We start from the raw sequence: 112,637 nt of genomic DNA, 5'->3' as shown, positions 1-112,637 counted from the left end.
GTCGGTGGTGCTCCGGGTCCTGCTCCACGCGGGAAGCCCCCGCAAAGGCGCGATGCTCCGCGGTAGCCAGCTTCAGCACGCCGTCGAGCATTCCTTCCACCCGCTCAAGTTCGGCTACGACGCCGGCCGCGGCGGCCTTCTCCGGTTCGGACCGCAGCGCCAGCTGCAGCAGGTCGATCCTCAGGCGCAACGCCCCCACCGGGTTGCGGAGCTGGTGCGAGGTGTCGGCGATGAGCCGCCGCTGCGATTCCATGCTCTCGCTCACGGTGTTGGCCATGGCCGTGAACGAACGGCTGAGTTCACGGAGCTCGGGCGGTCCGGCCTCGGGGAGTTGGCTCGTTGTTCCGGTGGTTTCGAGTTCATGGACGGCCCTGCCAAGGCGCTGGACCGGGCGCAAAACCCAGCCCGTGATCCGCGCAGCGGCCAGCAGGAGCAGCGCGCCAAGGGCGAGGGCAGCCAGCACGACGACGAGCCAACGCTCCCTGAGCTTCTGCCGGGCCGCGTCGAGGTTGACTTCCATGACCACTTCGCCGAGGACCTGGCTTGCTGTGCCGAAGGACCTGGAGATGATCTCGTTGCCCGTCCCGAACGCGCGGATGGAATCCAGGGTGGTGTCGCTGAGGTTCAGGCTGGCCCTGCCTAGTGCGTCCTTGACCTCCGGTTGGTCATCGCGAAGGTCCCCGGAATGGAGGGTTTGCCCTTGCATATGGATCAGGATTCCTTCGCCATACAGCTCTGAGTAGCGGTCCATCTCGCGCTGGAGTTGGGTGGTGTTGCTGTCTTCCAGGGCGTCACTCGCCAGCTGGGCGAAGCGGTTCAGGGCAGCGACGCGGTTGATTTGCAGCTCCTGGGTGAGCTCGCGGCTTGCCGACGTCAGGATCACGCTGGACACCGTCACCACGATGACCACCACGAGCAGGCTCAGGATGCCCAGGACGCGGAGTTTCACGGCTGCTCTACGCGGTAGCCGACGCCCCGGACGTTGATGATGAACCCGGGCATTTGGAGTTTGGACCTGAGGCCCGTGAGGTGCACGTCCAAGGAGCGGGAGTGGGCCAGGAAGGCGTCGCCCCATAGCGCGTCCAATATTTGTTCCCGGGTAACCACCGAGCCCGCGTTCCTTGCCAGCAGCGCAAGAAGGTCGAATTCCGTCGCCGTGAGGGGAAGTTCCCTGGCGCCAACCGATGCGACGCGGCGGTCGAGATCGACTTCGAGTTTCCCGAGGACGATCGTGTGTGGCGCCGCTTGGCCGGTGCGGTTGGTTCGGCGCGTCACGGCCTCGATCCGGGCCAGGAGTTCTACAAGTTTTACCGGTTTGACCAGATAATCGTCGGCGCCGGAACAGAGGCCGAGGACCACACTGCGTTCGTCATCGCGGGCGGTCAGGATCAGGATGGGAATTTGCGTCACTTGGCGCAGTTTTCTGAGGACGTCCAGGCCATCCAAGTCTGGCAGGCCCAGATCAAGCAGGATGACCTCGTGCTGCCGGTGGGCCAGGAGTGCGTCCTCGCCCCTGGAGACGCGGGTGTGCTTATGCCCGGCTGAGGCGACGGCGGCACTCAAGGCTGAGGCCATGGCGTCGTCATCCTCGACGATGAGCACGTGCACGGTGTGGTCCTTAGGGTAGCGGGGCGGGGTCGCTACTAGAGCTTAACGTTGTGAGGCCCGCTCTGCGCCCTTCGGAGTATCCAAAGTGCGCAGAACGGGCCCCACAAGGCACCAAAGTCAGGCGTCGACGCGATCCTTCTTGCCGCCGTCGCCGGTTTCCCCGGCGTCGTTGGCAGTGCTCCGGGCGGCGAAGGCGTGGCCCTGCTCTGCATCAAGGTGCGTCGACTTCTTGTTCTTCAGCGCGAAGATGTACACCAGCAGCGAGATGAAGATGGCCGCGGTGACGTACGTGAAGAACAGGTTCTCCTGCCCGGCCTTCTGCAACGCCGCTCCAATCAGCGGGACCGTTCCGCCGAACAGCGAGTTGGCAATCGCGTAGCCGAGACCAACACCCAGTGCACGGATGGATGCCGGGAAGAGCTCAGCCTTCACCAGCGCATTGATGGACGTGTAGCCGCCAACCATCAGCAGGCCGCCCATCATGAGCAGGAAGGCGACGAACGGATCCTTGGTTCCGGCCAGGGTGGAGAGCAGCGGCCAGGTGAAGAGGACACCGGTGACACCGAACCAGATCAGCAGCGGCTTGCGGCCGATCTTGTCTGAAATCAGGCCGTAGACGGGCTGCAGCAGCATGAAGATGAACAGCGCCCAGAAGTTGATCACGGAGGTATCGGTCTTGGCGATGCCGGACGTATCGTTCATGAACTTCAGGATGAAGTTGGTGTACGTGTAGAACGCCACCGTACCGCCAAGGGTAATGCCGATGCAGATGAGCAGCGGCTTCCAGTGCTTGGTGAACAGGAGCTTCATGGTGCCAGGCTGGGCCTCGCCGGCGACCTTGACGTGCGCCGCGCGGAGTTGGTCGGCGGAAAGGGTCTCCTCCATGGAGCGGCGAAGCCACAGGACGACCAACGCTGCGACGCCGCCGATTGCAAAAGGTATCCGCCAGCCCCACGCTGTCAGGTCTTCCTTGCTCATGGTGCTCTGCAGGATCACGAGGACCAGGAGGGCCAGCATCTGGCCGCCGATGAGGGTGACGTATTGGAAGCTGGAGAAGAAGCCGCGGCGCTTGGCCGTTGCTGCCTCGGACATGTAGGTGGCGCTGGTCCCGTACTCGCCGCCCACCGAGAAGCCTTGCAGCACGCGGATAAACACCAGCAGAATGAGGGCCCAGAGACCGATGACGTCCTGGGTTGGCAGGACCGCGATGGCGAACGAGCCCGCCGACATCATGGTCACGCTCAGTGTCAGTGCGGCTTTGCGGCCTTTGCGGTCCGCGTAGCGGCCGAAGAACCAGCTGCCGATCGGACGCATCAGGAACGACGTCGAGAACACAGCCATCGCTTCAAGACCGGCCTGGAGATCGTCCGAGGAGTTGAAGAAGTGCGACTGGAAATACGCCGCGAATACTGTGTAGACGTAGAGATCGAACCACTCCACGAGGTTGCCCGCGGAGCCCTTGAGGATGTTGCTCACTGCCTTACGGGTGTGGGCGGCTTCGCTCAGAGGTGCAGCTTGTTGGGTGCTCATCAATGAACCTTCCTGGACGGCAGCGTATTGCAGCAGCCGTGTCTTGCATGAGTTCGTTCTGTCCATGAAGCTCGTGCTCATGGCGTCCTTGCGCATGGCTCTTCGTCGACTAAGAAAGGCCCTCTTGGGGAAAGAGGACATGTTCCAAACTATGGGTGGTGCAAGGCACAGCCAACGCGGGAAGGGATTTCCTAACACTTCCTTAGGTTTCGCGGCCGTTGCTTGAGGCCCGACGCCGGGACATAATGCTCGACGGCGGCCCGCGGCCAGCGCTCAAAGGCGCCGTTGCGCCCGCTCACCCGCTCACCCGCGGTCCCTCCTGCAGATCCCTAGTGCTTCCGGCTGTCCCTCCTGCAGATCCCTAGTGCTTCCGGCGGTCGCTCCTGCAGGTCCCTAGGGTTTGATGCGGTCCCTCCTGCAGGTCCCTGCCCGATTAGCTGGGATTTGGCTTGTGGATACGAACCATTTTCCAGATCGAGAGTCGACCAACGCCGGCGGCAACGGCGATGGACAACGGGAAAAGAGTCGGACCAGTCGGGGACAGCCAGCCAAATGGTGCACATATGAGCAACGGGGCCGCGAAGAAGGCAGCCACGTGAATCCATTGGTGGGGGATGCGCCGAAGTGCCAGGCCCAGTAGAGATCCAACCGCAACGCCCACAGCCCACACGGGAAGAATGCTGTAAATGAAGAACACGATTGCCCGTCCACCTGGGGATTGAACAACCAGGAAAAGGCAAAACGTCAGGTGCGCCAGCGCGACGCCAACAGCGAGCCCTCCGCCCCCAATGACCACCCGGTCTTTTGATCCATAGGGCCATCCATGGCCGGTCTTGGGTGTCTTCAGTCCATACTCTGACTCGTGTATCCAAAAGTCATCGTCCATTGGTCACCACCCGGCCGATTATGTGACTGAGGGTTGGGAAGAAGGGGCGGTGATGTGAGTGAGGGTTCACGGCTTGCCTGCGGCGATCTGGTTGAGGGCGCCGGCGAGCGATGGGTACTCAAACACAAAGCCAGCGTCGAGCAGCTTCCGTGGCTCCACCCATCTGCTCTTCAGTACCAGCTCCGTTTGCGTCCGGATCAGAACGGCCCCGGCCTCGAGCAGCCAAGCCGGGGTTGGAACGCCGAAAGGAGTGCCCAGACTCTGCCGCACCAAAGCCATAAGCTCACGATTATTCACCGGGTAGGGCGAAGCGGCGTTGATCGGACCGGTCAACTCACCATGAGCGTGAACGAACAACGCTACTCGAAACAGGTCCTCCACGTGAATCCAGCTGAACTTCTGCGTGCCCGGACCCATGTGTCCGCCCAAGCCGAATCGGGCTAGGTTCTGGAGGGGACTCATGACGCCCCCGGCGCCCAACACGATTGCAATGCGCAGCGGCACTTTCCGCGTCGCGGGAGAAATAGCCGCTGCCAACTCGTCCTCCCAAGCACGCGCGACGTCCACGGAAAACCCGCTTCCCAACTCGCCCGACTCCTCGGATTGCGGACGGTCTTCCGCATGCCGGTAGATGGTTCCGGTACTTGAGTTGATCCAGGTCCTGGGCGGTTCGGCACACGCAGCAACAGCCCGCCCCAAGGCGCGGGTCGTCAAGACCCTCGAGTCCAGGATCTCCCGCTTGTGACGCTCGTTGTAACGGCAATTCACGGATCGTCCGGCGAAGTTTACCAGCAGTTCGGCGCCGTCCAGCACTTTGGTGATGGCGCCGTCGTCGTTCCAGTGCGCGTGCGCTGAAGCGTCCCGCCCGACCGTCCGGACCTGCCACCCTTCGTCAGCGAACCGCCGCCGGAAGTAGCTGCCGATGAAGCCGGTGGCGCCCGCCATCACCACGGTCCGGGGCATTACGCGTCTTCCTTCACGCCGCGGACGAGTCCCAGGACATCGTCAAACACCTTGCTCACTCCGGGAATCTTCGCAAGTGACAAACCTCGGGCCATCAACGGGGCGGCTCCGTCAATCAGCTTGCGGGTGCGGCGTTGACCCTCGGATTTGTCGTAAACCCAGAACAGGGCGACGCCCATGTACGCCAGCCACAGCAACTCGGGCAGGTCGCCGCGCAGTTTTTTCGCCACTGCGGGCGAGGAACCGTCGACGGCGGTGCGGAAGATCGCGAGCGACGCGTCCCGGGCGGCGGTGGAAGCCTCGCCGAACGGATTGACGGGCGACGTCGGCCGGATCGCCGTTGAGATGAAATCGGAACCGAACTGGTGGTACGGCGTCATGGCGTCGATGCCGGCGTGGAGGACGGCCTTCAACCGGCTGGCGAGGTCCTGGACGTTTTCGAGGGCTTGCGCGGCAGCCGCGGCGTGCTCGTCCTGTACCTGGATGTAGAGTTCCTGGACCAGTTCGTCTTTGGACGCGAAGTAGTAGTAAGCATTGCCCACCGACAATCCGGCCTCCTGGGCAATGGCGCGCATGGTGGTCTTCTCGAAGCCAATTTCCCGGAACATCTTGAGGGCGACATCGGCTACCAGTTGGCGGGTCTGTTCACTCTTTGCAGGCATACGTCACTCCACAGTTTTTGAACGTGTTCAGAAATCCAGTATTGCACGTGTTTGAACGTGTTCAAAAGAAAGGGTGAGTGAGGGTTGGTGGGAAGGGGGTGGGATGTGAGTGAGGGTTGGTGGGAAGGGGGTGGGATGTGAGAGAGGGTGCGTGGGAAGGGGGTGGGATGTGATGGAGCGTGGGGATGAGTGGGAGAATGGGGGAGGTGCCGGCTCCATGCCCCACCACCCACAGTGCTAATACAGCGGGGCGCCCTCGGAACCGGGCGCCTGCGCGAACCACTACGAAATGGATGACCCATGCCCTCGCCCTCCGGCTCCAGCACGCTCAGCAAGCCTGCACCCCGTTTCGCCTCGATCGGATCCCCCTATTTCGGCATCATGTTGGCCGTCATGGCCGTAGTGCTGATCCTCTCCAACATCGGCGCCTCAAAGGGCGTGGTGCTCGGCCCGATCATCACTGACGGCGGGTTCTTCCTCTTCCCGTTGGCCTACATCCTCGGCGATGTCATGAGCGAGGTGTACGGCTTCAAGGTTGCCCGCAAAGCGATCGTTACCTCGTTTGCCCTGAGTGTGTTCGCGTCGCTGTGCTACTGGGTGATCATCATCCTGCCTGGCTTCAATGACGACTACGGAACAGCCAAGCAAGCAGCAATCGAGGGCGCACTCGGCCCGGTCCCGCAGATCGTCCTTGCCTCGCTGCTCGCCTTCCTGGCAGGACAAACCATCAACTCCTGGATCCTGGTGAAGATGAAGCAACGCACCGGCGAAAAATCCCTGTGGGCACGCCTCATGGGCTCGTCGGTGGTGGGCGAATTCGTGGACACCCTGATCTTCTGCAGCATCGCGGCGTCGGTCATCGGCATCACGGACGCCGGATCGTTCGTCAATTACGTGCTGGTGGGCTTCGTGTACAAGACCGCCGTCGAGTTCATCTTCGTGCCGATTACGGTGCTGGTGGTCGGCTGGATCAAGAAGCGCGAGCCGAGCTACGGAGCAGTCGCGGCCTAAGGCCGGCGGGGCATGGAGCCCATTTCGATGCCTCGCTGCGCAAACGACGTTTCCAACCATCGAACGCGCGGCGATCCATCGAAATGGGGTGCAAGCCAGGCCCAGCGCAAGCCAGGCCGGGCGCAAGCCAGGCCTAGGAGTAGTACCGGCCCAGCGTCTCCGCCTTGAACTCGAAGAAGTCCCCGGACTCGATAGCCAAGCGGGCATCGTCCACCATCTTCACCACGAAGCGCTCGTTATGGATGGAGATCAGGGTTGCAGAGAGCATTTCCTTGGCCTTGAACAGGTGATGGATGTACGCCCGCGAGTAGTTGGCGCAGGCGTAGCAATCGCAGCCGTCCTGCAGTGGCCCGAAGTCGGTCTTGTAGCGGGCCCCGGACAGGTTGAAGCGCCCGGACGGAGTGTAGAACGCTGAATTCCGGGCCACACGGGTGGGGGAGACGCAGTCGAAAGTGTCGGCGCCGTTCTCGATGGCCGTGAAGATGTCGTCCGGCTCGGAGATGCCCAGCAGGTGCCGGGGCTTGTTCTCCGGCAGTTCCTCGTTGCACCAGCGCACGATGGTGCCAAGGTTTTCCTTCTCCAAAGCACCGCCGATCCCGTAGCCGTCAAACGGCATGGCGCCCAGATCCTGGCACGCTTTGCGGCGCAGGTCCTCATATTGGGCGCCCTGGATCACGCCGAACAGGGCCTGGTATGGCTTGCCCACGCGGGAGGCTGTCAAGGAAGCGTGCTCTTCCAAGCACCGCAGCGCCCACAAACGGGTGCGCTCCAGGGACTCCTCCTGGTAGGCCCGGGAATTCTGCAGCGTCGTGAGCTCATCGAAGGCGAACATGATGTCCGCCCCGATCTTGTGCTGGACCTGCATGGAGATCTCGGGGGAGAAGCGGTGCCGGTCGCCGTTGAGGTGGGATTTGAACCAGACACCGTCGTCGTCAATGTGTGCCAGCCGTTCCTTCCCGGGTGCCACGGCGTCATCGGGCCCGGAAGAGTCCACGTTCTTCATGTCGATGACCTTCTTGAACCCTGAGCCCAGGCTCATCACCTGGAACCCGCCGGAGTCCGTAAACGTGGGGCCGGACCAGTTCATGAAGGCGCCCAACCCACCTGCGGCGTCGAGGATTTCCGGTCCGGGCTGCAGGTAGAGGTGGTACGCGTTGGCCAGCACAGCCTGCGCGCCCAGTTCAGCGATCGACTCCGGCAGCACAGCCTTCACGGTTGCTTTGGTCCCGACGGCGATAAACGCGGGCGTCTGGATGGTCCCGTGCGGCGTGGTGATGGTTCCGGTCCGGCCCAGGAACGCGCCGCCGTTGGCCTCTACCATGGCGTCCGACGGCGAACACGTTTCAGTCAGGCGCTGGCCCACCGAAAACGAGAACTCGGACTGGCGCTCAGGCAATCCGGGCAGGGCGGGAACGGCAGGGGCGGATGGAGAAGCAGGAGCAGGAAGGGAAGCTGGCACGCTACCTAGTGTGCCAGCTTTACCGGGAGTAACCTGCCGAATGAACCCTATGACCCGTAGTTTTCAGCCTTCCAGTTGTCCCACGAAGACCGGATGTCCGCCAAGGTGTGGGCCCCCAAATCGTAAGTGGAGGCAATGACCATGGAGCCGCCGTCGGGCCTCTTGTCCGGAATGGGAAGTTGCTCCGCGACGATCAGCAGGCCGTCGCCGTGCTCGGCGTAGCTGTGGACGGTGAGGCCCACCTGGTGGCGGCTCTTGAACCAGACCTTGCCGGAGATCTCCTCGCCGGTATCGAGCGTGAGCGAGTACTCCTCCCCAACGGGAGGCAGGTCTCCTAGCCCCAGCTTTTCAATGGCCGGTCCGCCCTTGCCGGGAAGGGAGACGAAGTGGGTACGCCGGTGTCCGTGCGGATGCCGTTCCAGCGCAAACCGGAGTTGGTGCAGGAACGTCAGCCAGCCCTGGGTGATGTCCTCGTCCCATTCCGCCCACTCGGAATCATGGTCCAGCGCCGCCCTTATCACGCGGACTTCCGTGCCGCCCGAAACAGGATGCAGCTCAAAGACATCCCCAGCGTTGACGGTGAGGCTGGTGTGATCCGGCGCTTCCACAACGTCGGTGTTGAAGTAGATCTGCTTGATTTCGGCGTCGAGGTCGTCGGCCTCCCAGCCGTGCCATTGGGCAACCAGGGACGGTTCGCGCAGCATGGTCCAAACCTGCTGCGCGTCGGCATTAATCACAACGCTCAGATTGTTCGTCATGGCCCCGAATCTACCGCCGTTCGCATCCACATAACAGGGCTTGTAATTCCGGGACCGGTGGCGCAGGAAAAGCTAGGCGCGCACGGATTCCAGCTCGTTGCCGATCCGCCGGGCGAGCTCGGCCTCGTCGATGGTCTTCGAGCCGCCATGGGCGCGCAGGAACATCAGTGCTTCCAAGCGCAGGAACCGCCATTCACGCTCGGCTTCGTGGTTGCCGTTATCGATGGCGCGGAAGATTTCCTTGTCGTACAGGTTGGGTTCGTTCAGGGAGCGCTGCCGGACACGGGCATTGATCCGGGCCTTGAAGGGGTCTTCCTCCTGCGACTCCGGGGCGCGGAGCAATTTCTCGTAGACCGCGGCACGCTCTGTTTGGCCGGCCTCGCGGCAGATGAAACTGGACAGCGCCAAGGCCCGCTCGATCGAGGCCCAGCGGTCCAGGTTTCCGTCGAACGGCAGCACGTTCAGCAGGTCCGCCACAGCCAGGGCGTTGTCCGGATCGCGCAGGACGATGCACAGATTGAACGCGAGGTCACTGAGGTCGCGGAGGCAGCTTCCGGACTTGGTGTTGATGCCCTTCGCGAGCCGCTCCGAGAGTATCTGGACACCGTTCTTGCCCTTGTGGTTCGCCGCCGCAGCGCGCACCACGGCCTCCGGTGTCCCCTCGGGATCCGGGATCAGCGCCATTTCCTCGGCGCTCGGGCCGGTGTAGGTGGGCGGGGCCTCGGGGCGTGGAGGAACGACGACGGCGGGCCCGGCAGGAGCGTCAGCGTCGGCTTCCGCGGAGGTGCTTGAGCTGGAATTGCTTGCGTCCGGGGCTGCGGCGGCCGGAGCTTCCGCATCGGTGCCGGCCGGGACTCCCTCACCCACGGGCACGCTGGACCCAACCGCGATCCGTACCGTGCCGCCGTCGCCCATTGTCACGCGCAGCAAAGCGGCGACTCCATAGTCGTCATTCTCGGTGTCAATATTGACGATTTCCTGGGCCGGCCCGTCGCCGGGCGGGAACACAAAATCCCCGGGCCGCAGGTCCCCAGCCTGCTTTTCCTTGTACTGCTGTGTGGCTGGGCTGTGAGTCATCGGAAATCCTTTGGTTCTCTTGGGGTCCGCCGTCCAGTCTACAAAGACCAGCTGATGAAGGGGCCGGGACCCGCTAGAGAACGATGCCCGAGAAAGCCAGGGCCTGCCTCACGAGGTTCCCGCGTCCGCCGTCGAATTCCTGCTGGACGTTGTCGCTGAGTACCTCTTGCGGCGTCATCCACGTCAGTTCCAGGGCGTCCTGGCGCGGTTCGCATTCGCCGGTGACCGGAATGACGTAGGCCAGCGAAACGGCGTGCTGGCGGTCGTCCGTGAAGCCGGTCTGTGATGGGGCCGGGAAATACTCGGCCACAGTGAACGGCACAGGGCTGATGGGCAGCTGCGGGAAAGCCAGGGGGCCCAGGTCCTTTTCCATGTGCCGCAGGAGGGCCGCGCGGATGGTCTCGCGGTACAGGACGCGGCCGGAAACGAGGTACCTTACCATGTTGCCATCGGCGTCGCCCTGAAGGAGCGTGCCAACCTCGTTCACGTACCCGAGCGGATCCAGCCTGACCGGAACAGCCTCCACGTAGACCATGGGGAGACGGCCGCGGGCTTCGAAGAGGTCTTCATCGGAAAGCCAGCCTGGATACGGGTCGGGTGTACGTACGCTCATGGTTAAGTTCTACCGCATCCCCGGCCGAAGTTCCGTTGAGGCCTTGCCGGGAGCCGTGGCGTTACGCTCTCGGCTGCATTAGGCGGCCGGGGTGCTTGCACCGTCGATCGACTCCACTACGATCGACGCCGGCGCCGCCCCGCCTACCGCATCCGGATTGGCGATATAGAGGACGTCTTCGCTGATCCGGGCCTCGATTCCCGCAGCGGTGAGCCGCCCCAGCAAAAGCTCCAGGTCGCCGTCGTACTCGAACGCAAGGTCACCGTTGCTGATGTCCGCACCGTGGACCACCTGCAGGATTCCGCCATTCTTGGTGGTGAAGGTTGCCGATACGTCGTATTCGGTCCGGGGCCAGGCGCCAATGTTGCGCAGATCGTTGGCTGCCACGCCCACCAGTGGGGTGATCCAGGTTGCCACCACCGCAAGGGCGGGATCGGCGGAGGCGGCCGTGGCCCACGTGCCATCTGCTGCGCGCTGCGCGGGGAAGGCGTAGAACTCGAATCCGTCGTTGGCCGAGACCTGAACGGTGGAACCGTCCGGGCCTTCGCGGACGTCCGCCTGGGTGCCGTCGTCCTCGGTACGCCGGGCGAATTCCTCCAGGTTTCCCACTTCCACGCTGAACATGGTGGCACCGTCCAGCGGATGGCCGTGCTCCACCCGGCCCACAGCAAGGCGACCCGAACCGGCGTCGAACTCCAACCAATCGTCGTCGTCGACGGTCGCGACCATACCCAGCGCCTGCAGCAGCCTGGACCATTGTTCCGGGCGGGAGGTGTAGTGGATGGGGCGGGCTCGCAACATTGGTCCTCCAGGTTCTCGGCGTCACTTCCAAGCCTATTCCGCGTGGGCGTATCCGGGGTTGTCGCTTCCACACTGCCCGCTTCCACAGCAGAATGGGGACCATGCCCACAGAGCTTGAGGAATTGACCGTCAAAGATGGCGCGGCTTGGCGCGCCTGGCTGGCCGAACATGCTGCCGACAGCCCAGGCGTGTGGCTGGTCCTGCACAAAAAAGGCGGCAACGTCACGGAGCTGGACTACGACGCCGCCCTGGACGAGGCCCTTTGCTTTGGCTGGATCGATGGCCAGTCCAGGAGCCGCGACGCCGAAAGCTACTTCCAGCGCATGACCCCGCGCGGACGCCGCAGCATCTGGTCTGCGCGGAACGTCGGGCACATTGCCCGGCTTGAAGCCGAGGGCAGGATGACCGACGCCGGCCGGGCGGCCGTCGAGGCCGCAAAGGCCGACGGTCGCTGGGAAGCTGCCTACGCGGGCCCCGCGGACTCCAAGGTGCCGGACGACCTCGCGGCCGCCATCGCCGCGGTTCCTGAGGCCCAGGCCATGTTCGATGTCCTGACGTCCCAGAACCGCTTCGCCCTCATCCATCGGACAAATCTGGTCAAGCGGGCGGATACCCGGGCACGGAAAATCGCCGGCTTCGTGGAGATGCTGGCCCGTCACGAGACTCCGTATCCCCAGAAGAAACAGCCCGGCACGGCACCGCGACAGGACGGCCCCAGCTAGAGCGTGGCGGCGGCTTCGAAGATCATCCACACCTGCAGCTGGGTGGAAAGTTCGACGCCGGCACCCGCCGGATACGTTTCGGTGGCCGATAGCAGGGGGTTGGGTGAAAAGACCAGCGGGGTGTTTCCTGTGCCGCGCACCAGCTCCGGTGCTTCACGATGGCTTGCCCAGAAGGCACCGGCCGTTGAGAGAACCATCTCCCGTGCCGTTTCGCGCGCGTGCGGCGGGAGACGACCGTCGCGTCCGGCCAAGGCGAGGTAGCGGACCAGGATGCCGGTGAAGAGGCCGCCGTCGCCGGTTCCATCTCCGCGAATCACCCGTGTGTCGGGGAACGTCAGCTCGCGGGCGATGGCGTCAACCAAACGCGCGGCCCTGTCCAGGTTCTCCGGGCCGCCGAGTTCCAGCAACGCCCCGAGGATGGGCCCTTGGTTGTAGGTGTACACGGCTTCCTCCAGGACCGGTTGGCCGTTCCTGATGCGGATACCGTCCTGGTAGACACCCCGGGCGGGATGGAGCAGTTTCGAGTTGAGCCAATCCACCAGCGCCTGCGCCCGCTCGCGGTGGCCCGTCCGGGCGAAATAGAGGGCTACCGGCGCAGTAGCAGGCGTGTTCTTGAAGTCCCTCTTGGTGCTCCAAAAGGTGCCGCCGCCAAGGTCCTCGGTGGATGCCGAATCGAACTGCAGGGTAAGCCTCTTTTGCACGTACGCGTTGCGACGACGCCCCGGCTTCCTCGTCTCCTCGGCCAGTTTTTCGAGCCTCAGCGTTGAGAGAGCGAGCCAGGCCATGTCGTCGTAGAAGTGGTTCTCGAACCGGAGCAGGTTGCGCAGCCGGATGGTGGTGACCAGCCGCGAAGCGAGCCGGCCCGCGCTGGGGCGGGAGTCGCCGTCGAACCTTGTTTTAGTGGCCAGTTCCCTCCGTCCGGCATCCACGAGGCAATCCACATAATGCGCCTGCCACCAGTAATGCCAGGGACCCATCAGGCTGCGGGCAGCGCTGCCGGGGATCCTGATGGCACCGATGTGCGTGCCGGGCAGGAACAGCAGCCGCCTGCCGAAGCTGCGCGTCACGGAGCGGGCTGCCTGATTGGCCCGCCAAGGCCAGTCGGCAGCATCAGGGGCGGGCAACGATTGGTTGTCGAGGGCATCGTGGACGGGCATGGGAACAGCCTATCTGGGCGGCCGGGGTGCGCTGTCTCACAATTCCAGTTAACATGCATTAACGGATTTGGGTTCTGCATCAAGGAGGATGGATGGACATCAAGGGCACGGTTGCGCTGGTTACTGGCGGTGCTTCAGGTTTGGGGGCCGCGACGGCAAGGCGACTTTACGACGCCGGAGCCTCGGTGGTGCTGGTGGACTTGCCGCAGTCTGCGGGCGAGGCATTTGCTGCCGAACTGAATGCCGGGAACGCCGGTGGCAAGGCAGTCTTTGCCCCCGCTGACGTCACCAACGAAGCCCAGATCCAGTCGGCCGTGGACACCGCATCCTCACTGGGACCGCTTCGTATCGTGGTCAATTGCGCGGGCATTGCGACCCCCGGAAAGGTCCTGGGCAGGGACGGTGTCCTGCCGTTGGAGACCTTCAACAAGGTCATCCAGATCAACCTGGTTGGCACGTTCAACGTGATCCGCCTGGCCGCGGCGGCCATGGTGGAGACCGAGCCGGTGAGCACGGAACTGGGCGGGCCCGAGCGGGGCGTCATCATCAACACCGCATCGGTGGCCGCATTTGAGGGCCAGATCGGCCAGCCCGCGTACTCCGCGTCCAAAGGCGCAGTGGCCGCAATGACACTGCCGCTGGCCCGGGAACTGGCGCGTTCGCTGATCAGGGTGGCCACCATCGCGCCCGGCATCTTCGAAACGCCCATGATGGCCGGACTTCCCCAGGCAGCGCAGGACTCGCTGGGGCAACAGGTCCCGCACCCGGCACGCCTTGGCCGGGCCGCCGAATACGCCAATCTGGCGGCCCACATTGTGGAAAACGCCATGTTGAACGGTGAGACGATCCGCCTGGATGGAGCCATCCGGATGGGAATCAAATGATGGGCGATTACAGTGGTGCCCCCATCAGGGCAGCGTCATCCGGCCCTGTCCCGGCGTCAGTGGCAGAGCTCCCCACCGCAGACTTCTTCGACTTCGAGTCGCTGCTGAGCGTGCAGGAACAGCGCAAACTCAACGAACTCCGGGCTTTCCTTGCCTCCGAAATCGCGCCCTACGCCGGCCAGTGGTGGGAGAAAGCCGAGTTCCCGGAGCACATCCTGCCGAAACTCGCCGCACTCCGGCTCAGCGCCCCGGCACAGCGCGGGTACACGCACCTTTTTGCAGGCCTGGTCATCGCCGAGATGACGCGCGTTGACACCTCGATCGCCACGTTCTTCATGGTCCACCACGACCTCTTCGTGGAGTCCCTGTACGACTTCGGCAGCGACTCCCAGCAGGACCGGTACCTCGACGACGCGTCCAACCTCCGCACCACCGGAGCCTTTGCGCTCACCGAACCCGATCACGGTTCCGACGTCGCAGGCGGTATGGAAACCACCGCCCGCCGGGTGGAAAGGCCCGCGTCCGACGGCGGCGATTACTGGGTAATCAACGGCGCCAAACGCTGGATCGGCAACGGGACGTTTTGCGATTACATGCTGGTGTGGGCCAAGGACGAAGCCGATGGAGCCGTGCGGGCCTTCATTGTGGACGCCTCACTGCCGGGCGTCACCCGGAGCCGGATTGAGAACAAGATTGCACTGCGCACAGTGCAGAACGCCGACATTGTGTTCCGGGACGTGGAAGTTGCGGAGGCGGACCGGTTCGCGGGCATCAGCAGCTTCGCCGACACCAACCATCTGCTGCGAGGATCACGGATCATGGTCGCCTGGCAGGCGGTAGGCCAGCAATTGGCCGCGTTCGACGTCGCCCGGCAGTACGCCGTCGAGCGTTTGCAGTTCGGACGGCCGCTGGCCAGGTTCCAGCTCATCCAGCAGAACCTGGTGGAGATGCTCGGAAACGCAGTGGCCAGCATGGGGATGATGGTCCGGATTGCGCAGTTGCAGGAGGACATCTTCACGGACGCCAACGGCGTGCGCCATGGAGGTGCGGACATGGCGCAAGTCGCGCTGGCGAAGGCCTACTGCAGCGCCAGGATGCGGGAAACCGTGGCCCGTGGCCGCTCCGTCCTGGGCGGCAACGGGATCGTCACCGATTACCGGATGGCCAAGATCTTTGCCGATGCCGAGGCCATCTATACCTATGAAGGCTCCTACGAGATCAATTCGCTCATAGTGGGCCGGGCGGTGACAGGCGTTTCCGCGATCGCCTAGGCGTCCGGGATCTTCTCGCCGGCTTCCACCCGAACATCGATCGAGTTGCCGCGGACAGGCATGGGGCACGTGCCATAAGGGGTGAAGGCACTGGGGTAGTTGATGGTGCGGTTGAAATCGATCACCACTGAGCCGTCCGGCCGGGGGCGGGGAATAAAGACCTTGCGCCACTCGTCCGTGGTGTCGCCGTTGGTCTCGTCGTGGAACGTCACGTTGAGGGCGCCCAACTTTTCGGCTTCCGCATGGAGCCTGATCTCGTGCTCCTTGCCCGGAACCCGGAAAACAACTTCCCCCACCGAACGATGCACGCCGTCCACCAACGGGTTGGCCGTGCCGATGGGCACATCCTGGGGTTCCGCATAGGGTTCGAAGCGGCCGTTGATGACCCAATCAGGGTTGTAGTCGTAGGTGGGCACTGCCGTGAAGCCTGTCAGGACGGGGGAGGCGTCGTCGCGGGTGCGGATGGCGTACTTGTCGGCACGCATGGCGAGCTCCACCACTACCTGCTTGCCGTCCTCGCCGCCGTACTGGACCCACATCAGGGACTCTTCGTCCTCGAGTACCGCGCTGATGGTTCCCTCCACTTTTTCTCCGCTGTCCACCAGCGTGAGGCCATCCGCAGCTGTTGCGGTCAGGAAAGCCGTGGTGCCGTCCGTGGACCACAGACCCGGCACCAATTCCAACGGGGACGGTTCGGACGCGAGCCATTGGAACGAGGTCAGCGTCAGCCAACCGTGTTCGGTGGCAAGAACTGAATTCCGGCCCTCACGGAACCGCTCCCAGCGGGCGATCCGGGGGTCAGTTGCTGTGCTGGGCGAACTCATGGGTCTCCTTGGCTGCTGGTGGTGCGGTGTTGCACTGTCCTCAACCATGCACGGTGCTGCTGCATTCCCCGAATTCCGGGCGGCGTTCGTTTGCCGGTGGCTTGGAACGGCTCGCGCTGGCCCCCAACCCATGCCAGCGCGAGCCGCGTTTGATGGGTGTCCCTGGAGGCCCGGGGAAGTTCCATCAGAAGGTGAGTGCTGGATCCATGCATTTCATGACGCGACAGGGGCCCCGCCTGGGCAGTCCCGTGGCGAAGCGGCTCATACAAACGTTGGTAAACAGTCTGTACAAATTGGCGTCACGACCCGCCGTTCACCCCCACTGCATATATATGGGCAGGGTTCATTACGGTTTGGGGGCGCCTTAGATGGCGCGGCGGTCACGCTCGGGCAACAAATCAGACGGCGCAGTCAACGATGATGGGCACCTGATTGGGTTGGTCCGCAGGGGCGACCTGTCCGCGTTCGACCATCTGTATAAGCGTCACGTCTCCATTGCCTCGACCGTGGCCAGGCGGCATGTGGACAACCCCAGCGACGCTGAAGACGTAGTGGCAGAGGCCTTTCAATCGGTCCTGCAGAGCCTGGTGTCAGGGAAGGGGCCGGACACCTTCTTTCGCGCCTATCTGTTGTCCACCGTGACCCGGTTATCCCACCAACAGAATCGAAAAAGCAGCAAGGTAGTGCCCAGCGGTGACGACTCCCTCCTGGACCAAACGCTGGCCGAGCCTGACGCCGTGGTCCAGGCCTTCGAGTCCCGCGCTGTCGCCCAGGCTTTCCGCGCCCTGCCTGAAAGGTGGCAGGCCGTCCTGTGGTACCTGGACGTTGAGCGCATGAAACCAGCGGTTGTTGCGCCCATTCTTGGCCTGTCAGCTAACGCCGTCTCTGCCCTGGCCGTCCGGGCCCGCGAAGGATTGAGGAGGCAATACCTCCAGTTCCACCTCTCCGAAAATGCGGGCGAGGCCTGCGCGGAGTTTGCCTCGAAGCTTGGCTATTTCATCCGGGGTGGGCTCTCCAGCGGCGCAGAGGTCAAGGTCCGCGCGCATGTGGAGGGCTGCGCCAGGTGCACGGCGGCTCTGGCTGAACTGAAAGACGTCCAGGGAACAATGCGGGCTGTGCTGCTTCCCTTGGTCACGGGTATTCCGCTCGCGGCGTGGGTCGGAAAGAGTGCCGGACTGGGCGTGCTGGGCGGGATACTCCCGGTCAAGGGGTTCCTTGCCATCCCCGCCCTCGCGCATCCGATGGTCATGGCTGTCTCCACCGCTGCGGCGGTCGGGTTGATGCTGGGGGCCGTCGGAAGCGTCGACCTCCTTTCTCCCGGTGCTTCCTGGGACCGGCAGACCCCGGAAACGGGCAGCGTGGATGTTGAAGCGAGCCCCCCGTTTCCTTCCGCGGTCCCGAATGACAGTCCGCCTGCCCCTGCTGCCGACCCTCCCGTGGATGAACAACCGCTGACCGTTGTGACTGCCTCGGCAAATTGGAGCCGCCTGCCGGATGGCAGGGGAGGGACGGGGTCCAGCGGGACAACATGGGACATCGCGTTTGCAGCCTCCGGGAGCGGCCCTTTGGAAGATGGCGTGGTGGTCTTTTCGGTGGTACAAGACATCCTGATCCAGGCCTCTTCCGTTCAGGCTCCCGCGGGGTGGTCATGTTCGGCTGACGGCATCAACGCCGTGTCCTGTATGACCCAGTCGATACAGAGGGACGATCTTCATTTCCGGGTGGAGACCGCACCCGCGGTGCCGCAGGACGGCGGGATGCTCAGGTACTCCTTCAGTGGGACAGGCATCGCAACGGTCGACTTTACGGGCAGTTATTGAGCCCGGCATTTGCTGCGGACGGCGTCACGAAGCTTTTCCGCAGAGCACTACGTTTACGGCGGCATCCAATGATGGGTGCCTCGCTTGTTCCATTTCGATTTGGGGGAAAGATGACGGCCTCACTCTTCACTGCTGCCTGCCTGCTGGGCGGGTTGGTGGCCTTATGGGCTGCGCTCCCGGCCGGCCGGGCCTGGTTCGTCCGAAACTTCAATCCGGCAAACCGGATTCAAAGGGCCGTGACCGCCCTGGGGTCGCTGCTTGTGCTCTTCCTCGCCGGCTGGATCGTGGCACCGGATCATCGCCAGTGGTTCGAAAACGTAGGGCTGATCGCCGTCGCGGCCTTGATCGGCGCGTGCGTTGCGGCGCCGTCGCTCCGCATCCGCCGTGCGGCGGCCAGGCAGCCCAGACGGGTCCTCGCCATTGGGGCGCATCCGGACGATCTTGAATTGGCGTGCGGAGCCACGCTGGCCAAATTGGCCGATGCCGGGCACGAAGTCCGCACCATGGTGATGAGTTCCGGAAGCCAGGGCGGAAACAGCGCAACCCGCAGGGTCGAAGCCGCATCCGGCTCCGATTTCATGGGCGTCTCCGCGCTGCAGCTCCTCGACTTCGTCGACACCAACCTGTCCGGGCACGGGCAGGAAATGACCCAGGCGATTGAAGCGTTCATGGAGGAATTCCAGCCGGACCTTGTCATGACCCATTCGCCCAACGACTACCACCAGGACCATCAAGCCGTGCACAATGCAACCATGCGGGCAGCCCGCCGCCACTCATCCATCCTGTGTTTCGAGAGTCCATCGTCCACCCGGCAGTTTGATCCGAGCGTGTTCGTTGATATCGCAGGATATGTGGACGTGAAGATCCATGCCGTTGCCCTGCACCGGAACCAGAAAGGTAAGCCCTACATGAGCGCGGAAAGGGTACGCAGCCTTGCTGCCTTCCGGGGCGCGCAGGTGAAGACCGCTTACGCCGAGGGCTTTGAGTCCGTGCGCTTGCTGGGCTCGGACGTAGGGGAATTCTGATGGTGCGGATACTAGTAACGGGCGTCGGCGGACCCGCCGGCATCTCATTGTCGCGCCAATTGAGGGATCAGGGACATTGGGTCCTGGGCGTGGACATGCGGCCGGTTCACGATTCGGCCGCGGACGTGGTGGAAGTGGTTTCGCCGGTGAATGCGCCGGGCTATCTGTGGGAACTGCGGGGACTTGTGGCCACCCACGGGATCGAGCTTGTCATCCCTACCGTCAGCGAGGAGTTGGTTGCAGCTTCCGTGGCCCGGGAAGGATTCGCGCCAGGGGTGGAATTGCTGGTCGCGGACCCGGCACCTGTCTCGATCGCGAACGATAAATACCTCACCATGCGATGCCTTGCCAATGCCGGTGTGGCGGTACCCGATTTCGGATTGCCCGGGGACTTCAGCTCTGTCAATGAAGCCATGGCCAGGATGGGCGGTTGGCTCGTGGTAAAGCCGAGGGTTTCCCGCGGCGGGCGGGGCGTGCAGGTCCTGGAACGGCATACCGACGGCGGCCGGAACGCCGAGCGTGTCTGGGAGACCTTGGACGATTCCTGGCTTGTACAGCGCTTCGCCACGGGGACCGAGTATGCGCCCGTGGTCCATCGCGGCCGCGCGGAAGATGACCCCGACGACCTGGTGGTGGTGCTGGAGAAGACCGAACTCAGGCACGGGTCGTGGGGCAATGCGGTCTCGGTCAAGAGGCTGGGGTCGCCGGCGAGGTCGGATGTGGCGTGGACTGCCTTTGCTGCGACCAAGGCGTTGGGCCTGACGGGAGCTGTTGATATCGACATCCGTCGACTTTCCGATGGCAGTCCGGTGGTCTTGGAAGTCAACGCGCGTTTTGGTGCCAACAGCGCCCACGCCCCCGAGCTCCTGGAGCACGTCATGCGGCATTACGCTGCCCGGCAGGTGCTGGGAGGGGCCGTGTGATCTTGCTGGACCTGGCCCTGGCCTTTGTCTGGATTTCCGGCGTGGTGATCCTCGGTTTCGGCGCCGTGAAGATTGCGTATGTCCCGCTGGCATTGTGGTTTGAATGGATCGACAGGTCCAGGGCGGCCAAGCATCGCTACTCCATCCTTGATGACCATCCGCTGGTGTCAGTCATCGTCCCGGGCTACAACGAGGCCGTGGTTATCGGCACATGCGTGGAGTCCATTCTGGCCAGCCGCTACCTGAAGCTTGAGGTCATCCTGGTGGACGACGGCTCCACTGACTCAACGGCTGCCATCATGGCCGGCCTTGCTGATCGAAACCCCCGGGTTCGGTTCCTTTCCCAAGTTAACGCAGGAAAGGGTGCCGCCCTCAACCTGGGCATCGCAGCCGCGAAGGGGGAAATCCTCCTGTTCGTGGACGCTGATGGCATCTTCGCGCCCGACACCGTGAGCAGCATGTTGGAGGGCTTTGACCACCCGGAGGTTGGGGCAGTGTGCGGTGATGACCGTCCCGTGAACCTGGACCGCCTACAAACAATGATGCTGACGATTTTGAGCCACGTGGGAACGGGGTTGGTGCGGCGTGCATTGTCCTTGCTTCACTGCCTTCCCATCGTTTCGGGAAACATCGGCGCGTTCCGCAGCGAACTGGTCCAGCACATGGGTGGATTCGATGAAGAAACGCTTGGCGAAGACCTCGAACTCACGTGGCGCATCTACCGGGCCGGGTATCGTGTGCGTTTCCAACCGAAGGCCCTTGTCTACGCGGAATCGCCCTCGACCCTTGGGGGACTGTGGCGGCAACGTGTCCGCTGGGCACGGGGTTTGCTTCAGACGCTGGTGCGGCACCTGGGGATGCTCGGACGGCGCCGCTACGGCTGGTTCGGCATGTTCCTTGTCTTCAACTCCATCACCATGGTGGTGATCCCTGTCCTGCAATTGGCAGTCCTCGTGGTCCTGCCCTTCTTGTACCTCGCTGGCCATGGGCCCATCCCGGCTGAGGCCCTTGCAATCCTGGGCTGGTTGGGGTTGACGATTTCGCTCGCCCTGACAGTCTTTTCCGTGGGCTTGAACCGCTCCTGGCGCGATCTGCGGTACCTGTGGACACTGCCGCTGTGGCCGTTCTATTCCGTGTTCGTCGGTTTGGCCCTGGCAGGCGCCGTGGTCAAGGAAATCAGGGGCAGTCCGGCCCGGTGGAACAAGTTGGAGCGGACTGGCGTCATTTCAGTGGGCACTGCGGATCCCGGTCTGTAGCGCCCTCGGGGCAAGATAGAAAGGCCGCTGCCAAATTGTGAGACACATTCTTTCCTGGGGTCGGCTCCGGGTAAGATCCCGTAGGAAACAACAGTAATCCGGCTCACAGTATCCAGCGCAGTGTACGGGCCAAACCTGATCCCCGAAGGTATGCATCCATGGTTCACACTGCCCATCAAGACACCGATCTCGCTGCAGAACTGCGGGCTGACGTACGCCGCGTCTCCACCCTCCTGGGAGAGTCGCTGGTCCGGCAGCACGGCCCGGAGCTGCTGCAGCTTGTGGAGCAGGTGCGCCTGCTGACCAAGGAATCGAAGGAAGCCGCGCGGGGCGGCGCTGATGCTACCGGCCCTTGGAGCGCGCACGACGTCGTAGCGCAGGTGCGCGAGCTGCTCGCCTCCCTGCCACTGGACCAGGCGACGGATCTGGTCCGCGCCTTTGCGTTCTATTTCCACCTCAGCAACGCGGCCGAGCAAGTCCACCGCGTCCGTGGACTCCGCACCCGCCAGGAAAAGGACGGCTGGCTGGCCAAGGCAGTTTCCGAGATCGCCGGGCAGGCTGGACCGCAAGTCCTCCAGGACGTGATCAACGAACTCGATGTGCGGCCCATCTTCACGGCGCACCCCACGGAGGCCTCACGGCGTTCGGTCCTGGACAAGATCCGGAAGCTTTCCGATGTCCTGGCTGAGCCCACGGCCGAGGGAACATCGGCGAGGCGTCGCCAGGACCGCCAGCTTGCCGAAATCATCGATCAGATGTGGCAGACGGATGAGCTTCGCAAGGTCCGCCCGACTCCGGTGGATGAAGCCCGCAACGCCATCTATTACCTGAACAGCATCCTCACGGACGCCATGCCCGAGATGCTGACCGATCTCTCCGAGCTCCTGGAGGAGCACGGGGTCAAGCTGCCCGCCGCGGCTGCTCCGCTCCGCTTTGGTTCCTGGATCGGCGGGGACCGCGACGGCAACCCGAACGTTACGGCGGCCGTGACCCGTGAAATCCTTCAGCTCCAAAACCAGAATGCCGTCCGGATCAGTATTGCATTGATCGATGAGCTCATCTCTGTCCTGTCCAACTCCACGGCCCTTTTCGGCGCCGACCAGAAGCTGCTGGATTCCATCGATGAGGACCTGAAGAACCTGCCTGGCCTGGACAAGCGCATCCTCGAACTGAACGCCCAGGAGCCCTACAGGCTCAAGCTGACCTGCATCAAAGCGAAGCTGATCAACACAGGCCGCAGGGTTTCCGGCTCCACTTACCACGAGCCCGGCCGCGATTACGCTACTACCTCTGAACTGCTCGCAGAATTCGGTTTGCTGGAGGACTCCCTGCGGAACCACTCTGCCGCGCTGGTGGCAGATGGTGCCTTGGCCAGGGTCCGCCGGGCGCTCGCTGCTTTCGGCCTGCACCTGGCCACGCTCGATATCCGTGAGCACGCCGACTACCACCATGACGCCGTCGGGCAGCTTGTGGACAGGCTCGGCACCGAAAAGCCGTATGCCGAACTGACGCGTGAAGAGCGGTTCGAGTTCCTCGGTGCCGAGCTTGCATCGCGCCGGCCCCTCTCCGGCCACCCGATCAAGCTTGAAGGCACAGCCGACGGCACCTATGACGTCTTCCGGAGCATCCGCCAGGCACTTCACACCTATGGCCCGGACGTGGTGGAAACCTACATCATCTCCATGACCCGCGGTGCAGATGACGTCCTGGCCGCTGCAGTCCTTGCCCGGGAGGCCGGTTTGATCGACCTCTTCGGCGCCAAGCCCCACGCCAAGATCGGTTTTGCTCCGCTCTTGGAGACCGTGGAAGAACTGCGTGCCTCCGCGGAAATTGTTGACCAGCTGTTGTCCGACCCGTCCTACCGCGAGCTGGTCCGCCTCCGCGGAGACATCCAGGAAGTCATGCTCGGCTACTCCGATTCCAACAAGGAGTCCGGCGTGATGACCAGCCAGTGGGAAATCCACAAGACCCAGCGAAAGCTGCGCGACGTTGCGGCCAAGCACGGCGTGCGCGTGCGCTTGTTCCACGGCAGGGGTGGTTCCGTGGGCCGCGGTGGCGGACCCACGTACGACGCCATCATGGCGCAGCCGAACGGCGTACTTGAAGGCGAAATCAAGTTCACCGAGCAGGGCGAGGTCATCTCGGACAAGTACTCCCTCCCTGAGTTGGCGCGTGAAAACCTGGAACTGTCCTTGGCCGCCGTCATGCAGGGCTCGGCACTGCACCGCACTCCACGCACCTCGGAAGATCAGCGCGAGCGCTACGCCAATGTCATGGAGACCATTTCGGACGCCGCGTTCGCCAGGTACCGCAAGCTCATTGACGATCCCGACCTTCCCGCCTACTTCCTGGCGTCCACCCCAGTTGAGCAGTTGGGCTCCCTGAACATCGGCTCGCGCCCGTCGAAGCGTCCGGACTCCGGCGCGGGACTTGGTGGGCTCCGCGCCATTCCCTGGGTGTTCGGCTGGACGCAGTCCCGCCAGATCGTCCCCGGCTGGTTCGGTGTGGGTTCAGGCCTGAAAGCTGCCCGGGAGGCCGGAAACACCGGACAGCTCGGTGAAATGATGGACCGCTGGCACTTCTTCCGCTCGGTCATCTCCAATGTGGAAATGACCCTCGCCAAGACGGACATGGAAATCGCGGGCCACTACGTTTCGTCGCTGGTGCCCGAGGAACTGCACCGCTTGTTCCACATGATCCGTGACGAGTACGAGCTCACGGTGGCCGAAGTGGAAAGGCTCACCGGCGAGATCGAGTTGCTTGACGCGCAGCCTACGCTCAAGCGCTCCCTGGAGATCCGGGACCAATACCTGGACCCGATCAGCTACCTGCAGGTGGAACTTCTTCGACGCGTGCGCGAAGAGTCGGTGTCGGGCAAGGAGATCGATGAGCGGCTCCAGCGGGCCATGCTCATTACGGTCAATGGCGTAGCTGCCGGCCTCCGCAACACCGGCTAGTAAACCCTCCTCCACATCCCATGGGATATTTCGGATCCCTCCCTCACCTAGTGAGGGAGGGATCCGTTTAAGGGTGGGGGATCTGCAGGAGCGTTAAGGTGGTGGGATGCCATCGTTCCAGACGAAATTGAAGATCACCGGCCTCAAACCGGGCAATGCCCCGGAGTCCGTGATGGCAGCCGCGGTGGAGGCCCTGGAAACCCGCCATCACGTGGAAGCCAACCAGCTGGACATTGTTGGCGGCGTCCCGCAGCTCAGCCTTCGCTTCATGGTGGAGGCCCGTGACTACCCGGGTGAGAACGACGAAGCCCGGACGTCGGCCGCCATGATGCGTGACGCCGTCGAGCGTGTAGCGGTGACGGGCAGCCTTTACGTGCTTCGCCGCAACCGCGGCCGTTGGTCGCCCGTTTAGGGCTAAGCGCCTTCTTCGGGCTGGGCGGCGTTGCCTGGCGCATCGGCGTCGAACGGTTCGTCCACGGGGGAGCGGGTTCCGCGCTTCCGTGTGACGATCAGGCCCACCACCACGCCGATGACCAAGCCCACGCCCACACCGATGAGCGAGCTGGCCCAGAACGGCAGTTTGGTGGTGGACCCGGTGAAGTAGCCCAACCCGACCTGCCATACTGCCCACAGCACCCCGCCCAGGCTTGCGCAGAGGCCGAATCCACGGACTGAAACATTGGCGATCCCTGCTGCAGCAGATGTCGCGAGCCGCCCGCCGGGGATGAAGCGCGCGCTGATGATGGTGCCGTAGGTGGATGAACGGCCCGCTTTGGCGATGGCCTCGTGGATTCCGCGGTGGATGCGGCGGCCCCACGACCAGCGGTCCAGGACGTGGCTGATCCGCCGCTTGAACAGCATGAACACTGCCATGTCACCGAGCCACGAAGCGAACGCGGCAAGGAAGAGGATCAGCCAAAAGTTGGCATGCCCGTCCGCTGCCAGCGCGCCGCCGGTGATGACCACCATCTCCGAGGGGATCGGCGGAAAAATGGCATCGCCCAGCACGATGGGGACGATCCACAGATAGATTGCGGATCCCCATGTCTCCGGGGCGGTGAAGTCCATGCGCACAAGGTACCGCACTTGCTGCGTCCGCCGCTCGGGAGCGAGACTGTGGGCATGCGCATCGACATCCTGCAGGGGGACATCACCACGCGTTCGGTGGACGCAATCGTCAATGCAGCCAATTCCTCGCTGCTCGGTGGAGGGGGAGTGGATGGTGCCATCCACAGGGCTGCCGGTCCGGATCTCCTTGAGGCGTGCCGCGAGCTGCGGCGCACCCAGCTGCCGGCCGGGTTGCCGGTGGGGGCCGCCGTCGCGACGCCGGGTTTCAGGCTCCCGGGGCGGTGGGTGATCCATACTGTGGGACCGAACCGGCATGCCGGGGAAACGGACCCGGAGCTGCTTGGGTCCTGTTTCCGGGAAAGTTTGACCGTTGCCGCCGGTTTGGGCGCCCGGTCCGTTGCTTTCCCTGCCGTCAGTGCCGGCATTTACGGTTGGGATGCGCGCCAGGTTGCGGAAGTGGCGTTCGACGTCGTCGAGCGGTTCGCGTCGTCACCGGCTGCCGGCGGTACGGCGGACAGCCCGCTGGAGCTGGTGGAATTCGTGCTGTTTTCGGAGGATACGACGGCGGTCTTCCGGTCCGTGTTTGGCTCCTGACGCAACGCGGGGTCACTTTTGGCCCATGTTGAGGCCAAAAATGGGCCATATCTGACCCCGCGTTGCTTAGGAGGGGTGGGCTTCGCTGAGTTCCAGTTGGCTGCGATATTGCACGGGTTGCCGGGTGATCGGATCCACGAACGTGATTCCGCGCGCCAGGAGTTGAAGCGGCTTGCTGTAGTCGTCCGGTGCTTTGTCCAACAGCTCCGGGTAGAAGGAGTCGTTGACGATTCCGAGGCCGAGCGAGGCCATGTGCACCCGCAATTGGTGGGTCTTGCCGGTGTGCGGTTCCAGCCGGTACAGCGCGCGGCGGTGGGTACCGGCGTCGAACGTCCTTAGCTGCTCTATGCGCGTCTCGGCGTTCGGTTCGCCGTCGATGACCTCGGCAAGGAGGTAGCTGCGGGACTTTGTCATGCGGTTGCGGACCACCACGGGAAACTCGACGGCGGGATAGCCGGCGGCCGGCGCCGCGGCGGACACGCACTCGTATTCCTTCTGGACCTGGCGCTTTTCGAAGAGCACCTGGTACTTGCCGCGCGTCTCCGGGTTGGTGGAGAGCAGCAGGAGTCCGGCGGTCATGCGGTCCAGGCGATGCATGGGGATGAGGTCGGGGAGATCCAGGAGGTTGCGGAGCCGGACCAGGGCGGATTCCTGGATGTAGGTGCCGCCGGGAGTGGTGGGGAGGAAGTGTGGTTTGTCCACCACGAGGATGTGTTCGTCCTGGTGGAGGATGCTGATTTCCACGGGGAGGCGGGTCTCCGGCGGAAGGGTGCGGTAGTACCAGATGAAGGTGTGGTCCTCCAGCTTGGTGCTGCGCGTGAGGGGCACGCCGCCCTCGCCCACGATCTCGCCGGCGTCGAAGCGGTCCTCGATGCCTTGGGGATCGATGTGTCCCCAGCGATGCATCATGTAGTCCATTGCGGTGACCCATGGGCCCTCGTCCGGGAGTCGCAGGCGGGTCGCGTTCACGCCGTCGCGCACGGGGAGGGGGGATTGCATCACTGGACAATTCTACCGGGCGGTGCCGGCAGGCCCTTCCGAACACAAAAAAGTTCTTGACAAGAAAAGTTGTCGGTAGGCATACTGAGTGCATGTTGGACATCGAAGTGATTGAGGACCCGGCGGCGGCAGAAGCCTCCCTGGATCCCATCCGGACGCGCATCCTCCAGGAGCTCGTGGAGCCGGCCTCGGCCACCCAGCTGGCAGGCAAAGTGGGGCTGCCCCGGCAGAAGGTGAACTACCACCTCAAAGCCCTGGAGCGGCACGGTCTGGTGGAGCTCGTGGAGGAGCGGCGCAAAGGCAACGTCACCGAGCGGGTCCTGCGCGCGACGGCGGCGTCCTATCTGATCTCGCCGACGGCCCTGGCCTCCGTAGCGCCGGATCCGAAGCGTTTCTCCGACCGTTTTTCGGCCTTCTGGCTCTTGGCGCTCGCCTCCCGCACCGTCCAGGAGATGGGCAGGCTCATCTCCGGGGCGGCCTTGGCGAAGAAGAAGCTGGCCAGCTTCGCAATCGACGGCGAGATCACCTTCCGCTCCGCTGCGGACCGTGCAGCGTTCGCGGAGGAACTGGGGGTGGCGGTGACGCGCCTGGTGGATAAGTACCACGACGGCGGTTCAGCCGCCGTGGCGGGCGGCGGACGCAAGCACCGGCTCGTCGTCGTCCTTCACCCCGCACTGAAAACCCCATCGCAACCTGAAACCTCAACGGAAAAACCAGCAGACAAGGACCAAAGCAATGACTGAGAACCGGAATTTCGAAATCGTGGCGGACACCGAACTGCCCGCCACGCCGGAGCGCGTATGGAACGCCGTGACCGCCGATACTGCGGCTTGGATGTTCCCCACGGATCAGTGGCCCGCGGTGAAGACCGTGGAAGAGTACCCTGCTCACCTGGTGTCCCGGATGGAGGGGCCCGATGGCTGGTTCAACCAGCTCGAGCACGTCCTGGAACCGGTGGAAGGTGGACGCGCCAAGTTGCACTACGTCCACAGCGGGATCTTCGCCGACAACTGGGACGAACAGTACGACGGCGCCAGCAAGCACACCCGCTTCTACCTCCACACCCTGGGCCAGTACCTGCAGTACTTCGATGGCCGGCCCGTGGTCTTCACTGACATCCAGGGTCCTGGTTCGTCGCAGACGCCGGACGGATTCGTGCAGCTCAAGAAGGCCTTGGGGGTGGACGGCGCGGCTGCCGGGACCATTGTTGACCTGGAGCTCGACGGCGTTGGGTGGCTGAGCGGGGAGGTTGACTTCTCCGATGAGAACTTCCTCGGCCTGCGCACCGCCGAGGCCATGTACCGGTTCTTTGGCCGGAACGTTTTTGGCGCCCCGGTGGGAATGACCGTGCACGACTTCGGCGGTTCCGGCGATTCCGAGCTGACCGCAAAAGCCTGGGGCGCCTTCCTGGAGAAGGTATACGCGTAGTCTGCCCGGGTGTCAGGCAGCCCAGGCTCGGGCCACCGAGTCCAGGGCTGCCTCGTAGATTCCGGGCCAGGCGGTGTCCGGGTGGTTCATCTGTGCGAGCTCCAGGCCCACCAATCCGTGGACCTGGCCCCAGATGGCCAGTGCCACCACTGACGGATCTTCGGCCCGGAGCCGCCCGGCGGCCTGCGCGGCGGTGACCGCCTCAAGCAGGGGGAGCATCGAGTCCGAGGCGACGTCCGGCGTCGGGCTGCAGTCAACATACGCGGCCAGCGCGCCGCCGAACATGAGCCGGTACAACGCCGGGTGTTCCAGCGCCCAGGCGCGGTACGCCCGGCCAAGGGCCAGCAGTCCGCCGGGAGCCGCTTCCCGCTGGGATTCGCCAAAGGATCGGAAGCCGTCATCGATGGCGGCGGTCAGCAGCTGGGCCTTGCCGCCGAAGAGCGAGTAGATGGCCGACGTCGACGTTCCTGCCGCCGCGGCGACGTCGCGCAGGGTAACCCGGGAGGGGCCGTCCCGGTCTACGAGCTCGGCGGTGACTGCCAGGAGTTTTTGCTGGACCAGGTGATCGTGGACGATGGGTCTTGCCATGCCTTCCATTGTTTCATAACATCGTTTCATAACGCTGTTATGAAATCGGAAACCGAAGTCGGGATTCCACTATCGAAGGACTGGCATGGCACAGAAGATCTTCCCGGGCCGCTTCACCGCGGACATCGGGCGCAGCGAAGTGACCGTCTTTCTCATCGGCATGCGGGCCAACAGGTGGTGGAAGATTGGCCGGTTGGCCAAGGTGGCATCGGCCATGCCCGCCATGATGGAACACCTGGCCGCCAACCCGGACGCCGGGCTGCTCGGGAGCGAGCAGTGGTTCGGGCGCACCACCATCATCCTGAGCTACTGGGAAAGCCCGGAGCACCTGAGGCGCTTCGCTGCGGACCGGGATTCACCGCACCTGGGACCGTGGCGGAAATTCATGAAGGAGATCGCGGGCAGCGGAGACGTGGGCGTCTGGCACGAGACGTACCAGGTGCCGGCGTCGGGCATTGAGGTGGTGTACAACGGCATGCCGCTGTTCGGGCTCGCCAAGGCTACCTCGCAGGTTCCCGTCGGGCCGGGCACCAACACGGCAAAGCAGCGGATGGGTGCAGGGGCCGCTTCCCACCCAACTAAGTAGCAGTACAGGTCGTTTTGAGCGCTCAAAACGACCTGAAGTGCGACCCAGTCGGGTGGCGCGCGGGGGTTGGGCGGCGCGCGGGCGCTTAGGCGACGGCGGCGGGTCGCTCGGGTTTGAGGGTCCGGCGCAATTGCGGGGAAGTATCGAGCTTGTCCTGTGCGGCACGGAGGGCCCGGACGGCAATCTCCAGTTGCCCGGGGGGCAAGGTGAACGGGACTCGCAGGTAGTGCTCGAAGGCGCCGCCGACGCCGAAGCGAGGACCGGCAGCCAGCCTCACGCCAAAATCGGGTGCCAGCACCGTCAGGGCCGTACTGCATGGGCTTGGCAGCCGGCACCAGAGCGTCAAGCCGCCCTTTGCTGCCTCCACTTCCCACTCCGGCAGGTGCTCCTCCAGCAGGTGCATCAAGGATTCCCGGTTATGGCGGAGCTCCACAAGGCGGGCATCCAGCGGCTCAGAGAATGACCGGATCAGCCGTGCCGCAGCGAGCTGTTCCACCACCGGTCCGCCCAGGTCCATCACCGTTCTGGTCGCCAGGAGTCTCGGGATCAGGGCCTCGTCCGCGCGTATCCAGCCCGTCCGCAGGCCCGCCCAGTGGGACTTGCTCAGCGAACCGATGGACACCACAGCAGGACTGAACGCCGACATCGGAGCGGTTCGGACGCCGTCGAGATTCAAGCCGCGCAACGTCTCATCCACCACCAGTACGGTTCCCGCGGCTGCGGCCGCGCGGGCCAGGCGCCGCCGCTGCAGATCGGACATGATGCGCCCGGTCGGGTTATGGAAGTCCGGCACCAGATAAGCCATCGCGGGCCGTTGCTGGCTCATGGCTGCCACCATCGCATCGATGTCCCAGGCAGGTGAGGTGCCCGCCGGTAACGCGACCGGCAAAATCCTGCATCCTGCCGCACGGATGGCGTCCAGCGCGTTGGGGTATGTCGGGTGCTCAACCATGACCCGGTCCTGCTTGCCCGCCAGGGTGCGCACCACGATGTTGAGGGCATGCTGCGCCCCGGAAGTGACAAGGATCTGGCCGCCGGTTGTGGGCACGCCCTCCGCCGTGTACTTGTCGGCGACCGCTTCCCGCAGGGCTGCCACGCCCATGGCGTCGTAGCCGAACCCCGGCAGCAGGGCGGGCAGTTCGGTGAGGGCGTCGGCGAAGGCCCGGTGTACTGCTTCGCCCGCTGCGGGCAAGGATGCGTAGGCCAGGTCCAGGAGCCCCTCCGGTGCCGCCAGCCCAGGCATGCTCGCCGGTGTCGAGCGGTGGGGAATGCAGGTCCGGCCCCGGCTGCCTTGGCCCGCGGTGAGGAACCCTTGTTCCCGAAGGGCCGCATACGCCGCCGTCACTGTCGTTCGGCTGACGCCCAGCGACTGGGCGAGGGCCCGTTCGCTGGGCAGCGCGACGTCCAGCGGGATGCGGCCGTCCATCACCAGCAGCCGTACGACGTCGGCAAGCTCACGGTAGGCGGGCAGGGCGCCGGTGTTCCACTGCCCCAGGAGGCGAAGGAGCGCGGTGGGATTCAATGACGGGGACATAAGACCAGTATTCCAAACTGGCTATGGAATACAAGGCCAGTTCTCCTGGAGGATGTACACCATGATGACCCGCAGAATCACGCAACTCCTGATCGGCCTGGCAATGTACGGAATTTCCCTGGCCATGTTCATCCGGGCCGGCCTGGGCTTGGACCCCTGGGACGTTTTCCATCAAGGCCTCGCCGTGAAGACCGGATTCAGCATTGGCGTAGTGGTCATCGCTGTCAGCTTCCTGGTACTCCTGCTCTGGATCCCGCTCCGGCAGATGCCCGGTGTCGGCACCATCGCGAACGCCATCCTGGTGGGCCTCTTCGCCGATCTTGGGCTCTGGCTCATCCCGGAGTTCTCGCACCTCGGCGGACAAATCGCACTCTTGGCCGGTGCCGTGCTCCTCAACGGCATCGCCTCCGCTTGCTACATCGGAGCCCGGTTGGGCCCCGGCGCGCGTGATGGCCTCATGACAGGCCTGGTCAGCCGCACGGGCTGGTCCGTGCGGCTGGTCCGCACCGGAATCGAGGTAGTGGTCCTTGTGGTCGGCGTCCTGCTGGGCGGCTCCGTGGGGGTGGCCACGGTGGTCTACGCCCTCGCCATCGGCCCGATCGTGCAGGTGCTGCTGCCCAAGTTCATGGTGCCCGAACAGACAAAGGCAACGGCCCCCACGGAAGCCGTGGAGGCCGCGGAGGCTGCCTGAGCCTAGTCCTTGATGGCACCCATCGACAGGCCGGACTGCCAGTAGCGTTGAAGGCTGAGGAACGCGACGATCAGCGGAATGATCATGAGCAGGGAGCCGGTGATCACCAGGTTCTGGATCAACTCGCCGTTCCCGGCGGTGGAGCCGAGCTTGTTCCACTGGTTGATTCCGATGGTGAGTGGATACCAGGCCGGGTCCTTCAACATGATCAGGGGCAGGAAGTAGTTGTTCCAGATCGACACGAAGGAAAACAGCAACACCGTCACTGTGGCCGGGGCCAGCAGGGGGAAAGCAATCCGCAGGAAGATGCGCAACTCTCCGGCACCATCGATCCGGGCGGCCTCTAACAACCCCGTGGGCACAGCCTGATCGGAAAACACCCACATGAGGTAGAGGCCGAAAGGATTGATGAACGACGGAATGAGGACCGCCCACGGCGTATTGGTAATCCCCAGCTGGGCGAAGAGCAGGAACTGGGGAATGGCAAGGGCGATGCCTGGAACGGAAATGGATCCGAGCACGATCAGGAGGAAAGCACGCCTGCCCACGAAATCGTGCTTGGCCAGCGCGTAACCGCCCAACGCTGCCAGGAAGGTGGACACTACGGCACCAACCACCACGTACAGGACGGTGTTCAGGAGCCAGCGCGAGAAGATGCCGTCCTGGAACGTGAAGACCTGGACCACGTTGTCCCACAATGCGAAGCGGGCGCCAAACCCAAGCCCGAAGGAAGAAACAAAGTCCTGCTGGGATTTGGTCGCATTGATGACCAACCACGCCATGGGAACAATGCAGTACAACGCGAACAGCCCTGTCACGAGCGTCAGCGTCAGGCTCTTCCGGGGGTTCGCCAAGGTATACAGCTTGCGGGGGCGCTCCAGGGAAAGCATCGGGGCCGGTTTGGCCGCCCTGCGTGCGGACGTTGTGGGGCTACTTGTTGAAGGCATTCTTCATTCCCTTTATTTGAACTGCGTACGCAATGGCAATGGTGAAGACGGCCATGACCAGGGCAAGTGCCGCTGCATATCCCTGTTGGGAGCCGGTGAAGGCAAGGCTGTAGGCGTACATGTTCGGTGTGTAGAAGGACGTGATTCCGCTGTTGGAAACCAAAGTGGTGAGAATGTTGGGTTCGTTGAACAGCTGGAAAGTTCCGATGATCGAGAAAATGATCGTGACGATGAGGGAACTGCGCAAGGCCGGGAGCTTGATGTGCCGGACTATCTGGAACTCCGTGGCGCCGTCGATGGCTGCTGCCTCATAGAGTTCCCGGGGTACCGCCCGGAGGGCTGCGTAGAAAATCAGCATGTTGTAGCCGGTGAAACCCCAGGTCACCATCACGCCGATGGAAATCATGGTGGTTTCCGGCGCGAAAGGATTGAACGAGGTACCGGCGGCCTTGTTGAGGCTTCCGATGAGCCCGTACCGGATACCCAGCATGAAGCCCCACATCAAAGTGGAGACGATCGCGGGAATGGCGTAAGGAAGGAACACGATGATGCGGAAAAATCGTGAACCGTGCAGCCGTAGGGAATCGATGGCCAGCGCCAGGGCGATGGCACTGAACAGCATGATGGGGACCTGGATGGCGGTGAAAAGCACCACCCGCACCACGCCATCGTAGAACTGGCTGTCCTGGAACAGCTTGATGTAGTTGTCGAACCAAATAAAGACTTTCCCGCCAATCAGTTTGTTCTGGAACATGCTGATGTAGGCCGAGTAGCCAATCGGGACAATGAAGACAAAGAGGAACAAGACGCTGAAAGGTGCGATGAACGCCAAGCCGACGTTCCGGCGTTTTGGCTTTCGGAGGGTTTGGTGATCGGCTACAACGTCTGAAACCGATGTTTGGTTTGTGAGCAGCTGTCGGCTCATGGGGGCCCTGCTTTCATGTTTCATCTGGTGTAACGGGATAAGTCCGGTGCCGCGCAGTAACCACTGCGCGGCACCGGAGACCACTAACGGACCGAGAATCCTTGGGCGTTGCCGTACTCGATGCTGCGCTGTTTCCACGTCTCCAGGACATCTGCGAGCGTGCCCTGCCGGCTGTCATACAGGGGAGCGGATACGTCTTCGTAGCTCGTGCGGGCCCAACCGAAGAACGGCGGGTACTGCCAGCCCGTTGCGACGTTCTTGGATGCATCTGCGAGGACCTGGTTGTATTTCTGGTCGCCGAAGAAAGGATTCGTGGCGCTCAGGAATTTCTCGTTGTTGAGGTTCGAGAGGTTCGGAACAAAGGCCCCTGCATCAATCCGGGACTGGAGGCCGTCGCCGTGGGTGAAGTATTCGAGGAACGCGTATGCGGCGGCCTTGTTCTGGGCTGCTGCTGGAATAGCCATGGCGCTGCCGCCGTTTTCGGCGCCGGACGTTTGGCCGGCTTCCCACTGGGGGAGCGGCGCCACACGGAAGTTTCCTGCTGCGTTCGGTGCCCGCTCCGGAAGCGTCGAAGTAAACCAGCCGCCGATGAGCTGAGTGGCAAGTGTTCCCTCATTCAGACCGCGGTTCCAGTCGTCCGACCAGTTGGTGATCTTTGTGTTCACGAGGTCTTCGTCGAGGAGCTTCTGCCAGAAAGCAACGGCGCGGCTGCTTCCGGCGTCCTTGAAGTCGATGGTGACGTCAGTGCCGTCGACCTTGAACGGCCGGCCCCCGCCCTCCCACATCAAGGACAGGAGCACAAAGATGTCGGCGGAATCATTCGTGATGTAGTGGTCGCCGCCCAGGGCGCGGACCTTCTTGGCGGCCTGGTAGAACTCGTCCCACGTGGCCGGCGGTGCGGTGACTCCGGCCTGGGCCAGCACTGACTGGTTGTAGAACATTGCCGCGGGACCATAGTCCGAAGGAAGTCCATAGGGCTTGCCGTCGATCGTCACGTTGCCCCACGCTGCCTGGACGTAGTCGGAAGCGATATCCTTGGCCCCGAATTCCGAGAGATCAGTGAGTTTTCCGGGGATGGCGAACAGGGGGAGCGAGAAGTACTCGAACATCGCGATGTCCGGCACGCCTGATCCTGCCTGGATGGCATTGTCCAGGGCCGTGTACTCATCGGTGGACGAGCCTGCGTTAACCACGTTGACCGTGATGTTCGGATGAAGCTTCTCGAATCCTGCGACTGCCTCCTTGACGGTTCCATCCCAGCTCCACACCGTGAGCGTGACGGGTTTGTCGGTGGGAACTTCGGTGTTCGTCGAAGTACTTCCTCCGCCCGAGCAGCCGGCAAGGGCCACGACTGACGCAGCAATCGCGGCCGCAGCCCTTAGACGTTTCTTCGGCATTGCATACTCCTTCGTATCGATGTTCTTTGACCAGGAATTGCCAGCACCGCCATGGTCGCGTCGTATGTACAACGTTGTACCTATATGCAAAACACAGGCAGGGCGGGCGGCTTGGGGTGAGGTTCCGCCACCCCAGGACTGCCTGGCGGCAGCACGCTTGATTTCACGGGGAGATCACTGGGTGGGTACAACGTTGAACCTCATGCTAAGGCGGGTCACAATGGACCGTCAAGGAATTAACGGAAAGTGCGTCGGAGCTATGATCTAGGCAGTGCCCCAGTCGGAGATGCTGCGGGGTGGGAAGGACGCGGATGAATGTGAATCCGACGATTCATGACGTCGCGCGGGCGGCAGGAGTCTCCATCAAGACGGTGTCAAATGTGCTCAACGACAATCCAAAGGTTGGACCGGAAACCCGGCTCAGGGTCCGGCGCCTCGTCGATGAAATGGGGTACCGGCCCAATCTCTCGGCCCGTGGACTCCGTTCGGGCAAGACAGGGGTGATCGGCCTGGCTGTTCCTTCCCTTCGAGAGACGTACTTTGCCGAGCTGGCTGATTCAGTGATCCGCGCTGCTGCCAGGCGGGGCCTGCGGGTGGTCATTGAGCAGACCAACGGGGACCGTGAGCTGGAGATTGCCACGCTCTCAGGCGGCCAAATGCGGTTCATCGACGGCCTGCTTTTCAGTCCCGCGGCCATTGGCCAGCAAGACGTGGACGTCCTCACCGGAAGTGACCCCTTGGTCCTCCTGGGGGAACGGATTTTCGGCGGGCCAACGGACCACGTGACCATGCACAACACGTCCTCTGCTAGGGCGGCTGTGGAACATTTGTTGGATATTGGCCGGACGAAAATCGCGCTGATTGGTGCGCCGGAACAACCGGCTGACGAAGCGAGTTCGGCAAACCTGCGCGAGCGCGGGTATCGGACGGCACTCGAACGTGCCGGCATTGGAATCGATCCGCGGCTTGTGGTCAGGGGCGGGACCTGGCTCCGGGAAACAGGGGTGGCCGCAATACGACGGCTCCGTGAAAGCCAAGTGGAGTTCGACGCCGTGTTCGCCCTCAATGACACTCTCGCCCTGGGTGCGCTGCGGGCCCTGGCGCAGGACGGTCTCCGGGTTCCCGACGACGTCGCCGTGATCGGGTTCGACAACCTTGATGAAGGCCGTTTTTCCCTGCCGTCCCTGACGAGCGTCGATCCCGGCAGGGAGGAGATCGCCGAGACGGCGGTGGCTCTCCTGGTGAACCGGATCCAGGAGAAGGACGTAAAAGCAGCACCCAAAACCGTGAAATCCGGCTTCAAAATCGTCCCACGGGAGTCCACTGGATTTGCTGACGGGGCAGGCGGGCCACTCCCACGGGCCTGAGGAAGATGGCCCGCCTGCGGCCTAGCGGCACGCCTCCAAATCCTCGCCGTACCGCAACCAATCCGGCAGGTCCTGAGCCAGCGCGTCGCGGATGGCGGGCGATCCAGCGCTCCTCCAGTCGACGTCGTCGTTGATCTCGATTTCGTACTTCTTCCACTCGAACCAGTTGATCATTTTCAATTGCGGATACTTTTGGTGGGTTTCGGCGGAGAAGACCTGTTGCCACCACGCACGCTTCACGTCCAACTCCGAGGCCCCGCTGCGGGCCGGCGTGAAGATCGCGGCGGTCTCCGGAATGGCCACTGGCCGGTTATGGTCCACGCCGTACACCTGGTAGAAATCGGGCACGGGACTGTCGTTGCCGGCTGTGCCGCTGTACGTTCCCGTGAGCATGGCCAGGAACTTGCCGGGCTCAGCAATATCGTTGTTGCCCCAAGGGCGCTGGTTGCCCCAGTGGTAAAGCGACACGCCCACCCAGTCCACGGCGTCATCCCCGGGGTAGTAGGGCGCGTACGTGTCATCGGCCATGGTGAGGGTGCCGTCGTGGTCGGTATCGAGGGCCGCGAAGTCGGGTGTTCCCGGACGCGCGGCGTATTGTCCACCAGTAAACGGGTAGCCGCCCCCGTAGTTCGGCGCCCACATCATGGATGTGCCCGGTGCCCGGGTATGGACCGCCGCCGCCACCTTCCGGAAAACCTCCACGTAGCGGATGGGTTGCTGGCCCCACGAATACCAGGAACCGTTCATCTCATGGGCAAAACGTACGACGACGGTCGTCCCTTGATCATTGATGGCACGTAAGTCGGTGGCCAACTTGTCGATCACTTCATCGCTCATGGTCGCCAGGCCGCCGTGCGGCTCGAGGGTCAGGAGAAGCACCCCGCCGGTTGCCCGGACCTGCGTGACGGCGTTGGTGGTGTGCGACCACGTTTCGTCGTCGTAGGGGATGTCTGAGAACTGCACCACCACCGCGGGATTGTGCCCCAAATTGGCCTTGTGCTCGGCCAGGGTCTCGGAGTCCCAGTCCAGGTTCACCCCAAGGAGGACGCCATCCTTGGGGATGATCGACGCCGCATCACCGGCCTTGCAAAGTGACAACGCCTGGACGATCGGGACCACCTCCTTGGAGGCGAAACCCAGCCCTGTAGCCGCCAGTGCTGTCACCAGGAAAGGAACCACCAAGCTTGCCCGCCTCCGTTTGCGGTCCGGGTGGCCGGCGAAGGCGGGGGGAGCAGGTTTCTGCCGTGACGGGCGTTGCACGGACGTGGTTGTCCGGGCCATCTCAGCCCCAACCCAAGGTGCGATGCCTGCGGGCAAAGAGGCCGCGCAAACCAGGCCTGGGTGTGAGGTGGCGTGCGCGCACCAGTGTCCGGCCGCCGTCGACGGCTTCCTCCCGGGTTTCGTAAATGCGGGCGACTTGCCCCAGATGGGCTTGAAGGCGGGTGGTTTCGACCGCCGAGGAGCTGCCGAAAAGCCGCAAATCTCCGCCGCGGGCACGCAAGAGGTGCAGTACCTCCATAAGGCCGACGACGCCGGAAGCGCCAATGCTGGTCACTGCAGTCACGTCCAGCAGGACCAGGATGGGTCCGTCGCCGGCGGCACGGGCGGAGTCCTGCCGGATGGTGAGGACGGTTGCTGCGTTCAAAGCCCCGACGAGGGTCAGGTCGAAGGATGTCAGTGGGGTGGGCGTGGTGTTTGAAACACGGGAAAGTGTGGACATGATGGTCGCTCCTGGCTGGGGGTTGGAACGGCGTTATAGGTAGGTATCGGGTCAGCGCCTGCTTGGCGGCGGGGTGAGTGAATCTGTATCGGATTTGATGGCGGGACTGCCGGATGTGGGCATGGGATCCACCAGCTCGTCTCCTGGTCCCTGGTATCGGGCAGCACCGATGACCACGCTGAGCAGGGCAAGGTCGAGTACCACCCAGGCAAGGGTAATGAGCGTGGGGTAAAGCGGTGCCTCACCAGCAGCTGCGCGGGCTATGCCGATCCCGGAAGAGAGAAGCAGGACAGCCATGGCCACCAGTTGGAGCCGGACATGCTGGAAGCCACGTCCGCCCGCCTGCTTGCTCTTGGCCGTAACGGAGAACGTCAGGTGCTTACCCAGGAAGACCGCCGCAGCGCCCGAACAGGTGGCGGCGATCCATGTGGGAAACAGCGCGAAGGACCACTGCTGGCCGCGCCACAGACCTCGGGACCCGCTGCCTGCAACCTGGAACAAAAGCTGGCATGAGACGAAGAACGGCAGGAACAGGCAGAAGAACACCACCGGACTTGCCGTGAGGGGATACGTGCCGGCGACAAGGAACACCACCGGCGCGGCGATGTAGCTCAAGGCCGCGAAGCCGTTGAGGTAGCTGGTCATGGTGCCCAGGTACATGAGGCGCTGCGCAAGGGTCAACCCACGCAGGAACAGCGGGTTGTCATTGAAGAACACCTGCATGGTGCCGGCCGCCCAACGATGCCGTTGGGACAACATGGTGGATACGTCTTCCGGGGCAAGACCGTGGACAAGGATCTCGTGATGGTAGACGCTGCCCCAACCCATCGCGTGAAGGTGCATTGCCGTTGCCATGTCCTCCGTGATGGTGGTGGTGTCCATTGGGTGGATGGCCAGGGCCTGGTCGGTGTGCGCAACATCCACTGATTCCAGGACAGCATCGAGCTCCGGCACCACGTCGTCCATGGCATCCGGGACAGCCAGCGCAGCCGAATGGAAGGAGACCCTGAGCTCGAACGTGATCTCCGCCAGCACATCGCCCCGGCGAAGCTGTTGTTCGGCGCGGGTAAGAGCCACCAGTGCTTGCTCCACCACGGGCATGGCAGCTGGATGTCGGCGACCGAGTTCGCCCAGGAGGTCCTGCAACCGGGAGCGGCCCTTCCGCAGGGCACTCCACGTGTGCTCGGTAGCGGTCCGGGTGTAGCGCGTCAGGCCCAAAGCCATGAGCGCTTCCCTGCGCAGGACGGCATTCGAACCGCAGAAGAACGCCGCGTCCCAACCGTCCTTGCCCTGTTGAATGGGCCCATAGAACAGTTCGGCCTGGCTGCCCAGGGGATCACGGTCAGGAACATTCCAGAAGTGTTGGGGCGTCTGGACGAACGCCACCTCCTCGGCGTCAAAGTAGCCAAGGACACGGTCCAGAAAACGGGATTCCGGGACCTGGTCCGCGTCCAGGATCGCCACGAATTCACCCGTGGTCATGGACAGGGCGTTGTTGACGTTCCCTGCCTTGGCGAACCGCTGCCGGCCGTCCCATTCAGGACCGCGCGTGATGTATCCGACGCCGATCTGCCGTGCTGCGCTCGCGAACGCGCTGCGGTTCCCATCGTCCAGGATCCACGTTTGGTGTGGATACTCCATGTCCCTGGCGGCGATGGCGGTCTTCAGGACAAGATCCAGCGGCTCGTTGTAGGTGGCGATGAATACGTCGACTGTCCGGCCCGGCAGGGCAGGCGGGGGCGGTGGCCGCCGTCGTGCGTTCCACATGGTGATGGCGTACAGTGCTGACTCACCGAGGCTGTAAGTCTCCGCGGCAACGAGCGGCAGGGAAATCCACCACGCGTCCCATGCAACGGTCCCTGACCAGCGCCAACTGATGTAGACCAAGCCGAACGAGACCACGAGGACCGCAAGGATCCTTACCAAAATCTGCTTGTGAATGCCCATATTTAGCCTCCGGTAACTGCTGGGGAAAAGGCAAAGGCACGGCAGGCTGTCCAGTCGCCTTTTAGGCGAAAGTTGGAGGACACGGCTGACGTGCCTGGAGCATGCATCGTCGATGCTCAGGGGAAGGAATTCAGTTGCGAACGGAAGTTCCCTGTTCCTTATCCCACTTTCCCCCGCCCACATTTCGTCGCCGTTACGGGATTGATAAGTACTTTCGCGTTGATTATTTCCTGTCAATGACGTTTTGCGTGTCCTGCCCAAAAGCCTTGCGCACTGAATGAAAAGACCGTCAGAGTTGCGTTCATGAAGCGAAGACTCCTACCGATGGCCATGGTCGTCGTGGGACTTACCCTCACGGCGGTACTCATCGCGCCAGAGCCACCGGCGCTGGCTGCCGCCGGCATGCCCGCGCCCGGTGCGCTGGTGTGGAGCGACGAATTCAATGGGCCGGCCGGAACCGCTCCGGACAACAGCAAGTGGCTTCAGGAGACGGGAGGATGGGGCTGGGGCAACGGTGAGCTGCAGTACTACACCGGCAGTACGCGGAACGCCGCCATGGATGGGCAAGGAAACATGGCCATCACAGCGCGCAGGGAAAATCCCGCCGGATACCAATGCCACTACGGAACGTGCCAATACACCTCCGCTCGTCTCACGACTGCAGGGAAATTCAGCCGGACCCAGGGCCGCTTCGAAGCCCGTCTCAAGCTGCCCAAAGGACAGGGAATATGGCCTGCGTTCTGGATGCTGGGCGACAACGTGTTCACCGACGGCTGGCCCAACAGCGGCGAGCTCGACGTCATGGAGAACATCGGAAAGGAACCAGGAACGGCCTGGGGAAGCATCCACGGCCCAGGCTATTCAGGCGCCAACGCAGTCAATGCCAGCTATACACTGCCCAACGGCAAAGCCCTGGGGGACGCGTTCCACACCTTCACAGTGGACTGGGGCCCGGAGTCCATCACCTGGTACGTGGACGGCATTCCCTACTCACGAAAAAGCCCGGCCAGTGTTTCCGGGACATGGGCTTTCGACCATGATTTCTTCCTCCTTCTAAACCTCGCTGTTGGCGGCAACTGGCCAGGTGCACCGGACCCAGGGACGGTATTCCCGCAATCCCTGTTGGTGGATTACGTCCGCGTTTACGAACTCGCGGCCGCGCCTTCACCACCGGCCATGGCTGCCAGCGTTCGGATCCAGGGCTATGCCGGCAAATGCATCGACGTCGCCGGACGCCAGGCCTTGGATGGTTCCCAACTCCAGTTGTGGGATTGCGATACTGCCTCCTCCGAGCAATGGACTTTTGCCGGGGGCACATTTCGATCGCTGGGCAAATGCATGGACGTGGCGTGGGGGTCCACCGCAAACGGCGCACGTATCCAGCTGGCTACGTGCAACGGAAACCCGGCACAGCAATTCGTGCTGAACGCCGCCGGAGATTTGGTGAATCCGCAGGCGAACAAATGCGTGGACGTGGCAGATTGGGCCTCCGCAAATGGTTCACGTCTGCAATTATGGGATTGCGCCGGTTCCGCCAACCAGAAATGGCGGCGGATGGCGTAAAAAGCGTCCGACGGCGGCGCGCTGCAATCGCGGGTCCGGCGACTATTGCTGGGGCGGCTGGGGAGCTTCCTGGAGTAGTCGGCAGGACTTGCGTTGGGTGCGTCGTCGTCGTGGCGGCTGCTGCTGTGCCCGGCCGGGGCGTACCCGGCCGGGCCACGGCTTCGAACGGGCCGTTGCAGCTATGGGGCCGGTTGGCAGCGCGGGCAAAAGTAGATGTCCCGTTCCTCGGTTCCGTCAGGTCCCGCGAGCAGGCCACGCCGGATCATGGCTCCGCAACGCCTGCACGGTTGGCGCTCCCGGCCGTATACCCAGTAGCCGGGGCGCATGGCGCGTGGACCCAAGGTGCTCCGGCGACCGGGTCCAAGGTTTTCGCCCAGAAGGCGTTTGGCGTCGTTGACCGTTTTGGCGAGATCCGGGACTTCTCCGACTGGCAGGGCCGGGTGGATGCCCGAAAGGTAGCAGGCTTCGCAGCGGTAGATGTTGCCGATCCCAGCCAGTTTCCGCTGGTCCAACAGGGCGAAGCCCACCGTAACGTCCGGCTCGGCCCTCAGCCTGCGGAGCGCTTCCTCTTCATCCCAGTCCGGGCCGAGCAGGTCAGGTCCGAGGTGTCCTACGATCTTGTCTTCCTCCACCGTCGGAACCACTTCAAGGATTCCCAATGAGAACCCGACGGCGTCAGCTGAGGGTGTGCGGAGCACGCACCGGGCCGTGTGGCCGGGTTTTGTCCAACGTCCACCGGGCGGGTAGATCATCCAGTTGCCCTCCATCTTGAGGTGGGAGTGGATGGTCAGGGCCCGGGGCTTCCTGCTGGCGCCGGGCTCTTCGTCAACAGGGCCGGTCAGGCGCATGAGCAGGTGCTTGCCTCTCGGCACTACTTCGGACATGGTCCAACCCGCCAGGTTGAGGGTGGCGAACCGGGGCACACGAAAGTCGGAAGCCGTGATGACCTGGCCGGCCAGAGCCTCGTTCAGCCGGTAGGCAGCCCGAAATATGGAATCACCTTCAGGCACGGATCCTTAGTCCTTTCGGAGTGGAGTAGGCCCCGGCGGATGCCAAAGCAGCAGCAATCGGGGTGTCCAGAAGGTCGTGGCCATTGACCTTCTCCATGAAGAGCTTGTCTACGGCACCGCGACGCACCACATCAACCAAAGCCTGCGCGGCTACAGCCAGTACGGCCTCGTCCTGGCTGAAGGTGAGCAGCGTCTTACCGCCGCGTTCCACGTAAAGGACCAGGGCGCCGTCGACCATCACTACCAGCGCTCCCGCCTTACGCCCCGGACGATGCCCCGATCCGGCGTCGACGGACAGCGCAGGCCAGGGAAGCGCGGCACCGTAAGGGTTGGCGGGGTCAGTCGCGGCGAGGGCCAGTGCGTAGGGCTCGGCTTTGGCAATGCGGGCGTCCTCGGTGAAGGAGCGCAACCTGTCCACCGTTGCGGGGACGGCGAACTGGGCGGCCCCCAGATGTTCGATGAAGTAGCCACGGCGGCAACGCCCTGCCTCTTCCAAGCGGGCAAGGACCTTGTACATGAGGCCGAAGCCGCCGATGATGTTCTCCGCCATGACCGAGCCGCGGGTGACCACTCCGTAACGGTCCAGCAGGAGTTCTGCGGTGCCCCGTGCGTGGATGGTGGGGTCCAGTTCAGGTGCGGGCAATGCGGACCAGCGGCCCACGGCGGACGGTGGAGCGGGTGCAATGCCGCCGGTCACCGAGCCGTACCGTCCGCCGGTGAGGCCGGGCGAGCCCAGCAGCCCTGTTCCGTGGGAGCGGCCAAGCCTGCTCATTCGAGGAGCCCTTGCCCTCGGAGCTTTGGCTACCTGACGGTGGGCTGTCTTGCCGCCCGCGATCATGGCGCGCACAGGAGCGAACGTATCGCCGGTGACCCGGCCGGCCCACACCAGGTCCCATAACGCTGTCACCACGGCGTCGTCACTGAGGACAGCGTCCATGCCGCCGGCTACTTCGGTGAGTTGCCGGAAGAAGTAGCCACCCCCGGCGCTGAAGTGCTCAAGGAGCCGCTGCTGGGCGTCGCCGGGTTCGAACTCGGGGTCGGGGTTAAGGGTCAGTTCGGCTGAATCTGCCACGTGCAGGCTGATCCAACCGTCATTGCCGGGCAAGGATCCTGCCCCGGACCACAGGAGCTCACCGGCGGCCATGAGTTCGTCGAGCATCGCCGGCTTGTAGTCAGCCACCCGGCTCGCCAACACCAAAGGCTCCCAGGCTGACGCGGGAATGGGCACACCGGACAGCTGGTCTACGGCCGTGATGATGCCATCAAGTCCCCGGAGCGCCTGGCTGCGTGACTTTCCCGGTGGTGTCACGTTCTGCCAAGCCGGGAGGAACCGGCCGTAGGCGGCCGTATCCACCGGCTCCACTTCGGCCCGCAGCGCAGCAAGTGAACGACGCCGGAGCTTTCTCAGGACCTCAGCATCGCACCACTCGCTGGACGGCGGAGCGTCGATGGTCATCAGCTCTGCATGTGGGTCTTCAGCGGGCTGCTCGGCGACGGCGTGCGGGCGGAACTCGCCTTCGACCACCCGGCCATCCCCGGCCAGGCGCTTCAGGGCAGTATTGACGACGGCGACACCAAGTCCCAGCCGTGCTGCGGCTTCGGCGGCAGTGAAGGGGCCATGGGTACGGGCGTAACGCGAAACGAGGTCGCCCAGGGGGTCGTTAACAGGCTCGATGAACGCCAGTGGAACGCCCATGGGCAGCGGCACCCCGATCGCGTCGCGCAGCCGGGCAGCGTCTTCCACCGTAGCAAAGCGTTCGACGCCGCCGATGGTCACCTTGAGTGCGCGGTTGGCTTTGTGCAGTGCAGCGAGGTGGGATCCGGCGTCAGACGTATTGCCGTGCGGCGTGGCTGGAGGGGTTTCCTTAACGTGCTGAGGATCCTCCGGATCAAGGGGCGGCTCCAGTGGCTGCTCCAGGGCGCTGGGCTGCAGGCCAGGTTCCGCCTGTTCAGTCCCTTGGAGCCTTTCCGCTACTTCCTCGATGCTGAGCGGACCCAGCAAGCGCAGGAGGTCGGCGACGCCTTCCATTCCCCGTACCCGCCGGTCCGGGGCGAGCCGCTGCAGCTCCAGTTCGGTGGAGTCGATAACGGCCGCGTCCAGGAGTTCGCGCAGTTCCACGCGGCCCAGGAGCTCGTTGAGCAGGGTGGAGTCGAGGGCCAGGGCTGCGGCCCGGCGTTCAGCCAGTGGGGAGTCGCCCTCGTACAGGAACTGGGCCACGTAGCCGAACAGCAGGGACTTCGCGAAGGGGGACGGCTGCTGCGTGGTGGTTTCCACGATCCGCAATTCCCGGCGTTCCACGGATGCCGCGATGTCTTTCAGCGCCGGGAGATCGTAGACGTCCTGCAAGCACTCACGCACAGCTTCGAGCACGATGGGGAACGAGGGATATTTCTTGGCGACATCCAGCAACTGTGCGGAGCGCTGGCGCTGCTGCCACAAGGGCTGGCGTTTCGCGGGGTTCTGTCGGGGGAGGAGCAGTGCCCTTGCAGCGCATTCACGGAACCTGGAAGCGAACAGTGCGCTGCCGCCGACTTCCGCCGTGACAATCTGCTCCAGTTCTTCGGGATCAAAGAGGAACAGTTCGGCTCCGGGTGGCTCGTCCTCCATCATGGGGACGCGCAAGACGATTCCGTCGTCCGCAGCCATGGCCGAACCGTCCAGGCCGTAGCGCTGCTGCAGGCGTTGCCCGACGGCGAGAGCCCACGGTGCGTGGACCGGCATGCCGAAGGGGCTGTGGAGGACCACCCGCCAGTCACCAAGTTCGTCATGGAACCGCTCCACTACCAGGGTCCGGTCGCTGGGGACGATCTCCGTGGCTTCTTTTTGTTCCCTGAGGTACTGCAGCAGGTTGCTGGCCGCGAATGCATCCAGGCCGCTGGCTTGGCAGCGTTCCATGGCGGGTGCCTCATCTGCTGCTGAGAGCTCCCGGATGAATGCGCCCAGCGCCTTGCCCAGGTCCACGGGGCGGCCCAGGGAATCGCCCTTCCAGAAGGGGAGTTTGCCGGGCTGGCCGAAGGCAGGGGAGACCAGCACGCGGTCGTGGGTAATGTCCTCGATTTTCCAGCTGGTGGCACCGAGGGCGAACACGTCTCCCACCCGCGACTCGTACACCATCTCTTCGTCGAGCTCACCCACACGGCGGCCGCCTTTCGCGGCACGTGCGGAGGCCGTGGGTTCACTGCCGTCTGTGCTTGCCGGGGAGGACGAGCCCTCAACTTCCGTGCCGATGATGTATACGCCAAACAAGCCGCGGTCCGGGATGGTTCCGCCGGAAGTAACCGCGAGGCGTTGGGCGCCAGGGCGGCCCTCGATGGTGCCCGCGTGCCGGTCCCAAATGATCCGGGGGCGGAGTTCGGCGAATTCGTCCGAGGGGTAGCGCCCGGCCAACAAGTCCAGTGTGGCCTCAAACGCCGAACGTGGAAGGCTCGCGAACGGAGCTGACCGGCGCACCGTGCTGAACCATTCCTCCACGTCGATGCTGCCCAAAGCGGTGGCAGCAACGGTTTGTTGGGCCAGAATGTCCAGAGGATTGGCGGGAATGCTTAGGCGCTCGATCTGCCCGCTGAGCATCCGTTCCACGGTGACGCTGGTGTGCAGGAGATCGGCCCGGTGTTTCGGAAACAGAACGCCCTCGGAGATCTCGCCCACCTGGTGTCCGGCACGCCCGACGCGCTGCAATCCGCTGGCCACAGATGGCGGCGACTCGACCTGGATAACGAGGTCCACGGCGCCCATGTCGATGCCAAGCTCCAGCGACGACGTGGCCACAACGCAGCGGAGCCTGCCTGACTTGAGGTCGTCCTCGATCATGGCGCGCTGGTCTTTGGAAACCGAGCCGTGGTGCGCCCGGGCCAGCACTGGATCTGCCCCGGTGGTACTGCCGGCCTGTGCCATCATGTGCGCCGGGGTCGCTGTGGAGGCAGGCACGGCCGTGCCGGCATCCGGTGCTGCCCATTCGCTGCCGCCCACCGCCATCAGCTGGCGTTCGGCATAGATCTCATTCAGCCGGGCAGTCAGGCGCTCGGAGAGGCGCCGTGAGTTCGCAAAGACAATGGTGGATTGCTTGGACAGGACCAGATCCACGATCTGCTCCTCCACATGCGGCCAGATGGAAGCCTGCGGTTGCAGACCGGATGCCGGGCCGGAGTCGAAGGCACCGGCCGCTCCCTGCAGGTCCGACATGTCCTCTACAGGAACAGTGACCGTGAGGTTCCAGTTCTTCTTGGACGGGGGCGCGACGATCTCCACGGGAGCCTGGCCGGCCAGGAACTGGGCCACCAACTCTCGGGGCTGGACCGTGGCCGAGAGCCCGATCCGCTGGGCAGGCTTGGGAAGCAACGCATCCAGCCGCTCCAGGGAGACGGCAAGGTGTGCACCCCGTTTGGTACCTGCAACGGCGTGCACCTCATCGATGATGATGGTGTCCACTTCGCTGAGCGTTTCCCGGGCACGGGAGGTCAACATCAGGAAGAGTGACTCCGGAGTGGTGATGAGGATGTCGGGCGGGTTGGTTAACAGCGTTCGGCGATCTGCCGCCGTCGTATCTCCTGAACGGACACCTACGGTCACCAGTGGTGCCGGCAGCCCTAAACGTTTTGCGGTCTGGGTGATGCCGATTAGTGGCGCGCGGAGGTTCCGCTCGACGTCGACGCCCAGCGCCTTGAGCGGAGAAATATAGAGGACGCGCGTCTTGGTTTTGGGCCGCTTCGCTCGGCCCTTGCCATTGGCCGGGAGGGTTTCAAGTCCCGGCAAGGTGTCACGGGGCGTTGAGTGCAGTTTGTCCAGGGCCCACAGGAACGCGGCGAGCGTTTTGCCGGAGCCGGTGGGCGCCACAACCAAAGCATGCGAGCCCGAGGAGATGGCGTCCCAGGCGCCGTCCTGCGCGGGCGTGGGCTCGGAAAAAGCGCCCAGGAACCATTCCCTGGTTGCCTGGCTGAATCGGCTGATGGCGCCAACGGACGTCTGCGGCTCCTGCATTCATCCATCATGCCCCACGGCTCCGACAGAATAAGCCGGAACCGTGGGGGACTGGTCAAACAGCCTGGAACGCAGTGATGGTCAGCAGCTTGATGCCTGCGTTGTTGCACGCATCATGCTGTTCAGCGACGAACAGCGAGGCTGTGTCGTTGGGCGGGTAGATGCGGAGTCCGGCGGCCGGAACCTTGGTGCAGTCACCGTAATTCCCGGCTTGTGTGTAGCGGATTTCGGCCCAGGCCGACTTGCCCGGAGCCAGCTCAATCTTGGTGACCGGAGTGGTGGATTCGCGCGTGGCCGGTTCGCCGATCGGTTCGCCATTGGCGTCCGCCGTCAGGGAAACACCGGCGAAACCCTCAACAATGCACGGGGCCGTTCCGGAGTTCGTCAGGATCAACTTCTCGTAAATGCTGCCTGCTGCCCCGCCACCGGTCGAGTCTGTCGCCGCAGTCAGCGTCGAAGCCTTGCAGGGGGCTGCGGCTGTGGGTGGGGCGGACGTGGTGCTTGTCTCCGAAGGCGACGGCGTCGGCGTCGGCGTCGTTGTTGCCGTCGCGGAAGGCGCGGGTGACGATGCGGATGCGGAGGGGGTGGAGGAAGTTGGCGGGGCACTGCTCGATACCGCCGGGCTGGGGCTTGGTCCACAAGCTGCCAGAAGCAGCAGCGAGGCGGCCGCCGTCGTCGTCACAAGACCGGTTTTGATGCGCTGAGTCCACATGGGCACCAGCCTTGCTGCGGCTGTGACGCTAGTCAATTCAGCCACGGGTTACAGAGCGGATTGGCGCCCGGATCGTGATCTTCCGGGCGCCAACCCCCTGCCCTACTTGGTGTCGGCCTTGGCCACGGCCGGCTTGGCCGAACGGCTGCGGAAGAACGCTGCCCCACCAAGACCGAGGCCTGCGATGCCGGCGATCAGGCCAGCCCAGCTGCGGGCCTGTGATCCGTCGTCGGTTACGGCTGCTGCCTGCTCCGTGGACTCTGTTGATGCGCCGTGGTGGTCACCCGCTGCGGCCGCCGGAGTGATGTTGATGGCCGGTGCGGGGGACTTCAGGTCGTCCTCGCTCTGGCCGTCCTTGGGGATCTCGATCCAATCGGTCTTGCCCGTTTCGCAGGTCTGGTAGGTGGGGAAGTAGATGGTCTTGCCGGCGGCGTCCGGCAGCTTCACCGAAAGGACCAGGGCATCGCGCATGTGCGGATCCAGCGGGGCTTTTGCGGTGTACACGATCTGGCTGGTCCGCTTCGTGATGGAGGTGCCGTCCTCCAGCTTCTTGGGTTCAGCCAGGTTCTCGGTGACCTTTTCAACGGTCCAGTTCGGGTTCACGGTGGGGGTCGCGTCAGTCAGTTCTTCGGGAAGGTTGATGGCGACTTTGGTGGTTCCGGACGTGCCGCAGCCGTGGGGAACACTGAACGTCAACAGGGCATAGGAATTTGCCGCAGTTTTGTTCGGATCCACCGAGACGTGGGCCGATGCGCCGGCGATCCCGGCCATCATCAGGGCTGCAGTTCCACCGGCAACGGCGGTGGCTGAGAGGGTACGACGGAGCGAGGACTTCTTCATGGGGTTGCCTTTCGGGTGCGCCAACTGAGGCGGCGCTGGGTACGGGTTTGTGGGCCCGTCACCGTGCAAAAGGCTTTTGCTCGCTGTTCAGCGTTGGTGCTTTGCAGCGTTGGTGCCGGGCGGAACTAGGGAAGTACGACGACGGCGGGCGGGCCGCGGCGGCTGTCTTGCCTAAGGTTCCGCCAGGGGCGGGGGATGAAGACGTCAGGTGCGGCAGCGGCGAGAGGTGAGGCGCCGGCGTCGGGCCTGAAGAGCAGCGTGGGCAGGGCAACCAACGGGCGCAGCCAAGCGGCAAGCTGCCACAGGGCGTCCTCGCCCTTGGCCAGGACCAGGGCGGATCCAAGCGTGGCCGCGATGTGGGCAACCAGCATCAGAACGCCCACTGTGGAGCCAAGTTCGTGGGTATGTTCCGTCACTGTGTGCAGGGCCGGGTTCAGCGTCTCGTTGCCGAGGTGGTGGGCCGTTCCCTGGGTGCCGGCGGCAACGGGCCCGAGCGCAGTGAAGGCCTCGTGGAGTGCGAGCTGCCCTGCGCCGAGGAGGGCTGCCATGGTGAAAGCGTTCAGTTTGAACCGGGTTGCCAACGTGGTGGCCAACGCCGTCAATGCAAGCAATGCAAACAGGACCGGCGCCATGGGCAGCAACCCGCCGCCAACGACGTGCGCACCGGCCGCCAAAGCAACGATGATCAGGGCGATGCCGCTGGACCGCAACGCGTGGAAGGGTATCCGGGGCTGTGAAGTGCGCACGGGTCCTCCCTTTTCTTGTTGCGTTGGCTCGTTGCGTTGGCTGTTCGTCGGCGACTCGATTCTACCGGGAGTTCGGTGCCGGGTTGGCCGCGGATGGGTCCCCTGCTGCTTCTTGTGTTGCCGCGGCAGTCCGCCCCGCGATCGCGCCGGCTGCAATGGTGATGAGTGCCCCCAGAATCATGGCGGCTCCCTCGCCCGGTTGAAGCAGGCGCAATTGTTCGCCGATGGTCACGGCGGCCACGGGAACGCCCAGTTGGGATGCCGAGAGGACAGCCAGCGGCAGAGGCTGGCCGAGGACACGCATGGCGGCGTGGACCAAAAGAGTGCCCGCACCTAGGCAAAGGCCCAGGAGAACCACGTGGGGGTTCGATGCGAGGTAATTCAGGTTCAGGGAAGCACCGAGCCACACGAAGAAGACAGGTCCCAGAAAACCGTCGCTCACGGCGAAAAGCTGGTGGGCAAGCCGTCGCGGTTCACCCACTGCTGCCACGACAAGGCCAAAAGAGAAGCCAGCCAGCATCACTGAAACTTGCCCGAGGACCGCCAACCCCGCCAAGGCAAACAACAAGGTCAATTGGATCCGTAGCTCGAGCGCGAACTTCCTGTCTTCGGAAACGTCGTGCACGCGGCCGCGTATGCCACTGCGTTCCAAGGCCCGGAGCACGAAGAACAACGCCACGGCACAGACGGCCACAACGGCGGCGCCCAGTGCCGCACGGCCGGCGTTGGGCGGATCGACTGCCAGCGGGAGCGCCACGATGCAGGCAATGTCGGCTATCGCCACCTGGGCCGTCATGGTCAGCACCTTGGGGCCGCCGAGCCTTAAGGAGTCCACGATCGGCAGCACCAGGGCGGCCGAGGACGAGGCCAGCAACACGATGTAAATGGGTGCGTGACCTGTCCCGAAAACGGCAGCGATTCCCAAACCTGTCCCGACGGCCAGTACCGCCGCCGCTCCAGCTCTGGCCGCACCGCCGCCCAGGGCTGCCCGGATGGCTTTGTCCCGCACGGGGACGTGGGTGCCGGCAACGAACATCATCAGTGCGAAGCCGACATCGGCCATCAGGGTAAACGCAGGATCCCCCGGGTCCACCGCATGAAGGCCCGACCGGCCAATCAGGATGCCCGCCAGCAGTTGGCCCAGGACAACCGGCAGATGCCATTTCCGGGGCAAGGCGAGCAGTGGTCCTAGGAGCGCCACTGCCGAGATCAGGGCGAGCTGAAGGAAGGTCACCTGTTTTGCTCGGGCGTTGCTTTGCGCCGCGCAGTGAAGGTGGGCCCCGGGGGCGCCGGAACCAGGGCCGGATCGGTAGTGGACCTACGACGGCGGAGCTCAAGTTTGAGGCTTTCCTCGCCTCGGGCCATGGCCCAGTGGTGGTTGGCGGAGAACGCTGGTTTGAGGAGCCAACTCAGTCTGCGAAGAAGAGGTTTGGCCGTGCTGACCCGCCAGTCGTAGGTGATGACTGTTTCGGGGCCATCCGCTGCGAAGGTCCAGCGTCCCGTGCCGTTGAGGTCGCCCACGGCTGTGAGTGCGAAGCCGTCCAGGGTCACCGGTTCCGTGACAGTGAGCCGCCATCTGAGGGTGTAGGGGAGCCAGCCCTTGGTGTGGAGATCGAAGGAAGCGCCCACTCCGTCGGGGCCGCCGGCGGATACTTTCGTAACTGTCAGGTAGACCGACGGCCACCACTGCTTCAGCGTCCCGGCATCCCCGAGGACGTCCACCACTTCCTCACGCGTCCCCGGCACGCGCCAGACAGTGACGAATTCGTAATCGGTGCTCTTGCCTGTCTTGCTGGCTGACCCGGCCATTGTTGCCTCCGACGTACTTGCGGCTCCGAGGGTGTCATTAGGCATCCGTGATTAATGTACCGCGCTGCAGCGGGTGCCACTACGGGGTTGAAAAACGGAAGTATGTTGCCGATTTCCCTCCAGAAGGCTGCATGCGGGTCAGAAAAGATGCCGATTCTGAAATATGTTGCGTATTCTGCTTAAATCGGGCAAGGTGGGAGCTGCAAGATGCCAGATCCGCAAAATATTTCAGAAGCGGCCCCATTCATGGATGACGTCAAAGCTATCGGTGTGAGTATCAGGCGTGCCCGGAAGGCCGCCGGTATCACGCAGAGCACTCTCGCCGATCTTATTGGTACGTCCGCACGCACTGTCCACGCCATCGAGACCGGAACAGGGAACCCATCGCTCCTGACGGTTGTTGCGGCTGCCAATGCTGTTGGCTTGCGCCTGGGTGCGATTGATGGTTGAGGATCTGGCGCGGCTGAAGTTCGTCCGAAGCGCGGATGTCTACAAGTCGGGGGTACTGGCCGGCAATCTGGAGCGCACGCATCGCGGCAGTGTGGTTTTCAGCTATGTCGCTGGTTACCGCTCTTCCGGAGCCGGACCCGTTGCGAGTTCACTGCCTTTCACGCAGGATCCGGTCGAATCCCCGAACGGCGGGCTGCCATCCTTTTTCGCTGGCCTCCTGCCCGAAGGCCATCGCCTGACCCTGCTCAAAGACGCCGTGAAGACGAGCCTGGCGGACGAGCTCAGCCTGCTGCTGGCCGTCGGCGCCGACGTTCCCGGCGATGTCCAGATCGTCCCGACGGGGGAACCGCCGCTTGAGCCCGCGTCCCTCGCCGACACTTCCAGGCCCGAAGACCTCGACTTTGCCGCATTGGCCGACACTGTGGACCTGCACGGACTGCCGGGTGTTCAGAGCAAGGCCAGCGCGTCAATGCTGACCACCCCGCTCGCGCTGGCGGGCCGTCGGTGCCTGCTCAAGCTGGACCCGCCTCTCCACCGGCATCTGGTGGCCAACGAGGCGGCGCACCTGACGGGGGCCAAAGCGCTGAAGATCCCCGTCGCGGCTCACACTGTGGTCCGAGACCGACAAGGTCTGCCGGGCCTCCTCGTAGAGCGGTTCGACCGCATCCAGAACGACGAGGACGACATCCGCCGCCTGCCGCTCGAGGACGCTGCCCAGGTCATGAACCTTCCGCCGGCTTCCAAGTACGCTGTCAGATCCGAGGACGTCGTCCTCGCCCTGGCCGGGTTGTGTAAGGCCAGGCCGGTGGCCGTGCGGAACCTATACCTCCAGTTCGTGTTCGCGTGGCTTACCGGCAACGGCGACCTCCACGCGAAGAACGTTTCGGTTCTGGCGCGCCCCCAGAGCGGCTGGGTGGTGGCCCCGATGTATGACATTCCGTGTACGTTGCTCTACGGCGACGACACGATGGCCCTCAGTATTGATGGAAGGGTCAAGTCATTGAGGGCCAGGCACTGGCAGGAGTTCGCCGCTGCCATCGGACTGTCCCAGCGGGCGGCGGCTGCCGCCAATGCCGTCGCCTTGGCAGCCGCGTCGGCCATCCATCTGGAGGAGTTGCCCTTCACCGGCTCCCCGTTGAACGGGACGCTGCGGGAATTGCGGTTCCGCCGGGCTGAGCTCACGGCCTGACCCTGGTCAGGGTCCGGGGCGGCCCCATACGCCCGCACTGGCATCTCGTCGCGCCCGCTCGACATGTGCAACAGAAATGCCATCCGGAAGCTCCTGAGAATGCAGAAAACCCCCGGTTTCCCGGGGGTTTTCATTGGCGGTGACGGTGGGATTTGAACCTTCGCAGAAGCATAGGCGGAAGAGCGGAATCGTTGAAAACTCGCGAATTTTGATGCTGCCTAAGCACCCCAGATGTCTGCTGATCACGATGTATTGTGCTCACGGGGCGTGAGCCCAAACAGCCCTCGCCCGTCCTCTGAGTGCTCACCAAATCGATTGGTGAGGCGGTGGTTAGGAGAAAAGTCCCTGAGAGTAACCCGGACAGGGCTTTACTCGCCACTCACCATTTGCTCACCACTACTCACTAATCAGCGCCCCAAAACCTCACCACACCACCCGAACACCGAAGGTGTGATGAGTGGTGAGCAGGATGAATAGTGACGAGCAAGACATTGGGATTGATTGCATTGTTGGGTGGTTGGAGCGAACAGCTACGGTACTGCCATGGACTTACAGATCTTGGTGGGGCCGGGACTTTCCCTGGCCGTTGCTGTGGCGGCAGCATGGCTCATTGGCAAGTTTCTTGCGCCCTCACTGGAGTCTCGGAAGATGGCAGCGGTAGCGTCGAGCGAGGAATCTGAAACCTTCGCCCAGCACCTCCATCTAATGGCCGGTGATCTTCGGTTGGCGGCGAAGTACGAAGCCCTGGCCTTGCAAGGTGTTGAGGGGAATGTTCCCAAGGTCTACACGCTGTTGGACGACATCGGTAGGAGGGCCAACAAGGCGGCCAAGATTGCGCGGGCTGGGAAACGTGTCAGATTCTCGGAGAAACGACGTGAGTACGCAAGCCTCGTAATTGGGCTGGTGCTCAAGTTTCGTGGCCAGCAGTACCCGGCGATCCGCAAAGGACAGGCCTACTTCAAAAAAATGGATGAGGTTAAGGACCACTACCTTGAAGACTTAGCCGATCTCTTGGACTTTGCCTCCAAGGTATTCCAACCAAGAAAGTTCGTATGGTTCCCGCTTCGCCGGTTAGACAAGAAGCTGAAGGCATTCATGGCATCCACGATGGACGACCTCCAGCAAGCGCACATGGCTGACTTGCACGAGCTTGGGCTGCGGATGTCAGCAGAGGAACCACCGGAGGAAGAAGACACCGCTGAGGGCGGGTGACCCCTTATGTCGGTGACCGTTCTTCGGCTCGAAAGAGGGCGAATCGGGGCCTTTACGTACTATTTTCTCAAACCCGTACATAATTTGAGCACCCGAACGCACCGGGAGGAATTAGCTGCCCGGGGGAGGGGGGCGACCCGGGGTCGTCACGTCGTTGCATCGTCACAGGCGGCGGTGGACAGCACGCGGCAGATGCGGCGGACATCGTGACAGACGATTGTTCACGCGTCGTGCACGATGACGCCGATGCAATGACATCGGCGTCAGAACGGCGGCAGCGGATGCGTCATTGGCAGCGGGGCAGACGGGTTCGCGTCATCGGCACAGGTAATGGCGTCGCGGGGACGCGGCATCGGCAGGACATCAATGCAATCGGTCATCAGTGAGCGTGTCAGCGGGTGGACTAGCGAAGTGACACGTTCACACACAGCGCGATCGTTGGATCGTCACGGAGCGCTTTGCGGACGCCTCAGCGACAGATAGCTGTGAGCGCGTCGATGCACGATCGCCTTGTTGGTAGAAACGATGCTCATGCTGCCGCCCAAAGACCCCGATCAAATGAACGGGGTCAAGGGGTGGGGGTTGAAGTTACGGGACGAGCGTCAGGCGCGAGACGCTTTCGTGGTCGAAGTCGAAGAAGCCTTGAAAGTTGGCATACGGTGTCGTGATAAATGCGGAGCCGTCGTCGTCGATGTCGAGGTCGGCATCAGGGCCGAACGACGAGAGGACGAAGTCGGCCGCGGCGATCAATTGATCGTGGGTCATGCCTTCGCAGCCTTCGCGGCTTCGGCGGCGCGTTCCCGACGGCACGCGGCTCGACGAAATGACGTTAAGAGACTTTGCTCAGCGGTCCCAAGGACCGCTTACACGGTGCTTCCGGCCTTCTTGATCAGATAGCCGACCATCGAAGAGCATGTGACGAGGAAATAGGTAGCGAGCGCCTCGTCTACCTCGCCGTGTTCGATGTTTCCGTGCCGGATGCCCCCTTCGGCGCTGGTGTACCCATAAAGCTTCAGCCAACCGTCGACCAAGGCCCGGTGCGTTGGTACGCCCTTCGCATCCAACTTCTTGAGAGCATCTCCCAGAGTTTTTTCGCCCGTCAGGTGGCGGGCTACGGCTTCGACTGCGCTAATTGACTCCTTGACTACGTTGGCATATTGGGGTTGCTGCCGAAGCGAAAGCAGTGACAGGGCCTTCTGTAGGTGCTTCTGCGCGCCGCTGAAAGGTTCGAGATCAGACAGTGCAGTCTCGATTGCGTCTACTTCCAGATCGTCTGTGACCGGAACGATCTGGCGGTTGACCACGCGATACCCAACCAAGAATTTCTGGAACGTGTCGTTGAGAGCTTCGCTGAGTGAGTCGGCCATGTTGTCCAGGCAGAACTCAAGGAAATCGAAGACCTCGTATAGGGCGCGATGGGTAACGATGTCCTGAGCTGTTCTGGCGAAGTCCCTGGAATACGTCCGCGCAATCTCGTCGAAGGGTTCGTGGTATTCGATCCAGTAGGCGACGACGAATTCGTCAGTTTCACTTAGGCCGAACCCGTTGGAGGCGTATCTCCGAAAGCTGTGGTCGTATATTGCGTTCCACACAGCTGTTCGAGTCTCAGCATCCAAATACTCGGTTTGGATTACTGTCCTAGGTTCGACGTAGCCATGGCGCTCAGAAAAACGTCCCATCAGTCTCGCCCTCCCTTGCTGAACGGGTCATAGCTGGTGGGATCCAAGGCGATCTTGGCGTTGAGTTCGTACAGCCGGTCGACCAATTCTGTCCGATCGTCCAGAGCGGACATGGGCCATCCGTACGACTTGCATACCGCTTCATCGAGGCGCTTGTGCGCGGCCCGAAGGTCGGCGAATGCTCCCTCGTCCATAGCGTTGTAGGCCGCAGTAAGGCCTGCTTGCTTCTTACCCATAGCGACGAGTTTGGCGCAGGCTTTAGATCGTTCGTCCACGACGTCGCGAGCGGCCTGCTCAATCTTGTCCCGCAGCGAATTTCCAGGGGAGGGGAACGGAAAGGTCTCGAATGTTGATGAAGGTGTATACCGAAGCCGATCTTCAAGAGTCGACCCATGTTCCCTTGTCCAAGCTTCATGGATTGACGACGTGAGCACACCGAACGACCAGTCATCATCTAGGGCAATAAGATTGGTCGCGTCGCTGGGGCACCATTCTTTGTCTCCCCAAATAAAGAGCAAGCGTTTTCCATGACGACCTACAGAAATGTAGCGGCTTAGGCCCTCGATTGCTTGCCGCATAGCGGGACGAGCTTCGCCATGACGCCACCAGCGGTCTCGCGTAGTTTGTCGTCGGTTTTTGTCGCGAACGGGTTTGACGCGATCCCTAATGATATTCAGCGCGGCAGGATATGCCATGCAGTCTTCAAGGTCACGAGTGCCAAAATCGATAATCCACCCATGGGGAACTTGTGTGGGGTTGTTGGCTATGTCATCGCTCCCGAGATGGCGTTTCACGACGTCTGAGTAGACAGCATCGGGCAAATTAAGGAGCATCGAGGCTTCCGCCTCCTTGATCATGAATCCCTTCCCGACAGGAATGCATCCCTGAAAGGCGAGACCGGCATTACCTGGGAGTTCGGCCGGGGCCTTCTTTAGCAAGCCGGCTTTCAGAGAGGACGTGATCGCTTGCGTTGGGACTTTGTCGAGTATCGGCTCAGGCGGGGCAGATTTCGGATTCTTGACCCAGTTAACAATGGAGACGTGAACATTAGCTTCTCCGGGCCACGGCTGCGTGGAAGTGGCATCAGTGATGGTCCCACCATTGGCTACGACGTATTCCAGGGATGCTTTCCGTGCCTTGTTCTGTGAGACGGAGTTAGTGGCGATGAGGCCAGCTCGGCTGTCATCTTTCATGTGATCGTTGGCCCGTCGGAACCAGTAGGCGCACAAGTCAACAACGCCGCACTTAAACTCATTTTTCAGGAAATCGATGTAGTCGTCCCCGTTATGGCGCCGAATGTGTTGGCTTCCGATGAAGGGCGGGTTGCCGATGATTGCGTCTACGGCTGGCCAATCGACCTTCAGGGCGTCTGCTTCAACAATGGTATCTAGGTTGTGCAGCGGCAGCGGGTCGTCCCCCTGAACATTCATTTCCCGTGCCATCTGAGCGTGACCCATCCAGATCGTGAGCCGGGCAATCTGCACTGCGAATGGTTCAATCTCGATGCCGTAAAGGTTCTCAATTGGGTAGAACTCAAGGTGCATTGAGACAGGTTTACCCTTGGCATGCTTGAGGTCGTCGATACGGTCTTTGAGGTAATGCTCAAGCCGACGAATCTCCCGGTAAGCAACATAGAGGAAGTTGCCCGAGCCACAGGCGGGGTCGAGAACTTTGAATTGGCAGAGCTCTTGAAGCAACTTCTCCAGCTTTTTGTAGTCCTCGGTACCGTCGATCCGCTCACGCCAAGGCTTCAGGATGGTCGGTTCAACGATCTGCATGATGTCTTGCTCGTGCGTGTAGTGCGCTCCGAACTGGCGGCGTCGATCGCCGAGGCATCCCTCAAAGAGTGAGCCAAAAATGGTCGGATTGACGTAACGCCAGTCGTACTTCGACGCCTCCACCAAGAGGTCGAGGTCAAAACCGTTCAGCGGGATGTAGGGGACGGATTCAAGCAAGCCCCCGTTGACGTAGGGGAGCCCTGCAAGGATGCCCTCACTGCGGTCGATTGCCTTGGGAGAATTCATCGCTGCCAGGAACGACTGAACCTCTCTCCCTGGAATTCTTTGCTTCGCTCCTCGTGAATCCGCCGACAGGTCCCTGAGCAGGTCGGCGAAACGGTTGGCTGGAATCAAGCCGAGGTCCTCGGCGAACAGCGTCCATGTTGCTTGGATGATGAACCGACGGAGGTCGTCATCCGTCAATCCATAGTCCTCGCGTTCGTGGAAGCGGTCATACAGTCTGTTGAATAGGCCAATCATGTCCGCGCTGGCACCAACGGTGATTTTCTGGCCGGGTCCACCGTACGTAGGAACCTTGGCGCGTCCCATTAGGAACGCCAGCGAGTCTACGAAGTCGGGCAGCTGTTCAAGGGTGAAGACGTCCCTAGGCGCATTAGGGAACCTGCCGGGCTCCCACACTTCGAAACGGTCGAAGGAACACAGGATCGTGAATGGGGGAGCGGCTACCTCATCGGTGGCGCAGTATTTCCAGTAGCGGAGCATCTGGGGTCGGTGCTCTGCGAGACGTACAGACTCCTTCGGCCCCTTCATCTCAACGAGAACGACCTCCGGCCAGTAGAAATCGATGAAGCCATGCTTCTGGCCTTCATCCAACGGCAGGTGTGACTCGTGGCTTGCGTCGAGCGTCCGGGGGTCGTCTACGCCTGTGTAGGCCTGCACAAGCTGGTTGACGAATGTCTGGGCTCCGGCACGTTCCGTTCCCGAATATCCGGACCAGTTGCCCACGAAGGTCTTCAGCGATTCGATAATCTCATTACGCGTGCGGTGCATCTTTTCCCCATCTTGTTGCAAGTACAACTGATTCAACCACGGTGGGCTGACAGGATTGTCGCTACACCACGCTACGATCCGTGCATGAACCTCAACGAGTACCCGCTTGCACCTGTGCTTCTAACTGGTCTGTCTGCTTTTGCAGGCACCTGGGCCGGAAGCCGGTTCTCACGTGTCAACGAGCACAACCAGTGGCTCCGAAACGAGAAGATGCAAATTTGTTCGGATTTCGTATCGAAGACTGAATCTCTTGCAATCACGGACCGGCTGGCGGCCAGCGCGGCCGATCTCCAAACCTTTTCGGTAGGGGTGTCTGCGCTGAGCCAGGCGAGGATGAAGCTGGCTTGTTCAATGGGGGTCGTAGAAGCAGCGGTGAAGCTGAAAGCCGCCCTTCTGAACATGGAGGCGGCAGCGCTGGCAGCTCACGCCGCAGGGGTGGATCAGCAGGAGTCATCGAAGCGTAGGCCAAGGGACGCGGTTGCCTGGTGGAACACAAACACGCGTATTTCATTCTTGAATCGAGCAACGACCTAAACAGTGGACGGTTCTATGGCCTCGGGCCGTTCCGGCCTACTCTCATGCCAATGCTTAGGCTCAGAGGCAAAGTGGAGGAACGCCGCGTCGGTTTACAGGACCTCAGCTGGCCGCTCCTTCAAACGCTGATTCCGTATGGCCCGTTTGGCCAACAGAAACCTTTGAAGCCGTTTGTCTGCACTCACCTTAGGCAATTGTTCGATGGGAGGTCGGGGTCTTGGTCAAGGTAGTCAAGCTCGGGCGGGCTCCCAGCCCCGTCCGTTGTCGTCGTCACGGCGTCGCCGCACAGGCCGGTTGTCGGGGTCGGTCGCCAGCCGTGCTCGGGTACGAATTCGTTTCGCGGCGAGCAGCCAGGGCCGTTTGGAATAGGTCGTGATCTGAGTCCCGGTCAGTTGGTGACCGCAGAATTGGCACATCATGATCTCGCCTCTAGATGTGCGGGTGCGCAGCAGAGTTTGTTACCGCAGGTCTGAAGGACCACGCCGGGCGTGCTGCCCGAAGGGCCTTGGCGACCACACGATGCACCCGAAGATCCTTGCCCTGATAGCGAAACCGGCCGAATCCCCTGGCGTCATCCCGAGTCCACAGGAGGCAACCCTTGGGTCTAAGCTCTGCAATCTGTGTACGGCAAACAGAATCCTGCTGCTGTAGCCAGTGTCGAGGGCGATAGCAAGAGAGGCGTCTCGTTGAACCCGCCGAGGCTTGTACTCCTAGGCGTATCTCACAGGTCGCCCGATCTTGTCTTCGTACCTGGCGCGCCCGTTCTAAGCCTTGCCTAAGCGCCGGCATTCGGCGGAACACAGCTACCTTGCCCGCTTCCCCAACAAGACGCCGCACACCCGACGACGCTTCTCCAATGCAATCGATCCCATGCAGCGACATTAGGAATCAAACTGGAGAGGGAGCGCTAAGGAGACACGAGGCTGAAACGTGCTCTGTTAGCGTTTGTCCACGCCGCGACGATCATTCATTCGCGGGGACGTGTGATGGCGTCTGTTGGTCGTCTGCAGAGGCTGTAGCAGCATCTACGTGCCCTTCACCGCGATCGCCGCTTGAATTGCCGGTGATTCTCAGCTCTCTTGCCTCTGCCTTCAAAAGTCTGTGGTTGCTCTTTGCGAGCCTCCGCTCGCTTCGCCCTACCCGCACATGTGTTAGAACCACTTTTGCTCGCTCGATGGGGAGTCGATGCCAAGTGAAGAAGAGATAAATCTTTAGGAGTGCATACGCGACCGTCACGTGGCGTCTGCCGGTGAAATATTCCAGAGTATCTACAATCGGGCCGCCGGTTTTTGGGTTCAAAATCAGTTGCTGGTATTGCCAAGATCGTCGATACGTCATTCTCTTCGGACTGACATAGGCTTGCAATCCAAGCTCTTTCGCAAATCCATCGACATCTTTGCCTTGTACCCTCGCCTCGGCTCTGAGCTTGTATGGGATGTGGAAGTCCGAACTCCTCAATTTGCCGTGGTGCCAGGCTAGAAGGGGTTCGCCTGCTTCCGTCAATAAGCGTTCAAGATCGTGGAGGCTGTTGCGTCCGGCCTGCCAGGACTTGCCTGACTCCTTACGGCGTTCCACGACTGCCAGAGCCATCTCGTGCATCCACCAAGCGAGGAACCGGTTCCTCCTAGTCAAACTCAATTCGATGATCTGCCGACTTGTGATTGCATGGGGAGAATAATCGGGATTGGAGTCTTTACTTCCAAATTCATCTACCCACTTAGACAGGGTGCGGAACCAGGATTCTATTACCTGTCGTTGCCTTTCCTGTCGGGCGTTGCGTCGGGTAATCACCTGTCCAAGCCAGAAGACGGCAACAGAGACGACTGCCGCAACGGTGGCGGGGATAGGGAAGTCAGCCCCAGCTGGGACCGCTGTTTCCGGCGGGAGTACGGAAGCGAGAATCACGACCTGATTCAACCACGTTCGCTACCGCCGTCTATCCACAACGAAACCCCGCATCCCTTTTGAGGGTGCAGGGCATCGCGGTTTATAGAGGTTTAGCGCCCCATCGCTCGGGCTGCTGACTGTCCGAAGCTGGGACGCTTCAGTTTCCGTGCGGGCACGCTCGCACTTGCTGATGATGATGTGTAGGCGAGAATCGGCTTTTCGCCGATGATGTGGAAGTTTTCGTCGCGTGCTTCCTCTTGATTCTTGAACGAGCGGTAGTCGACTCGGCTGACGGCAGTGTTTGCTGCGTCGAATGCGGCGGTCAGCACTTCGACGGCTGGCACCCAGGGGGTTGCTTCCGTGGCAAGCCATGCGAGGTATTCCCACTGCTGGCTACCGGAGTACGTCCCGGTCGTGTAAGCGAACCGGGGGTCCGATCCTCCCCCAATCCAGGCGTCGAAGTTCTGGACAGCGGCGAGGGGATCGTGGGCTGCGCTGAGATCGGTGTTGCTGCTCCGCTTCAGGACCCAATACCCGGAGAGTTCGAGCGAGTTCCGGATGTGTCCGACGGTGGCGATGATGAATCCTTGGCCCTCGTCGAGGACGGCTGTTGGGAGAACCTTCTGCGCGCTCCGGATTTCTGCGTAGGCACTGGAGATCGTCTGGACCTGCTTCCATGCCTTCTCGCCGCCGAGGCAAAGCACGGCACCCTGGTTCTAGTCCTCGCCTATACCGGCCTCCGCTGGGATGAGGTCACGGCATTCCGGGTAAAGGACGTAAATCCCATGCGTCGACGCCTCAACGTGGTTCTGAACGCCGTCGAAGTCGGCGGCAACATCGAGCTCGGCACGCCCAAGACACACAAGAAGCGCACTGTGCCGTTCCCGGCTTTTCTGGCTGATGCACTCGTAGCCCAGATGGCGGGCAAGCACCCCGAGGATCTGCTGTTCCCTGGGAGCGATGGCAAGTATATGAAGCGCGGAGGCGCCAGCCAGACCAGCAACAGATGGTTCGCAAACGCGCTACTCCGCGCCGGTCTTGAGCGAATGACCGTCCACGACCTCCGGCACACGGCCGCGTCACTCGCGATCTCAGCGGGCGCGAACGTGAAAAGTGTCCAGGCAATGCTTGGGCATACGTCCGCCACGATGACGCTGGACACGTACGCTGACCTGTTTCCAGACGATCTCGACGCTGTCGCAGTCGCGCTCGATGCCGCTGCTTCACAACAGGTTGCGCACAAAGTGCGCTCACAGGACTGAATTACAAAAAGCGAAGGCGCCTAGTTCGCTGTGTTATCAACGATCTAGACGCCTTCTACTTGGCGGTGACGGTGGGATTTGAACCCACGTTGGCTTTTACACCAAACAACATTTCGAGTGTTGCACCTTCGGCCGCTCGGACACGTCACCAACTGAAATAGGGTACCGGAGTTGGACCCGGTTCCCCAAAACGAGCCCGCGCGAAGCGCCGGGGAGAACCAGTCAAAGCACCCGCCAAACAGCGCCAACTTCCATCCGAAGCGCCCCACAGCTAGATTCGTAAGTATCATGACTATTCCTCGCGAGCACGTGCACCAAGCCACCGCCTACTGGGTCACAAAGTCCGGCGATGGTGAACTGCGCCCCGAATCCATTGAGAACCCAAAAGAAGAGGAAGCCCTGGTCAGGACCCTGTACTCCGGTGTCAGCCGGGGCACCGAGCGCGTGGTCCACGAGGGCCGGGTGCCTGAGCGCGTAGCGGACCTCATGCAGGCCCCGCACCAGGAAGGCGAGTTCCCCGGTCCGGTCAAGTACGGCTACCTGAGCGTCGGCGTCGTCGAGCAAGGCCCGGAAGAATGGGTCGGCAAGACCATCTTCAGCCTCCACCCGCACCAGGACTTCTACGTGGTCCCCACCAGCCAGCTGACGCCCATTCCCGCAGACGTCCCCGCCCGCCGCGCCGTGCTCACGGGGATCGTGGAAGTAGCCATCAACGCCATCTGGGAAGCCGGACCGAGGCTGGGAGACAGGGTCGCCGTCGTCGGTGGTGGCCTGGTGGGCGGCGTCCTGGCGACGCTGCTGCGGAAGTATCCACTGGGTCGCCTGCAATTGGTGGACGCGGACCCGGAAAAGCGAAACCTCGCCGAAAAGCTGGGCATCGAATTCACCGATCCAAAGGACGCCAAAGACGATAACGACATCGTCTTCCACTGCTCCGCCTCCAACGAGGGCCTGAAGCTGAGCCTGCAACTGGCGGGTGATGACTCGGACGTGATCGAGCTGTCCTGGTTCGCCGACAAGGAAGTTACCCTGCCCCTTGGCGAGGATTTCCATGCCCGCAGGCTGAACATCCGTTCCAGCCAGGTGGGCGCAGTGGCCCTGCCCCGCAGGCACCGGCGCACCAACGCGCAGCGCTTGCAGGAAGCGGCCGCCCAGCTCAAGGACCCGCTGTTCGACACCTTCCTGACCAGCGAATGCCAGTTCCAGAACCTGCCCAGCACACTCGTCAAATTGTTCGAACGGCCCGGCGGTTTCTGCCACGTGGTCGCGTATCCAAACCCGGAGGATTAATACATGTTCAGCCTGACCGTCCGACGCCACTTCATGGTCGCCCACAGCCTTCCCCGCGAAGCCTTCGGGCCTGCGCAAGGCCTGCACGGTGCCACGTTCGTAGCCGAAGTCAGCTTCCGTCGTCGTGAACTTAACGACGACGCAATCGTCCTGGACATCGGGGCAGCGGGCGGCATCCTTGAGGAAATCCTTGCGGACCTGAACTACAAGAACCTGGACGAACACCCCGCTTTCAAGGGCAAGCTTTCCACCACCGAGGCCCTTGCCAAACACATCGCGGACGCCATGGCCACGCGGATCCAGGACACTGAGGACGGCCCGGCGCTGGCGGGCATCGACGTCGTCCTCCGCGAGAACCCCGACGCCTGGGCAGGGTACTCGCTGGAGCTTCCGGCCAAGTAAGTGCGCATCCGCTTCCTCGTCCCCGGGAACGTCCGGCATGGCTCCGGCGGCAACAAGTACAACGCCAGGCTCGCCGAACACCTGACCGCCCTGGGCGTGACGGTTGAGATGGTATCCGTCGACGGCGACTGGCCGGTGGGCAGCGCAGCGGACCGGAAGCGTTTCGCCCAAGCGCTCGACGGCGGCACCACGGTCATTGCCGACGGTTTAGTTGCCAGCGGGGCTCCGGAGGAGATTGCCGGCGCCGTGCGGGCCGGGACCGAGGTGTGGGTCCTCTCGCACATGGCGTTGGGGGAGCATCACGATCTTGAGGCGAAAGCGCTGGCGGCCGCGACGGGGATCATTTGCCCGAGCATGCACTCCGCTGCAGAGCTTGAGGCCCGGCACGGCCCGCTGGGCATCACGGTGGCTACACCGGGCGCAGAACCGGCAGACATCAGCGGAGGCTCACAGCCCAAGCACATCGTGGCCGTCGCGGCTTTGCTGCCCAACAAAAGCCAAACGGCCTTGGTGGACGCACTTGCAACACTCACGGACCTGCCGTGGACCGCAGCCCTCATCGGCTCAAGGGAAGCCGACCCGGGGTATGCCGCTGAGGTGAGGGCCGCCGTCGTACAACACGGGCTGCAAGACCGCATCCGTGTCACCGGCGAATTGACCGGGCAGGCGCTGCAGGATCAGTGGAAGCAGGCGGACCTGAGTGTCCTGATCTCACAGTCCGAGTCGTTCGGGATGGTGGTGACGGAGTCTTTGGCTCACGGAGTTCCGGTGATCGTCCGGCAGGGGACCGGTGCTGTGGAGGCGCTGGGCGACACCGGAGCGGGAGTGGCTCTGGATCCCGGGGAGTCTCTGGCAGGAACCCTTCGGAGCTGGCTGACGGACCACGAACTCCAAGATCGTTGGCGGGACAACGCCCTTCGCGCCCGCGATCACCTCCCGGGCTGGGACAGCACCGCGGCCACTGTTCTGCGGTCAATGACGGATCCTCGGGGAGAACCGGGTGCAGAATGGGGCCATGACCAGCACCGCGCCAGCCACGGCCACCCTGACCCCTGAACGACTCCGGGCTTGGGCGTGGCACAGCCAAGGCCTTGACGGCTCGCTCCAAGGTAAGAGCGCCGAGGAAGTCCTCAACCATGCCGGCTGGGCCCGCTCGGTAGGCGGCGCGAACCCCTACCTGACGCTGTTCGCCAGGGCAGGAATCAGCCGTGAACAAGCGGACAATGACGTCAAAGCCCTGAGGATCCATGAACTCCCCACCGCCCGCGGATGCACCTACGTCCTGGGCCGGTCCGACTACGCCTGGGCCCTCCAAATCGGCCGGGACGCCGCGGTAGCGCCCTTCAAAGTGCTGGCCCGGCTTGGTGTGGAACGCGGGGAGATCACCCTCCTGGAGGACGAGGTTGAACACGTCCTCAAGGAATCCAGTGAGCCCATGGACCCCAAGCAGCTCAGGGCAGTGCTGGGCGATTCCGTGCGCAGCTTGGGTGAGGAGGGCAAGAAGAAGGGCGCCTCCACCACGCTGCCCACGGCCTTGGGCCTGCTCCAGGCTGATGGCCGCATCCGCCGCGTCCCCGTCAATGGCCGCCTTGACCAGCAGCGCTACGCCTACACGCACTGGGGCCTGCCGCCCAGCGATATGGACGACGACGGCGCCCGTCGCCTCCTGCTGGAACGCTACTTGCGCTGGACCGGGGGAGCGACTTTCAAGCAGACCCAATGGTTCACAGCCTTCACCGTTGCCCAAACCAAGGCTGCGCTCGCCGCCCTTGGGGCCGTGGAGGTGCCCACGGCCAGCGGCGACGTGCTCTGGATGCTGCCGGCCGACGTCGAACGTTTGGCTGACCTCGAAGAGCCCGGTGACGAGCAAATCCAACTGTTGGCAGGCACGGATTCACTGGTCCTCCACAGGCGGAACTCGTCTGACATGTTTGCAGACGCGGACAAGGGCAAGAAGGTTCTGGACACCACGCTGGCACTTCAGGCCGACCTTCCGGACCATCCGATCCTGGACCGGGGGAGGATCATCGGCCTGTGGCAATACGATCCCGGCAAGGAACGCATCGCCGCCTGGACCTTCGCCAAGCCCACGGCAGCGGTCAGCAAGAGGATCGCCGAGGTGGAGGCATGGATCCGCGACGAGCTCGGTGACTTCCGGTCGTTCAGCCTGGACTCCCCGGCGTCACGGCAAATCCGGATCGACGCGCTGGATGAAGCCGCCGGACGCTGAGGCTGGATACAGCTAGCCGGAACCGTACGGACGGGTGATCGCCTCCAGGAAATGACCGTCGGGGTCGCAGAAGTAGATGCCCCGGCCGCCGTCGTTGTGGTTGATCTGCTGTGCCCGGGAGCGGGCAGGATCGGCCCAGTAGGGCACATGCCCGGCGGTGATCCTGAGGAAGATCTGGTCGAACTCCTCTTCGCTGACCAGGAAGGCGTAATGCTGCGGGGCGATTTCACCGGCAGCCTCAAGGAAGTCCAACGTGACGCCGTTATCCAGGGAAACGGTGACAAACGACCACATCGCTTGCGGCGCGGGAAGCCCAAAAATGCGGGCCATAAACTCCGCTGAAGCCTGCTTGTCCGTGGCATGGACGATGGTGTGATTGAAAGAAACTGTCATGGCTTGCTCCCATGAACGAAGGGATCAGGCTGGGCGGTGCTCCACGGCGGGGGCACGGTGAGCGGCGAAGAAGTCCTTGAGGAGCGCTGAGCATTCCTCCTCGCGGACCCCTGCGTAAACCTCCACCCAGTGATTGAGACGGCGCTCGCGGAGGATGTCGAACACAGATCCCGCCGCTCCCGCCTTCTCGTCCCACGCGCCAAAAACGACGCGGGGAATCCGGGCCAGGACGATTGCCCCGGCACACATGGCACACGGCTCCAGGGTTACCACCAGGGTGCAGTCTTCCAGCCGCCAACCGTCGTCGCCGCGGCCGGTGGCAGCGGCACGCTGCCGAAGGGAAGAGGCTGCCTCCCGGATCGCCACCACCTCGGCATGGGCGGTGGGGTCGCCCAACGCTTCCCGTTCGTTTCGCCCGGAACCCAGCACGCCGCCGTCGGGCCCCAACACGACGGCACCGATCGGCACATCGTCCGTTTTCAACGCCAGCCGGGCTTCGTCCAAGGCGAGGCCCATCCAGGCCAGGTGTTCTGCGTGATACGGCTCGGTGGCGCTCATGTCTCAATGATAGTTTTGGGGGATGCGCACATTCGTCGTGGACCACCCGCTGGTCGCTCACAAGCTCACCGTTCTGCGGGACAAGAACACCCCTTCACCGGTCTTCCGGCAACTCACTGAAGAACTCGTCACCCTCCTGGCCTATGAAGCCACCCGCGAGGTCAAGACGCAGCCGGTGGAGATCGAGACCCCTGTCACCACAACCATCGGCACGGCTTTCACCAAGCCAACCCCGCTGGTGGTCCCCATCCTGCGCGCCGGACTGGGCATGCTCGAGGGCATGACCAAACTGGTCCCCACCGCTGAGGTTGGCTTCCTGGGCATGGCCCGCGACGAAGAAACCCTGGACATCATCACCTACGCCGAGCGACTCCCCGAGGACCTCACGGGCCGGCAGATCTTCGTCCTGGATCCCATGCTCGCTACAGGTGGCACCCTGCGCGAGGCCATCAAATTCCTCTTCAAGCGCGGCGCCTCCGATGTCACCTGCATCTGCCTCCTGGCGGCGCCGGAAGGTCTTGCCAAGCTGGAAGAAGAACTCTCGGACGCCAACGTGAACATTGTGCTGGCCTCCATTGACGAGAAGCTCAACGAGAAGTCCTACATCGTGCCGGGACTGGGCGACGCCGGCGACCGCCTTTACGGCGTGGCGGGCTAAAGCGGGACCCCTACCGCTTTCCACCTTGCCCCGTTAGCCTGTGGCGCATGGACTGGAAACTTGAACTGGTATTTGTCCCTGTGTCCGACGTCGACCGCGCGAAGGACTTTTACGTCAACAAGGTTGGCTTCAACGCCGATTACGATGAGCGCCCCTCGGAGAACATCCGCTTCGTGCAGCTGACTCCGCCAGGCTCGGCATGTTCAATCTGCATCGGTGAGGGACTCAACGACGCCCCTCCAGGGACGGCGCCGAGCATGCAGATCGTCGTGAGTGACATCAACAAGGCCCACCAGCAGCTCAAAGACAACGGAGTGGACGTCAGCGATGTCGACATCCAGGACTGGGGTCACTTCGTCTACTTCGCGGACCCGGACGGCAACAAGTGGGCGCTCCAGTACCTGCCACAGCGGCCAAACGGCTAAGTCACGCGGCAACACCGGACTGCCAGCGTGCGGCAGGATGGAACCATGAGCCATTCTGCCGAACACGCCGCACCAGTATTGACCGCCCGTGCCGTCCTCTTCGATATGGACGGCACCCTGGTTGATTCCACAGCCGTGGTGGAACAGGTCTGGCTGAAGTTCGCCGAACGCTACGGCCTGGATTACGACGAGATCCTTCGTACGTCCCACGGCGTCCAAGCCGGCGATACCGTGCGCCGTTATGCCCCTGCAGGCGCTGATTTCGAAGCACTAACGGCTGAACTCGGTGAGATGGAGCGGTCGCGGACCGACGGCGTGATAGCCCTTCCCGGCGCAGAGGCGCTACTGGCGGGCCTGCCCGATGAAGCCATCGCCTTGGTCACTTCCGCGGACCGCATCCTGGCCGGGATTCGCATGAAGGCTGCCGGGCTCAGCATGCCGTCCACTGCGGTCACCGCCGAATCAGTGACTCGTGGCAAGCCGCATCCGGAGGGTTACCTCAAGGCGGCGGCCCTGCTGGGAGCCGACCCGGCCGACGTCGTGGTTTTCGAAGACGCGCCGGCAGGCATTGCCGCTGCCCGCGCCGCTGGGATGCGGACGGTGGTGGTGGGCAAGGCCGCCGCCGGGCACAATGAGGAGCTCGAGGACGGTATGTGGCGTATCCCGGACTACTCGGCCGTGACCGTCACCGCTGTAAAAAACGACGACGGCGGCCACCTCCTCACGCTGACCCTCTAGCCTTTCGCTGTGGGCTGTTCCCGCCGGCGAACCCGGCGTAGGCTGTGCCCATGTCTGCGATGCCGGAGGCGTACGGTGCTGCACTGGCGCGGGCCATGGTCCACGCCGGTGATTGGCTTGCATCGGTGCCCACCCGTTCTGTCCGCCCTTCCTCCGACGCCGACCAGGTGGCCAAAACCATCCTGCCGCGGCTCCCTGATGAGGCCACTGACGCCGCCGAGGTAGTGGATGAACTCGCCGCTTTGGCCGAGCCGGGTCTCATGGCCATACAGTCCGGTCGGTTCTTTGGGTGGGTCATGGGCGGGACCTTGCCTGCAGCCATGGCCGCCGACTGGCTCGTCTCGGCTTGGGACCAAAACACGGGGCTTCGCTTCGCCACCCCGGCTGCTGCCGCCATCGAAGAATCCGCGGCCGCCTGGCTGCTGGACCTTCTCCACCTTCCCGCAACTGCCGACGTCGGATTCACCACTGGCGCTACCACCGCCAACTTTGTGGGACTGGCGGCGGGGCGCCTGTACCTGATGGACGAGGCAGGCTGGGACCTGGAATCGCTGGGACTCAATGGCGGGCCACGCATCACGACGTTCGCGGGCCGGGAACGCCACGCCGCAGTCGATCTTGCGTTGCGGTATCTGGGCCTGGGCGCGTGCGTGCCTGTTGACGCCGACCGGCAGGGCCGGATCATTCCCGATGCCCTGGCAGCAGCCATGGACGAGCAACCCGGCCCGTCTTTGGTCTGCCTACAGGCGGGCAACCTGCATTCCGGCGCTTTCGACCCCATGGAAGAAGCGGTGGCAGTGGCCCATGACCGCGGAGCGTGGGTCCACGTTGATGGCGCTTTTGGCTTATGGGCGGCCGTCAGCCCAAGCCTGAGGAGCCGGTTGGCAGGGGTGGAGACCGCGGATTCCTGGGCGACGGACGCGCACAAGACCCTGAACGTGCCTTACGACTGCGGATTGGCGATCGTCTCGAAGCCTGAGTCCCTCCGCCGTGCATTCAGCGTCCACACAAGCTACCTGATTGCAACCGAAACGGGCCTGGGCGACCCCCTGGAGAAGGTCCCTGAGATGTCCCGCCGCGCCCGCGGCATTCCAGTATGGGCCGCTTTGCGGCAACTCGGCAGATCCGGCGTGATCGCCATGGTTGAGCGGCTGGCAGCAAACGCGCGGGCTTTGGCGGAGGGCCTCGCCGCGATTCCGGGGGTTGAGGTGCTCAACGACGTCGTGTTCACCCAGGTGTCCGTGAGCTTTGGCAGCGACGACCGCACTCACCGGATCACGCAAAGGCTGATGGCCGAAGGCGCGGTATGGATGTCAGGATCGTCCTGGCGGGGCCGGGAGATCCTCAGGATTTCTGTCAGCAACTGGACCACGGACGCCGCGGACGTGGCAACGTCCATCGCCGCAGTTCGCGGTGCGGTTGAGGCGGAGCCGGAAGAATAGCCGACGCCTACTGCGCGCGTGCCTTTTGCAGGTAGCCCATGAGCCCGGCCAAATCCTGGGGACTCCATGGCAAGTCGGCGCTGATGGACTGGCTGTTCTCCTGCCATGCAGCCCGGGCGGCGGCCTTGGTGTCCTCGCCGGGATGGAACATGGCCCCTATTTCGTCCCACGAGCGCACCCACTCCCGCACGGCAGGGTCCGCGACTGGGGTTCCAGCGCGAACATGCCCCAGGCCTTCCTCAACCAACGAAGCCCACTTCTGCTTGGCGTCCTCGATTTTTTCGGTTCCGAGTTCCTGGCGCCTGTCAGCGAGCTGTTGGCGCTGTTCGTCGGTGAAATGTTTTTCGTACACGGTGATCATCTCCAAGGTCGTCATGAATTGCTCAGGGGTTGGCATGGCGGGAGTGTCCAGGCGGCTGAGCAAGGTGGTCAGGCGCTCCTGCAGGGTTTGGACGTGCAGCGCGTGTTGTTGAACCTGCCGGAGCTGATCACCCAACAGTGCGCGCATGGACCCGAGGTCAGCGGCGTCGGAGGCCGTCAAAGCATCTCGAATGGCCGCCAGCGGAATCCCGAGCATATGGAGTGCCCTGATCCGATACAGCCTGCGGAGGTCGCCCTCCCCATACCGCCGGTGGCCCGACGCCGTGCGGGCGCTGGCGGACAGCAAGCCGATCTCGTCGTAGTGGTGCAGCGTCCGCACGCTGACACCGCACGCTTTGGCAAGTTCGCCCACGCTCCACTGTCGCCCTGTTGCTCCCGTCATGCGTCCAACGCTAAAGCCTCACGTCACGTCAGGTGCAAGGCCTCACCCGGGAAGTTCGTACACCGTAGTTCCACCGATCGTTTGCGCCTGATAGTTGGCGGCCACCCAGGTTGCGATCGCGCTGGCAGCATCCGAGCCCCCGTTGCCTTGCATGAGGCGTCCGGCAATGAAGTAATGGATTTTGCCGTCGGCTACGAATTCCTGGAATTGCTGCAAGGTAGGAGACGGGTCCGTGCCGTTGAACCCGCCAACAGCCATGACTGGCAAGCCTGTAGCCAGTTGGTAGCCTGCGGCGTTGTTGGAACCTACGACGGCGGCCGCCCAGGTGTAGTTGCCGGCGTCGGCTTTGAGGGCGCTCACCAGCTCGGACGACGGCGTGGTGGCAGTTAACAAACCGCCCATTCCGCCGGCTTGCCCGCCACCGGCAAAGCCCTGCTGTCCTGCGCCCTGCTGCCCTGCGCCCTGCTGGGTTGGTCTCCGTGCCCCCTGCGTCGCGCCGTTCCTCCCTTGGCCTGGGCCAAACCCTGCGGTAGTCGCCGGCCCTGCGCTGACGATCGCTCCCGTATGCGGCACAGCGGCTGTCGCCACCGAATAGGCCAGTGGGCCGGCCAGTGAAACCGCCACGGCGAGTCCCGCCGTCGTCCGGGTTACCCAACGGGTCCAGCGGCCGCTGAGCACAACGGCGGCGGCCAATAGGAGTGCGCCCACCAGGACCACCCAGCGAAGCGGCGGCAGAAAGGCGGGGGTGCGGCCCAGGATAGCGAAGGCTGTGATTCCTGCAGCAAGAACCGCTGCCCCGAGAAGGAGCGCCACCGGCAGACGGGAACGTCGCTGCCACAACAGCGCACCGCCCAGCCCCACCAATCCGGCAATTCCCGGTGCGAGTGCCACCGAATAGTAAGGGTGGATGATGCCCTGCATATAGCTGAACACCAAACCCGTGACCAGCAACCATGAACCCCACACCACAACGGAGGCCCGGACCGCGTCCGTGCGCGGAGCGAGCCGGCCGAGCCAGAGGAGCGCACCGCCCAAGATCAACGCCGATGGGATCAACCAGGCAATCTGGCCGCCGAATTCCGAGCCGAACATGCGGAACAAGCCAGGAGTACCCCAACCGTTTCCGCCACCTCCGACGCTCCCGGTCTCGTCGCCGTTGAGCCTGCCCAGGCCGTTGTAGCCGAACGTCAGTTCAAGGATTGAGTTGTTTTGCGAACCACCGATATACGGCCGCAGGTTTCCAGGCACAAGCTCGACGGCGGCAATCCACCACCCAGCCGACGCCACCATCGCGCCACCGGCGGCCAGCAGATGGAGTAACCGGCGGCCCGGCTTGGGGTGCGCCGAGAGGAGGTAGGCGAGCACGAACCCGGGCAGAACCAGGAGGACCTGGAGTTGCTTGGCCAGGAAACCGAAGCCGAGGAACACGCCCGCGAACACCAGCCACCGCAGCTTCTGGTCTTGAATGGAACGGACCACGGCATATCCCGCTGCGGTCATCAGGAGGACCAGGAGGGCATCCGGGTTGTTGAAGCGGAACATGAGGGTGGCCGCGGGTGTGAGCGCCAAGGTGACAGCGGCGATCAGGCCTGCCCGGTGGGCCAAATGTGCGTTGCCGGTCGCTGGCAGGGCCGCACGGCGGACGGCAAGGTAGAGGAGCCAGGCGGTCGCCACCCCCATGAGGGCTTGCGGGACCAGGATGCTCCAGGAACTCAGCCCGAACAAGCGCACTGACAGGCCCGTGATCCACAAAGCCGCGGGTGGTTTGTCCACGGTGATGGAGTTGGCGGCGTCGGAGGAACCGAAGAACCACGCAGTCCAATCCTGTGAACCAGCCTGGGCAGCGGCGGAGTAGAACGCGTTGGCCCAGCCGGAGGCCGCGAGTCCCCAGAGGTATAGGGCCGCGGTTCCCGCCATGACAATCCCGAGTTCGAGGCGGTGTTGGAGCTGTTCATGGATCCTGGCAGGTCCGTTCGCCGGGGTCTTGGCCCCTGCGCTGGCCGCGTCACCCGCCCGGACCTCTGCCGGAACGCCCGTACGAGGTTGGAAGTACGTGGTCATGGTCAATTCACCAGCTTGTAGACGGTGGTGCTGCCCACGGTTTGGGCCTCGTAGTTCGCAGCTACCCAGGCTGCGACCTCGGAGTTGCCGCCCCGGCCGCCGCCACCCATGCCACCTCCGGCTATGAAGTAGCTGATTTGGCCGTTGTCCACCATCTCCTGGAATTGCGCCAGGGTGGGGTACGGGTCGCCGCCGTTCCATCCTCCGAGTGCGATCACGCTGGTGTTCGTCGCGAGTTCCAGGTCAGCAGCCTGCGTTGCCCCGGAGACGATTGCGGACCATTTTGTGGTGGTCGACTTCAACAATGCCGTCAGTTCCGTGCTGGTGATTCCGCCGCCAGGGCCGCCGAAGTCCGCTGCTCCGCCAAGCCCATTTAGTGTGCCACTTTGCGCGTCTCCCGCCTCGCGCGTCCTGCCGTCCGTTCCTGCACGGGCACCAAAGCCGCCGCCCGCCGCTCCGGCAGGTCCCGACGTCGGGATGGAGCCAGAGTGGGGAGTCGCGGCGGTGGCGATCGTCCAAGCGCCGGTCCCCAAACCGCCGGCGAGCAGCGAAACAACGACGACGGCGGCCGCCGGCAAACGCCGCAGGGTGCCCTTGAGCGTTGAAGCGCCAAGCTGGTCCACCCGGAGCAGCAGGGCGATTGCAGCGAGCACGCCAAGGACCACCACGGTGATCCTCAACCAGGGTAGCCACGCCGCGTCCCGTCCCAGCAAGGCGGCGGACCAGAGGGCGCTGCCAAGAACCATTATGGCCAGGACTATCCGGGGCGCCCACGATGCCCGGCCACGCCACAGCTCAACGCAGCCGATGCCCACGAGCGCTGCGATGGCTGGTGCCAGCGCAACGGCGTAGTACGGATGGACGATGCCGCTCATGAAGCTGAAGATTCCAGCCGTAACAACCAGCCAGCCGCCCCACATCAGCAGTGCTGCGCGGCTTCGGGAGGTCCTGGCTTCGCGGCCGGTAAACCACAGTCCAGCGATGAGCAGGATTATTGCCGCCGGCAGCAGCCAGGAGATTTCACCGCCGAAGCTCGTGCCGAACATCCGGCCCAACCCGGCCGCGCCGCCAAAGCCACCGCCGCCGCCAAAGCCCCCGCCACCGAAGCCGGCACCATCGCCTCCGATGCCCCCGGCACCACCCGGCAGGCCACCTGCTCCGCCTTCGCCCGAACCGGTGATGCGTCCCAGGCCGTTGTAGCCGAACGTGAGTTCGAGGAAGCTGTTGCCCTCAGAGCCAGCCATGTACGGCCGGGCCGAGGCAGGGGTTAGTTGGAAGAGCGCAATGTACGTTCCGGCGACCACAATGATCCCCGCACCCGCAGCAAGAAGGTGGAGGATCCTGTTGCGGAGGGTTGTCGGGGCAGCCCAGAGATAGGCGAGCGCGAGCCCGGGCACAACCAGGAAACCCTGGAGCATCTTGGAAAGGAACGCCAGGCCAATCACAGCGCCTGCGGCTGCCAGCCATTTCCAGCCTGCCTTCTCAATCGCACGGGTGGTCAGGTAGGCAGCCAGAACCAGGCAGAGGGTGAGCATTGCGTCGGGGTTGTTGAAGCGGAACATCAGCGCGGCCACGGGCGTCAGGGCCAGCGCCGCCCCGGCCATAAGACCAGCTGCGGCTCCCGATACGCGCTTTACCGACAAATACAAGAGTCCGACGGCGGCAACCCCCATGAGTGCCTGCGGGACCAACATGCTGGTGGGGGAGAAGCCGAATATCCTGCCGGAGAGTGCGGGAATCCAGAGGGACGCCGGTGGTTTGTCCACGGTGATGGCGTTGCCGGGGTCGAGGGAGCCGAAGAGGAGTGCAGTCCAGTCCTTGGTGCCTGCTTGGATGGCGGCGGCATAGAAGGAGTTGCCGTAGCCGGTGGCAGCAAGATTCCAGAGATAAAGGATGGCTGTGGCCACCAAGAGTCCGGCGGCGGACGGGCGGACCCAGCGCGCCTGGCAGCCGAACACGATCCGTTGGATTCGCGTTTGCCTGTTGCTTGGGGTCGCGGGGTGGTTGCTTGCGGCCGTATTGCTTGGCTGAAGTGCGGTGATCATTTCGCTGCCACCTCGTTGTCCTCGTCGGTCCTCATGGCAGCGGGCGTAGTTGCTTGTGCCGGCTTTCGGAAGACCCATAACCGGAAGAGCAGGAACCTTGCCGCGGTCGCCACGAGGTTGGCGCCGACTACGGTGGCCACCTCAAGCCAGCGGTCCGGCGTCGTGGTTCCGTGCACCAGGGCGAGCGCACCGGAGGTGAGCGCCAGGCCGATGCCGAACACGATCAATCCCTCAAAGTGGTGCCGGGCAGCGTTCCCGCCGTGGATGCCGAACGTGAAGCGGCGATTGGCGGCGGTGTTGGCAATCGCGGTGATGATCAGCGCCACGAAATTCGCCAGCTGCGGGTCCATGAAGCCGCGGCAGGACAGGAAGATCAGCAGGTAGGCCACGGTGGAGGCGGCGCCGATGAATCCGAAGCGGACCAGCTGCCCGAAAAGGCTGCTGCGTGGCGTCGACTCGGAGGTGCGCGAGGACGCAGGCAGGGGACCGCGGGCCAACGCTGCCCGGAGTTCGGGGACCGGGATGCGGCCCGTCACGAGGTCGCGCGTCAGGCGCGTCATGCCGCGGAGGTCGGCCAGGGCGGTTCGTACGACGTCGACGCTTGAGTTGGGATCGTCCGTCCAGTCCACCGGGACCTCGTGGACTCGAAGGCCGCAGCGCTCGGCCACCACCAGGAGTTCGGTGTCGAAGAACCAGGCGTTGTCCAGGGTGTGCGGCAGCAGCCGGTGTGCCACGTCCGCGCGGATGGCTTTGAAACCGCACTGGGCGTCGGAGAAACGTGCCCCCATCACGGTGTGCAGCAGGACGTTGTAGCTCCGGGAGACGAACTCGCGCTTGGGTCCGCGGACTACGCGGGACGTGCGGGCCAGCCGGGTGCCGATTGCCAGGTCTGAGTGGCCGGAGATCAGGGGCGCCAGGAGCGGTGCCAGAGCGGCGAGGTCAGTGGACAGATCCACATCCATGTACGCCAGGACCGGAGATGGCGATGCCAGCCAGACTTGACGGAGGGCGTTGCCCCGGCCCTTCTCTTCGAATCGCTTGACGGTGAGTTGGGGCAGTTCGCGGGCCATGCGCTCGGCGATCCTAAGCGTGCTGTCCGTGCTGGCGTTGTCTGCCACGGTGATGCGGAAAGTATGTGGAAATGTCTCCGTGAGGTGGACGTGCAGGCGGCGCAGGCATTCCTCAAGGTCCCTTTCCTCGTTGTGGACGGGGATGGTGACGTCCAGGACAGGAACCGTGGTCCGGGTGTCAACGGGAGAGCGCCGCGGCTGCCGAACGGGCAGGGCAGGAGCGGCGGGGTGCCCCGCATGGGCGGGGTTCGGCAGCGCACTGGGGGCGGGATCTATGAGCGTCATGGATCCAGAGTGGTGCCGCCGATTGTGAGGGCTTTAGGCGGAAGCTGTGACATGACTGTGTAACTGTATGGGGCCGTGAGGTTGTGCCGGGATATGCGAAAGCCGCCCCGGTCTCCGCTGCCCGCACCGGTTGGAACTGGTGCGAACGGCGGTAACCGGGGCGGCGATCAAGTTTTCTGGCTTAGTACCAGTTGTTGGCCAAGTGGAAGGCCAGGGCAGCTGACGGGGATCCGTAGCGTTCCTTGATGTAGTTCAGGCCCCACTTGATCTGGGTCTGGTAGTTGGTCTGCCAGTCAGCACCGGCAGAGGCCATCTTGCCGGCCGGAAGCGACTGGACAATACCGTAGGCGCCGCTGGAAGCGTTGGTGGCAGTGGTCCGCCAACCGGATTCCTTCTCCCAGAGCGTGTTCAGCGCCGTCATCTCAGAGGCGCTCCAGCCGTAGCTGCCAAGAATGCTGGCGGCGTAGGCCTTGGCTGCTGCGGGGTCATCCACAGCCTTGGGGGCAGCTGCGGCGGCCGCGGCCTCTGCGGCGGCAGCAGCGGCGTCGGCTGCTTGCTTGGCGGCGGCGTCAGCGGCAGCTTTTTCTGCGGCGGCCTGGTCAGCGGCGGCCTTCTCGGCTGCTGCCTGCGCGGCAGCGGCCTGGTCAGCAGCTGCCTTGTCGGCGGCGGCTTTGTCGGCGGCAGCCTTGTCGGCAGCGGCTTTGTCCGCAGCGGCCTTGGCAGCTGCAGCCTTTTCGTCGGCAGCCTTCTTGGCGGCTGCGGCCTCCTCGGCTGCCTTGTTGTTGCTGGCCTCGGCCGCGGTCCGGGCCTCAGCCACGCGGCTGGCTTCAGGAAGCGTCAGGGCAGCGTTCGCGGCGGTTCCGAGTGAAGCAACGCCCAACGCGGCGGCGATAACGCCAGCCACAACGGACATGCGGTGGCCGGACTTGCCCTCACGGGCGGCCTTCTTGAGGACGGTCTGCGACTTGGTGAGCGGGGCTTCGTTCTGGTCGCGGTGACGCGCGGAATGGCGCGTCTGATCGTTAAATTCAGACATGTGTGATTACCTCTCAGCGCCTGCGGAGTTAGCTGTCGGGTTCGGATGAGGTCATCCGGCCGCGCGTCACGCTGCGGCTTCACCCCTAGGGCCGGCAAATGCCTGGGCCCGGAGACTCTGGGTCCCCCGTCTCTGCCTCGGAGTAAGAACGGACTCCGGGAAGTGGCAGAGCTCGGCGCATCCCGGATGTGGGCCATTTGGGGCGACCCACCCTTTCGACGGTACAGGAGGTTTCCGCAGAAGTCACATTTAGGTAACAGAGATCACGGCGCCGGTGAGTCGCCTTGCTGGATTCGTTACGTTCGTTCGCTGTTGGCGGCGGGGAGGCGAACGGCAAATTCCGTGCGCCCGGGACGGGAGGTCACTTCGACGCTACCGCCATGGGCTTCCACGATCGATTCCACGATCGACAGGCCCAGGCCGGAGGTGCCTTCGGACCCTGATCGGGCGGCATCGGCCCGGGCAAAGCGGGAGAAAATCCGGCCTTGGAAATCCTCAGGAATGCCGGGGCCGTTGTCGGTTACGGTCACTACTGCGCTGCCGTCGGCTGAGAGCATGACGCCGGTGACCACCGTGGTGCCGGCATCCGTGTGCTTCCTGGCATTCGACAGCAGGTTGGCCAACACCTGGTGCAGTTGCGTCGCATCACCGCGGACGGTCACGGGTTCGTCGGGCAGCCTCAGTTGCCAGATATGGTCCGGCGCCATGACTTTCTCATCGCTCACGGTCTCTATCACAAGCTGTGTCAGGTCCACGTCCGTGACTTTCACGGGCTGGCCTTCATCAAGCCGTGCCAGCAGCAAGAGGTCTTCCACCAGCGTTGTCATCCGTTCGGACTGGCTTTGGACCCGCGCAAGGGACTTCCTGCCATCGTCCGTGAAGGTCTCGGTCATCCGCAGCAGCTCGGTGTAACCGCGGATGGCAGTCAGTGGCGTCCGCAGTTCGTGCGAGGCATCGGCCACAAATTGCCGCACTTTGGTTTCGCTTTCCTGCCGGGCTTCCAGCGCACTGGATACGTTGTTCAGCATTTGGTTCAGGGCGTAACCCACGCTGCCCACTTCAGTTCCCGGATGGGAGGCCGACGGCGGTACCCGTACCGCAAGCGCCACCTCACCGGCGTCGAGAGGCAAGCGCGAAACCTTGGTCGCCACCTCCGAGAGCTGCTCCAAAGGCCGCATCGTCCGCCGGATGATCACGGTGCCCACCAGGCCGATCACCACCAGGCCACCAAGGGAAACCAGCACCATGGTCCAGACCAGCGACGCCTCTGCGGCCTGCTTGTCCGCCAAGGGAAGGCCGGTCACGATCACCTCGCCGGAGGTCTCCACTGCCACCAGGCGGTAATCACCGTTGGACAAGGAGCGGTCAACGGCGCGGCTGTCCCGGGGGAGCGAGAGCAGAACCCGTTCGTCGGCGCCTGACAAGGAAACCCGGTTGCCCTGGGCATCGATCAGGCCCGAGCTACGCACAGTGGATCCGACGATTCGCGCGTTCAGGGTGCCGGCAGCCTGGCCACGGGCCTCCAGCGGATCCGGCCTCCCGGACGGCGAATTCGGAAAGCTCGACGGCGGCCTGCCGAAGTCAATCGCGCGGCTGGACGCCTGCTCCAGCTGCTTGTCCAGTTGCCGGTTGAACACCATGTCCATCGAGGCGTAGCTGATGACGCCCACGGCACCGCAAATTGCCACAAGCAGCGCCATCGCCACCAGTACCAGGCGGGTACGCAAGTGCCACGTGGAAGGGTTCAACCAACTCCGCTGCGTAGTCCGGGCGACCCCTGAGAGGGAACTCAACGCTTAGTCCGCAGGTTTGATGACGTATCCGGCACCGCGGACGGTGTGGATCATAGGTGGGTGGTTGGACTCGATCTTCTTGCGGAGGTAGGAGATGTACAGCTCCACGATGTTGGCTTGTCCGCCGAAGTCGTAGTCCCACACGCGGTCCAGGATCTGGGCCTTGCTGACTACTCGTTTGGGGTTTTCCATGAGGTAGCGCAGGAGTTCGAACTGGGTGGCGGTGAGGGTGATGTCCTCTCCAGCCCTTGTCACTTCCCGGGTGTCCACGTTCAGGGTCAGGTCACCCACCACCAGTTCGGCGGTGTCCATGGCGGCCACGCCGGAGCGCTGCACCAGCCGGTGGAGGCGGAGGAGTACCTCCTCCATGCTGAAGGGTTTGGTGACGTAATCGTCGCCGCCGGCAGCCAGGCCAACAATGCGGTCCTGCACGGCGTCCTTGGCAGTGAGGAAAAGTGCTGGAACTTTGGGGGCGAAGGCGCGGATGCGGTTCAGGACCTCCACGCCGTCGAATCCCGGCAGCATGACATCGAGTACCAGGACATCAGGGCGGAACTCTTTTGCGAGCTTCACGGCTGCGGGACCCTCCCCGGCGACAGCCACCGACCACCCCGCCATCCGGAGGCCCATGCTCATGAGTTCGGCAAGGCTGGGTTCGTCATCCACCACCAGGGCGCGGATGGGGGAGCCGTCCGGGTGGGAGAGCTGGGGAAGGTTGTTCGTCATGGAGTGCGGGGAGGCCATGGGACAACTCTCCGTTCTGCTGGTTTGCCGACGCTTTGCCGGTCCTGTGAGGACGCTGTGAAGTCAACACTAGCGAGGTAGGAGTCCCGCGTGCGTGCCTTCCCGCCCTCTTTGGAGCTGCTGGGCCTTGGGAGCACCCCTTTTTGGGTTACTTTGCGGGTTTGGCGTCGGCAAAGTGGGTGCTGAAGGCACAAGGCCCTCGACGCCGGGCCGCAGCTCCCAGGTCGCCGCAGCTCCGAGGTCGCCGCAGTTCCTATGTCACAGGCCGACCATTTCCGCAGCACAGCCTCCGCACAGCAACGGGTTCAACTCTGGTGCGTACAAGGACAACCAAACACCTGGAGAACACCATGATTCAGCAAAACCAGCCCGCGCACCCCGACGACGCAAACCAGGGCCGCAACAGCCTGGCCGGTGCGAACCAACCTGCAAAGCTCGACGGCGGGGCCGCGGCCGCGCCGGTTTCGCCCGGTCAGGCAACGCCTGCCCACCTGTCAGCAACGAGCCAGCCGGCCGCGGGGTGGGGTGCGCCGATGTCGAGCACCGAAGGGTGGGGCGCGCCGTCGTCGGGCACTCAAGGATGGGGAACCAGCAATACATCCGCGCTGAAGACAGGCGCAGGCAACCGCCGGGGAACCAAGCGCACGCTGATGGTCGCAGGGATCGCGGTGGTGGTTGCAGCCGGAACGGCGGGTGGCTTTTATGCCATGGGTAGCGCGAGCTCTGCCAGTGCGGCGAACACAGCACCGGGCCAAGGCGGTGCCGGTGGGTTCGGTGCCCAGCAGGGCCAAAACATTCCTGGGGGAGGAGCAGGACAAGGCGGAACAGGCCAGATGGGGCCCGGCCAGATGGGCGGCATGGCCCCTGATGGCTTTGGCATGGCTGGCGGGCTCAACGCTGCCATCCATTCCGAATATGTGGTGCTCCGGAACGAGGAATACGTGACCATGGCAGATCAACTCGGCACGGTCAGCGACGTTTCTTCGACGTCCTTGACGGTCAAGAGCGAGGACGGCTTCACCCGGACCTATGCCCTCAACAACGACACCACCGTGGCGCAAGGCGTCCGTCAGCGGGGCGGCAACACCGGCACCCTGACTTTGGCCGACGTAAAGGCAGGGGCGACTATCCGTGTCACGGCCACGAAGGCAGGCGATTCCTACACGGCAACCTCAATCCGCCTGACCACCACAACCTCCAGCCAGGGTTCGTCTTCCAGCCAGGGTTCAGGGACGTCGTCGTAGGTAGTTCGTGCCGCTTTTAGCAGATTGCGAGGGAAAAAATTGAGCCGGGCTCCGCCTGCGATTGGACAGCATATGTTTCAGATCGTGAGATTCCGCAGCATCCCCGTTCCCGAACGCGAAGGTGCGAATGATGCCCGATCCGCCGAAGAAAGTTCACTGGAATGCCAATATTTCTTCTCTGCGTCGAACGAACAGGCATTCATTTTGGGACCCGACGGAATTGTGATTTGCGGCACAATAGACCTCTACGTCTCAAAATGTGGACGGTTCGACGCTTTGTTACTTGCGTGTTGCCATTGTTACGTTGCACACTTCCAATGTGAACAAGAACTCAACAGCACCTGCAGCCGCAGCAACCTGGCCCAGCACACCCGCTGGCCATGATGACCGCTGTTGTCGAATGCAAGCCTAACTTTCCACCCCAAGAAGTTTCAGGCATTCGCCCCCTAGCCCAGCGTTGGGCGCCCCTCCCCAAACTCATTGCGGGGACATTCAGCATTCGAAGCCGCGATGACGGCTATTCACTTTTGAGGTAAGCACTCCATGTCAGTTGCATCTGGATACGTCCACATCTCCGTCCGTAACGCCAACAAGGCAGCCTCGAACGCAGGGCTCCGTCCCGGCTTCGGCAACCGCCCCGGCTACGCCCCCGCTCCGCAAAGCGCGAGCCAGCAGGCTCCCGGTTATGTGCCGCAGGGCTACAACCCCAACTCCTATGGCCAGCTGCGTGCAGTCCCCTCCACCGAGCCGGCGCCGATGACTGCACCCACCCCTGTCGTTGCGCAGTCGGACAGGCTCCGCCCCGTCGCCAACGACAACGTGGCCCGCGGCTTCGTGCTCTACATGGGTATCGACGAAGAAACCGCAGCTGCGGCTGGAACCTCCATTGCCAAGCTTGCCCAGGAAATCCGGGCCTACGCACAGTCCCTCGTGACTGGCGCCGAGAGCTACGCGGCCGTCGCCGTCGCCCCCGCCGGGGCACCCGGGTCCGCCCTCGACGTCGTACGTTCCACCTTCGGTGACCCCACCGTGGCCTCCCGCCAGCGGACAGAAGCCGCACGTCCGGCACCGCAGCAGGAAGCCCGCCCGTCCGGCGTACTGATCGACCTTGCGCGACGCGAAGTACACCTGGATGGCGAGTCGCTGAACCTGACGTTCAAGGAATTCGAGCTCCTCAACTACCTCGTCGAGAACGGCACGCGCACCGTGGGCCGCGACGAACTGCTTGAGGGTCTGTGGCGCAACGCCGAAGAGGTGCCGAACGAGCGCACCATCGACGTCCACATCCGCCGCCTTCGCTCCAAGCTGGGCCGCCTGGCCAACACTGTGCGTACCGTCCGCGGCCAGGGCTACCGCTTCTACGAGCACCCCGAGGTCATTGTCTGGGCTGCTCCGGAATACTCCATCTGACCCTGAACTGCCGAAAGGCGGCACGTCCCTCTGCGCCTGCACTCGTTCCTCGTGCACCAGGCGCAGTCGGGATGTGCCGCCTTTTGCCTTGTCCGGCCAGTGGGCATGTGCCTTCGCGGCTATAGGGTTGGTTCATGAGCGACCACCACATCAAGCGACTCGTGATCATGCGGCATGCCAAGGCTGATTGGCCTGTCGGTGTGCCGGATCATGAGCGTCCGCTCGAAGAGCGAGGGCACCGGGAGGCTCCGCTTGCCGGGAAATGGTTGCTGAAACACAAAGTGGTGCCGGACTTTATCCTGTGTTCCTCGGCCCTGAGGACACGCCAGACCTGCACCTGGGTGTGCGATGAGCTGGGCGACAAGGCACCCACGCCCAAGCTTGAGGACGGCCTCTACTCCGCCTCAGCCAACCGTATGCTGACGGTCATCAACCACGTGCCGGACACCGTGACAACGCTCATGGTCATCTCCCACATGCCCGGCGTGCAGGATCTCGCCATGCACCTGGCCTCACGCGATTCCGATCACGATGCCTACATGGATGCCGCAACGCGATACCCCACCAGCGCACTGACGGTCTTGGAAACCGAAAAGTCCTGGGCTGAGCTCGACGGGCAGGATGCGCGGCTGACGCACTTCGCAGTGCCCCGGCACTAGGCGCGGCGTCACTCCTCCAAGGCGTTTGCCGCCACTTTCCTAAGCAATCCCACAACATGCCGGATATTGGGGCTGGCCGTCATGGTCTTCCGGTACACGATCCCCACGGACCGCTGCTGGATGGGCTTGACCACAGGAATGGCCACCACTCCGGGCGGGAGTGCCGGCCTCCCCAACCGGGGGACCAGCGCGATCGCCACCCCTTGTTCAACCATGGCGATATGCGTGGAAAAGTCGGGATCGTATACGCGGATGTCGGGGACCCGGCCCAGCCCCGCGAAGATCTGCAACAGAGCCTCGTTGCAAATGGCTCCAGCCGGGGTGCTGATCCAGGTTTCGTCCAGCAGGTCTTCACGCTCGACGGCGGTACGCGCCGCAAGCGCGTGGCTGCTGTTGACGAGGACGTCGGCTTGGTCGATGCACAGGTCCTCGAGCACCAGGTTCCCTGGGATCACCAGCGGCACCGAGTTCCAGTTGTGTACCACTGCCAGTTCGGCCTCGCCCGAGGCTACGCGCTGGACGGCTTCTCGGGGATCCTCTGCAAGGACCGTGATGTCCAAGGCGGAGCGCTCGGCAGCCATGCGGCCGAGGGCTGGCCCTACCAAACCGCGGCACGCTGTGGAGAACGCCACCAAACGCAGCAGTCCGGAGGGCTTGGCAGGGTCGGCCAGGAGTGTTGCCTGGAGTTCCTCCAGTTCGCCCATGATCCGGCGGCCGTAACCTGCCAGCGCCAACCCCCGCTCTGTCAGCAGCACCCCGCGGCCGTTTCGCTCCAGAACGGCCACGCCTGTCTGCTTCTCCAGCTTCTTGATCTGCTGGGAGACCGCGGAGGGGCTGTAACCCATGACGTCGGATGCGGCCACCACGGATCCGTGCTGTTCCACGGCGACCAGTGCCCTCAATGCGGAGATGTCGATCATGAAGCAAATCTACTTGGTTTCATACTGAATTCAATGCTGGTGCTTCATAAAAAATCGGGTCAGAGTGTACTTGTGAACCTTCGCCACTCTTGCCTTGCCGTGCTGGTTGCCGTCCTCTGGGGCATCAACTTCGTTGCCATCGACCTTGGACTGCACACGAACGGCAGGGACGTCCCGCCCCTGCTCTTCGTGGCCATGCGCTTCCTGCTGGTCGTCTTTCCGTTCATCTTCTTCATCCGCAAGCCCGACGTCGGCTGGAAGCCGATCATCGGCGTCGGGCTCTTCATGAGCGCCGGGCAATTTGGCCTGCTTTATCTCGGCATGGCCCTGGGAATGCCGGCAGGCCTGGCGTCCTTGGTGCTGCAGGCGCAGGTGCTGTTCACGGTGCTGCTCGCGGCCCGGTTCCTTGGTGAAAAGCCAAGCCGGCGGCAGTTGCTGGGCGTGGTTCTTGGCATCGCGGGCTTGGCGGTGGTGGCACTGGGTCGAAGTGCCGTGGCACCCGTGCTTCCGCTCATGATCGTGCTTGCGGCGGCGCTGTCCTGGGCGGTGGGCAACGTGGTGGCGCGGCACTCCAAGGCGGCGTCCGGGCTGGGCCTGGTGGTGTGGTCCGGTGCGGTGGTGCCGTTACCGTTGGCGGGATTGTCGTTGTTGGTGGACGGCCCGCATACGGTGTGGGCAACGCTGACCGACCTGCAGCCGGCTACCATCCTGAGCGCGGTCTACACAGCGGTGTTCGCCTCGTTGATTGGTTACGGCATCTGGAACCGGCTGTTGTCGCTGTACCCGGGTTCCGACGTCGTGCCTTTCACGCTCCTGGTCCCGGTGGTGGGAATGACAGCGGCGTGGCTGGTCCTGAACGAAATCCCTGCTCCGGCCGAGGTCATGGGTGGGCTGATCCTGCTCCTCGGTGTGGCGACGGCGGTTCTGGGTGCCTCGCGAAAGCGCCCGGACACTCCCGTTGCCAGGCCCGCTCTGCATGTCTCGGAGCCGAAATAGCCTGCAAAGCAGGCCTCGCAACGCGGGGAATCAGCGCTTGGGGGCCGGCTTGCGTTGGGTCGGAACGCTCGACGCCGGCCGCCTGGGTTGCGTCGTCGGCGTACGGGGAGTGGTTGGTCGCTTTGGAGCGGGTGCCTTGGCTCCACTCTTGGCGACGGTGGCCGGACGCTTGGCAGCAGTTGCTGTGTTCCTGGCAGCGGTGGACGGGCGCGGGGAAGGCTTCCGCTGGGACGGGGCACGTTTGATTGCTTGTGCCGGGCGCTTGGCCGGAGCAGCTTGTCGGGAACCAAAGGACGGCACCACGGCTCCGAGGAACATCACGGCGAGCGTGCCCACTCCTGCCGCGGCGGCCAGATAGAAGTAGATGTCCGAATCCTTGGTGCTCACTGCGCTGCCCAAGGCATTGGCGTCCTGGTTGAACGCGATGCCCCACATTCGCAGAAAGGCTATGCTGCAGCCGATGAACAGGCTGGTTCCCGCTGCACCGAGCAGGATCACAAGGTAGCGACGCCGGTTGAAAAGCTGAACCAGGGAAGCCAAATAGCAGAGCAGTACGCTGCCCAGGAACAGGTACAAAACAAGTTCCTCGAGCACGACGGCGGCAATTACCAACAGCGCCAGTGACACGAAGGCAGCTACCACCGCCAGTTTCCCGCTGTTCCCCATGTGACGCATGAGGTTAATCATCGCCGACCAAGTCGCCGCGCCACGCCGTCGTACATTGCAGTTGCATACCATTGCGGGGCCTGCTCTGCACGCTAAGAACGCAACATACCCCGCTGAGCAGGCCCCACAACGCGCAGGGCGACGCTACTTGATCACGTATCCGTGCATAATGGTCATCACCGCGGCCACGCTCTGCTCGCGGGTACGTTCCGGGTTGTAGGTCTGCCGGTCCAGGCCCACCACGAAAATTGCTCCGAAGATCGCAGCTTCCAGGCTGCCGCGGACTATGTTCTGGTCCACCTTGTAGCCGGCGGCCACGCGCTCCACGGCGGAACCGATCACGGCGAGAAGTTCACCGCGGAGTTCGGCGAAAACCGCACTCCATTCGCCAGGTGTCCGCCAGTTTTCGCTGACCCAGAGGCGGGCAAAGGAGGGGTAGTCGTCCATGAATTCCATGGCCTGACGCACCATGTCCTTCATGGATTCCAGCGGATCGTTGCTCTGCCCCTGCACGTCCTGGAGCCTGACCAGCATGATGTCCACCCCATGCCGCAGAAGCTGCGCGATCAGGTCGGACTTGCTGCCGAAGTTGTAGTAGACCGTTCCCTTGGACACGCCGGCGGCCGCCGCGATTTCGTCCACGGTCACCCCGGCGGCACCACGTTCGCCGATGAGCTCCATGGACGCCTCGAACAGACGCTGTTTGGTGGCATTGGTCCGGCCGGGGCGCAGCTTCTTTTCGCCTGTGCCGGGGGCCGGCTCCGTGGTGCTCATACTGCGATCTCCGGCTTCAGGGTTTTGAGGGTCCACATCTTGTGTTTGCGGACGGCCAGCGTTGACAGCGCCGCTCCCAGCAAAGTGTATCCAAGCAGGCCCAGCACCGTCGGCCAGATCATGCTGAGCTCGCCGCCATAGATCAGGTGCCGCATGCCGGTGACGACGTAGCCCATGGGCAGGACCTCGTGCACCACATGCAACGGCATGGGGGTGGTCTGCCACGGGAACGTGCCGCCCGAAGACACGAGTTGCAGGACCAGCAGGATCAGCACCACGAACTTGCCGGGCGTGCCCATCAGCGCCACGATGCCCTGGATGATGGCACTGAACGCCATCACTGCGGCAAGCATGAACAGCCACATGCCAATCGGGTGGGCCGGATTCAGGCCGAGACCCAGATCAACCACGACGGTGAGTATGGTGGCCTGCAGCACCGAGACGACGAAGAACGGCAACCAGCCTCCGACGGCGATTTTCCAGGCCGGGGCGTTCGAGGCCAGGGCCCGCTGGGTGATGGGCCGCATGGCCTGGACCAGCATGAACACGCCGATCCAGAGGGCCAGGGTCAGGAAGAACGGTGCCAGCCCGGCGCCGTAGGACCCGGCCTTCGCTTGGGAGACGTTGTTCACTGCAACGGGATCCGCGATCACCTTGGAGACGCTGTTCTTCTGCTCATCGTTGGGGTTGGGGATCTCTCCCGCGCCCTTGGCGAGCTCGGTTGCCAGCGTGTGTGAGCCGTCGGATGCAGTCACTGCGCCGCTGGCAAGTTGTCCGGCGCCGTCGTCCAGTTGGCGGGCGCCGTCGTCGAGCTTTACTGCGCCGTCCAGGGCCGTCTGCTGGCCGGCGGCCAAGGTGGCTGCACCGGAACTCAGCTGCCCTGCCCCGGCGGCTGCCTGGGAGATGGCGTCGGTCAGGGTTGGTGTTGCGCCCGCGAGCTTTTGGGCGCCGGCACTCACGGCAGCCGAACCATCCGAGAGCTGCTGGATCTTGGCAGCATCACCGGAGATTTTGGCCTTGGCGTCGGTGACCGGGCTCGATGCTGCAGCAGCATCAAAGTCTGCCAGGACCTTGTCGGCCTGCTCCTGAGTCAAAACGCCCGCCGTGACGAGCCGCGAGTTGGACTCGACTACTCGGCTCCGCAGGCCTTTGTCCGCCGCGTCCAACTGCCCCACGACTTCCTGGACCTTTGCGTTCAGGTCAGCGTTTCCGGCTGCCACCTGGGCCGCGCCGTCCGCGAGTTTCTGCGAATCGGCCGGGAGGGTCGCCGTCTTGTTCTTCAGCTCGTTAAGGCCCGAACTCAGCTGGCTGGCTCCGGTGTTCAACTGGACAGCGCCATCGCGCAACTGGGTTTGCCCGGCCACCAGCTGGTCGGCGCCGGTGACCAATTGGGTGGTGCCGGTGTGGAGGGTTGCGGCTCCGTCGCTCAGCTTTCCGACTCCGGTGGCCAGCTCCGATGCGCCGTCCGCCGCCTTCACGATGGACGCATGGATGGTGCCGAAGCCGGTAAGGAGCTGGTTGGCGGTTTCTTCGCCCACTTCCTTGGCCACCGTGGAGTGCACAGCCGTAGTGAGCTTGTCCACGATGGTGCTCAAGAGGTAGTTGTTGGCGTCATTGGTGGTGACGTGAAGCATGGCCTGGTTGGCGGCGTCGAAACTGCCGGGGGAGACCAGGTTCGACGAGAAATCCTTGGGAATGCGCAGGGCGAACGCGTACTCGCCCGTCCGGACGCCGGCATCGGCCTCCTCTGCGCTGGAGACTTGCTTCCAATTGAAGACGTGGCCTTCCTCCAGGCTGTCGGCCACCTTCTTGCCGGCCTGCAGCTGGGTGCCGTCCTTGGAGGTGGCACCCGTGTCCTCCACCACCAAGGCGGCGTCGATCTGGTTCAGGTTGCCGTACGGATCCCAGTTCGCGTAGAGGTACACGGCGCCGTACAACAACGGAACCATGGTCAAGGCGAGGATGGTCAGCTTGGGCAGGAGCCCGCCGGTCATGCGCTTGAGTTCGGAGCGGGCTAGCCGCAGAACAGTCACTTTGCAGTCCTTTGGAGGTTTTCGGTTTCGGGTTCTTCGGCCATGTCCGGCGCCGCAGCGGCAGAGTGTTTGGCTTTGGGCTCTGCGGCTTTCGCTTCAGGCTCGACGACGGCGGCCGGAGTGTTGCGGGCGGGTGCGGGCTCCGCTTCCGGTTCAGGGGGATGCCTGACGGAGTTGCCGATCACCGCTGCCGGGCCGGTCCAGTTGTCCGGGAGGGCGCCAACGACGGCGACGACGGCAAGCGGCCGCCCGGCGTCGAGCGCCAATTCCTGGAGTCGGGGCAACCAGGTTCCGGGGTCCGCGCTGTGGCGGTCGGGGGAGTCGACCACCAGAAGGTCCGTGGCAGGGTCGGCCAGGGCCAGGGCCGTCAGCAACTCAAGGCGGCGGCCGGCGGGAAGCTGTTCGATCCAGAGGCCCGCGATGTCCTCGAAGCTGTTGACCTTCAGCCACGGCTTGCTCAGCAGTGCGCCACGGTAGCGTCGTGGAATGAGCGAGAGGTCTTCGGTGACGAGGTCGCGGACGCTGAGGTGTTGCTCGGGCTCGTTGACGCCGGGGGAATCAACCAGGGCGCTGGCGAGCCGGATCTTCTTGGTCTTGGTGGTGTTGTCCCAGCTGAGGACGCCGTGACTCGGCTTCATGCGGCCGCTCAGGGCCAAAGCCAGGGAAGTCCGCTGGTCCTGGCCTTCTCCGGCGACCAGCAGGAGTTCGCCGCGGTGAACTTGGAGCGACGTGGCCGGGAGGAGATCGTCCCGGCGGCCGTTGATCTGGAGTTGCTGTACGGACAGCACAATGAAGCCTTTCGCAGAACTGTTGTCTGCCGAAAGTCTAACTGAACTGACTGGTCAGTTCAAATAGAAAACTTAGAGGCCGTACTTCTCCATGAGCCGAAGCCACACCTCGCTGATGGTCGGGTAGGACGGAACTGCATGCCAGAGCCGGTCCAAGGGAACCTCGCCGACGACGGCGATAGTTGCCGAATGGAGGAGCTCGGCAACGCCGGGGCCCGCAAACGTCGCGCCCAGTATTACCTTCCGGTCCTCATCCACCACGATCTGTGCCCACCCCTTGTAGTCCGGGGAGTGCAGCTGGGAGCCGCTGACGTTGATGGGAAGTTCAACCCCTGTGACGTTCTTGCCTTGGAGGAGTGCCTGCTCAAGGCTCGGGCCCACGGATGCGACCTCCGGGTCCGTGAAGACCACGCTGGGGACGGCATGCTCATTCGCGGTATGAGCCCAAGGGCTCCATGGCTCGGGGCTTCCACTGAGCTCACCCTTGGCCCTGGCAACGATGGCATCGCCTGTAGCCCTGGCCTCGTACTTGCCCTGATGGGTGAGGAGCACTTTGCCGGCGGCGTCTCCGGCCGCGTAGAGCCAGAAGCCGCTGGTGCCATCGCTGGCTGCGCCTTCTACGAGTCCGCTTGGATCGGTTGTCAGCCGGAGGGGTTTGCCGTTTGGTGCTTCAACTCCGACGTTTTCCAGGCCCAGGTTGGCCAGGGCGGGATGCCTTCCCGAAGCGACCAGGAGTTGGTCGGCGCTGAGTGTTTTGCCGTCGAGGATTACGGTGACGGAACCGTCGTCGTTCTTCTCCACTTTCTGGACGTCCGTGTGGAGGTGGACGGCGACTCCATCGGCGCGGAGCCCGGCAAGGACCAGGTTGGCTGCTTCCTCCGCGTAGCTGCTCAACAGCCGCCCCCGTGCCACCAGGGTTACATCGGAGCCCAGCCGGGCGAAAGCTTGGGCCAACTCCACGCCGGCCACGCCACCGCCGAGCACCACGAAGCGCTTGGGAACCTCCTTCGCTGCGGTGGCTCCCCGGGTGGTCCAGAAGGGCACGTCCTTCAGGCCTTCGATGTCCGGGATGGTGGGTGTTGAACCGGTGGCGACGACCACCGCGTGGTGTGCTTTGAGTGCGTAGCTATTGCCGTCAAGCCCATCCACCTGGACCTCGCGGGGGCCCGTAATCCTGCCCCGTCCGCGGATGAGGTCGATGCCGGCGCTGTCCAACCATTCAACCTGGCTGCCGTCCTGCCAGTTGTTGGTGAACCAATCCCGATGCTTCAGTGCGGCTTCGGCGTCAATGGTTCCGGTGACCGCTTCCGTGGCTCCGGGCACCCCTTGGGCGGCATGGAGGACGGTGCCCGGACGGAGGAGTGCTTTGGATGGGATGCAGGCCCAATATGAGCACTCACCGCCTACCAATTCGCTTTCGACAATCACTGCCGTCAGGCCGCCGCGAACCACCCGGTCCGCCACGTTTTCCCCGACGGCGCCTGCGCCGATCACTATAACGTCGTACTCGCGGGAGTTCTCGGCAGTCATGGGGAAAGCCTACAACTGCTGCCTGAACGTCGTTGGGTGTCCCGGGATGGATCAAGGGGCCTTGGTGTCCGCATGGTGGAATCGTGATCTCAAAATGGCCTGCCACAACCTGCTCGTGGTTGTGGGGCCTGCTCTGCAGGGTTCGGGCGGGTCTAGGGGTGCCGAGCGGGCCCCGCAACGCTCGCTCCTTGGTTGTGGGGCCCGCTCCGCAGGGTTTGTGTGGGTTTAGGGGTGCAGAGCGGGCCCCGCAACGCCGGGCTAGGCTTGCATCGCACCCTTGAACCAGCCCGTGATGGATGCCGGGTGGGTTATGGCCGTGCCGACAACCACTGCGAACGCGCCCGCGTCCAGGGCCTGACGGGCTTGGGCCGGGGTGTGGATACGCCCCTCCGCGATCAACGGCTTCCCCAAGTCAGCGGCCGCTATCAAGGTCAGCAGCTCCAGGTCCGGCCCGTCGGTTTTCGGGCGCTCGCCGGTGTAGCCGGACAAAGTGGTGCCGATCAGGTCCGCCCCGGACTCCACCGCGGAAACGGCGTCGTCCAAAGAACCACAATCGGCCATGACCAGGGCATGGGATTCGGCATGGATCCCCGCGACGGTCTCCGCAAGGGACAGCCCATCCGGCCGGGCCCGCCGCGTTCCATCGATCGCCACCACATGCGCACCCGCGTTCGCCACAGCCAGCGCGTGCCGAAGCGTGGGAGTGATGAAGACGCCATCGTGCCCGTCTTTCCACAGTCCAATAACAGGGACTTCGACGGCGGCGCGGGTGAACTGTACGTCGGCCAGCCCTTGCACCCTGACCGCCGCAGCCCCGCCGATCACCGCCGAAGCAGCCACCTGGCCGGTTGTCCGGGGATCACGCATCGGCTCGCCGGGGTAGGCCTGACAAGAGACGATGAGTTGCGAACGAAGGGCTTCCAAGCCATCGGGACCAAGGATCACGGATCTTCCTAACCAAGTACGAGTTTTGCGGCGCCAACTATGGCAGCCGTGTTGCCAAGAGTGGCCCGGACGACGGGCACAGAAACCTGCGGAGCAAGCAACTCCTGTTGCACGGCCGCCTCCATGGGCTTCCACCACAGCTCGCCGGCATCGGCAAGGCCACCGGAAACCACCACGGTTTCCGGGTCCAGGATGTTGATGAGGCCGCCTACAGCTTGCCCGGCCGCGCGCGCCCCGAGTTCGACGGCGGCGCGCGCGGCTGCGGCGGCGGGGCCGTCGTCGTCGGCGCTGGAAGCCAAACCGAACACGTCACGCGTGTCCGATGCATCCGCAGCGGAACCGCCAATGCGGAGAAATGACTCGTAAATCGCCGGTCCGGAAGCGACCGCCTCCACATGCCCGGCAGAACCGCAAACGCAGGGCAGGGGAGTGCCTTCAAAGGCAGCAAACGGGGAAGCGAAGTGCCCCACGTGCCCGCCAGCAAAGCGGTGGCCCAGGACAGGAACGCCGTCCAACACAAAGCTGCCACCGACTCCGGTGCCGAAGGCCACCATCAATGAGCTGGACGTTCCCGCGGCGGCGCCCAGCCATGCCTCCCCGAGGGCATGTGCATGGACATCGTTGACGGCCCGGATACTTGCAGCGGGGATCGAAAGCCGTGCGGACAACCCCGAAACGAGACCCGTCCCGGCCCAGCCACGAATGGCATCTGTGGCGGAAACTACCGTCCCGGCATCCGGATCGATGACCCCAGCGGAGCCGACACCGACGCCGGAAACGGGAATTCCGGCGTCGGCAGCGCGCTCCAGCAAGCGTGCGATCAGCGACGCGGTGGCGTCGAGGATCGCTTCGCCACCTTCCCTGTTCAACGTCGGAACGGTCTCCGAGATCAGCACCTCACCGGAAGGGGCCACAACCCCCGCGGCAGTCTTGGTGCCGCCGAGGTCAACGCCGATCACGTGGCTCGTGGAAGCGGTCATGGAGGTTTAGACCAGCCCGTTCCGCTCCAGGATTTCGCGAATCGCGGCCGTCTCATCGGAGTTCAGGGACAGCATCGGCAAGCTCATGGTATTGGACTCGATCACGCCCATTACCTGCAGCGCGGTCTTGAAGGCTCCCAGCCCAGCCGCACCGCCGGAGACGCGTCCGTTGGGGGCGTAGACGATCTCAAAAACGTCGGCCAGGCGGTCCTGCTCCCTTGCCGCGAGAGCCCAATCGCCCGCCTGTGCAGCGTCGAACAGACGGCGGTAGCCGGCCGGATCAACGTTGCCAAGGCCCGGAACAACGCCCTGCGCCCCGCCAAGGAGGGCACCGTCCACCACCACTTCGTGGCCGGTGAAGATGTCGAAGTTGGGAATATCCTTGGCCGCCAGAAGCAGTTGGCGGAAGGAAACGTCGTCACCCGAGGAATCCTTGACGCCGGCAATCACGCCGTCGCGCCCAAGCCGGACCAGGAGGTCGGTGGGCAGCTTGAAGTGGGTACGGACGGGAACGTCGTAGGCGAAGATCGGTATCTCGATGGCTTCGTGGATGCTGCGGAAATGCGTCTCTGTCTCCGCGGCATTGCCAATGGCGTAGTACATGGAGGTCACCACGATCGCGTCAGCGCCCAGGTCCACCACTTTTCGGGCTTCTTCGATCACGCGGTTGGTGGTCTGCTCGTTGGCGCCCACAATCAGCGGAACCGCGCCAGCGTTGGCGTCGGCGATGGTGGATACCACCAGCTCACGCTCATCATTGGTCAGGTAGGGAACTTCGCCGGAGGAGCCCAGGACGAAAAGGCCGGACACACCGCCGTCGATCAGGTGCTTGGTGACGTTCTTCAACGACGCGGTGTCGATGCTGCCGTTGGCGTGGCGAGGGGTGATGACCGGGGGAATGACGCCCTGGAATTGAGTGGACACAGAAATCTCCGTTGTTGGTAACTGGTGAAGGGGAAAACTAGATGTGGAGCAGGCTCGGCGCGGCGCCCAGCAGCTTCTTGGTGTAGTCGTTGCTCGGATTGTCGAAGACGTGCGCGGCAGTGCCTTGCTCGACGATCTTGCCGAAGTACATGACGCAGATCCGGTCCGAGACGTAGCGGACAGTTTGGATATCGTGGGAAATGAAGACCATGCCCAGGTTGAGCTGGGTTTTCAGGTCGGACAACAGGTTCAGGACCTGTGCCCGCACCGAAACGTCCAGGGCCGACGTCGGCTCGTCCGCCACGATGATGTCCGGGTCCAGGGCCAGTGCGCGGGCAATCGCCACGCGCTGGCGCTGGCCGCCGGAAACCTGCGACGGCGTCACTTCCGCCGCCGAGTGCGGCAAGCCAACCAGCGCCAACAGTTCCTTGACCTTGGCCGCACGCGTCGAGGCGTTGCCGATCCCGTGGATCTGAAGCGGATCGGTGAGGATGTCCTGAATGGTCATGCGTGGGTTCAAAGCCGTTGCCGGATCCTGGAAGACCACGGACACAGAGCGGCCGAACTGCTTTCGCATGGCCGCGTTCCGCTTGACGGCCGGCTTTCCGTGGAACAGGACACTGCCCGACGTCGGCGGCTGGAGTCCCACGAGCACTGACGCCAGGGTGGACTTGCCGCAGCCGGACTCACCAACGATGCCCACGGTTTCGCCGCGGTTGATGGTGAAGTCCACGCCGTCGACGGCTTTGACGATGTTCGGCCGGAACAATCCACCGGTCCGGGCGCGGTGGTAAACCTTGACGTCCTTGAGCTCAATCACAGGGTTGGTGCTCATTTCGCGTCCTCCTTCAAGTGGCTCGCCCAGTAGTGGTCGGCATCGTCACCGCTCGCCGATGCGACGGCTGTGAGGACCAGCTTTTGGTGGGGATCGGCGTCGGGCCGCACGGAGCGGGCCGCAAAGCGGTCCCCGGTGGCGAAGTCGCGAGGCGACGGGACGGTGCCCGGGATCTGGTGGAGTCGGGTCGCGTCGGCTTCGATGGAGAGGACCGCGCCGAGCAGGCCGCGGGTGTACTCGTGCTTCGGGTTCTGCAGGAGTTCGGAAGCCTGCGCGGATTCCACCACCTGGCCGGCGTACATCACCGTGATGCGGTGGGCCAGGGAAGCAACCAACGCGAGGTCGTGGCTGACGAACACCATGGCAAAGCCGAGTTGCTCGCGGAGTTCGTTCAGGAGGTCCACCACCTGCTTCTGGACGGTGACATCCAAAGCCGTGGTGGGCTCATCGGCCACAACGATCTTTGGCGACCGGGACAGGGCCATCGCGATCAGCACGCGTTGGCGCTGCCCTCCCGAGAGCTCGTGCGGGTAGCTGGCGAGCGTCCGGACAGGATCCAGCTTCACCATTTCCAACAGCTCTGCCGGGGTCTTGCGGCCCCCACGCTTGGTGAGTTGCTCCAGCTGTTCCTTGATTTTCATGGACGGATTCAGCGAGCTGAGGGCGTCCTGGTAGACCATGGCGATCTGCTTGCCGCGCAACCCTTCGTAGGCTTTGGCGTTGCTGTGCCGGGTCTTTGGGTCCAGCAGTTCTTTGCCATCGAAGATGATGGAGCCTGTCACCTGTGCGGTCTTGGGCAGGAGCCCCATGACAGCAAGCGAGGTGATCGACTTGCCGCATCCGGACTCACCCACCAAGCCCATGGTTTCGCCTTCGCGGACGGTGAAGGACACGTTGTCCACGATCGCGATGTCGCCGAACCGGCCAGGGAAACGGATGGACAGGTTCTTCACCTCAAGGACGTTGCGGGCCCCAGGGGAGACCTGCGGGAGACGGTCGGTGCGCTTTGCTTCGATCGAGGCGAGGAGTTCAAGCTCCTGGTCCAGGAGGAGATTCGGGTTGGTGGCGGCGGTACGCACGTCGGTGAGCAGGGCGGACTGGCCACGCTCCGAAGGGGCGTCACCACCGGAAGCCGCGCGAACGCCGTCGAGCTCGTGTTCCTCCACAACCGAAGGCTGGGCGACCGAGGTTCCCACCTCGGTGTCCACAGCCAGAACCGCGGTGGAACCGTCGTCGTCCTTCACAACCGTGGCGCGGCGGAGCTTCGGGTTGACCATTGCGTCGGTGAGGCCCTCGGCGAGGATGTTGAGGGAAAGCACGGTCAGCAGGATGGTCAAGCCGGCGAAGGTGGTGGCCCACCAACCGCCGGAGAGAACGAGGTTGCGGCCGTACGAAATGACGTTGCCCCAAGAGGGCGCGGGATCCTGCACGCCGGCGCCGAGGAAGGAAAGCGAGGCTTCGAGGATGATCGCATCGGCCACCATGACAGTGGCGAACACGAGTACGGGAGCGGCGGTGTTGCGGACGATGTGCTTGACCAGGATGTAGAAACGGCCGGCACCGATCACGCGCTCTGCACGGACGTAGTCTTCGCCGTACTGGGCCAGGACATTGGCACGGACAACGCGTGCCAGCTGCGGGGTGTAGATGATGGCGATCGCGATGATGATGGTGGGGACCGAGTTACCGAAAGCGGCCAGCAACACCGCGGCCAACGCGATGCCGGGGAATGCCATGAGGATGTCCATGAGCCGCATGATGATTTCGTTCACGGATTTGCTGGACGTCGCGGCGAAGGAGCCCAGGAGTGCACCGGCCAGAATGGCCAAGCCAACTGCACCGAGGCCGATCAGGAGCGAAGACTGCGCGCCGAACAGGAGGCGCGAGAAGATATCCCGGCCCAGGCGGTCGGTGCCCAAGAAGTGTTCGGCGCCCGGCGGAGTGGCCGGGATGAACGTCTCCAGCGGATCGTGCGGGGCAAGGACCGGGGCGAGAATGGCCGCGAGCACAATCATGATAAGGAAGAGCAGGGCGATGCGGGAGCCCCAGGGCAGGGCCTTGAAACGAATGCCCGGGGCACTTAGCCGTTCAGCGAGCTTGCTGCGCATGAGCTATACCGTCCTGATTCGGGGGTTGATGAGCAGGTAGAGAAGGTCCACCACGATGTTCACCAGAACGAAGGTGACCGAGATGGTGAGCACCACGCCCTGGACCAGGTTGACGTCCAGGTTGGTGATGCCGTTGAGGATCAGCTGGCCCATGCCAGGCAGGGCGAAAATCATTTCAATCACGACGGCGCCACCCAGCAAGTAGCCAACGCGGAGTCCCAGCACGGTCACCGGGGTGACGAGCGCATTGCGGAGAACGTTCTTGGAGACCACTTCGCGGTAGGGAACGCCGTTGCCGATGGCGGTGCGGACGTAGTCGCAGTCCAGTTCTTCCACCATGGAGGTGCGGACCACGCGGATCAGCGACGCGGACACGGGAATGCCAAGTGCCAAGGCCGGGAGGGCCATCGAGTTGAGCCAACCGCCAAAGCCGGACTCCGGCGTCGCAATACCGCCTGAGGGGAACATCGGGTTGCTGCCCAGTGCGAACCACTGGATCAGGAGGATGCCGAGCCAGAAGGACGGCGTGGCGATCGCGGCGATGGAAAAGACGCGGACCAATTGGTCCTGCCACTTGTCCCGGTACAAGGCGCCGAGGATGCCGAACGCCAGCGAAAGCACGATCGCGATGAGGACGCCCAAGAATGTGAGCTGCAACGTCAGGGGGAACGCCGAGCCGATCATGGACGCCACCGACTTGGCCGGTGGGGTGGTGGTGCCGAGGTCGAACTGCAGGAGCTTGCCGAGGAAACGGAAGTACTGCAGGACCAGGGGATCGTTGAGGCCATTGTCCTGGCGGTACTGCTGTTTCGCTTCTTCGCTGGCGCCATCGCCGAGGGCGGAGCTTGCCTGGTCGCCGGGAGCGGCCTGCAGGACGAGGAAGACGAGCAACGTGATGCCCAGGATCATCAATGGCAATGCTGCAAGCCTGCGGCCAAGCAGACGCAATATCGTGACCAATTTATTCTCCGGTTGCTTTCTGGTTGCGGGGCCCGCTCTGCGGGGTATTTCGGGTTTTTAGCCTGCAGTGCGGGCCTCGCAACGGTGGGGGACCGACTAGGCAGTTCGTCCGACGTCGATGAAGGACAGGCCTGTAGTGGGCAGCGGCTGGAAACCGTTGAGCTTCTTCTCGTCCCAGGCGCTGGGGAGCTGGCGGTGGAAGACGGGGTACAGGGGAACTTCGTCCGAGACCATGTCCACGATTTGGCCGACGATCTTCTTGGCCTCTGCGCCCGAGGCTTGGGAGCCCTTGTCCATGAGTTCCTGCAATGCGGCGCGCTCGGGAGTGGTCCAGAAGGCCCGCTTGTCCATCCAGGTGGCGCCGGAGTAGAACCAGCTCAGCAGCAGATCGGCGTCATTGCCAAAGACGGAGGGATCGCCGGGGGCTGCCACCACCGAGTAATCGCCCTTGCCAACGCGGTCGCTGTACAAAGCGCCGGACTGGAGGCTCTTGACGGTGACCTTGACCCCGGGGATCTTGTTCCAGGATTCGAGGATCAGGGGTGCCACATCCTTGACCCAGGCCGTATCCGTGGTGAGCAGTTCAAACTCGAGGTTCGTCACGCCGGCCTGCTTCAGCAAGTCTGCGGCCTTGTTCGTGTCAAAACCGTAGACATTCTTGGCCTTGACGTAGTCCGGGTGGCCTTCCTGGAAGTAGGAAGTAGCAGCCTTGGCGTTGCCGAACAGTGCCTTCTTGATGATGGCTTCCTTGTCCAGGCCGTAGTGGAGGGCCTGGCGTACCAGCTTGTTGTTGAACGGGGCCTTGGCACAGTTGAACATGAGGAACAACAGGCCGAACGATTGGACGGACTCCACTTTGACCTTGGATTTCAGGCCGTCAACGTCGAGGTAGGGAACGTCCTCGATGGCCTGGACACGGCCGGATTGGACGGCGGTGACACGAGCGGCTGCGTCTGAAAGGAGCAACCAGGTCATGCCCTTGGCAAGCGCCTGCTTCGGGCCGTTGTAATCGGCGAACGCCTCGAAGACGATCTTGTCGTCCTTGACCGCGGAGATGAGCTTGTAGGGACCTGAACCGACAGGGCTGGCATCGAAAGTCTTCATATCGGTAGCAAGGGCCTTCGGCACGATCTTCACAACGGAGATGCGGGGTCCGAAGCCGGGGAACGCGTACTTGAGCGTGAATTCGACAGTCTTGGCATCCAGCGGCTTCACGTCTTGGATGAAGGGGATGAACTGGGAAAACAGGGATTTGTTTGCCGGGTCCATAACGCGGGTGAAGGAGAAGGCAACGTCCTCGGCCGTGACGGGGGCGCCGTTGTGGAACGTGGCGCCTTCCCGGATGGTCACCTGGTAGGTGGTCTCGTTGATCTTCTTGGGATCGGCCGCGGCCAAGGCGTTGTACGGCTGACGAGTAGCCGGGTGAAGCTCGATGAGGCCTTCGAAGATGTGCAGGTTTGCTGCCATCGGGGTGGCACCCGAGGAGCTCAGGGGATCAAAGCCGGTGGACAGTGCGTAGGAAATGCCGGCCTCGATGGTGAGGTCCTTGTTCACCGCGGCGGTGTTGGTCGCGTTACCCGTAGTGGTGCTGGCAGCGCCGCCGCACGCAGAGAGTGTTGCCGTGAAGGCGGCTGCTGCACCAACTGCGCCGCTTAGCTTCAGGAAGTTCCGGCGGCTGGCGTCGTTGACCAGCGGCAGGCTTTGAATCGTCTTGCTCATAGGGTGCCTCACCATTCGCGTTTCGTGGGTTATCGGATGTAGGACGTCCGATGCTCGTATGGAAACTGTAAGGGCGGTCACAACGGAACGTCAAGTGAGATGTTGGGGGCTGTGGCGCACTCCGCGCGCCTGCGGCTTGCCGGCTGCGGCCGGTCCATAAGGGCAATTCCGGGCCGTCCCAAGAAATCCCCATAGATAGCTATGAAGGAGGTGGGACATCCGATATTGTATGTTGCGAGTAACTCATCCTGCGGCGGGCGCTAAGCTCGCCTCAATATTAACACCGCACCGCCTCACATCCATGGGACAGGTGCATCGGCAAGGAGAAGCCATGACAACTTCCGGTGTGGTCCCGCAGGCGCGGTTCAGCGCACAGGCCCGGCTGCGTGCATTGCAGTCGGACATTATGGAATTGATCCTGGAGCGTGAGCTCGAGGCCGGCGATCCCTTGCCCACGGAAAGTGAACTATCGGTCGCCTTGGGCGTGGGGCGCAACACCCTCCGTGAGTCACTGAAGGTGCTTCAGGCCTTGGGTGTCATCGAAATCCGCCACGGCTTCGGCATGTTCGTGGCACCCAGCAACTTTGACGCGCTCGCCGACGGCCTGACCTTCCGCGGCAGGCTTTCACTCCGGCACCAGGGGCTGGAGGCGCTGCAGTTGGTTGACGTCCGCCAGGCCCTGGAGTCCGGGCTTATCGGTTCTTCCATGGACGTAATGTCGCCCGAACAATTGGCGTCCATCGAGGAGTCGGTCAAGCAGATGGAAGAACTGGCCGCGGCTGGAGAGAACTTCGTCGCCGCCGATGCCGAGTTCCACCGCCGCCTGTTCGAACCCCTCAACAACGAGCTCCTTATCAACCTCATGGGCGTCTTCTGGAAGGTGTACCGGAAGATCCATGTGGAGATCGGCGCCGGAAACGAGGACCTGGTCAAGACAGCCGCGGCCCATCGCGACATTTACGCAGCCGTGGCCGCCGGAGACAAGGTGGCAGCCGCGGAGCTGCTCAACCGGCACTTCGACGGCATCCGCCGCCGCATCAGCGAGGCCGTTGGCGAGTAACGCGCATAACGCAAGGGCCGCCGTCGTACTTTCAACAGAAGTTCGACGGCGGCCCTTGCCGTTTCTGCGTGCGGGTCACCTTGCGCCGTCCGCACCTAGTTGGGTGGGTCCGGGTAAAAAAAAGACCCGCACCGGCGAACCGGTGCGGGTCTTCATCTGTGCGCCCAAAGGGATTCGAACCCCTGACCTTCTGTTCCGTAGACAGACGCTCTATCCAGCTGAGCTATGGGCGCATTTCGTGTGATTCTCGGCGGTCTGTTTCTCTGACCCCCTCGAACCTCAATAAACTTTACAGAAGTTCATGTGAAGTTCCAAATCGAGAAGCTGTAATCTGCGCAACTAGACCGGTCTACGTGACCTTAGTCACTTAAATCAGCGAGTTCACGATCAAGAACCTTGATTTCTAGGCGTTTTTACTTTTCGGGCAGGTGGATGTCCGATGTCTGACAACGGAATGGTCTGGTCCGCGGCCCCTATCGTTTAGGACACACCACTGAACCCGAGGAAGGGAACCGCAATGGGCGATCTGGCGCGACTGCCGCTGCTTGAGAAGGCACCTACTACGCATGCACGCCTCCTGGCCTGGGTTGAGGAAGTTGCCGAGCTGACCCAGCCGGACCGCATCCACTGGGTTGACGGCAGCGAAGCAGAAAACAAGAAGCTCACCGACGAACTCGTCGAGGCCGGCACGCTGAAGCGACTCAACCCGGAAACGTTCCCGAATTCCTTCGCGGCATTCTCGGACCCCGCAGACGTTGCCCGTGTGGAAGAGCAGACCTTCATCTGCTCCGAGAACGAGCGCGACGCAGGCTTCACCAACAACTGGATGGCCCCGGCCGAGATGAAGCAGAAGCTGCGCGGCCTGTTCGCCGGATCCATGCGCGGCCGCACGATGTACGTCATCCCCTTCGTCATGGGCCACCTTGACGCAGAAGACCCCAAGTTCGGCGTTGAGATCACTGACTCCGCCTACGTCGTTGCCTCCATGCGCATCATGGCCCGCATCGGTACCGACGTCCTTGACCGCATCACCCAGACGGACGCCTTCTTCGTACCCGCCCTCCACTCACTGGGCGCCCCGCTGGAAGCCGGCCAGGCCGACGTCGCCTGGCCCTGCAACCCGGACAAGTGGATCGTCCACTTCCCCGAAGAGCGTTCCATCTGGTCCTTCGGCTCCGGCTACGGCGGCAACGCCCTGCTCGGCAAGAAGTGCTACGCGCTGCGAATTGCTTCGGTCATGGCCCGTGATGAGGGTTGGCTCGCCGAGCACATGCTCATCCTCAAGCTGACTTCCCCGGAGCAGAAAACCTACTACGTCTCAGCTGCCTTCCCGTCTGCGTGCGGCAAGACCAACCTGGCGCTGCTCGACCCCACCATCAAGGGCTGGAAGGTCGAGACACTGGGCGACGACATCACCTGGATGCGATTCGGCAAGGAAGGCGAACTCCGTGCCGTGAACCCCGAAGCCGGCCTGTTCGGCGTCGCGCCCGGCACCGGCTGGGGCACCAACCCCAACGCCATGCGTGCCATCGCCAAGGGAAACAGCATCTTCACCAACGTCGCCCTGACCGACGACGGCGGCGTGTGGTGGGAAGGCATGACGGAGGATACTCCGGCACACCTGACCGACTGGCGCGGCGAGTCCTGGACCCCGGACTCCGACGCCCCGGCCGCACACCCCAACTCCCGATTCTGCACGCCGATCGACCAGATCGACATGCTGGCCGAGGAATACTTCAGCCCGGAGGGTGTGGAGCTGTCCGCCATCCTGTTCGGTGGCCGCCGCAAGACCACCATCCCCTTGGTGACCGAAGCCCGCAGCTGGTCCAACGGTATCTTCATGGGATCCACGCTGTCCTCGGAAACCACGGCAGCTGCCGCCGGTGCCGTCGGTGTTGTCCGCCGCGACCCCATGGCCATGCTGCCGTTCATCGGCTACGACGCCGGTGACTACCTGAACCACTGGGTAAACCTGTCCGCCAAGGCCAACCCGGACCGACTGCCCAAGATCTTCCTGGTCAACTGGTTCCGCCGCACGGCTGAGGGCGGCTTCGCCTGGCCTGGCTTCGGAGACAACGCCCGTGTGCTCAAGTGGGCCATCGAGCGCCTTGAAGGCAAAGCGGATGCAGTGGAGACTCCGATCGGCTTCGTTCCGACCGGTGAATCCATCGACCTTGAAGGCCTGGACATGACCCCGGCCGAGGTCGAGGCCGCGGTCCGCGTCGACGCCGACGAGTGGGCAACCGAACTGGCATCCATCGAGGAATGGTTCGCGAACTTCGGCGAATCGCTCCCGGAGGCACTCCAGTCCGAGCTGGACGGGCTCAAGACCCGTCTGGGCTAGACCTCTTAGGAACAACGGCGTTCTTAAGTGAACGACGACGGCCCGTCACCTTTCGTTGGAAAGGTGACGGGCCGTCGTCGTTCCTTGCTTTGGTTGGTTTGCGATCAGCTTCTGCGAGTTCGGCGTGCCGCTACAGTGCCGGACCGCTACAGTGCTGCAGGCATCCGTATCTCGGGCCGAAGCCCAATGGACTGGAAGACCGGATTCATCTGCCGAGCGTGGGGGAGCGATGCGATGACCACGCTGTCCAACTCCCGGTAGAAAGCCTCCCGCGCGCGGGTCATGGCGTGGCGGAGTCCGCATTCGGTGATCAGGGGGCAGTTCTTGGTGGGCGACTGACACTCCGCGGGATCCTGACGGCTGTCAAGATGGCGAAGGACCTGGCCAACGGTCGCCTTCCGTCCGGCTTCGTTCAGACGTGAACCACCGAGCCGTCCACGTTCGACATCAATGAGTCCCAGCGCGCGCAGGCGGACCATCGCCTTGCTGACGTGGTTGTACGGGGTTCCCACTGCGTCTGCCACTGCCTGGGTGGTCAGCAGCGTACCCTCAGGAGCCGCGGCCAACACCATGATGGCCCGAAGGCTCACATCTGCGAAGGCGTTGATTTTCATGGCTTCAGTTTAGGTGGTCGGTCTAGTCCACCCAGATGGATGGCTCGTTGGTATCCGGCTCCATGGCGGCAAAGGAGAAGCCGTCGGCTCCTGGAACGTAGGGAATGATGGCGGCCCGGACAGCGCCGTTACGGTGTTCCGCGGCGCCATGTATGCCGTCGGAACCGTGCTCCGGAAGGCTGACATCGCTGATGATGGCTACAGCGCGGAAATCGTCACGGCCTTGGCGCAGCAACTCGTGGAGATCTGACAGCATCTGGCCGGCGTCAACTTGGCCGTCCTCGTCGGGTTCGCCGGGTGTCACCATCACAATCCGGAGTTCGCCGTCGTTCGCGAGCGTTATGCCGAAGGGAAAGAAGCCGCCATTTTGCTGGAGATGTTCCTGGGCGGTTCCGAGCCCGGTCCCCAGGGCCTCCCGGAGCTCGCGGTCCTGGACCGACTCTTCCGGCACGAGGTTGTTTGAAGGTTCTTCGCTCATGCCGACCACACCTGTGCCTGGGCGGGAACCACCGCTGACTCTCCGAAGGCGACGGTGCCCGATTGCCCATCAAGCTCGTAAGGCTTCAGGATGTGCATTGAGAGCCCTTCGGCGTGTTCGATGTGCAGCCTCACTGCGTCTACGACCTCGCCCTCTTCGACCTGGACCCGCACGTCGGCCAGGATGCAGGTACCACGCAGCGAGTCCTTGTTTTGACGGAATCCCTCGGTCATCAGCTGGACGGATTCGGCGGAATCCATTTCGTGATCCTCGTTGGGCTCCTGGTAAGCCATGTGATGCCCTACTTCGCCTTCGAGGTCGGTGCTGATGCCGTACGGGGCCAAGGCGCCGTGTCTCGACAGCTGATCCTGCGCGAAAGGTACAGCGGCTCCGACCAGCTGGAACACATCCTGGATGGCCTGCTCGGAGAGCCCTTCGTGCCACCACTCGTCAGCTGGTGATGGCGTTTCCCCGTTCCAGACGTGGGCTTCCTGGGCCTCGGTCCGGGGTTCGCTGAAGGTGGGATGCTTCAGGAACTTCTTGCGGGTGAAGTCCACGCGGATGAGCTGGCTTATGCCGCTTCGGTGTTCGGCCCAGAGGTGGAGCGTGTCCTCGGTCTTGTTGGACTGCGGATCCAGCACCGCCACGATCGCCAGGAGGTTTTCGGCATGGCCGGAGAACAGATCGATGGTCAGCTTCACGGACAGCACCGGGTCCGGAGGCATGGTCGCCCCGATCTCCTGGGGGACCTCGCCGCGGTGTATGGTGCCCTCGCCGTCGAGCATGAAGACGAACGGGGCGAAGCTCTTGTTGATCACCAACTGGGCGTCGGCCAGTTTGAGGGCCTCAGCCACGACGGCAGCCAATTCGGATTCGGGCGAGGTCCGTGCCTCGGGCGGAAGCTGCGTCATGGCTGTAAGCCTAGCCCCGGACCAGCGCCAGGACGCGGTCGCGGATCTTTTCCATGGTGGGCTGGTCCTTGGCCTCGGCGTTCAACCGCAGGAAGGGCTCGGTGTTGGAGGGGCGCAGGTTGAACCACCAGCTGCCGTCCTTGGCCGTGAAGGTGCTGCCGTCCATGTGGTCGATGTCGATGTCTTCGGTTTCAAAGTCCACACGGACTCGCTCCACGGCGCCGGCTTTGTCCTCGATCTCGGAGTTGATCTCACCCGAGGAAACGTAGGGTTCGTACTGGCGGCCGAGCTCCGAGAGCGGGCCGTCCTGCTCACCGAGGGCCGCGAGGACGTGCATGGCGGCCAGCATTCCGGTGTCAGCGTTCCAGAAATCGCGGAAGTAGAAGTGCGCGGAGTGCTCGCCTCCGAAAACTGCGCCTTCCTCGGCCATGACCGCCTTGATGAAGGAGTGGCCCACACGGGTCCTCACGGCGCGCCCGCCGTCTTTGGCAACGAGCTCGGGCACGGCCTTGGACGTGAGGAGGTTGTGGATGATTACCGGAGTTTCTTCCCCTGCGGCCCGAGCCCGCGCGATTTCGCGGCGGGCAACCATGCCGGTGATGGCCGACGGCGAGACAGGCTCGCCCTTTTCGTCGATCACGAAGCAGCGGTCGGCGTCGCCGTCGAAAGCGAGGCCGATGTCTGCGCCATGCTTGACCACTGCCGCCTGAAGATCGCGAAGGTTCTCCGGTTCCAGCGGGTTGGCAGGGTGGTTCGGGAAAGAGCCGTCCAACTCGAAATAGAGCGGGATGATCTCGAACGGCAGGGCCGGGAGCAATTTGTCTCCGAGGACTGCCGGAGTTGTCAGGCCAGCCATGCCGTTGCCGGCGTCGACAACGATTTTCAACGGACGGGAACCCGAGAGGTCCACGAGTTTACGCAGGTACTCGGAGTAGTCCTTCAAAACATCGTGGACTCCGATCTCGCCGCGCGTGGCTGCGGACGGGATCGTCCCGGTGTTAAGGTACTGCTCCGCAAGGGCCTGGATTTCCTTCAGGCCGCTCTCTGACGAGATGGGCTGGGCGCCGGCCTTGGCCATCTTGATGCCGTTGTACTCAGCGGGGTTGTGGCTGGCGGTGAAAGTGGCGCCGGCAGCGTTCAGTGCGCCGCACGCGTAATAGAGCTCATCGGTGGAGATCAGGTCCAGGAGCTGCACATTGGCGCCCCGGGTTGCGGCGCCGTTGGCGAAGGCCTGGCTGAACTCCGGTGACGAGGGACGCATGTCCCCACCAACGAGGACAGTTTCGCCCTCAAGGCCCAGAACGTCGATGAAGGCAGCGCCGACTGCCTCGACGATTTCAGCCGTGATGGATTCACCTACGATGCCCCGGACGTCGTACGCCTTAAAGGACGCCGAGAGGTCGAATGTCTTGTTCTGCTCGCTAGTCACGGGCTCAATCCTACTGTGGCTACCCTGCGCAGCATGAACCGGCTGATCCCTTATGTGGATAGTCGTTATCCACACCGCTGTTATCCACATAGCCGTATCCGTCCGCTATCGCTGTCAGGGGCGACTGGAATACTGGGGTCATGGCCAACATCTCCCCAAACACAGCCGTTCCCGTGCAGTCAGCAACCCAACGGGAGGCGCTGGCATGCCTTCGCGAACTTGTTGGCCACCCCGAGGCGCAGTTCCACGATGGCCAGTTCGAAGCGATCGAGGCGTTGGTGGATGCCGGCCGCAGGGCACTGGTCGTCCAACGCACGGGCTGGGGGAAGTCTGCTGTCTACTTCGTGTCGTCGCTGCTCTTGCGCCGCAGGGGAGCCGGGCCCACGCTGATCGTTTCACCCCTGCTGGCGTTGATGCGCGACCAAGTGGCCGCAGCGGCACGTGCAGGCGTCCGGGCGGTGGCCATCAACTCCGCCAACGCCCTTGAATGGGACATTGTCCTGGCTCAGCTTGCCTCGGACGACGTCGATGTCCTCCTCGTGTCGCCGGAGCGCCTGACCAATCCCTCGTTCAGGGAGAACCAGCTTCCCGAGCTCATCCGGAGGACCGGGCTCCTGGTGATCGATGAAGCCCACTGCATCTCCGACTGGGGGCACGATTTCCGGCCTGACTACCGCCGGATCTCGGACCTCATCGCCCAACTGCCGGACAGCGTTCCGGTACTTGCCACAACAGCCACTGCCAACTCCAGGGTGGTCCATGACATTGAAGAACAGCTGGGTTCCGGGGTTCTGACCATCCGCGGTGGATTGGGCAGGGAATCGCTGCGTCTTGGCGTCCTCAACCTTCCCGACTCCCGGGACCGTCTCGGTTGGCTGCTGACCCACCTTGCGGACATGCCGGGCAGCGGCATCATTTACACGCTCACGGTCTCTGCGGCTGAGGACACTGCCCGGCTTCTGGCCGAGGCCGGACACAACGTCCTGTCCTACACAGGCCGGACGGACCCCGCCGACCGCGAGCGGGCGGAGCAACTGCTCAAGGACAACCAGGTGAAGGCATTGGTGGCCACCTCTGCGCTGGGGATGGGGTTCGACAAGCCTGACCTCGGCTTCGTGATCCACCTCGGAGCCCCGTCTTCGCCGGTTGCCTACTACCAACAGGTTGGCCGCGCCGGCCGTGGCGCAGCAAACGCAGATGTGTTGCTGCTTCCGGGTTCAGAGGACCGGGAGATCTGGCAGTACTTTGCCACGGCGTCCATGCCGTCCGAGGAAAAGGCAGCGGCCGTGTTGGCTGTCCTGGGCGACGCCGGTTCTGCCATGTCCACCGTCGCGTTGGAGGCCCGGGTAGACCTCCGCCGTACCCCACTGGAACTCCTCTTGAAGGTCTTGGCCGTAGACGGAGCAGTTGAGCGTGTTGGCGGCGGCTGGCGGTCCACAGGACGGCCGTGGCACTACGATGCCGAACGCTACGCCCGCATCGCCGAGGCCCGCGTGGATGAGCAGGACTCCATGGTGATCTACCAGGACACGGCCGGCTGCCGAATGGAGTACATCACGTCGGTCCTGGACGATGAAACAGCGGCCGCTTGCGGACGTTGCGACAATTGCGCTGGCCGGTGGTTCCCCGTGGACGTGGCCGAGTCGGCTGCAGACGCCGCGGGTCAGACACTCCGCAGAGCAGGAATTGCCGTGGAGCCGCGGCTCCAATGGCCCAGCGGGATGGACCGCCTGGGTGTTGCGGTCAAGGGAAAGATCAAGCCGGACGAAAGCATTGCCGAGGGGCGGGTTCTTGCCAGGCTGACGGACCTCGGCTGGGGTGGCGCCCTCCGGGAATTGTTCGCGGCCGGTGCCCCTGACCGCGTGGTCGATCCCGCCATGCTGCAGGCGTGCGTCCAAGTCCTTCGGGAGTGGTCCGGCGCGGAGGGGGGAACGGCATGGAGTGGCGTTGGCCGGCCCGCTGCCGTGGTCAGCATCCCTTCCCGGAGCAAACCACAACTGGTGGATTCCCTGGCCCAGGGTATAGCGGGAATTGGCAGGATGCCCTACCTGGGCCAGTTGCAGCCGGCGCACGGTGGTCCGACCGGGGCGCGGGGCGGCAACAGCGCCTACAGGCTTGCAGGCGTTTGGGAGCGGTTGGTCGTGGGGCCGGAACTTGCCGGGGCGTTGGCGGAGATCGGGAACCAGCCTGTGTTGTTGGTGGACGATCTGGTCGACAGCCGCTGGACCATGACCGTTTCGGCCCGGGCCCTGAGGCAGGCAGGAGTCGCGGCGGTTCTCCCGTTGGCGCTGGCCCAAGCTGGGTAGCCGCCGGTAGGAAAGCGTCATGTTGAGATCGCTCCCACATCAGGTCTATAGGATCGAGGAAACACCCTTGCTGCCTTCGCAAGGCACCAGCTCGAACTTGGACCGGAGTCATGACCACAAGACCCAGTGCTGACGTCGCCGAAACCAGCCACACCAGCTGGCGGCCGCGCCTGGCCCTGCTGGTGGCAGCAACTTTTTTCATGGAGTTCCTGGACGGGACCATCCTGACCACCGCAATTCCCAGCATCGCCTCGGACTTCCGCGTCGCACCTGCCGACATCAACGTCACCATGACGGCCTACTTGGTGACCGTGGCGATGGGAATCCCGCTGAGCAGTTGGCTTGCCGAACGGTTCGGTGCACGTCGGATCTTCTGCCTGGCAATTTCTGTCTTCACCATTGCTTCCCTGCTCTGCGCAGTGAGTACCGGCCTGACCATGCTCACGCTCAGCCGGGTTGCCCAGGGCATGGGCGGGGCCATGATGGTTCCCGTCGGCACACTGGTGGTCCTACGGGGCACGCCGAAGTCCGAACTGCTCCGCGCCACGGCGTACTTGGTGTGGCCCGGCCTGCTCGCTCCCGTCCTGGCTCCGATGGTGGGCGGCGCGCTCACCAGTTTCCTGTCGTGGCACTGGATCTTCATCATCAACGTCCCCCTCGGCCTCGCAGCGTTCATCGTGGCCCTCAGGCTGGTTCCGCGCACCCAGTTTGACGGGCAACGCCGTCTTGATTGGTTTGGCCTGTTGCTGACCACCCTGGGTGTTGGTGCTTTGGTCGTGGGGCTTGAAACCCTGGGCGGCCACGCGTCCAACCTTCTTGCCGTGCTGGTGGTTACCGCGGGGGTGCTCTCCCTCGCGGGGGCAGTTTGGTGGATGAGGAAAGCCAAGGTCCCGCTGTTCAACCTCGGCGTCTTTGGGACCAGGACCTTCCGTGCCACCTCCACCGGCGGGTTCATTTACCGGCTGACCATCAGTTCAGTGCCGTTCCTGCTGCCGTTGATGTTCCAGGACGGATTCGGCTGGGATCCCCTCAAAGCCGGTGTCATGGTCGCGGCAGTATTCGTGGGCAACATCGCGATCAAGCCCGCCACTACGCCGCTCATCCGGCGCTTCGGGTTCAAAGCCGTGCTTGTTTTCGCCTCCTTCGCGTCTGCTGTGACGTTTGCCTTGTGCGCGTTCCTCAACGCCCAAACACCCGAGCCCCTGATTTTTGCGTTGTTGCTCTTCAGCGGTGCCTTCCGCTCCATCGGCTTCTCCGCGTATGCATCCGTGCAATATGCGGACATCGTCCCCGGCCAGCTGCCCTCTGCCAACGCCATCTCAGCCACGCTGGTTCAGCTGGCGGCTGCTGCCGGAATCGCGGTCGGGGCCCTTTTTCTCCGGCTTTTTGAGGCGACCCACGTGTTCGGAACAGATCGGGTGGGGGCATACAAAGGAGCATTCATTGCCATGGCCGTCCTGATGCTGATCAGCACCGTGGACAGTTTGACGCTGCACCGTCACGCTGGGGCAGAAGTCAGCGGCACGGCAGCCGGGGCTAAGGGCTCCTGAGCGCAGGCGCCCTTAGGTCGCCCCTCCCACTCCTTGATGCAACATGCTTAAAACGCAAAAGGTCCCGGTTCGAAAACCGGGACCAATTCGCGGAGACGGGGGGATTTGAACCCCCGGTGGAGTTGTGCCCCACACTTCATTAGCAGTGAAGCCCATTCGGCCGCTCTGGCACGTCTCCAATCGCTACTGCTAGCCCACCAAGGATACGCAGAACGTGCCGTCCAGTGCAAAACAGGCAATAGCCAGGTGTCCGTTTCGATGGATCACTGCGATTTAGACCGTGCGCCCGGGCCAGTGCGCAGCGGACCATCGAAACGGGGGTGTCAGTGGCTGCCAGCGAGTGACAGCCAAAGGAAGTGGTTGCTGCGGGCCTGCAGTGCTGCGGCCTGCCGGTTGTCCGAAGCGCCTGCGTGGCCACCTTCCAATGCTTCGTGGAACCAAACGTTCGGGATCCCCATGGCCTGCATCCGCGCTGCCATCTTCCGGGCCTGCACCGGCCCTACGCGATCGTCCGAGGTGGCGGTCCAGATGAAGGTTTCCGGGTACTCCACGCCGTCCCGAAGCAGGTGGTAGGGCGAGAACGTGCGGATGAAGTCCCATTGCGCCGGCACGTCGGGGTCGCCATATTCGGCAATCCAGGAGTAACCCGCGGAAAGCTTGGTGTAGCGCCGCATGTCCAGGAGGGGCACGCCACAGGACACCGCACCGAAGAGTTCGGGGTACTGCGTCAGCATGTTGCCCACCAGGAGGCCGCCGTTGGAACCCCCCACGCAGCCCAGCCGATGCCGACTGGTGACGCCACGGGAGATCAAGTCCCTGGCCACGGCCGCGAAGTCTTCGTAGGCGCGGTGGCGCTTCTCCTGGAGTGCCGCCCGGTGCCATGACGGGCCGTACTCGCCCCCGCCGCGGATATTTGCAACAACGTAGACGCCACCGCGGGAGTGCGCGGCAGCCCCGTCGTCGGACGCGTTGCCCGCGGTGCGACGCTCCAACCAGGCCCGGCCGATGGTCCCGCTGTACGCCGGCGTGCGGGACACCTCGAATCCGCCGTAGCCGGACAGCTGGGTGGGGTTCTCGCCGTCGAGCACCAGGTCCTTGGACGCCACCTGGAAGTAGGGAACCTTGGTACCGTCCTCCGAAATCGCGAAGTACTGCTGGACTTCGTAGTCGGCGTCGTTGAAGAACGACGGCGACCGCTTCACCACTGCGTGCTCACTCGCCACACCGCCGGTCTTGTCCCCGGACGGCGCAGCACCAAGGGTTCCCCGGGTCAAGGTGGTGGGCGTCGTGAAGCCGGTGGCAACCAACCAGAAGTCGTTTCCGGCGCCCGAACCAGAGGTGTCTTCATCGTCCACGGCATAGGCGTTGACGTCATGCAGGGGAGGACAGGCGTCCAGGACGGTGGACGTCCAGGCTCCGTCGTCCTGCACATTGGAGGGGTCCAACACCCGGATTTCGAAGGAGACGTCACGCAGGAGGTTCAGCAGCAGGTAGTCCTTGGTCCAGCTCCATGACTGCAGGGACGTGTGCGCGTCAGGGGTGAAGAGAACCACCATGGCCGCTGAGCCAGCGAGGTAGTCCTCGAAGTCCGCAGCCAGCAGCGAGCCGGCCGGATACGTTACGCCGGCCACTTCCCAGTCCCCTTGGGGGCGGAAAAGCAAACATTCGCGGTGGACACTGATGTTGACGTCGGTGGGTACGTCGATCGCTACCCGGGAGTCCTCGCGCAGCAGCCAGGTCCTGCGGTTGTAGAAGTCGATGTAGTCAACGGCAAAGGTCCGCTCAAACCCGGGAGTGGAGTCGTGCGCCACCATGGCCAGCATGTGGTTTTCAGGAATTTCGAAGATGCGTTCAGCGTCCGCG

100 protein-coding genes, 3 tRNA genes and 1 riboswitch (2 of these 104 cut by a window edge) are annotated in these 112,637 nt (G+C 63.4%); of the genes, 38 read left to right on the top strand and 65 right to left on the bottom strand.

Annotated features, from left to right (window positions below; all coding sequences use genetic code 11):
* The 6 genes from AB0N72_RS13635 to AB0N72_RS13610 form a co-directional block, all read right to left on the bottom strand.
* A protein-coding gene (locus AB0N72_RS13635; protein ID WP_363930907.1) for a HAMP domain-containing sensor histidine kinase crosses the window boundary here: on the bottom strand, positions 1 to 949 show its 5' portion. It extends 467 nt beyond the left edge of the window; only the first 949 of its 1,416 coding nucleotides appear in the window; its start codon is at positions 947 to 949; the stop codon falls past the left edge of the window.
* Entirely contained in the window at positions 946 to 1,608 is a 663-nt protein-coding gene (locus tag AB0N72_RS13630; RefSeq protein ID WP_363930906.1) for a response regulator transcription factor, read from the bottom strand. The genes AB0N72_RS13635 and AB0N72_RS13630 overlap by 4 nt, the downstream gene beginning before the upstream one ends.
* Before the next feature lie 117 nt (positions 1,609 to 1,725).
* Positions 1,726 to 3,138 carry an MFS transporter gene (locus tag AB0N72_RS13625; protein ID WP_363930905.1) on the bottom strand — a complete coding sequence of 471 codons (1,413 nt, stop codon included), beginning with the start codon at positions 3,136 to 3,138 and terminating at the stop codon, positions 1,726 to 1,728.
* A 433-nt stretch (positions 3,139 to 3,571) separates the two neighbouring features.
* On the bottom strand, positions 3,572 to 4,024 hold the full coding sequence (locus AB0N72_RS13620; protein ID WP_363930904.1) for a hypothetical protein: 453 nt from the start codon (positions 4,022 to 4,024) through the stop codon (positions 3,572 to 3,574).
* Positions 4,025 to 4,090: 66 nt separating this feature from the next.
* Positions 4,091 to 4,987, bottom strand: a complete 897-nt coding sequence (locus tag AB0N72_RS13615; protein WP_363930903.1) for a TIGR01777 family oxidoreductase — start codon at positions 4,985 to 4,987, stop codon at positions 4,091 to 4,093.
* A complete protein-coding gene (locus AB0N72_RS13610) occupies positions 4,987 to 5,649 on the bottom strand; it encodes a TetR family transcriptional regulator (RefSeq protein WP_363930902.1) in 663 nt (220 codons plus the stop codon). Before AB0N72_RS13610 ends, AB0N72_RS13615 begins: the two co-directional genes overlap by 1 nt.
* Positions 5,650 to 5,949: 300 nt before the next feature.
* Here AB0N72_RS13610 and AB0N72_RS13605 point away from each other — a divergent pair, with 300 nt between their 5' ends.
* Positions 5,950 to 6,660, top strand: a complete 711-nt coding sequence (locus AB0N72_RS13605; RefSeq protein ID WP_363930901.1) for a queuosine precursor transporter — start codon at positions 5,950 to 5,952, stop codon at positions 6,658 to 6,660.
* 133 nt (positions 6,661 to 6,793) lie between these two features.
* Here AB0N72_RS13605 and tgt read toward each other — a convergent pair whose 3' ends face one another.
* The 5 genes from tgt to AB0N72_RS13580 all read right to left on the bottom strand — a co-directional run bounded on the left by tgt (position 6,794) and on the right by AB0N72_RS13580 (position 11,368).
* Positions 6,794 to 8,065, bottom strand: coding sequence for a tRNA guanosine(34) transglycosylase Tgt (gene tgt, locus AB0N72_RS13600; RefSeq protein ID WP_363931241.1), 1,272 nt, complete (start codon positions 8,063 to 8,065; stop codon positions 6,794 to 6,796).
* 101 nt (positions 8,066 to 8,166) lie between these two features.
* On the bottom strand, positions 8,167 to 8,877 hold the full coding sequence (locus AB0N72_RS13595; RefSeq protein ID WP_363930900.1) for an SRPBCC domain-containing protein: 711 nt from the start codon (positions 8,875 to 8,877) through the stop codon (positions 8,167 to 8,169).
* Between the two features lie 72 nt (positions 8,878 to 8,949).
* Positions 8,950 to 9,954 (bottom strand): DUF6707 family protein, encoded by a 1,005-nt coding sequence (locus AB0N72_RS13590; protein WP_363930899.1) that lies wholly within the window; start codon positions 9,952 to 9,954, stop codon positions 8,950 to 8,952.
* A gap of 73 nt (positions 9,955 to 10,027) precedes the next feature.
* Positions 10,028 to 10,567 carry an NUDIX hydrolase family protein gene (locus tag AB0N72_RS13585; RefSeq protein WP_105692788.1) on the bottom strand — a complete coding sequence of 180 codons (540 nt, stop codon included), beginning with the start codon at positions 10,565 to 10,567 and terminating at the stop codon, positions 10,028 to 10,030.
* 78 nt (positions 10,568 to 10,645) lie between these two features.
* Complete coding sequence (locus tag AB0N72_RS13580) at positions 10,646 to 11,368, bottom strand: hypothetical protein (RefSeq protein WP_363930898.1); 723 nt, start codon at positions 11,366 to 11,368, stop codon at positions 10,646 to 10,648.
* Between the two features lie 101 nt (positions 11,369 to 11,469).
* Here AB0N72_RS13580 and AB0N72_RS13575 point away from each other — a divergent pair, with 101 nt between their 5' ends.
* Positions 11,470 to 12,090 (top strand): YdeI/OmpD-associated family protein, encoded by a 621-nt coding sequence (locus tag AB0N72_RS13575; protein WP_363930897.1) that lies wholly within the window; start codon positions 11,470 to 11,472, stop codon positions 12,088 to 12,090.
* Here the strand turns inward: AB0N72_RS13575 and AB0N72_RS13570 are convergent.
* The gene (locus AB0N72_RS13570; RefSeq protein ID WP_363930896.1) at positions 12,087 to 13,247 is read right to left on the bottom strand and encodes a glycoside hydrolase family 76 protein; all 1,161 of its coding nucleotides are present in this window, start codon (positions 13,245 to 13,247) and stop codon (positions 12,087 to 12,089) included. The two genes, AB0N72_RS13575 and AB0N72_RS13570, sit on opposite strands and share 4 nt — an antisense overlap.
* A gap of 92 nt (positions 13,248 to 13,339) precedes the next feature.
* Here AB0N72_RS13570 and AB0N72_RS13565 point away from each other — a divergent pair, with 92 nt between their 5' ends.
* The gene (locus AB0N72_RS13565) at positions 13,340 to 14,131 is read left to right on the top strand and encodes an SDR family NAD(P)-dependent oxidoreductase (protein ID WP_363930895.1); all 792 of its coding nucleotides are present in this window, start codon (positions 13,340 to 13,342) and stop codon (positions 14,129 to 14,131) included.
* On the top strand, positions 14,131 to 15,402 hold the full coding sequence (locus AB0N72_RS13560) for an acyl-CoA dehydrogenase family protein (protein ID WP_363930894.1): 1,272 nt from the start codon (positions 14,131 to 14,133) through the stop codon (positions 15,400 to 15,402). The genes AB0N72_RS13565 and AB0N72_RS13560 overlap by 1 nt, the downstream gene beginning before the upstream one ends.
* Here AB0N72_RS13560 and AB0N72_RS13555 read toward each other — a convergent pair.
* Positions 15,399 to 16,226 (bottom strand): DUF1684 domain-containing protein, encoded by an 828-nt coding sequence (locus AB0N72_RS13555; protein WP_363930893.1) that lies wholly within the window; start codon positions 16,224 to 16,226, stop codon positions 15,399 to 15,401. The genes AB0N72_RS13560 and AB0N72_RS13555 overlap by 4 nt on opposite strands.
* Before the next feature lie 368 nt (positions 16,227 to 16,594).
* Here AB0N72_RS13555 and AB0N72_RS13550 point away from each other — a divergent pair, with 368 nt between their 5' ends.
* From AB0N72_RS13550 to AB0N72_RS13525, 6 genes are all read left to right on the top strand, one after another.
* A complete protein-coding gene (locus AB0N72_RS13550) occupies positions 16,595 to 18,046 on the top strand; it encodes a sigma-70 family RNA polymerase sigma factor (protein WP_363930892.1) in 1,452 nt (483 codons plus the stop codon).
* 110 nt (positions 18,047 to 18,156) lie between these two features.
* Positions 18,157 to 19,071, top strand: coding sequence for a PIG-L deacetylase family protein (locus AB0N72_RS13545; protein ID WP_363930891.1), 915 nt, complete (start codon positions 18,157 to 18,159; stop codon positions 19,069 to 19,071).
* Entirely contained in the window at positions 19,071 to 19,994 is a 924-nt protein-coding gene (locus AB0N72_RS13540) for an ATP-grasp domain-containing protein (RefSeq protein WP_363930890.1), read from the top strand. The genes AB0N72_RS13545 and AB0N72_RS13540 overlap by 1 nt, the downstream gene beginning before the upstream one ends.
* Complete coding sequence (locus AB0N72_RS13535; RefSeq protein ID WP_363930889.1) at positions 19,991 to 21,250, top strand: glycosyltransferase family 2 protein; 1,260 nt, start codon at positions 19,991 to 19,993, stop codon at positions 21,248 to 21,250. Before AB0N72_RS13540 ends, AB0N72_RS13535 begins: the two co-directional genes overlap by 4 nt.
* Before the next feature lie 158 nt (positions 21,251 to 21,408).
* Positions 21,409 to 24,207 carry a phosphoenolpyruvate carboxylase gene (gene ppc, locus AB0N72_RS13530; RefSeq protein ID WP_363930888.1) on the top strand — a complete coding sequence of 933 codons (2,799 nt, stop codon included), beginning with the start codon at positions 21,409 to 21,411 and terminating at the stop codon, positions 24,205 to 24,207.
* Positions 24,208 to 24,313: 106 nt separating this feature from the next.
* Positions 24,314 to 24,619 carry a hypothetical protein gene (locus AB0N72_RS13525; protein ID WP_363930887.1) on the top strand — a complete coding sequence of 102 codons (306 nt, stop codon included), beginning with the start codon at positions 24,314 to 24,316 and terminating at the stop codon, positions 24,617 to 24,619.
* A gap of 2 nt (positions 24,620 to 24,621) precedes the next feature.
* Here the strand turns inward: AB0N72_RS13525 and AB0N72_RS13520 are convergent, their stop codons facing one another.
* Positions 24,622 to 25,275, bottom strand: coding sequence for a VTT domain-containing protein (locus tag AB0N72_RS13520; protein ID WP_363930886.1), 654 nt, complete (start codon positions 25,273 to 25,275; stop codon positions 24,622 to 24,624).
* Between the two features lie 54 nt (positions 25,276 to 25,329).
* On the opposite strand from AB0N72_RS13520, the gene AB0N72_RS13515 reads away from it, so the two are divergent.
* On the top strand, positions 25,330 to 25,869 hold the full coding sequence (locus AB0N72_RS13515) for an O-acetyl-ADP-ribose deacetylase (protein ID WP_363930885.1): 540 nt from the start codon (positions 25,330 to 25,332) through the stop codon (positions 25,867 to 25,869).
* Positions 25,870 to 25,935: 66 nt separating this feature from the next.
* Here AB0N72_RS13515 and AB0N72_RS13510 read toward each other — a convergent pair whose 3' ends face one another.
* A complete protein-coding gene (locus tag AB0N72_RS13510) occupies positions 25,936 to 26,868 on the bottom strand; it encodes an RluA family pseudouridine synthase (RefSeq protein ID WP_363931240.1) in 933 nt (310 codons plus the stop codon).
* 92 nt (positions 26,869 to 26,960) lie between these two features.
* On the opposite strand from AB0N72_RS13510, the gene AB0N72_RS13505 reads away from it, so the two are divergent.
* Entirely contained in the window at positions 26,961 to 27,611 is a 651-nt protein-coding gene (locus tag AB0N72_RS13505; protein ID WP_363930884.1) for a helix-turn-helix domain-containing protein, read from the top strand.
* Positions 27,604 to 28,296: an SRPBCC domain-containing protein gene (locus tag AB0N72_RS13500; protein ID WP_363930883.1), complete on the top strand. Its 693-nt coding sequence runs from the start codon at positions 27,604 to 27,606 to the stop codon at positions 28,294 to 28,296. The genes AB0N72_RS13505 and AB0N72_RS13500 overlap by 8 nt, the downstream gene beginning before the upstream one ends.
* Before the next feature lie 12 nt (positions 28,297 to 28,308).
* Here AB0N72_RS13500 and AB0N72_RS13495 read toward each other — a convergent pair whose 3' ends face one another.
* Positions 28,309 to 28,884 carry a TetR/AcrR family transcriptional regulator gene (locus tag AB0N72_RS13495; RefSeq protein ID WP_363930882.1) on the bottom strand — a complete coding sequence of 192 codons (576 nt, stop codon included), beginning with the start codon at positions 28,882 to 28,884 and terminating at the stop codon, positions 28,309 to 28,311.
* A gap of 85 nt (positions 28,885 to 28,969) precedes the next feature.
* Between AB0N72_RS13495 and AB0N72_RS13490 the strand changes: the two genes are divergently transcribed.
* A complete protein-coding gene (locus tag AB0N72_RS13490) occupies positions 28,970 to 29,470 on the top strand; it encodes a DUF4188 domain-containing protein (protein WP_363930881.1) in 501 nt (166 codons plus the stop codon).
* Positions 29,471 to 29,555: 85 nt separating this feature from the next.
* Here AB0N72_RS13490 and AB0N72_RS13485 read toward each other — a convergent pair whose 3' ends face one another.
* Positions 29,556 to 31,004 carry a PLP-dependent aminotransferase family protein gene (locus tag AB0N72_RS13485; RefSeq protein WP_363930880.1) on the bottom strand — a complete coding sequence of 483 codons (1,449 nt, stop codon included), beginning with the start codon at positions 31,002 to 31,004 and terminating at the stop codon, positions 29,556 to 29,558.
* A gap of 61 nt (positions 31,005 to 31,065) precedes the next feature.
* Between AB0N72_RS13485 and AB0N72_RS13480 the strand changes: the two genes are divergently transcribed.
* Positions 31,066 to 31,695 carry a hypothetical protein gene (locus AB0N72_RS13480; protein ID WP_363930879.1) on the top strand — a complete coding sequence of 210 codons (630 nt, stop codon included), beginning with the start codon at positions 31,066 to 31,068 and terminating at the stop codon, positions 31,693 to 31,695.
* Positions 31,696 to 31,697: 2 nt separating this feature from the next.
* On the opposite strand, the gene AB0N72_RS13475 is transcribed toward AB0N72_RS13480, so the two are convergent.
* The 3 genes from AB0N72_RS13475 to AB0N72_RS13465 all read right to left on the bottom strand — a co-directional run bounded on the left by AB0N72_RS13475 (position 31,698) and on the right by AB0N72_RS13465 (position 34,964).
* Positions 31,698 to 32,585, bottom strand: a complete 888-nt coding sequence (locus AB0N72_RS13475) for a carbohydrate ABC transporter permease (protein ID WP_363931239.1) — start codon at positions 32,583 to 32,585, stop codon at positions 31,698 to 31,700.
* Positions 32,586 to 32,625: 40 nt separating this feature from the next.
* Positions 32,626 to 33,567 carry a sugar ABC transporter permease gene (locus AB0N72_RS13470; protein ID WP_363930878.1) on the bottom strand — a complete coding sequence of 314 codons (942 nt, stop codon included), beginning with the start codon at positions 33,565 to 33,567 and terminating at the stop codon, positions 32,626 to 32,628.
* An 83-nt stretch (positions 33,568 to 33,650) separates the two neighbouring features.
* On the bottom strand, positions 33,651 to 34,964 hold the full coding sequence (locus AB0N72_RS13465) for a sugar ABC transporter substrate-binding protein (protein WP_363930877.1): 1,314 nt from the start codon (positions 34,962 to 34,964) through the stop codon (positions 33,651 to 33,653).
* Positions 34,965 to 35,275: 311 nt separating this feature from the next.
* On the opposite strand from AB0N72_RS13465, the gene AB0N72_RS13460 reads away from it, so the two are divergent.
* The gene (locus AB0N72_RS13460; protein ID WP_363930876.1) at positions 35,276 to 36,331 is read left to right on the top strand and encodes a LacI family DNA-binding transcriptional regulator; all 1,056 of its coding nucleotides are present in this window, start codon (positions 35,276 to 35,278) and stop codon (positions 36,329 to 36,331) included.
* Between the two features lie 21 nt (positions 36,332 to 36,352).
* Here AB0N72_RS13460 and AB0N72_RS13455 read toward each other — a convergent pair whose 3' ends face one another.
* The 3 genes from AB0N72_RS13455 to AB0N72_RS13445 form a co-directional block, all read right to left on the bottom strand.
* A complete protein-coding gene (locus tag AB0N72_RS13455; protein WP_363931238.1) occupies positions 36,353 to 37,510 on the bottom strand; it encodes a glycosyl hydrolase in 1,158 nt (385 codons plus the stop codon).
* 103 nt (positions 37,511 to 37,613) lie between these two features.
* Complete coding sequence (locus tag AB0N72_RS13450) at positions 37,614 to 38,051, bottom strand: STAS domain-containing protein (protein ID WP_363930875.1); 438 nt, start codon at positions 38,049 to 38,051, stop codon at positions 37,614 to 37,616.
* A 51-nt stretch (positions 38,052 to 38,102) separates the two neighbouring features.
* Positions 38,103 to 39,998 (bottom strand): glycosyltransferase, encoded by a 1,896-nt coding sequence (locus AB0N72_RS13445; protein WP_363930874.1) that lies wholly within the window; start codon positions 39,996 to 39,998, stop codon positions 38,103 to 38,105.
* Positions 39,999 to 40,322: 324 nt separating this feature from the next.
* Here AB0N72_RS13445 and AB0N72_RS13440 point away from each other — a divergent pair, with 324 nt between their 5' ends.
* The gene (locus AB0N72_RS13440; RefSeq protein ID WP_363930873.1) at positions 40,323 to 41,561 is read left to right on the top strand and encodes a family 16 glycosylhydrolase; all 1,239 of its coding nucleotides are present in this window, start codon (positions 40,323 to 40,325) and stop codon (positions 41,559 to 41,561) included.
* Positions 41,562 to 41,740: 179 nt separating this feature from the next.
* On the opposite strand, the gene AB0N72_RS13435 is transcribed toward AB0N72_RS13440, so the two are convergent.
* The 7 genes from AB0N72_RS13435 to AB0N72_RS13405 form a co-directional block, all read right to left on the bottom strand.
* The gene (locus AB0N72_RS13435) at positions 41,741 to 42,571 is read right to left on the bottom strand and encodes a DNA-formamidopyrimidine glycosylase family protein (RefSeq protein ID WP_363930872.1); all 831 of its coding nucleotides are present in this window, start codon (positions 42,569 to 42,571) and stop codon (positions 41,741 to 41,743) included.
* Entirely contained in the window at positions 42,564 to 47,549 is a 4,986-nt protein-coding gene (locus AB0N72_RS13430) for a DEAD/DEAH box helicase (RefSeq protein WP_363930871.1), read from the bottom strand. Before AB0N72_RS13430 ends, AB0N72_RS13435 begins: the two co-directional genes overlap by 8 nt.
* Before the next feature lie 55 nt (positions 47,550 to 47,604).
* Positions 47,605 to 48,261: a DUF4232 domain-containing protein gene (locus tag AB0N72_RS13425; protein ID WP_363930870.1), complete on the bottom strand. Its 657-nt coding sequence runs from the start codon at positions 48,259 to 48,261 to the stop codon at positions 47,605 to 47,607.
* Positions 48,262 to 48,363: 102 nt separating this feature from the next.
* Positions 48,364 to 49,101, bottom strand: coding sequence for a YcnI family protein (locus AB0N72_RS13420; RefSeq protein WP_363930869.1), 738 nt, complete (start codon positions 49,099 to 49,101; stop codon positions 48,364 to 48,366).
* A gap of 125 nt (positions 49,102 to 49,226) precedes the next feature.
* The gene (locus AB0N72_RS13415; protein ID WP_363930868.1) at positions 49,227 to 49,847 is read right to left on the bottom strand and encodes a hypothetical protein; all 621 of its coding nucleotides are present in this window, start codon (positions 49,845 to 49,847) and stop codon (positions 49,227 to 49,229) included.
* Between the two features lie 61 nt (positions 49,848 to 49,908).
* On the bottom strand, positions 49,909 to 51,081 hold the full coding sequence (locus tag AB0N72_RS13410) for a cation:proton antiporter (RefSeq protein ID WP_363930867.1): 1,173 nt from the start codon (positions 51,079 to 51,081) through the stop codon (positions 49,909 to 49,911).
* Complete coding sequence (locus tag AB0N72_RS13405; RefSeq protein ID WP_363931237.1) at positions 51,078 to 51,656, bottom strand: SRPBCC family protein; 579 nt, start codon at positions 51,654 to 51,656, stop codon at positions 51,078 to 51,080. Before AB0N72_RS13405 ends, AB0N72_RS13410 begins: the two co-directional genes overlap by 4 nt.
* A gap of 246 nt (positions 51,657 to 51,902) precedes the next feature.
* Between AB0N72_RS13405 and AB0N72_RS13400 the strand changes: the two genes are divergently transcribed.
* The 3 genes from AB0N72_RS13400 to AB0N72_RS13390 all read left to right on the top strand — a co-directional run bounded on the left by AB0N72_RS13400 (position 51,903) and on the right by AB0N72_RS13390 (position 54,507).
* A complete protein-coding gene (locus AB0N72_RS13400) occupies positions 51,903 to 52,106 on the top strand; it encodes a helix-turn-helix transcriptional regulator (RefSeq protein ID WP_363931236.1) in 204 nt (67 codons plus the stop codon).
* Complete coding sequence (locus AB0N72_RS13395; protein ID WP_363930866.1) at positions 52,099 to 53,295, top strand: HipA domain-containing protein; 1,197 nt, start codon at positions 52,099 to 52,101, stop codon at positions 53,293 to 53,295. Before AB0N72_RS13400 ends, AB0N72_RS13395 begins: the two co-directional genes overlap by 8 nt.
* 543 nt (positions 53,296 to 53,838) lie before the next feature.
* Entirely contained in the window at positions 53,839 to 54,507 is a 669-nt protein-coding gene (locus AB0N72_RS13390; RefSeq protein WP_363930865.1) for a hypothetical protein, read from the top strand.
* A 588-nt stretch (positions 54,508 to 55,095) separates the two neighbouring features.
* On the opposite strand, the gene AB0N72_RS13385 is transcribed toward AB0N72_RS13390, so the two are convergent.
* From AB0N72_RS13385 to AB0N72_RS13375, 3 genes are all read right to left on the bottom strand, one after another.
* On the bottom strand, positions 55,096 to 55,272 hold the full coding sequence (locus AB0N72_RS13385; protein WP_363930864.1) for a hypothetical protein: 177 nt from the start codon (positions 55,270 to 55,272) through the stop codon (positions 55,096 to 55,098).
* A 98-nt stretch (positions 55,273 to 55,370) separates the two neighbouring features.
* The gene (locus AB0N72_RS13380) at positions 55,371 to 56,186 is read right to left on the bottom strand and encodes an AbiJ-NTD4 domain-containing protein (RefSeq protein WP_363930863.1); all 816 of its coding nucleotides are present in this window, start codon (positions 56,184 to 56,186) and stop codon (positions 55,371 to 55,373) included.
* On the bottom strand, positions 56,186 to 58,975 hold the full coding sequence (locus tag AB0N72_RS13375) for a DNA methyltransferase (protein WP_363930862.1): 2,790 nt from the start codon (positions 58,973 to 58,975) through the stop codon (positions 56,186 to 56,188). Before AB0N72_RS13375 ends, AB0N72_RS13380 begins: the two co-directional genes overlap by 1 nt.
* A gap of 84 nt (positions 58,976 to 59,059) precedes the next feature.
* Between AB0N72_RS13375 and AB0N72_RS13370 the strand changes: the two genes are divergently transcribed.
* The gene (locus AB0N72_RS13370; protein WP_363930861.1) at positions 59,060 to 59,509 is read left to right on the top strand and encodes a hypothetical protein; all 450 of its coding nucleotides are present in this window, start codon (positions 59,060 to 59,062) and stop codon (positions 59,507 to 59,509) included.
* Between the two features lie 963 nt (positions 59,510 to 60,472).
* On the opposite strand, the gene AB0N72_RS13365 is transcribed toward AB0N72_RS13370, so the two are convergent.
* Positions 60,473 to 61,414: a hypothetical protein gene (locus AB0N72_RS13365; RefSeq protein ID WP_363930860.1), complete on the bottom strand. Its 942-nt coding sequence runs from the start codon at positions 61,412 to 61,414 to the stop codon at positions 60,473 to 60,475.
* Positions 61,415 to 61,506: 92 nt separating this feature from the next.
* On the bottom strand, positions 61,507 to 62,100 hold the full coding sequence (locus AB0N72_RS13360) for a hypothetical protein (RefSeq protein ID WP_363931251.1): 594 nt from the start codon (positions 62,098 to 62,100) through the stop codon (positions 61,507 to 61,509).
* Here AB0N72_RS13360 and AB0N72_RS13355 point away from each other — a divergent pair.
* A complete protein-coding gene (locus tag AB0N72_RS13355; protein WP_363931235.1) occupies positions 61,984 to 62,658 on the top strand; it encodes a site-specific integrase in 675 nt (224 codons plus the stop codon). The two genes, AB0N72_RS13360 and AB0N72_RS13355, sit on opposite strands and share 117 nt — an antisense overlap.
* A gap of 60 nt (positions 62,659 to 62,718) precedes the next feature.
* Here the strand turns inward: AB0N72_RS13355 and AB0N72_RS13350 are convergent.
* Positions 62,719 to 62,808: transfer RNA gene (locus AB0N72_RS13350), tRNA-Ser, on the bottom strand.
* 138 nt (positions 62,809 to 62,946) lie between these two features.
* Between AB0N72_RS13350 and AB0N72_RS13345 the strand changes: the two genes are divergently transcribed.
* The 4 genes from AB0N72_RS13345 to AB0N72_RS13330 are packed head-to-tail and all read left to right on the top strand — an operon-like array spanning position 62,947 to position 66,580.
* Complete coding sequence (locus AB0N72_RS13345) at positions 62,947 to 63,948, top strand: zinc-binding alcohol dehydrogenase (RefSeq protein WP_363930859.1); 1,002 nt, start codon at positions 62,947 to 62,949, stop codon at positions 63,946 to 63,948.
* 3 nt (positions 63,949 to 63,951) lie between these two features.
* Entirely contained in the window at positions 63,952 to 64,350 is a 399-nt protein-coding gene (locus tag AB0N72_RS13340) for a 6-carboxytetrahydropterin synthase (RefSeq protein ID WP_363930858.1), read from the top strand.
* Positions 64,351 to 65,406: a glycosyltransferase family 4 protein gene (locus AB0N72_RS13335; RefSeq protein ID WP_363930857.1), complete on the top strand. Its 1,056-nt coding sequence runs from the start codon at positions 64,351 to 64,353 to the stop codon at positions 65,404 to 65,406.
* Positions 65,366 to 66,580: a crosslink repair DNA glycosylase YcaQ family protein gene (locus tag AB0N72_RS13330; protein ID WP_363930856.1), complete on the top strand. Its 1,215-nt coding sequence runs from the start codon at positions 65,366 to 65,368 to the stop codon at positions 66,578 to 66,580. Before AB0N72_RS13335 ends, AB0N72_RS13330 begins: the two co-directional genes overlap by 41 nt.
* A 12-nt stretch (positions 66,581 to 66,592) precedes the next feature.
* Here the strand turns inward: AB0N72_RS13330 and AB0N72_RS13325 are convergent, their stop codons facing one another.
* Together AB0N72_RS13325 and AB0N72_RS13320 are read right to left on the bottom strand one after the other, a co-directional pair.
* A complete protein-coding gene (locus AB0N72_RS13325) occupies positions 66,593 to 66,973 on the bottom strand; it encodes a VOC family protein (RefSeq protein ID WP_363930855.1) in 381 nt (126 codons plus the stop codon).
* A 24-nt stretch (positions 66,974 to 66,997) separates the two neighbouring features.
* The gene (locus tag AB0N72_RS13320) at positions 66,998 to 67,531 is read right to left on the bottom strand and encodes a nucleoside deaminase (protein WP_363930854.1); all 534 of its coding nucleotides are present in this window, start codon (positions 67,529 to 67,531) and stop codon (positions 66,998 to 67,000) included.
* Positions 67,532 to 67,553: 22 nt separating this feature from the next.
* On the opposite strand from AB0N72_RS13320, the gene upp reads away from it, so the two are divergent.
* Genes upp through AB0N72_RS13300 form a run of 4 tightly spaced genes read left to right on the top strand, consistent with a single transcriptional unit; the run spans position 67,554 to position 70,794 of the window.
* Positions 67,554 to 68,189, top strand: a complete 636-nt coding sequence (upp, locus tag AB0N72_RS13315) for a uracil phosphoribosyltransferase (RefSeq protein ID WP_363930853.1) — start codon at positions 67,554 to 67,556, stop codon at positions 68,187 to 68,189.
* A gap of 47 nt (positions 68,190 to 68,236) precedes the next feature.
* Positions 68,237 to 68,614, top strand: coding sequence for a glyoxalase superfamily protein (locus AB0N72_RS13310; RefSeq protein WP_363930852.1), 378 nt, complete (start codon positions 68,237 to 68,239; stop codon positions 68,612 to 68,614).
* 45 nt (positions 68,615 to 68,659) lie between these two features.
* Positions 68,660 to 69,352 carry an HAD-IA family hydrolase gene (locus AB0N72_RS13305; RefSeq protein WP_363930851.1) on the top strand — a complete coding sequence of 231 codons (693 nt, stop codon included), beginning with the start codon at positions 68,660 to 68,662 and terminating at the stop codon, positions 69,350 to 69,352.
* A gap of 50 nt (positions 69,353 to 69,402) precedes the next feature.
* Complete coding sequence (locus AB0N72_RS13300) at positions 69,403 to 70,794, top strand: aminotransferase class V-fold PLP-dependent enzyme (protein WP_363930850.1); 1,392 nt, start codon at positions 69,403 to 69,405, stop codon at positions 70,792 to 70,794.
* 7 nt (positions 70,795 to 70,801) lie between these two features.
* On the opposite strand, the gene AB0N72_RS13295 is transcribed toward AB0N72_RS13300, so the two are convergent.
* The 7 genes from AB0N72_RS13295 to AB0N72_RS13265 form a co-directional block, all read right to left on the bottom strand.
* The gene (locus AB0N72_RS13295; RefSeq protein WP_363930849.1) at positions 70,802 to 71,557 is read right to left on the bottom strand and encodes a MerR family transcriptional regulator; all 756 of its coding nucleotides are present in this window, start codon (positions 71,555 to 71,557) and stop codon (positions 70,802 to 70,804) included.
* 42 nt (positions 71,558 to 71,599) lie between these two features.
* On the bottom strand, positions 71,600 to 73,618 hold the full coding sequence (locus AB0N72_RS13290; protein WP_363930848.1) for a glycosyltransferase family 39 protein: 2,019 nt from the start codon (positions 73,616 to 73,618) through the stop codon (positions 71,600 to 71,602).
* A gap of 2 nt (positions 73,619 to 73,620) precedes the next feature.
* Complete coding sequence (locus AB0N72_RS13285; RefSeq protein ID WP_363930847.1) at positions 73,621 to 75,663, bottom strand: glycosyltransferase family 39 protein; 2,043 nt, start codon at positions 75,661 to 75,663, stop codon at positions 73,621 to 73,623.
* Positions 75,660 to 77,018, bottom strand: a complete 1,359-nt coding sequence (locus tag AB0N72_RS13280; RefSeq protein ID WP_363930846.1) for a glycosyltransferase — start codon at positions 77,016 to 77,018, stop codon at positions 75,660 to 75,662. Before AB0N72_RS13280 ends, AB0N72_RS13285 begins: the two co-directional genes overlap by 4 nt.
* Positions 77,019 to 77,199: 181 nt before the next feature.
* A complete protein-coding gene (locus AB0N72_RS13275) occupies positions 77,200 to 78,054 on the bottom strand; it encodes a hypothetical protein (protein ID WP_363930845.1) in 855 nt (284 codons plus the stop codon).
* 3 nt (positions 78,055 to 78,057) lie between these two features.
* A riboswitch (cyclic di-AMP (ydaO/yuaA leader) is annotated at positions 78,058 to 78,242 on the bottom strand.
* 108 nt (positions 78,243 to 78,350) lie between these two features.
* Positions 78,351 to 79,847, bottom strand: coding sequence for a HAMP domain-containing sensor histidine kinase (locus tag AB0N72_RS13270; protein WP_363930844.1), 1,497 nt, complete (start codon positions 79,845 to 79,847; stop codon positions 78,351 to 78,353).
* Between the two features lie 3 nt (positions 79,848 to 79,850).
* Positions 79,851 to 80,591 carry a response regulator transcription factor gene (locus AB0N72_RS13265; RefSeq protein WP_363930843.1) on the bottom strand — a complete coding sequence of 247 codons (741 nt, stop codon included), beginning with the start codon at positions 80,589 to 80,591 and terminating at the stop codon, positions 79,851 to 79,853.
* 350 nt (positions 80,592 to 80,941) lie between these two features.
* Here AB0N72_RS13265 and AB0N72_RS13260 point away from each other — a divergent pair, with 350 nt between their 5' ends.
* From AB0N72_RS13260 to AB0N72_RS13250, 3 genes are all read left to right on the top strand, one after another.
* A complete protein-coding gene (locus AB0N72_RS13260; RefSeq protein ID WP_363930842.1) occupies positions 80,942 to 81,835 on the top strand; it encodes a hypothetical protein in 894 nt (297 codons plus the stop codon).
* Between the two features lie 543 nt (positions 81,836 to 82,378).
* Entirely contained in the window at positions 82,379 to 83,245 is an 867-nt protein-coding gene (locus tag AB0N72_RS13255; protein WP_363930841.1) for a winged helix-turn-helix domain-containing protein, read from the top strand.
* A 134-nt stretch (positions 83,246 to 83,379) separates the two neighbouring features.
* Positions 83,380 to 83,904 (top strand): histidine phosphatase family protein, encoded by a 525-nt coding sequence (locus AB0N72_RS13250; protein ID WP_363930840.1) that lies wholly within the window; start codon positions 83,380 to 83,382, stop codon positions 83,902 to 83,904.
* 8 nt (positions 83,905 to 83,912) lie between these two features.
* On the opposite strand, the gene AB0N72_RS13245 is transcribed toward AB0N72_RS13250, so the two are convergent.
* Entirely contained in the window at positions 83,913 to 84,824 is a 912-nt protein-coding gene (locus tag AB0N72_RS13245) for a LysR family transcriptional regulator (protein ID WP_363930839.1), read from the bottom strand.
* A gap of 72 nt (positions 84,825 to 84,896) precedes the next feature.
* Here AB0N72_RS13245 and AB0N72_RS13240 point away from each other — a divergent pair, with 72 nt between their 5' ends.
* Positions 84,897 to 85,820, top strand: a complete 924-nt coding sequence (locus AB0N72_RS13240) for an EamA family transporter (protein ID WP_363930838.1) — start codon at positions 84,897 to 84,899, stop codon at positions 85,818 to 85,820.
* 30 nt (positions 85,821 to 85,850) lie between these two features.
* Here the strand turns inward: AB0N72_RS13240 and AB0N72_RS13235 are convergent, their stop codons facing one another.
* The 12 genes from AB0N72_RS13235 to AB0N72_RS13180 form a co-directional block, all read right to left on the bottom strand.
* Positions 85,851 to 86,486, bottom strand: coding sequence for a hypothetical protein (locus AB0N72_RS13235; RefSeq protein WP_364081296.1), 636 nt, complete (start codon positions 86,484 to 86,486; stop codon positions 85,851 to 85,853).
* A gap of 144 nt (positions 86,487 to 86,630) precedes the next feature.
* Positions 86,631 to 87,260 carry a TetR/AcrR family transcriptional regulator gene (locus AB0N72_RS13230; RefSeq protein ID WP_363930836.1) on the bottom strand — a complete coding sequence of 210 codons (630 nt, stop codon included), beginning with the start codon at positions 87,258 to 87,260 and terminating at the stop codon, positions 86,631 to 86,633.
* On the bottom strand, positions 87,257 to 89,293 hold the full coding sequence (locus AB0N72_RS13225) for a YhgE/Pip domain-containing protein (RefSeq protein WP_363930835.1): 2,037 nt from the start codon (positions 89,291 to 89,293) through the stop codon (positions 87,257 to 87,259). The genes AB0N72_RS13230 and AB0N72_RS13225 overlap by 4 nt, the downstream gene beginning before the upstream one ends.
* Positions 89,290 to 90,081, bottom strand: coding sequence for an ABC transporter ATP-binding protein (locus AB0N72_RS13220; protein ID WP_363930834.1), 792 nt, complete (start codon positions 90,079 to 90,081; stop codon positions 89,290 to 89,292). The genes AB0N72_RS13225 and AB0N72_RS13220 overlap by 4 nt, the downstream gene beginning before the upstream one ends.
* Positions 90,082 to 90,153: 72 nt before the next feature.
* Complete coding sequence (locus AB0N72_RS13215) at positions 90,154 to 91,611, bottom strand: NAD(P)/FAD-dependent oxidoreductase (RefSeq protein ID WP_363930833.1); 1,458 nt, start codon at positions 91,609 to 91,611, stop codon at positions 90,154 to 90,156.
* Between the two features lie 258 nt (positions 91,612 to 91,869).
* Entirely contained in the window at positions 91,870 to 92,556 is a 687-nt protein-coding gene (locus AB0N72_RS13210) for an N-acetylmannosamine-6-phosphate 2-epimerase (RefSeq protein ID WP_363930832.1), read from the bottom strand.
* Between the two features lie 8 nt (positions 92,557 to 92,564).
* Entirely contained in the window at positions 92,565 to 93,536 is a 972-nt protein-coding gene (locus AB0N72_RS13205) for an ROK family protein (protein ID WP_363930831.1), read from the bottom strand.
* 6 nt (positions 93,537 to 93,542) lie between these two features.
* Positions 93,543 to 94,460, bottom strand: a complete 918-nt coding sequence (locus tag AB0N72_RS13200) for a dihydrodipicolinate synthase family protein (RefSeq protein ID WP_363930830.1) — start codon at positions 94,458 to 94,460, stop codon at positions 93,543 to 93,545.
* 37 nt (positions 94,461 to 94,497) lie between these two features.
* Positions 94,498 to 95,295: an ATP-binding cassette domain-containing protein gene (locus AB0N72_RS13195; RefSeq protein WP_363930829.1), complete on the bottom strand. Its 798-nt coding sequence runs from the start codon at positions 95,293 to 95,295 to the stop codon at positions 94,498 to 94,500.
* Entirely contained in the window at positions 95,292 to 97,403 is a 2,112-nt protein-coding gene (locus AB0N72_RS13190) for a dipeptide/oligopeptide/nickel ABC transporter permease/ATP-binding protein (protein WP_363930828.1), read from the bottom strand. The genes AB0N72_RS13195 and AB0N72_RS13190 overlap by 4 nt, the downstream gene beginning before the upstream one ends.
* A gap of 3 nt (positions 97,404 to 97,406) precedes the next feature.
* Entirely contained in the window at positions 97,407 to 98,363 is a 957-nt protein-coding gene (locus tag AB0N72_RS13185; RefSeq protein WP_363930827.1) for an ABC transporter permease, read from the bottom strand.
* Positions 98,364 to 98,459: 96 nt separating this feature from the next.
* Positions 98,460 to 100,097, bottom strand: coding sequence for an ABC transporter substrate-binding protein (locus AB0N72_RS13180; RefSeq protein ID WP_363930826.1), 1,638 nt, complete (start codon positions 100,095 to 100,097; stop codon positions 98,460 to 98,462).
* Positions 100,098 to 100,413: 316 nt separating this feature from the next.
* On the opposite strand from AB0N72_RS13180, the gene AB0N72_RS13175 reads away from it, so the two are divergent.
* The gene (locus AB0N72_RS13175; protein ID WP_363930825.1) at positions 100,414 to 101,142 is read left to right on the top strand and encodes a FadR/GntR family transcriptional regulator; all 729 of its coding nucleotides are present in this window, start codon (positions 100,414 to 100,416) and stop codon (positions 101,140 to 101,142) included.
* Between the two features lie 159 nt (positions 101,143 to 101,301).
* On the opposite strand, the gene AB0N72_RS13170 is transcribed toward AB0N72_RS13175, so the two are convergent.
* A tRNA-Arg gene (locus tag AB0N72_RS13170) sits at positions 101,302 to 101,375 on the bottom strand.
* Between the two features lie 284 nt (positions 101,376 to 101,659).
* Here AB0N72_RS13170 and AB0N72_RS13165 point away from each other — a divergent pair.
* The gene (locus AB0N72_RS13165) at positions 101,660 to 103,486 is read left to right on the top strand and encodes a phosphoenolpyruvate carboxykinase (GTP) (protein ID WP_363930824.1); all 1,827 of its coding nucleotides are present in this window, start codon (positions 101,660 to 101,662) and stop codon (positions 103,484 to 103,486) included.
* Positions 103,487 to 103,632: 146 nt separating this feature from the next.
* Here AB0N72_RS13165 and AB0N72_RS13160 read toward each other — a convergent pair whose 3' ends face one another.
* Genes AB0N72_RS13160 through AB0N72_RS13145 form a run of 4 tightly spaced genes read right to left on the bottom strand, consistent with a single transcriptional unit; the run spans position 103,633 to position 106,918 of the window.
* Complete coding sequence (locus AB0N72_RS13160) at positions 103,633 to 104,100, bottom strand: Rrf2 family transcriptional regulator (protein WP_363930823.1); 468 nt, start codon at positions 104,098 to 104,100, stop codon at positions 103,633 to 103,635.
* A gap of 22 nt (positions 104,101 to 104,122) precedes the next feature.
* Complete coding sequence (locus AB0N72_RS13155; RefSeq protein ID WP_363930822.1) at positions 104,123 to 104,578, bottom strand: hypothetical protein; 456 nt, start codon at positions 104,576 to 104,578, stop codon at positions 104,123 to 104,125.
* Positions 104,575 to 105,489, bottom strand: coding sequence for a hypothetical protein (locus AB0N72_RS13150; protein ID WP_363930821.1), 915 nt, complete (start codon positions 105,487 to 105,489; stop codon positions 104,575 to 104,577). The genes AB0N72_RS13155 and AB0N72_RS13150 overlap by 4 nt, the downstream gene beginning before the upstream one ends.
* Before the next feature lie 10 nt (positions 105,490 to 105,499).
* Positions 105,500 to 106,918 carry a phosphomannomutase/phosphoglucomutase gene (locus tag AB0N72_RS13145; protein ID WP_363930820.1) on the bottom strand — a complete coding sequence of 473 codons (1,419 nt, stop codon included), beginning with the start codon at positions 106,916 to 106,918 and terminating at the stop codon, positions 105,500 to 105,502.
* Positions 106,919 to 107,058: 140 nt separating this feature from the next.
* Between AB0N72_RS13145 and AB0N72_RS13140 the strand changes: the two genes are divergently transcribed.
* Both AB0N72_RS13140 and AB0N72_RS13135 read left to right on the top strand, forming a co-directional pair.
* A complete protein-coding gene (locus AB0N72_RS13140; protein ID WP_363930819.1) occupies positions 107,059 to 109,224 on the top strand; it encodes a RecQ family ATP-dependent DNA helicase in 2,166 nt (721 codons plus the stop codon).
* Positions 109,225 to 109,334: 110 nt separating this feature from the next.
* A complete protein-coding gene (locus tag AB0N72_RS13135; RefSeq protein WP_363930818.1) occupies positions 109,335 to 110,774 on the top strand; it encodes an MFS transporter in 1,440 nt (479 codons plus the stop codon).
* Between the two features lie 90 nt (positions 110,775 to 110,864).
* On the opposite strand, the gene AB0N72_RS13130 is transcribed toward AB0N72_RS13135, so the two are convergent.
* Positions 110,865 to 110,952: transfer RNA gene (locus AB0N72_RS13130), tRNA-Ser, on the bottom strand.
* Between the two features lie 145 nt (positions 110,953 to 111,097).
* A protein-coding gene (locus AB0N72_RS13125) for a prolyl oligopeptidase family serine peptidase (RefSeq protein ID WP_363930817.1) crosses the window boundary here: on the bottom strand, positions 111,098 to 112,637 show its 3' portion. Its footprint extends 734 nt past the window's final position; the window shows 1,540 of its 2,274 coding nt (coding positions 735-2,274); its start codon lies off the right edge, out of view; it ends in the stop codon at positions 111,098 to 111,100.

This window comes from Paenarthrobacter sp. NPDC089307 (assembly GCF_040685055.1).
Classification (GTDB): Bacteria; Actinomycetota; Actinomycetes; order Actinomycetales; family Micrococcaceae; genus Arthrobacter.
This window is presented reverse-complemented; position numbering and strand designations above follow the sequence as displayed.

What these genes read in the sequence shown, in the direction of transcription:
- AB0N72_RS13625 (WP_363930905.1), bottom strand. Translation starts at nt 3,138, where the DNA reads ATGAGCACCCAACAAGCTGCACCTCTGAGCGAAGCCGCCCACACCCGT.
- AB0N72_RS13620 (WP_363930904.1), bottom strand. Translation starts at nt 4,024, where the DNA reads ATGGACGATGACTTTTGGATACACGAGTCAGAGTATGGACTGAAGACA.
- AB0N72_RS13615 (WP_363930903.1), bottom strand. Translation starts at nt 4,987, where the DNA reads ATGCCCCGGACCGTGGTGATGGCGGGCGCCACCGGCTTCATCGGCAGC.
- AB0N72_RS13610 (WP_363930902.1), bottom strand. Translation starts at nt 5,649, where the DNA reads ATGCCTGCAAAGAGTGAACAGACCCGCCAACTGGTAGCCGATGTCGCC.
- AB0N72_RS13605 (WP_363930901.1), top strand. Translation starts at nt 5,950, where the DNA reads ATGCCCTCGCCCTCCGGCTCCAGCACGCTCAGCAAGCCTGCACCCCGT.
- AB0N72_RS13595 (WP_363930900.1), bottom strand. Translation starts at nt 8,877, where the DNA reads ATGACGAACAATCTGAGCGTTGTGATTAATGCCGACGCGCAGCAGGTT.
- AB0N72_RS13590 (WP_363930899.1), bottom strand. Translation starts at nt 9,954, where the DNA reads ATGACTCACAGCCCAGCCACACAGCAGTACAAGGAAAAGCAGGCTGGG.
- AB0N72_RS13585 (WP_105692788.1), bottom strand. Translation starts at nt 10,567, where the DNA reads ATGAGCGTACGTACACCCGACCCGTATCCAGGCTGGCTTTCCGATGAA.
- AB0N72_RS13580 (WP_363930898.1), bottom strand. Translation starts at nt 11,368, where the DNA reads ATGTTGCGAGCCCGCCCCATCCACTACACCTCCCGCCCGGAACAATGG.
- AB0N72_RS13575 (WP_363930897.1), top strand. Translation starts at nt 11,470, where the DNA reads ATGCCCACAGAGCTTGAGGAATTGACCGTCAAAGATGGCGCGGCTTGG.
- AB0N72_RS13570 (WP_363930896.1), bottom strand. Translation starts at nt 13,247, where the DNA reads ATGCCCGTCCACGATGCCCTCGACAACCAATCGTTGCCCGCCCCTGAT.
- AB0N72_RS13565 (WP_363930895.1), top strand. Translation starts at nt 13,340, where the DNA reads ATGGACATCAAGGGCACGGTTGCGCTGGTTACTGGCGGTGCTTCAGGT.
- AB0N72_RS13560 (WP_363930894.1), top strand. Translation starts at nt 14,131, where the DNA reads ATGGGCGATTACAGTGGTGCCCCCATCAGGGCAGCGTCATCCGGCCCT.
- AB0N72_RS13555 (WP_363930893.1), bottom strand. Translation starts at nt 16,226, where the DNA reads ATGAGTTCGCCCAGCACAGCAACTGACCCCCGGATCGCCCGCTGGGAG.
- AB0N72_RS13550 (WP_363930892.1), top strand. Translation starts at nt 16,595, where the DNA reads ATGGCGCGGCGGTCACGCTCGGGCAACAAATCAGACGGCGCAGTCAAC.
- AB0N72_RS13545 (WP_363930891.1), top strand. Translation starts at nt 18,157, where the DNA reads ATGACGGCCTCACTCTTCACTGCTGCCTGCCTGCTGGGCGGGTTGGTG.
- AB0N72_RS13540 (WP_363930890.1), top strand. Translation starts at nt 19,071, where the DNA reads ATGGTGCGGATACTAGTAACGGGCGTCGGCGGACCCGCCGGCATCTCA.
- ppc (WP_363930888.1), top strand. Translation starts at nt 21,409, where the DNA reads ATGGTTCACACTGCCCATCAAGACACCGATCTCGCTGCAGAACTGCGG.
- AB0N72_RS13525 (WP_363930887.1), top strand. Translation starts at nt 24,314, where the DNA reads ATGCCATCGTTCCAGACGAAATTGAAGATCACCGGCCTCAAACCGGGC.
- AB0N72_RS13520 (WP_363930886.1), bottom strand. Translation starts at nt 25,275, where the DNA reads ATGGACTTCACCGCCCCGGAGACATGGGGATCCGCAATCTATCTGTGG.
- AB0N72_RS13515 (WP_363930885.1), top strand. Translation starts at nt 25,330, where the DNA reads ATGCGCATCGACATCCTGCAGGGGGACATCACCACGCGTTCGGTGGAC.
- AB0N72_RS13510 (WP_363931240.1), bottom strand. Translation starts at nt 26,868, where the DNA reads ATGCAATCCCCCCTCCCCGTGCGCGACGGCGTGAACGCGACCCGCCTG.
- AB0N72_RS13505 (WP_363930884.1), top strand. Translation starts at nt 26,961, where the DNA reads ATGTTGGACATCGAAGTGATTGAGGACCCGGCGGCGGCAGAAGCCTCC.
- AB0N72_RS13500 (WP_363930883.1), top strand. Translation starts at nt 27,604, where the DNA reads ATGACTGAGAACCGGAATTTCGAAATCGTGGCGGACACCGAACTGCCC.
- AB0N72_RS13495 (WP_363930882.1), bottom strand. Translation starts at nt 28,884, where the DNA reads ATGGCAAGACCCATCGTCCACGATCACCTGGTCCAGCAAAAACTCCTG.
- AB0N72_RS13490 (WP_363930881.1), top strand. Translation starts at nt 28,970, where the DNA reads ATGGCACAGAAGATCTTCCCGGGCCGCTTCACCGCGGACATCGGGCGC.
- AB0N72_RS13485 (WP_363930880.1), bottom strand. Translation starts at nt 31,004, where the DNA reads ATGTCCCCGTCATTGAATCCCACCGCGCTCCTTCGCCTCCTGGGGCAG.
- AB0N72_RS13480 (WP_363930879.1), top strand. Translation starts at nt 31,066, where the DNA reads ATGATGACCCGCAGAATCACGCAACTCCTGATCGGCCTGGCAATGTAC.
- AB0N72_RS13475 (WP_363931239.1), bottom strand. Translation starts at nt 32,585, where the DNA reads ATGCTTTCCCTGGAGCGCCCCCGCAAGCTGTATACCTTGGCGAACCCC.
- AB0N72_RS13470 (WP_363930878.1), bottom strand. Translation starts at nt 33,567, where the DNA reads ATGAGCCGACAGCTGCTCACAAACCAAACATCGGTTTCAGACGTTGTA.
- AB0N72_RS13465 (WP_363930877.1), bottom strand. Translation starts at nt 34,964, where the DNA reads ATGCCGAAGAAACGTCTAAGGGCTGCGGCCGCGATTGCTGCGTCAGTC.
- AB0N72_RS13460 (WP_363930876.1), top strand. Translation starts at nt 35,276, where the DNA reads ATGAATGTGAATCCGACGATTCATGACGTCGCGCGGGCGGCAGGAGTC.
- AB0N72_RS13450 (WP_363930875.1), bottom strand. Translation starts at nt 38,051, where the DNA reads ATGTCCACACTTTCCCGTGTTTCAAACACCACGCCCACCCCACTGACA.
- AB0N72_RS13445 (WP_363930874.1), bottom strand. Translation starts at nt 39,998, where the DNA reads ATGGGCATTCACAAGCAGATTTTGGTAAGGATCCTTGCGGTCCTCGTG.
- AB0N72_RS13440 (WP_363930873.1), top strand. Translation starts at nt 40,323, where the DNA reads ATGGCCATGGTCGTCGTGGGACTTACCCTCACGGCGGTACTCATCGCG.
- AB0N72_RS13430 (WP_363930871.1), bottom strand. Translation starts at nt 47,549, where the DNA reads ATGCAGGAGCCGCAGACGTCCGTTGGCGCCATCAGCCGATTCAGCCAG.
- AB0N72_RS13425 (WP_363930870.1), bottom strand. Translation starts at nt 48,261, where the DNA reads ATGTGGACTCAGCGCATCAAAACCGGTCTTGTGACGACGACGGCGGCC.
- AB0N72_RS13420 (WP_363930869.1), bottom strand. Translation starts at nt 49,101, where the DNA reads ATGAAGAAGTCCTCGCTCCGTCGTACCCTCTCAGCCACCGCCGTTGCC.
- AB0N72_RS13405 (WP_363931237.1), bottom strand. Translation starts at nt 51,656, where the DNA reads ATGGCCGGGTCAGCCAGCAAGACAGGCAAGAGCACCGATTACGAATTC.
- AB0N72_RS13400 (WP_363931236.1), top strand. Translation starts at nt 51,903, where the DNA reads ATGGATGACGTCAAAGCTATCGGTGTGAGTATCAGGCGTGCCCGGAAG.
- AB0N72_RS13395 (WP_363930866.1), top strand. Translation starts at nt 52,099, where the DNA reads ATGGTTGAGGATCTGGCGCGGCTGAAGTTCGTCCGAAGCGCGGATGTC.
- AB0N72_RS13390 (WP_363930865.1), top strand. Translation starts at nt 53,839, where the DNA reads ATGGACTTACAGATCTTGGTGGGGCCGGGACTTTCCCTGGCCGTTGCT.
- AB0N72_RS13385 (WP_363930864.1), bottom strand. Translation starts at nt 55,272, where the DNA reads ATGACCCACGATCAATTGATCGCCGCGGCCGACTTCGTCCTCTCGTCG.
- AB0N72_RS13380 (WP_363930863.1), bottom strand. Translation starts at nt 56,186, where the DNA reads ATGGGACGTTTTTCTGAGCGCCATGGCTACGTCGAACCTAGGACAGTA.
- AB0N72_RS13375 (WP_363930862.1), bottom strand. Translation starts at nt 58,975, where the DNA reads ATGCACCGCACGCGTAATGAGATTATCGAATCGCTGAAGACCTTCGTG.
- AB0N72_RS13370 (WP_363930861.1), top strand. Translation starts at nt 59,060, where the DNA reads ATGAACCTCAACGAGTACCCGCTTGCACCTGTGCTTCTAACTGGTCTG.
- AB0N72_RS13345 (WP_363930859.1), top strand. Translation starts at nt 62,947, where the DNA reads ATGACTATTCCTCGCGAGCACGTGCACCAAGCCACCGCCTACTGGGTC.
- AB0N72_RS13340 (WP_363930858.1), top strand. Translation starts at nt 63,952, where the DNA reads ATGTTCAGCCTGACCGTCCGACGCCACTTCATGGTCGCCCACAGCCTT.
- AB0N72_RS13330 (WP_363930856.1), top strand. Translation starts at nt 65,366, where the DNA reads ATGACCAGCACCGCGCCAGCCACGGCCACCCTGACCCCTGAACGACTC.
- AB0N72_RS13325 (WP_363930855.1), bottom strand. Translation starts at nt 66,973, where the DNA reads ATGACAGTTTCTTTCAATCACACCATCGTCCATGCCACGGACAAGCAG.
- AB0N72_RS13320 (WP_363930854.1), bottom strand. Translation starts at nt 67,531, where the DNA reads ATGAGCGCCACCGAGCCGTATCACGCAGAACACCTGGCCTGGATGGGC.
- upp (WP_363930853.1), top strand. Translation starts at nt 67,554, where the DNA reads ATGCGCACATTCGTCGTGGACCACCCGCTGGTCGCTCACAAGCTCACC.
- AB0N72_RS13310 (WP_363930852.1), top strand. Translation starts at nt 68,237, where the DNA reads ATGGACTGGAAACTTGAACTGGTATTTGTCCCTGTGTCCGACGTCGAC.
- AB0N72_RS13305 (WP_363930851.1), top strand. Translation starts at nt 68,660, where the DNA reads ATGAGCCATTCTGCCGAACACGCCGCACCAGTATTGACCGCCCGTGCC.
- AB0N72_RS13300 (WP_363930850.1), top strand. Translation starts at nt 69,403, where the DNA reads ATGTCTGCGATGCCGGAGGCGTACGGTGCTGCACTGGCGCGGGCCATG.
- AB0N72_RS13295 (WP_363930849.1), bottom strand. Translation starts at nt 71,557, where the DNA reads ATGACGGGAGCAACAGGGCGACAGTGGAGCGTGGGCGAACTTGCCAAA.
- AB0N72_RS13290 (WP_363930848.1), bottom strand. Translation starts at nt 73,618, where the DNA reads ATGACCACGTACTTCCAACCTCGTACGGGCGTTCCGGCAGAGGTCCGG.
- AB0N72_RS13285 (WP_363930847.1), bottom strand. Translation starts at nt 75,663, where the DNA reads ATGATCACCGCACTTCAGCCAAGCAATACGGCCGCAAGCAACCACCCC.
- AB0N72_RS13280 (WP_363930846.1), bottom strand. Translation starts at nt 77,018, where the DNA reads ATGACGCTCATAGATCCCGCCCCCAGTGCGCTGCCGAACCCCGCCCAT.
- AB0N72_RS13275 (WP_363930845.1), bottom strand. Translation starts at nt 78,054, where the DNA reads ATGTCTGAATTTAACGATCAGACGCGCCATTCCGCGCGTCACCGCGAC.
- AB0N72_RS13265 (WP_363930843.1), bottom strand. Translation starts at nt 80,591, where the DNA reads ATGGCCTCCCCGCACTCCATGACGAACAACCTTCCCCAGCTCTCCCAC.
- AB0N72_RS13260 (WP_363930842.1), top strand. Translation starts at nt 80,942, where the DNA reads ATGATTCAGCAAAACCAGCCCGCGCACCCCGACGACGCAAACCAGGGC.
- AB0N72_RS13255 (WP_363930841.1), top strand. Translation starts at nt 82,379, where the DNA reads ATGTCAGTTGCATCTGGATACGTCCACATCTCCGTCCGTAACGCCAAC.
- AB0N72_RS13250 (WP_363930840.1), top strand. Translation starts at nt 83,380, where the DNA reads ATGAGCGACCACCACATCAAGCGACTCGTGATCATGCGGCATGCCAAG.
- AB0N72_RS13245 (WP_363930839.1), bottom strand. Translation starts at nt 84,824, where the DNA reads ATGATCGACATCTCCGCATTGAGGGCACTGGTCGCCGTGGAACAGCAC.
- AB0N72_RS13235 (WP_364081296.1), bottom strand. Translation starts at nt 86,486, where the DNA reads ATGGGGAACAGCGGGAAACTGGCGGTGGTAGCTGCCTTCGTGTCACTG.
- AB0N72_RS13230 (WP_363930836.1), bottom strand. Translation starts at nt 87,260, where the DNA reads ATGAGCACCACGGAGCCGGCCCCCGGCACAGGCGAAAAGAAGCTGCGC.
- AB0N72_RS13215 (WP_363930833.1), bottom strand. Translation starts at nt 91,611, where the DNA reads ATGACTGCCGAGAACTCCCGCGAGTACGACGTTATAGTGATCGGCGCA.
- AB0N72_RS13205 (WP_363930831.1), bottom strand. Translation starts at nt 93,536, where the DNA reads ATGACCGCTTCCACGAGCCACGTGATCGGCGTTGACCTCGGCGGCACC.
- AB0N72_RS13195 (WP_363930829.1), bottom strand. Translation starts at nt 95,295, where the DNA reads ATGAGCACCAACCCTGTGATTGAGCTCAAGGACGTCAAGGTTTACCAC.
- AB0N72_RS13190 (WP_363930828.1), bottom strand. Translation starts at nt 97,403, where the DNA reads ATGCGCAGCAAGCTCGCTGAACGGCTAAGTGCCCCGGGCATTCGTTTC.
- AB0N72_RS13180 (WP_363930826.1), bottom strand. Translation starts at nt 100,097, where the DNA reads ATGGTGAGGCACCCTATGAGCAAGACGATTCAAAGCCTGCCGCTGGTC.
- AB0N72_RS13175 (WP_363930825.1), top strand. Translation starts at nt 100,414, where the DNA reads ATGACAACTTCCGGTGTGGTCCCGCAGGCGCGGTTCAGCGCACAGGCC.
- AB0N72_RS13165 (WP_363930824.1), top strand. Translation starts at nt 101,660, where the DNA reads ATGGGCGATCTGGCGCGACTGCCGCTGCTTGAGAAGGCACCTACTACG.
- AB0N72_RS13160 (WP_363930823.1), bottom strand. Translation starts at nt 104,100, where the DNA reads ATGAAAATCAACGCCTTCGCAGATGTGAGCCTTCGGGCCATCATGGTG.
- AB0N72_RS13155 (WP_363930822.1), bottom strand. Translation starts at nt 104,578, where the DNA reads ATGAGCGAAGAACCTTCAAACAACCTCGTGCCGGAAGAGTCGGTCCAG.
- AB0N72_RS13150 (WP_363930821.1), bottom strand. Translation starts at nt 105,489, where the DNA reads ATGACGCAGCTTCCGCCCGAGGCACGGACCTCGCCCGAATCCGAATTG.
- AB0N72_RS13140 (WP_363930819.1), top strand. Translation starts at nt 107,059, where the DNA reads ATGGCCAACATCTCCCCAAACACAGCCGTTCCCGTGCAGTCAGCAACC.
- AB0N72_RS13135 (WP_363930818.1), top strand. Translation starts at nt 109,335, where the DNA reads ATGACCACAAGACCCAGTGCTGACGTCGCCGAAACCAGCCACACCAGC.